This window comes from Acinetobacter sp. AOR41_HL (assembly GCF_027854645.1).
GTDB classification, from domain to species: Bacteria; Pseudomonadota; Gammaproteobacteria; order Pseudomonadales; family Moraxellaceae; genus Acinetobacter; species Acinetobacter nosocomialis.
This window is the reverse complement of sequence record NZ_JAKTHZ010000037.1, coordinates 57,672-173,014: the sequence shown is the minus strand read 5'-3', so window position 1 is coordinate 173,014 and position 115,343 is coordinate 57,672. Positions and strand designations below refer to the sequence as shown.

Genomic DNA, 115,343 nt, shown 5'->3' with positions numbered 1-115,343 from the left:
CTAAAAGACAACTAACCCCAGGTGAAATAGCAATGTCACGGTTAGTCTTTAAAGATGCAATTGATTATTCGAAAGTATGGATTCACATTGGTGGAATGATACATACTAAAACTGGTAATGCGATGACTCCAGCAGGGGAAATGTATTTGCCTAAAGATGATTATATACAAAATCCAGATTTTAGTGCAGCAAAAGGAAATGCACAACATTGGTTCATTCATGAAATGGTGCATGTATGGCAATATCAAATGGGTGTATCGAATGGTTGGTTGGGTCTTAAGCAATTATGTAAAGGCGGTTATACTTCACAAGTTAATTCTGCAGATTCTGGAAGCAATGAGTTAAAAGCTTATGATACAGATATAACTGGAAGAGATTTAAATAAAAAATTTAGCGATTTTAATTTTGAACAACAAGGACGGATTATTGAGTTATGGTTTGATGCTTGTTATTTACAAAATAATTTTCCGACTAGACCTCATCACCAAAAAAGTTTAAAACTTTTAGGGTATGTTGAGAGAATTTTAAGAGATTTCTTGCATAACCCTCATGATAAATCATTACTGCCGAAATCATAATTATGCGTAAAATAAAACTATCTCTAGCTTTAATCTTCACTATTTTAATGAATGTTGGATGTGCCCAACCGATTAGTCATGAGCTAAAAGCCATTGTTAAAAACAATGATTTATGCATCTATACTGATAATAAAAATACATATCTTGATCCAGATAATTATTTCATTGTCTTTGTTGGAGAATATAAGCCGACCCAAAAATTTGAAAGTATTTATGATAAAACTTATCAAGGTAAAGGTGTGAAATTTCCTATTAAATCAGAGGATTGTTTATCTATTCCCGCTTCAGTTTTTGAAGATAAAAAGGTATATGATATTAATTTAGAGTCTAATAAAAATTTCTCTAAGTTAATCTGTATATCTAAAAAGAAAAATATTTTAAGTGCTAAAGCCGTAAGTCCAGAAGATACGACATGTAATTAAACTTTTAAAATAAATCTATCTGATACCAAGCCATTACCTACCCAGTAATGGCTTTTCTATTTCTACAACTGCTCTACTTTAATACGATTGTCATTTCACACGCTTGACGACAACAAAAGCGAATATCATTCTTTGCAAGCTTGTTCTGTTCTTAGTAATTTTAAATATGATCCTTATATATACAATATATTGGAAAGCCCAACTGTTGCTGAGTTTGTTAAATATAAAAATACGTCTAAAAGATTTTTAGACTATAATTTAGAATCACAGGCTGAAATTTTGGCTGACTATTGGTTGTTAAAAAATAATTATGATGTGAGTTATATGCTTGAAAGAAATAGAAAGAATGTTGTAGGTAAGAGTAGAGATAAAGTTCTTGCTATGTATGAACAAAAAATTCGTCAAGTAATAAAATAAATACACTAGGAACTATTAAAGTGAAAGATTCGTCTGTTGGTAATAAAGTAATATTGGTTATTTTGGGTATATTTTTCTTGTATTTATGCTATATCGCATTTGTTTTTTTTTCTAAAAAAGAAGAAAATAAAATTAAGGTAAATATAAGTAACTCAGATATCCATTTTCTATTAAATAAAGATGGAATAATAGTTCATGGGTATGAAGTAAGAAGCTTGGTTGATAAGAAAGAAAATAGTTTAGAATATAAGGAAATTTTGCAAAAAAATGTTGAAAAAAGAGTAGCCGAGATTGTTATTGGTAATTATAAAAGCAACGGAATTGAAGAAAAGAAACCTTACTATATTTCTATTTCAAGAGAGGGACTTTTTAATGAACCTGGGGTGGTAATGCAAACATTAAATTTTTGTATTAAAGATCACAATATATTTTCTTCTGAAGGTGACGAAGAAAGCTTTGTACGTGAATGCATTAATTAGTATGAATTATAGTTTTCATATTTTGTTCACCAAAAAGGTTCTCTGTCTTCTATCAAATTTTTGGAAGCTGGCAAAGACCGGTGTCTATAGAATAACTTTTGGAAAGACATGGAAGATTAGTCGAAAAATGGTTAAGAAAATAGCAATAAAGATGCCTTATCACTATTTGAAGAATAGCCATTTTTCTATGATATGGATTTGCTGTTTTGTGGTTTCAATTAGTTGAGGAGAATTCTCTAAAGTCCATGTTTCATCACACCAATCGCAAGCATCGTAGAAAGATTCGAGCCAAGTAGGGTAATAAATTATATTGTCTGGAAGATTTCTTGAAGCTCCCATAAAACCTGTTTCTAAATTACTGAAAATTGTACATAGCTGAACTGGGCTTAGATTGTTTTCTTGATAATTATTTAAAATATCTAAAAAAAATCGAGCTGCTAATATTTCTGCTTCAATACAATTATATGAAAAATTAGGGTCTGTTAATTTTATGATTCGCAGTAATAAAGAATTATAATCATTAAATGGCTGTAATAATTCGGTAAAAAAATCTACGTGAGTATCTTCGTTTTTTTCAATGTATTTATTAATCTTTTCTATCCTTTTTTGAGCTGAATATTCTCCATAATAAAGCTCAATATATAAAGTCTTTAATGTCATTAGTTGAATCTAATTATTTTGTAATGAAAATATATCATACTAAAAATATTAGAAATTTCATAATGAACTAAACTATAACTTAAACCTATAAATAAATTTTATTCCCCAACCGCTCTACTTTAATACGATTGTCATTTCCTACGCTTGACGATAACAAAAGCGAATACTATCCTTTGCGGGCTGGCCTACATTGCCAGTTGGTTTTAGCAGACCATCAGCCAAAGTACACGAAAAAGTCTAACTTTTTTGTGGAAATCCCTGCGTGCCCCCTCTGCGGCGGAACGGGAGGGGGACACCTTCGGGTGTGCTGGATTCTTTGGCTCCAGTCTGCTAACCCTCTTTCGTTTCGCCACCATTATTTAGCAGTAATGCGGTGAAACTTCTTTTATAGCCAAAGGAGTCCGCTATGCGTACTAATTCATCTTATTTATTGGCCTTTGCCAAAATCTCTTTATTTATACCGTTTAAATACTCTCTAAATCGGTTTAATCGACTCTAGGTTTTCTACACCTAAACATCGTTACGACTCAAAAATCATAGCAACAATAACCCCGAGATAGGCGAGCACACCTTTATTGTGCCGCTTTTGCATGCCCGTTTTTAGCACTCAATTTAAGAGTGACGGCATTTCTATCTCTTTTACATACAACAAAAAATTATTTTAACGGTATAACTATGCCAAATTTAGAAGCTTCATTTAGAGCACTCAGAGTGCTTCATACAGCAAAAGATTTATTTATGGAGTATGGATTTCACAAAGTCGGTGTTGACCGAATTATTGCCGAATCCAAAGTGAATAAGGCCACTTTTTATAAGCATTTCCATTCAAAAGAAAGGTTCATTGAAATGTGCTTAACCTTTCAAAAAGATGGGTTAAAAGAAGAGGTGTTATCTATTATTCATTCATATCGTGAACTTATGGTATTTGATAAGCTAAGAAAAATATTTTATCTCCATGCCAACCTCGAAGGACTGTACCGTTTGCCTTTTAAGGCCATTTTGGAGATTGAAAAGTTTTATCCAACTGCTTACAGAGTGGTAGTGGATTATAGAAACTGGTTAGTGACCCAAATACATGGCCTACTTTTAACCATCAAACCCACAGCTTTAATCGAAGATGCTCACATGTTTTTATTTGTGATTGATGGGGCAATGGTTCAGCTTTTAAGTAAAGAGGAAACAGATGAACGAGATAAATTATTAGAATATTTTTTAATAACCCTATCTTAGTATTCAATCTAAAATAAGAAAGCCCATCATTGGGCTTTCTTATGGTATTGGCTTCTTAAAATTTAAGTTTTTTAAGTCCACGGCTCACGCCATTTTGTAGAGCGGCTTTAATAATCGGGCCAATAAAAGGAACGCGGCCTTTAAAGCTGATAGTGTAATTCAAACGAGTTCGGTTATTTCCCAAGTCAGTAAATTGCATCACACCACGATGTGCCTTAATTGGGCTAATGCCACTTGTGATCGCGTACTCGATCAGTTCATTTTCTTTATAGACTAAATTTGTTTCAACAAATGAAGGTGTAAACGGAATAGACATCTTGCGGGCAGAGCCAACACCGTTACGTGCATCCTTGCCGTTACTAATGCGAGTGACTTTAGCAGGGGCAAAAAGTTTGCTTAAGTTTTCATGTTCACTCAAAGCTGCAAAGACTTTATCTATGGGTGCATCAAATTCTTGTACGATGTTGATTTTTTGAGTTTTTAACATCTTGTTCCCTCTAAAGTAAATTTGACATGATTAATTGTCATAATTTTGATAGTAGCATGCTTTTCTCTATGCTGGAATTCTAGTTCGTCGGAGTAACTCCGGATAAAAAGTAACATTTTAAATAGAATTTATTTAATCATTTGCTTTTTATAGTGACTTGGAGCAACGCCAGTCCAACGTTTATAAGCTTGAGAAAAAGTAGATAAATCTGAGAAACCTAATATTTCTGCCACTTGGCCTAAATTTAGATTTTGCGCTAAAAGGGAATCGGTAAAGGGTTTAACTTTAACCCATACCATGCTGAACCAATATTGGCAGGATATTCATCCGATTATTGAAGATGATGATTTAGACCAACGTATTGGTTTATTACAAGGTTTAATTAATCAGTTGCCTGGTTTGTTGAAGAAAGTATCTTTAACTAACACAGCTCCTTATTACAACTTACTTGATTACGATAATTTTCTATACCACGAAAACATTCGTCGTAAGCAAACTGAAGAGTACGACAGCCAGTCAGGTCCATCTGAATTGGAACAATTTGATCAAGCGATTTTTAATACGTCTAAAACCTTTCAATATTCAAATTATCAAGAGTTTACTTCGGTTCTAACGGAGTGGAATGTTTTAAAACAGACGCTTGATCACTTAATGGGATTAGATGCACCAAGTTTTGCTGCAATTGATTCTGCATTTGAAACCATTCACAGCACCTTACGCAAGATTTATAAAGCAGAGGCTTTTGGTAGTGGGCTTGCCCAAACCCAAGAACAGACCGCTGTTATTACAACTCCATCTATGGAAAATCAAGTGCCTGTACAAATCGTATCAGAACAGCCTATGTTTCAGCCTCAAGCACAAACTCACTTGGCTAATCGTGAGCAAGCAATGAAAGTGCTACAAGAAATAGCCGATTATTTTCAGGCCAATGAGCCACATAGTCCTGTGAGTTATATGCTTCAAAAGACCATTAAATGGAGTCAAATGCCATTACATGAATGGTTGGCACAAGTCATTAAAGATGAAAACCCATTACAAATGGTTCAGGAAATGTTAGGTGTGCAGCCTAAAAATGAATATGAATAAAGATTGGTAAAGACATATGTTTAAAGCTGAAAAAGTCCTGTGGGGCGAAGGTTTATTTTTAAGACCTCAACATTTCCAAATTCAAGATACCTATCATGAACAACGCTTAAATCACACTGTTCGTGCTGTTGTGCCGTTTTCATATGGTGTTCAAAAATTAAGTTTTGATGAAGCACAGCTTAGTACACATATTCTTGCGCTTGAATCGGTAGAAATGATTTGGCAAGACGGTGAAATATATCAGGCACCGGCTTACGATTTATTACCTGAACCAATTCTGCTTGATGAGCTTAATTTACGTGGTGAAATGGTCATCTATTTGGCATTACCATTATTACAAGCCAATAAACAGAATTTAATTGATCAGAATCAATCACAGAAGGGGCGTTATCAATCACATTTGGTTGAGACCCACGATCTGTTCACAAATGCGACAGAAGCTGATATCAGCTTATTGCGTCGTCGAGCTGTGTTTAAATTATTAGATGCAAACAGTAATCCTGATCATAATCTGGATGGTTTTCTTTATTTGCCAATTGGTAAAATCAAACGCCAGAGTTCAGGTGCTTTTGAAATTGATCGTAAATTTATTCCACCTATTTTGCATGTCGATGCATCTGAGACATTAGTTTCGAATTTAAAAAGAACATTGAATGTTATTAAGGCAAAAATTAAAACCATTCAAACCAACAACCGTGAAAATGAACAGAAATTAATTGAATTCCGTTCAGGTGATATCGTTTCGTTTTGGTTAGTCAATGCTTTAAACACTGCACATGCTGGTCTGAATCATTTCTTGCAATATCCACAAATTCATCCGGAACGATTGTTTTTTGAATTATTGCGTTTAGCGGGCTCATTATTAACTTTTTCGACAGCTTATGAAGTTGATCAGTTACCAGCCTATAAACATCACAATTTGCAAGAGAGCTTTACCCAGCTCGACACCATTTTGCGTGATTTATTAGATACCATTATTTCTAGTCGCTACATCAGTATTGCCCTTAAAGAAATTCGACCTTCATATTGGGTGGGAAGCCTCGAGACAGATAAGATTACTCGTGATACTAGACTTTATATAGCCGTATCTAGCAGTGCAATGCAGACTCACGAGTTGATTCAGATTGTACCTCTACGGTTTAAAATCGGTAGTACGCTGGATGTTGAACAGCGTGTTGTTGCAGCATTACCAGCCATTCCATTACACCACTTAATTCAAGTTCCAACGGCTATTCCAGTGCGTTCTGGTGTGAGCTATTTCGAAATCGAACCGCATCATGAACTCTATCAGCGCATGTTGGATTCAGAAACGATTTGTATTTACGTTCCAGCGGGCTTCCAAGATATCAGTATTGAGCTGATTGCGGTCATGAACGCTTAAAGATAAAGGAGAGAAAAATGTCACAATCTACAGGTGCTCCTTCTTTATTTGATGACGGGCAAATCGGGACAGGGGGAAATAATAATAGCCAGTCCCAAGCAAAGCTACAGGCGATTAATCTGATCGATTTATTGCACGATGGTTTTTATTTAATCTTTTTGATTCGAAATCAGTATGTGCCAGCTGACGCGCAGCGGTTTCGTGAAAAGATTTTAGATTTGCTTAATCGATTTGAACAACAAGCTAAAAAGTTGCAGTTTTCAGCAGATGATATTCATGATGCTAAATATGCATTTTGTGCATTGATTGATGAAACAATCGTGACCCAACAAGACCCAAGCTATTTTAATTTGCAAAATGCTTGGTTGATTAGTCCGTTGCAATTGAGCTTATTTGGTTCTCAATTGGCGGGTTATCAGTTCTTCGAAATATTAGAACAGCTGAGAAGCCGTGGAAAAGATCGTTTAGCTGCTCTTGAAGTATTCCATTACTGTCTATTATTAGGTTTTCAGGGTAAATATCGAATTGAGTCTATCGAAAGCTTAAATCATTTGGTTGCGCGAGTAGGTGACGAAATTGATTATTTAAAAGGTAAAAAAGTTGCTTTTTCGCCGTTCTCGGCAATTCCCGATCAGATACGAAATATTATTCATCGCGAATTACCTTTTTTCTGGATTTTGATTTTCTTATTGATTTTTGCATTGCTTACCTTCGCGGGTCTAAGATTTATGTTGAACAATCAAATTGATAAAGCATTATCTACTTATCAAAATGTGATTTCTGCCCCACAAGAGCAGGCACATATTACAATTTATTTACCTTGATGATGGAACGAAATGGCTCAGGAAAAACCAACTTCTATTCGAGTTTTGCAATCGAATAAAAAAAAGTCGAGATCACCAGTAATCTATATCATCATTGGTATTATTGCCGGGGTGTTTGTAAGCATCTCACTGTTCCTGTTCTTGTCTCAACCGTATTCGTCAGATCCTACCACTGTTGAGAGTAAGTCAAATCAAGATCAGGAACGTGATCCAGTATTGATGACGAATTCTTCTACGCATGGACAAGTTACAGTTGATCAGCAAGAGCAAGCTGATCCAATGAGCCATGATGGTTTTGAGCAACCTAAAGAAAATGAACTGAGTGGTATTTTTAAACCTGCTCCTCATAAAAATGCGGCTCCAACTCAGCAACGTGTTTCACCTTTTGATGCACAGTTAACAGGTGAACGGGTAGCACCTAAGCAACAAGTTGTGGCTAAACCCACTCAACCAATACAACCAGCTCAGCAAAAACCTATCGCTCAACCTAAGATAGTTCAAGCTAAACCTGCTGAAGCTAAGAAAGTTCCAGTTGAGCCAGAGGCTGAGGCGGAAACACCGAAAGCATCGGTTGATATCAAAGTGACTCGCAGTCCATTTGCGGTGAATTAGTAAATTCATGATGATTTTTCTAATTTTCTTTTGTTTTGCCTGCCTTGCTATAGGGCTGGCATTTTTAATGTCTTACGAACTCAGAAGTAAAGGTAGAACATTTGTTTTATCGTTATTACCTCAGGGACGTCGGCAACTAAATCAGGTCAGGCAATTTGCCCAGACCATGAATCAGGCAGCTGCACCTGAAAAATTACAATCTCATTGGCATTTGCAACAATGGTGGATTGTAATTGCAGGATTTTTTTTATTTGCCAGCATTTTAGTTTTTGCCTTTACTCGTCCGATTAGTTCAACTCGGATTGAAGCCGAATACTTAAAAAAAACTGATCCGCAAATTTACGCATTATTAAATGGAGAAATCTTATCACCACCACCTGAAGTGGATGAAGGTCTGATTGAAGCGGCAATTGTTGAAGCGACTCAATTAGAACAACAATATGCTTCTCAAGACAGTGGTGCAATTAATTCTTCACCTATTGATAAAGCAAGTTTCGATGGTCGTGCAATTTTAGATACCAATATGGTCAATCGTAAGTGGGACAAAATGAACCCACGCTATAAGCAGCGTTTGCTTATGGTCTTTAAAATTATGAAAGAGCAATATGGTTATGAGTTAGTCTTGCTTGAAGGTTATCGCAGTCCAGGGCGCCAAAATATGTTGGCAGGTAACCCGAATACAACCAAGGCAAAAGGTTATCAGAGCTACCATCAATTTGGTTTAGCAGCAGATGTAGCATTTAAACGAAATGGTAAAGTGGTTATTTCTGAACGTGATCCATGGGCTATGCAGGGGTATCGACTGTATGGGCAAGTTGCAGAGTCCGTTGGACTGACATGGGGTGGACGCTGGAAATCTATACAAGACTATGGTCATACCGAGTATAGAATGCCTGGTTTGAAGAAAACTCAGGAAATGGCGGAAAAATTGATTGCTGAAAGCTTAAATGAAATAAGTTAAAAGCTTAAGAGAGTGATTCGAAACGATCCTGCAATACAGTAGTCATCTTATCAGCAAGCTGGGAAATCAACCCAGCTTTTTCCCATGTGTAAATTGAAACTACCATAGGTGAAGCTTCACCTAACGACCTATATTTACGTACACGACGACCTTTAGTAGTACTTACAGGAAGTAAAGATATTCCCAAACCTGTTTCGACACTGACTAAAACACTTTCTAAACTACTGCCTGTAAAAGCAATATACCAACGTTTCCGTTCTCGCTCTAAGGTTTCAAACATTTCGTCTCGATAAAGTCCTCCTTGGGGGAAAGTCACTAAACGAATGGGATCGGTTATGGGTGTAATCCTATTTTCACTTTCAAACCAAGCCATTTCTTCAGGAAAAGATGCATAGCAATCAGCACTGGCAGTAGGCTCTTTCACAATAACAATATCCAGTTCACCATTTTGATAACGCTCTGTTAGGTTACGGCTTAGGCCAGAAGTAACATCTAAGCGAATAGACCGATGGGCTTGCGCGAACATGCCAAAAACTTCTGCCATAGCAGTACTCATCATATCTTCTGGTAAGCCAATCCGAATAGGAATACTACCTGCTGGATCTTTTAAAACAGCTTCTGCTTCTTGTTGAAGTGTCAAAATTCTTTGAGCATAACCAATTAAATATTCACCTGAGGCAGTCAATTGTAAAGGTCGTGATGTACGATCAATGAGAGTATGACCAACAGATTCTTCAAGACGTGCCAATTGCTGACTAATCGTTGATTGTGTCAGATGTAACTTATCAGCAGCGATGGTAAAACTGCCACTTTCAAAAATAGTCACAAATGCACGAAGAAGACGAGGGTCAAACATAAGAATTATCACCAACAATGCAAAAAGCATAATAAATAAGTATTTATAATCTTAATACAATCGATTAAATAATTTAATTTCCAAATACTTTTAAGCACATTTATTCTAGTTCCAAATTGTTCTGCTCTTAAAGCTTACTTAGAGTTTTTCATACCTAAGTTTCTTATCTAGATAATTGGATTGTTGCTACAGCATGTACATTCAAGTGAATACTGTGAAATTGAAAGTTACTTCTTTTAGTCGGCGCAAAGTTGGTTGAGGATAAATGTTGAAAGAAAATCAAATGTTTTTACGCCAAGCGTTAGAACTTGCTTATCACAATGTTGAAAAAGGCGGCAGACCATTTGGAGCAGTAATTGTAAAAGATGGGAAAGTAATTGCTTCTGGCGTAAATCAGATTTTAACAACCAATGACCCGACGGCTCATGCTGAATTACTTGCAATTCGTGCAGCTAGCCAAGTTCTAGGAACTGCAAATTTAGAAGGTTGTTCTGTGTTTGCAAGTGGGCATCCATGTCCTATGTGTATGGCCGCAATGCGTTTAGCAGGTATAAAAACAGTTCATTATGCTTATTCTAATGAAGACGGAAAACCTTTTGGTTTATCTACAACTGAAATATATGCTGATCTTGCAAAACCCTTTGCTGAGCAGTCTATGAAAATTGAATATGTACCTGTTCGATTTGAAGGCCGTACCGATCTTTACGTACTGTGGAAGAATTATCAAAGCAATCAGTCAGGCCTAAAGTAATGAATCAGTCTGGAGCTTCTTTTGCTCGATCCATGCTTATCGTTACAGTCGCCTTGGTTGGACTCAATTTAAGACCTTTTATGACAAGCATTGGTCCATTAGTCTCCAGTATCCGAGCAGGCACTGGGTTGAGTCTACAAGGAATAGCTTTACTCACTTTATTGCCGATGATGTTAATGGGAGTCATTGCATTTATTGGTCCAATCGTACAAAGCATAGTTGGCGAGCGCAGAGTTGTTTTGGGTGCTTTACTGACTATTTGTATTGGATGTGGCCTTAGATTTTTATTTCCTACAGCTGAGGGTTTAATTATCAGTGCGGTTGTGATCGGTTTAGGCGTCGCGCTGATACAAGCAGCTTTTCCAGGCATTATCAAAAGAGAGTTTAGTCAACATATTGGTCCGATGATGGGACTTTATTCCGCTATGCTTATGGGGGGCGGTGCATTAGGCGCATGGTTAGCGCCTGTGGTCTCAAATATAATGGGTTTATGGCCTGTGGGATTGGCTTTCTTTGCTCTACCAGCTGTATTGGCATTAATCTCAACATTTATTTTTTTACCCTCTATCGTAAGTTTGAATGTATCTGCAGCACCTGTAAAGACGTTGCTTAAGAAACCTAGAACATGGTTATTAATGCTGTGTTTTGGGCTTGTTAATGGTGGTTATTCTTCGGTTGTTGCTTGGTTAGCACCTTCTTTTCAAGATCATGGTTGGAGTAGTGGACAAAGTGGAAAATTGCTCGCTTTACTTGCTTTAAGCCAAGCAGCATCGGCACTGATTTTGCCTATTTTAGCTAGACAATATAAAGATCGCCGTCCATGGCTATGGTTTACTCTATTCATGCAATTTGCTGGTTTTTCTGGACTTGCATTTGTGCCCGAGTTTGCATCTATTTTATGGGCAATTTGTTTAGGGATTGGCTTGGGAGGCTGTTTTGCTCTAACACTTATTGTTGCACTTGACCATTTTGAAGAACCTAGCAATGCAGGAGCTTTATCTGCACTTATGCAAGGTGGTGGTTTTTTACTTGCAGCAATACCACCTTGGCTAGTCGCAGCATTACACGACTTTACAGGGAGTTATAAAGCGGGATGGATTTTTCATATATGTAGTGTGATACTGGTGATAGTTTTAGTAATAAGACTAGCACCTAAAAGTTATCGCAAAATTCGCCTATAAATTTTTATGTGAGTAGAGAATATTACATATCTAAAGAAATACGATTTAGTTGCAAAGAAGATTAAAGAATAGTGATAGGATGATTCTGAAATTTTTAGATTTGAAATGAATACAACAATATTTGATTTTTATGACATCTACTTTGAAAAAAATTGCCTTACTGAAACAAGGCTTAGGAAAAAATAGTCCATTTGCGACAGGAGTAGATGGAACCTTACAGGCGATTGAACATTTAGGATATGTGCAAATTGATACCATCTCTGTGGTTGAGCGTGCTCATCACCATATATTATGGAACCGAGTGCGTGACTATGAGTTAAGCCATTTAAATAGTTTGGTTCGCGAACGTCAGATTTTCGAATATTGGTATCATGCGGCGTCTTATCTGCCTATGAAAGATTATCGCTATGCTTTACCTGCCATGATGTCGGTTAAGAAAGGGGAAAGCCGTTATTTCAATAGAGGTGATCAACACCTGATGAATGAAATATTGGCGCGTGTTCGTGCTGAAGGTAAAATTCGATTACGTGATATTGACAAGAAAAATAAAAAAAGTTTAGGGAATTGGTGGAATACAGGTCCGGGACGCCGTGCTTTTGAGCAGTTATATATGCAAGGCGATCTGATGATTTGTGAGCGTAACGGTATGGAAAAAGTCTATGATTTGACAGAGCGTTGCTTGCCTGAAAATATTGATTTAACAATGTCTACGCTTTACGAATATGCGCAGTATTTATTTACTAATACGCTTCGAGCACATGGGGCATTTACATGGAAACAATTAGTTCATTTAAAGAAAAATGATTTAAAAGATGCTATGCGTGTTGTGCTCAAAGAGCAGGTTGATGCTGGTATTGTATCAGCGGTTAAACTTGCTGACGGTCAAACCCTATATGTAGATGTAGCAGCAATAGAGCAAAAAGTGGATAGTGAATTTGGTTTAAAAATACTTTCACCATTTGATAACTCGCTTATTCATCGTGACCGCTTAACTTCTTTATTCGAATTTGATTATCGGATCGAATGCTATGTACCAGCAGCCAAACGGGTATTTGGATATTTCTGTTTACCTATTCTCTATCAAGATGAGTTGGTCGGCCGAATTGACTGTAAAGCGCATCGGAGTGTGAAAGAGTTAGAGGTAATTAGCTTACATTTAGAAAAAACAGTGAAAGATAAAGAGCATTTCTTTTTCGAGTTAGAGCAAGAACTCAAACTTTTCGCAGCATTTAACCAATGTTTAACTGTTAATGATAAAGTAAGTAAGCTTATTCGCAGCAAGAATTAAATAAACATTATTCTAGATTTAAAAATAAAACACCAAAAGAATTAAGGCTTTTGGTGTTTTTACTTGTTAGGTTAAAGACATACGATATTGAATAATGCCGGGCTTTTGTGCAATCCAGTCGTAGAGTTTTTGTGCTTTTTGATTGCTTTCTTGAGTATGCCAATATAAACGTTCACAGCTATGTTGGGTGGCTTGCTTCTGGACATACTCAATAAGTTGTTTACCAATGTGTCGTCCACGAACTTCAGGTGATACATACAGATCTTCTAAATAACAGTAGTTATTTTCTGCCCAAGTAGACCGATGAAACATATAAGTGACAAAACCTAAGATACCTTGTTTATTTTTGGCAACAGCACAATAAATGGGTTCTTTTTCATCGAAAAAACGATCCCAAGTCATTTTTGTGATATGGAGGGGTAAATTGACCTGATAGAAATTTTGATAGGCAACCCAATATTCTAACCATTGAGTATAGTCTTGTTGTTGAACTGGCGAGACTTTGATTATTTCATTTTGAATCATAATTACACTTCATTCTGACTGATTGATGAAATTATATGTTGGATATAAATAGTTTATAGAAACATTAAAGTATTAAAAACTAACACAATAAATCTAATGAGAAAAGAAATTGCTTATTTTTATGACTTTTTAAAATAAAAAATTTTTATTAATATTATTTTAAGCTAACTTAATTATTATAAAAACATCAAAGCTCGTCTAAGTACACCTTTTAGCCACATTCTCCAGATGTGGCTCTTTTTATTTAAGGTTAAAAATTTAGAAAATGAAATAAATATAATTAACTTATTTATTTTTAAATAGCTAGAGAGATTTTTAATCTTCTTCCATAGCATTACTATAAAACTTAACACCAAGTTTAATACGATCTCGGCCATTACTCATACGCCAGCGATTTGTATCACGTAAAGAATAGACACAACCACAATATTCTTGCTGATAGAATTCTTCACGCTTACTAATTTCAATCATACGGCTAGAGCCACCATTTTTTCGCCAGTTGTAGTCCCAGTACTGGATTTCTGGATAGTGTGAAGCAGCGCGAATCCCGCAATCGTTGATTTGTGCCATATTTTTCCATCTTGAAATGCCTAAAGAACTACTGATTAAGCTAAAACCATGTTCATAAGCATATAAAGCAGTACGTTCAAAGCGCATATCAAAACACATGGTACATCGAATACCACGTTCAGGTTCATTTTCCATTCCTTTAGCACGAGCAAACCAATTGTCTGTGTCATAATCTGCATCAATAAACGGAATATTATGTTTCTCTGCAAATCGAATATTTTCCTCTTTACGAATGAGATATTCTTTCACTGGATGGATATTAGGATTATAAAAGAATATAGAAAAGTCTATATTGGACTCAATTAATGCTTCCATGACTTCTCCAGAACAGGGAGCACAACATGAATGAAGTAATAATTTATTATGTCCTAAAGGAAGTTCAAGTTTTTGTCTCTGAGTAGTCATAAGGAAAAAATCAAGATATATTTCTATATATTCTAAGTTTTTTAAATAAATATAGGAGTGAATTTTTTTCAATTCAAGATGAAAAATATTTAATTATTGATTTTAATATAGTTCTTAAAAAATAATTTAAATTATTTTTTATTTTATATAATAATATAAATATTATGTTTATGTAATTTTATAAGTATTAAGTTTGATTTTAAAATATTTGATCTAATTGAAAATGATAATTATTTTATATTCTGTTAACTATTTGTCTTTTATATATTTATTTTTTATAATTTGACAGCCAATTAGTGTGATAAACGTCACAAATAAGTATTATTTTTTAATTTTAAATATTTTTTTAGATTTATATTTTTATTAAATTTATACTAAAACAGTTATTCTATTTTTTTAATTTGAGTATGTGATATTTTAAGATATGGACGATTGGCAATGTAAGTATTGTAATGGTTACATTATGGTTAATCATTCAAATATAGAGGTAGGGGAAAAAGTTTACTTTTTGGTATATAAATTTGATGCAAAAAATGAAAGAAAAAAGCTATATAAAAAAGGAACAGTGATTGCACGCTGTGATAATATTTTACATATCGAATCGAGAAAAAAGACATATAAAATAGAAGAAGCTAAAGTCTATCCACTCGGCGCACCTATGCCATTTGTTTACAATATGTTTTGGGTTTGTGGCTGTGAAAATAGACCATAGCATTTTGTTTTATATGGCCTGACCTGAAGTATTAATTTAAAAGGTTTGATTGTTTTTTGTTCGTTTTTGGATATATATTCTTACTTCATTCTAGTAGTTTAAAAATTAGATAAATATTCTAAATGCTTGAACTGTTAAAATTAAATTGTCTTATTTGACAAAGTTTAAGCATCCTTTTATAAAACCTCAACTAAAGTTGTGATTAATAGAAATGACTGAAACGAATCAAAGCCGTTTGTTGACTGTAGGTGAAGTTGCAAAACGCAGTGGTGTTGCAGTTTCAACGCTTCATTTTTACGAGTCTAAAGGTTTAATTAAAAGTATAAGAACCAATGGTAATCAACGTCGTTTTACTTTAGTGGTGTTGCGTTACATTGCGATCATTAAAATTGCCCAAAAAGTTGGGATTCCATTAGATGAAATTAAACAAGCTTTAAGTAAGTATCCGATGGGGTCTAAATTAACTGCACAGCAATGGAAAGAGTTATCTCTTGATTGGCGGAAAAGTTTGGATGATCGTATTCAAAAACTTACGCGACTTAGAGATGAAATGGATTGGTGTATAGGTTGTGGGTGCTTGTCATTAGAACAATGTCCACTAAGAAATCCAAATGATGTATTGGGACAAGAAGGCGTTGGGGCACGTATTTTAGAAAGATCATAGTGCACAAATTTGTTAATTGATTCTATTGCTAATAATGTACCGCTTGGAATAATTAATTATTTTATAAGTTACTCTCTATGAAGGTTTTTTATTGTAAACAGTTTATATAAAACATGAATTTTTTTGATATCTTTAGTTTTTTTAGTAAGAAGTAAAATTTATGAAAAAAACTATCTTTCTTGGATTAGCGCTTGTTTCGTTAACGGCTTGTTCAGCAGTACAGCATAAAGAATTAACTCCACCAAAAATTGGTTCACCAAATCCGGCAAGTCAATATTGTGTTGAACAAGGCGGAAAATTAGAAATTAGAAATGAAACAAATGGTCAGGTTGGATATTGTCATCTGCCAAATGGTCAAGTGGTCGAAGAGTGGAAATTATTCCGTGATAACCAAGCTAACTGCGTAGCAGAAGAAGCTCAAAAATTAGTGGGGTTATCTGGCTTAACTGATGACCAAATTAAGCAAAAAACGAAGTCAGAAATTGTACGTAAAGTAGCTCCTGGTCAGCCAATGACGATGGATTACCGTTCAAACCGAGTAACTGTTACCATTGATCCAGCAACTAAAAAAATTACCAACGCGAACTGCGGTTAATTTTTTAACTAAAAATTGATAGAAGACTGAATAAGAAAGCCTGTCAAAAGATGGGCTTTTATTCTTTTAGTTTAAGAAGAATGGAAGAGAGGATATTGCTTTTCGCTATGCTTATGAAGCTGATATAGCAGTTTTTATCTATTACAAAAAAAAGCCCCTAGCGGACTAGAGGCAGAAAAACTTCAGATGCAGGTAACAGGTGAATTATGCATCTGAGTTAAGTAGGTTGTATCAAACCATGTAAAGCACTTTACCAGTAAAAATGAGTAAAAATAGGGAAGTGCGACTAATGGCTAATATGTGCTGTTTGTTATTTATACAAATTGATGTACTAAATTAATTTAAGAATTTTTCAAAACGTCTACGACAAAATTAAAAGCTTCAAAATCTGTGATTGTGTAGCAATTAGTTTAGAGAGAAGATTCAACCGTTGTCTTTTTATGCGACTACCCAATAGTTATTCGTGATTTGTACTTGGCTTAATGATAATTTTAGAGCTATCCGAAAGGACACAATAATGACGAACATACGAATAATAATGAATCGAAGGTAGGACCACGTGTTTATTAGTGTATTTGATCTTTTTAAAATTGGCATCGGCCCATCTAGCTCCCATACAGTTGGACCAATGCGTGCGGCATACAGTTTTGTGGATGATTTATTGAAGCAAAACGATTTACAAGCAACGGTTAGAGTTCAGGTGAAGTTATACGGTTCGCTGTCGGCAACCGGTGTCGGTCATGCGACAGATAAGGCTGTTCTGTTAGGTTTAATGGGTTTTGATCCTGAACATATCGATACTCAATTAAGTACAAGCTTGATTGAAGATGTTCTTGAAAATAAAGCCATCCAGCTTAATCAGCAAAAGACTATTTCTTTTGACTATAAGCATGATGTGCTTTTTTTAGATGAATCTTTGCCTTATCACCCCAATGCAATGGAGTTAATTGCGTATAACGAGGCTCAAGAAATTTTATATGCAGAAACTTACTATTCGGTAGGTGGTGGCTTTATTGTTAGCCAAAGACAATTAGCACACACCCAAACTGAAACTAACGATGTTAAGGTTCCATATCCATTTCACAGTGCGGCTGAACTTTTAAGCTTATGTAAGACTCATCATTTATCAGTGAGCGAGTTAATGCTTGAAAATGAAAAAAGCTGGCGTAGTGAAACTGAGATTCGTAGCAAGATTATGGAAATCTGGAAAGTGATGCAGCAGTGCATTCACAACGGATTAATTAATGAAGGAATATTACCGGGCGGATTAAACGTAAAACGTCGGGCCAAGAAAATTCACGATAAGTTATTAAATAAGAAAAATTCAAACCTAATTGTGACGACTTTTCATGCCATGGAATGGGTCAATTTATTTGCCTTAGCGGTAAATGAAGAAAATGCTGCGGGCGGCCGAGTAGTGACGGCACCTACAAATGGGGCCGCAGGGATTATTCCGGCAGTTTTATATTACTACGTGACTTTCTCTAAAGATTTTTCTGAAGATAAAGTGGTTCGTTTCTTTTTAAGTGCGGCAGCCGTCGGCATTTTATGTAAACTCAATGCTTCTATTTCTGGTGCAGAAGTAGGGTGTCAGGGCGAAGTCGGCTCGGCATGTGCGATGGCTTCGGCAGGTTTAGCCGAGATTTTAGGTGCATCACCTGAGCAAGTGGAACATGCGGCTGAAATTGGGCTTGAACATAACTTGGGTTTAACGTGTGACCCGATTGGTGGTTTGGTTCAGGTGCCTTGCATTGAACGAAATGCAATTGCGGCCGTAAAAGCGATTAATGCAGCCCAAATGGCACTTCATGATGACGATGAACACTTTGTCACCCTAGATAAAGTGATTCAGACTATGAAGGAGACGGGCAGAGATATGTCAGAGAAATATAAAGAGACTTCAAAAGGTGGTCTCGCTGTTAACGCCATTGAGTGTTAAAAAAAATGAGATGGGGACGAGGTGACCCCATCTCATTTTAAACATTAAGCCTCGCGAGCAACTAAAGTTAAAATGTCGTAAGTTGCGACAAGTTCACCGCGTTGGTTTTTGACTTTAATATCCCATACCACAACGCCATGCGCAGGCTGAGAAGGGTCTTTTTGTGGTTTAGGTGTTTTTTGTTTACAGGTGAGTTCAACTTGGATTGAGTCACCAATTTTAACCGGTTCAACAAAGCGTAAGTTGTCCATACCGTAGTTGGCAATCACAGGACCTTGTGCGGCATCTACAAATAGACCTGCTGCGGCAGACACAATAAAGTAGCCGTGTGCAACGCGCTCACCAAAGAAAGACTCGGCTGCTGCGATTTTATCAGTATGTGCATAGAAGTAGTCACCACTTAAACACGCGAAATTGACAATATCTGCTTCGGTGACTGTACGGCGCGCCGTTAATAAACGTTCACCAATCACTAACTCGTCAAAAGACTTTTTAAATGGATGTACACGGTCTTCGTTAACTTTTGAGCCAGCAGTCCATGAGTGGGTAATTTGCGTCAGGCTGTTTGGAGAGCCTTGAATTGCAGTGCGCTGCATATAATGTTTAACGGCACGAATACCACCTAACTCTTCACCGCCACCTGCACGACCAGGTCCGCCGTGTACTAAATGTGGAAGTGGTGAACCATGTCCTGTACTTTCTTTTGCTGACTCTGCATCAAGTACATGCACACGCCCATGCCAAGGCGCAATTTTTTGAATAATCTGCTCAATATTCTCATCATTATTTTTAACGACAGAAGCCACTAAGCTACCTTCACCACGTGAAACAAGGTCAGCGAGTTCTTCAATGTTTTGATATGGCATGAGTGTACATACCGGTCCGAAAGCTTCTGTGGTATGAACATTCGTTGCTTGTAAAGGCTGTTCGCACACCAATAAAGTTGGAGCGAAAAAAGCACCTTTTTCAGGATGATCTGCATTAAATGTAAAGCTATCGTTGCCACCAAAAACAATTTTTGCGTCTTTGCTGAGTTCAGCAACTTTTTCTGCAACGTCATGTTTTTGTTTTATGCTCGCTAAAGCACCCATGGTGGTTTCTTCTTTTTGAGGGTCACCCACTACAACTTTAGCAAGTTTGGCAGTTAGCTTTTCTTGTACAGTCGCTAACAAATTTGCAGGAACGAAAGCGCGGCGAATGGCAGTACATTTTTGGCCTGCTTTTGTGGTCATTTCACGGAAGATTTCACGTACAAATAAATCGACAGTTTCTTCATTTGCCTCAGGGCTTAAAATTGCACTGTTTACCGAGTCGGCTTCCATGCTAAATGGAATCGAATATTTATTGAGGTGAGGGTGGTTACGTAGTTTTTGGCCGGTGTAAGCAGAACCTGTAAATGTCACACAGTCTTGTGGGCCTAAATGCTCTAATAGGTCATAAGTCTGACCGCAAATCAGTTGTAGCGAGCCTTTTGGTAATACACGTGCTTCTTCAATGGCTTTGACAACAGCTTGAGTTAATTGAGAGCCATCGGTTGCAGGTTTAACAATACATGGCACACCTGCAAGTAAAGTTGGTGCAATCTTTTCAAGCATTCCCCAAATTGGGAAGTTAAATGCGTTGATGTGAACGGCAACACCTGCTTTAGGACTTAAAATGTGTTTAGCACCAAAAGTTCCATTTTTAGATAATTGAATCCAGCTATCTTCAGTAATAATTTTTTCGTCATTGAGTTCACGACGAACCAGACTTGAATAAGCAAATAATGTCTGGATCCCACCTTCAATATCAATCCACGCATCTTTACGAGTTGCGCCTGTGGCATAAGCAAGTTTGTAGAAGTCTTCCTTACGTTCAAGTAAATGTTGGGCAATTTGTTTTAACGCATTGGCACGTTGGTGAAACGTCCAGTTAGCCAGTTCTGAACCATTCTGTTTGGCATATTGAACAACACGTTTCATATCTATGCCATGACTACTTACGGCATAAATCGATTCACCTGTAATGGCATGATAAACGGTACGTAATTCTTCGTCAGACGAATGCCATGTTCCGTAGACATAAGAAGCAAGATGAGGCAGTTGCTGTTCAGACTGCTGAAAATCTGTGTCAGTTGAGGTTCCTTCTAGGTGTGCTTGTTCAAGCATGACCAAACTCCTTTTTTATTTGATACATCAATTATAAAAATTGCAAAAATATGATTCATAATTTCAGATTAATTTGTATAAAAGTCAACTTTATTTTGATTTTTAAAAGTAAAAAAGTTTTTTACATTTAACTTAATTTTATTAATTTCAATAGGTTGTATTGTTTTGTTGTTATGGATTTAATTTGATACTAAAAAATTAGTTGACTTTGTTTTTTGTGTATCGAAAAATAGATTTAAGGGTGATACCTACAGGGAATGAAAGAATGGAAAACAATTACCAGAAATTTGAACAAAATATTGCCAATGAAATTACGATCGAGGCTAAGGATCAAATGCCTGATGCCTACCGCAAAACATTGATTCGTCAAATCGGGCAACATGGCCATTCTGAAATTGTAGGTATGTTGCCTGAAGGAAACTGGATTACGCGTGCGCCGACTTTAAAACGTAAAGCGGTTTTGCTCGCGAAAGTACAAGATGAAGCGGGTCATGGTTTATATCTGTATAGCGCGGCAGAAACCTTAGGTGCTGACCGTGACGATATGATGGAAAAGTTGATTAATGGGAAAATGAAATACTCATCAATCTTTAACTATCCAACTTTGACTTGGGCAGATGTCGCTGCAATTGGTTGGCTTGTCGATGGGGCAGCCATTGTGAACCAAGTTGCGCTTTGCCGTACTTCATATGGGCCATATGCACGTGCGATGGTACGTATTTGTAAAGAAGAAAGTTTCCACCAACGCCAAGGTTTTGAAGCCATGATGGCTTTGGCAAACGGTACACCGGAACAAAAACAGATGGCGCAAGATGCAGTGAACCGTTTCTGGTGGCCAGCACTGATGATGTTTGGTCCAAGTGATGAGCATTCTCCAAACAGCGCACAAAGCATGGCGTGGAAAATCAAGCGTTTTAGTAATGATGAATTACGTCAAAAGTTTGTCGATAACACCGTACCACAAGTGTTGCAACTTGGCTTGGAAGTACCAGACCCAGATTTAAAGCTCAATGAAGAAACAGACCACTATGAGTTTGGCGAGATTGACTGGCACGAATTTAATGAAGTGATTGCCGGACGTGGACCATGTAATCACGAGCGTATCGAAGCACGCCGTAAAGCATGGGAAAACGGCAAATGGGTTCGTGATGCAGCAGTAGTCTACGCGAAAAAACAGCAGCTTGAAGCGAACAAAGTGGCTTAACAAGATTTATGGAAAAATTTGAGGAAATCAAAATGGAAGATAAAAACAACTGGTCGCTCTACGAAGTATTTGTACGTAGTAAACAAGGCTTAAGCCACCGTCACGTAGGCAGCCTAAGAGCACCTGATGATGAAATTGCACTACAGCATGCTCGTGATGTTTATACGCGCCGTAATGAAGGAATTAGCATTTGGGTAGTTCGTTCAGAACTGATTAAGTCATCACAACCAGATGAAAAAGCTGAATTTTTCGATCCTTCTTTAGACAAGGTTTATCGTCATCCGACTTTTTACCATATCCCAGACGGCATTGAGCACATGTAAGGGGAATGGCAAATGAATCATTCAGTTTTATCTAAATTCTTATTACATATTGGTGATAGTCAACTGGTTTTATCTCAGCGTTTGGCTGAATGGTGCGGGCATGCACCTGAGCTAGAAATTGATATTGCCTTAGCAAATATCGGCTTGGACTTATTGGGTCAGGCAAGAAACTTTCTGACTTTGGCTGGTCAATACGATGAAGCTAAACGTGATGAAGACCAACTTGCGTATTTCCGTACTGAACGTGAGTTTTTAAACCTATTGTTGTGTGAACAGCCGAATGGCGATTTTGCACAAACGATAGTACGTCAGTGGTTGATGGACCATTACCATTTTCATTTATTTACGGCTTTAGCGCAAAGCTCACTTCCTGAATTAAGTGCGCTTGCTGTGAAATCTTTAAAAGAAGTGAAGTATCACATCCGCTTTTCGACGAGCTGGATGGAGCGTTTAAGTTTAAGCACAGATGAAGCACATCAACGTGTGCAAGACGGATTAAATAATTTATGGCGCTTTACCGCTGAATTATTTGAACTGAATGCAGACGAACAAGCATTAGTTGCAGAAGGCGTGATTCCAGATTTTTCAAATGAAAAAGAACAATGGAACCAAACCATTGCAGATGAGCTTAAGCGTTTTGAATTAAATGTTGCTGTGAACGGTGCTTATCGCCGTGGTGCGAAACAAGGATTGCATACCGAGCATTTAGGTTATTTATTGGCTGAAATGCAATGTATTCAAAGAACTTATCCGGGAATGACCTGGTAAGACAAGGAGGTGAGCCATGCAAATGATTCGTCATTGCATCGACCAATGTTGGGATGTTCTACAAACGGTAAGTGACCCTGAAATTCCGGTTTTATCGGTTGTCGATTTAGGCATGATCCGCGGTGTAGAGATTAACGATCAACAAGAAATTATTGTTCGTCTAACTCCGACATATAGCGGATGCCCAGCAACAGATATGCTCAAAGCACAAATTGTTGAGGCATTTACCGCAGAAGCTTTGACACCGGTCAAAGTCATGGTCGATTTGTCAGAAGCATGGACCACGGACTGGATGTCTGAAGCAGGGAAAAAGAAACTGCAAGTTTATGGCATTGCACCACCTGAAGGGTTGGCGCATCAGTGTGGAACTCACGTTCATTTAAATGATGGTGTCGAGTGCCCACGTTGTAAAAGCCGACATACCCGACTGTTAACAGAGTTTAGTTCTACCGCCTGTAAAGCACTTTATAAATGTCAGGACTGTCTTGAGCCTTTTGATTACTTCAAATGTATTTAAGTCTTTAGATAAGGAAATCAGCCATGAGCCAATTTGTACCATTAAAAGTAAAAAGTATTACGCCGCAAACCGATCAGGCAATTTGTATTGCATTTGACGTTGTACCTGAACAACAAGAACAATTTCAATTTCAACCGGGGCAACATTTAACCATTCGCCATTTAACCGAAGCGGGTGAAATCCGTCGTTGTTATTCAATTTGCAGCTATGCGGGCAAAGAAGACATCAGTATTGCGGTTAAAAAAATTGATCAGGGTCAATTTTCAAACTGGGCAAATGACCATTTAAAAGTGGGCGATGTACTTGAAGTGATGCCACCACAAGGCGTGTTTTTTCAAAAAGCAGCCAAGATGGGCGGACAAAACTATTTAGGCGTTGCGGCAGGCAGTGGTATCACGCCAATTCTATCAATTATTAAACAAGTTTTATTTGAACAACCTGAAGCTAATTTTACCTTGCTCTATGGCAATCGTTCATGGAAACAAACCATGTTTGCCGAGCAAATTATGGATTTGAAAGATCAGTTTAAAGAACGTTTTCAACTCATCAATATTTTTTCTCGTGAGTTCAACGATAGCGAGCTAATGAACGGTCGTATTGATGCAGAAAAGCTTAAGCAACTTTTTGATTATGAAGTGCTTGAAACAAACTTTGACCATGTGTTTGCCTGCGGCCCAGACGAAATGATGAATGCTGTAGAAAACACGTTGCCGAACTTTGGTATTGCCAAAGAGCGAATCCACACCGAACGTTTCCATACAGGACAAGCGCGTAAACGTAGTGTTGAAGCGGATGCAAACCGTAAAGAAGAAAAAGTAAACATCATTTTAGATGGCCGTGAACTGATTGTTTCTGTAGCTCAAGATGATGAAAGTATTCTTGATGCGGCTTTGCGTGCGGGTGCCGACTTACCATATGCATGTAAAGGTGGGGTGTGTGCGACCTGTCGCTGTAAGGTGCTTTCAGGCGAAGTCGACATGTTCCTTAACTATAGTCTTGAAGAGGATGAAGTTGAAAAGGGCTATGTGCTGAGCTGCCAGACCTTACCAAAAGGCTCAAATGTTCGTTTGAGTTTTGATGAATAGAGGCTGTCATGCAAGAGTTGATCAAAGCCAGTACAGCAACTGACGGTGTTTTGTTATTAACCTTAAACCGTCCGGAAAAAAGAAATGCCTTAAACAATGCAACATTGCAGTGTTTGTGCGAGTTGCTCGAAGAAGCTGAACATAATGCTCAAGTCAAAGCGGTGGTTTTAACAGGTAACATTCAGTGTTTTGCGGCTGGAGCAGATCTTAGTGAGCTAGCTGCAATGGACGCGGTGTCTTTGCAACTCGATATTCGCCCGAAGCTTTGGCAAAAAATTGATGCGTTTAGTAAGCCACTCATTAGCGCAGTCAATGGCTATGCCTTAGGCGCTGGGTTTGAGTTGGTTTTGCATTCAGATATGGTGATTTGCGGTGAAAATGCCCGATTCGCTTTACCTGAAATTGGCCTTGGTATGTTGCCGGGTGCAGGCGGAACACAGCGTTTAGCACGCTTGGTTGGACAACAGCTCACCATGCGCTGGGCCATGACAGGTGAGATGATTTCGGCAAAACAGGCAGAGCAACATGGCATTTGCAGTCAAGTAGTGCCGACCGAATTAACCGTTGAATATGCGGTTCAACTGGCAGCCAAAATTGCCAAACAAGCGCCTTTAGCGATTCGCGTGATTAAACAATCAATTAAAAGTATTCATGAAACAACGTTAAGTCAGGGACTCAAGTTTGAACGTCAAAACTTTGTCTGGCTAGCGGCTACAAAAGATCGAAACGAAGGGATTAATGCTTTCTTTGAGAAAAGAAAGCCAGTGTTTAGAGGTGAGTGATGGACTATCAAAATATTATTGCTGAAGAAAAAAATGGTGTTGGCTACCTGACATTTAACCGCCCAAAAGCACTGAATAGCTTTAACGTTGATATGCACCGTGAAGTGGCCGAGGTTTTAAACCAGTGGACCAAAAATCCGGATGTCCGTTGTGTGGTGATTAGTGGCGAAGGCCGTGGCTTTTGTGCAGGGCAAGACTTAGGCGACCGTGTAGTTGACCCAAATGCTGAAGCTCCAGATTTAGGATATTCCATTGAAACTTACTATAACCCGCTCATTAAAACAATTGTAAATATGCCAAAGCCTGTAATTTGCGCCGTAAATGGTGTGGCGGCAGGTGCAGGGGCAAATATTGCACTGGCGTGTGACTTGGTGATTGCAGCTAAATCGGCAAACTTTGTACAAGCATTTTGTCGCTTAGGTTTGGTTCCAGACTCGGCTGGTACATGGTTTTTACCACGTGCCGTAGGCCATGCGCGTGCGATGGGATTGGCTTTGTTAGGTGACAAGCTACCAGCAGAAACCGCAAAAGAATGGGGCATGATTTGGGATGTGGTTGAGGATGCTGAGCTTAAAGAAAAAGTCACTGAACTTGCTGAACGTTTAGCGAAACAACCTACTTTTGGTCTATCTCTTATTAAAAAAGCCATTCATCAATCAAGCAATAACACCTTTGATGAGCAAATGCTGTTAGAGCGTGACTTACAACGCATTGCGGGTCGTTCCGAAGATTATCGTGAAGGGGTACAAGCCTTTATGAATAAACGTGAACCAAATTTTAAAGGGCGCTAAGCATGACAGATTTAGACTTATCTCGTGCCCGAATTGCCGTCATTGGTTCTGGCACTATGGGCATCGGCATTGCCCAGTTAGCAATTGTTAATGGGCACTCGACTGTTTTATATGATCTAGACGCTCAAAAAGCGCAGCAAGCCGCTCATGGCTTAGGGCAGACGTTTAAAAAGCTGGTTGAAAAGAGCAAGCTCACACAGCAGCAAGCTGATGAGGCTTTAGCGCGTTTAACGGTGGTCAATCAGGTTGAAGCGCTGCGTGATGCCGACTTGGTGATTGAAGCGGTGGTTGAGAAAAAAGAAGTTAAACAGTCTTTATTTAAGCAACTCGCTGAAATTTGTAGTGCGCAAACCATTTTTGCAAGCAATACATCTTCAATTTCGGTGACTGCAATTTCGGCGGGCATTGCTCACCCTGAGCGCATAGTGGGTTTACACTTTTTTAATCCTGCACCAGTCATGAAACTGGTTGAAATTGTACAAGGCTTAAAAACCCCAAACAGCTTATGTTTGGCTTTAAAAAACTTGATGTTGAATTGGAAAAAAATTCCGGTACTCACCAAGTCGACCCCCGGGTTTATTGTTAACCGAATTGCACGTCCGTTTTATGCAGAAGGCTTTAGAGCACTGCAAGAACAAGTCACCAGCTATGATCAACTCGACTATGCCTTAAAGCAATGCGGCGGTTTTGCGATGGGGCCTTGTGAACTTACCGACCTTATTGGTCAAGATGTTAACTTTTCAGTGACCCAAAGCGTTTACCAAGAGTTTTTTTACGAGCCACGCTACCGCCCAAGCCTCATTCAAAAAGAATTGGTCGATGCAGGTGCTTGGGGTCGTAAGTCAAAACAGGGCTTTTATAGTTATAACGAAAAAAATCAGTACGAGACATTTCAGCCTCAAGCTGTAGTTGCCACACCAGTCGATGCCCATATTCAGCTAAAAGGGACTTGGTCGCAAATACCTGCTTTTTTAACGCGTTTAGGTTTAAAAAGTGGATCTGCGAGTGACGACAATATCCTTCAAATTGATGATATCGACTTACGTTTAAGCCAAGGTGAGTCTGCCAATATTCATTACTTAAGCCGTAAAGTGGTTTTAATGGATTGGCATCATGATTTTGAGCACGCAGAGGGTTTAGTACTCAGTCATAACGAGCTTTGTGAAGCAAGTGATCTGGCTAAAGTTGAAGCTTATTTTGCACAGTTTGGTATCAGCGTGATGTGGATTAAAGACCATCCAGCACTGTTAACCTTACGCACCATCGCTTTACTCATTAATGAAGCCTGTGAAGCAAGTTTACATGGTGTTGCGAGTCTGGAAGATATTGATAATGCCATGAAATATGGAGTGAATTATCCTAAAGGTCCTTACCAGTGGTTGACACAAATGGGCGGTGCTTATGTGCTCCAAACCTTAAATAACTTATATGCACTGTATGGAGAGGAAAAATATCGCGCGAGTATCTACCTCAAGCAATATGTAGCGAAAACCCAAAACATTGCTACCCAATATTCACGCGATATGACCGAATTTGCATAATCAGGAGTCAACATGGAAGACGTTTTAATTTGCGATTTTATTCGTACCCCAATTGGACGATATGCAGGTGCCCTAAGTGCTGTACGTGCAGATGATTTAGCTGCATTGCCCATCAAATATTTAAAAGATAAACACCCGAACCTACCTTGGAATACGGTAGACGAAGTGTTTTTAGGATGTGCCAACCAAGCAGGTGAAGACAACCGTAACGTTGCACGTATGGCGACACTCTTGGCTGGTTTACCTGATACAGTTCCAGCTATGACGGTCAATCGCTTGTGTGCTTCTGGTTTAGACGCGGTAGGCCTTGCAGCACGCTCAATTAAAGCAGGTGAAGCACAATTTGTGTTGGCAGGTGGTGTTGAGTCAATGAGCCGCGCACCATTTGTACAAGCTAAACCAACCGAAGCGTTTAGCCGTACACCTGAAATTTATGACACCACCATTGGCTGGCGCTTTGTAAATAAGCAACTTAAAGCGCAATACGGCACCGACAGCATGCCTGAAACTGCTGAAAATGTAGCTGAAAAGTATCAAATTAGTCGTGAAGACCAAGATGCTTTTGCATTACGTAGCCAACAAAAAACCGCTGCTGCACAACAAAACGGTTTCTTTAACGATGAGATTTTGCCTGTCGAGATTACAGACCGTAAGAAAAACGTGGTTGTGGTGAACCGCGATGAACATCCGCGTGAAACAACACTTGAAGCACTCGCAAAACTAAAAGCACCTTTTAAGAAAGAAGGTGGTTCGGTGACTGCCGGAAATGCCTCTGGTGTAAATGATGGCGCTGCGTGTGTGTTAATTACCAACCGTGAATTTGCAGATACACATGGTTTAAAACCTTTAGCACGCGTAATTGGCATTGCAAGTGCAGGGGTTGAACCCAAATATATGGGTATAGGTCCTGTTCCGGCTGTGCAGAAAATTTTAAAGCAAACAGGTTTAACGCTAGATCAGATGGATGTGATTGAGCTGAATGAAGCATTCGCAGCCCAATCTTTGGCTTGTATGCGTGAACTTGGTCTAAAAGATGACGATGAACGCGTGAACCCAAATGGCGGTGCGATTGCGTTAGGACATCCGCTCGGTATGAGTGGTACACGTTTAGTGATTACGGCAACACGTGAGCTAAAAAAACGCGGTGGACGCTATGCACTTTGCACAATGTGTGTAGGTGTTGGACAAGGCGTCGCACTGATTTTGGAAAACTTAAATTAATTTAGACGGTTTTTAAAAATACATAATGAGGAGATAGGCGATGGACAGCCTCACAGCGGATAATGTTGAGCAATTAACACTTGCAGAGCTTAGAGAGCTGCAAACTAAACGGTTAAAGCAAACCCTGACTTTTGTATATGAAAATAGTCCGGTGTATAAGAAAAAGTTCGATGACGCAGGTGTACATCCTGATGACTTCGTGACTTTAGACGATCTGGCAAAGTTTCCATTTACCACCAAACAGGATTTAAGAGACAACTATCCGTTTGGAATGTTTGCCGTACCACAAGAGCAAATTGTGCGTTTACATGCATCATCGGGCACAACGGGTAAACCGACCGTGGTGGGTTATACCCAAAAAGATATTAACACTTGGTCTGACATTGTTGCGCGTTGCTTACGCATGGCCGGTTTAACCGCGAAAGACATGGTTCAAGTGGCTTATGGCTATGGACTATTTACAGGTGGTTTAGGCGCACATTATGGTGCCGAGCGCTTAGGTGCGACTGTTATTCCTATGTCTGGCGGTCAAACTGAAAAGCAAGTTCAGCTTATTCAAGACTTTAAACCGACTGCAATTATGGTTACGCCATCATATTGCGTGAGCATTATTGAAAAGCTCGAACAACAATTTGGTACTGCACGCAATACGTCTTTAAAAGTCGGTATTTTTGGTGCCGAGCCTTGGACCAACGAACTGCGCCGTGAAATTGAAGAACGCCTCAATATTAAAGCACTCGATATTTATGGTTTGTCTGAGGTAATGGGGCCGGGTGTTGCGATGCAGTGCTTAGGCGAGGGCGAGGGATTAACCATTTGGGAAGATCATTTCTACCCAGAAATTATTAACCCTGAAACAGGTGAAGTTTGCAAAGATGGCGAACTTGGCGAGCTCGTCTTTACGACCATTACCAAAGAAGGCTTACCGATTATTCGTTACCGTACCCGTGATTTGACCCGCTTACTATCAGGTGAAAATCTGGCAATGCGCAAAATGGATAAAATTGTGGGCCGTAGTGACGATATGCTGATTATTCGCGGCGTGAACGTTTTCCCGACTCAAATTGAAGAGCAAATTTTGCAAGTTCCGCATTTAGTTCCAAATTATGAAATTTTGGTGACTAAAAAAGGCCATATGGATACTTTGCATATTCGTACAGAGATGTGTCATAACTGTACTATACAGGCCAATCAACTTGCTCAGGAGTTGATGAAACGCATTAAAACCATGATTGGGATTAGCGTTACTGTAGAAGTTGTGACAGAAGCGACCTTACCTCGTTCGGAAGGTAAGGCAAAGCGGGTAATCGATATGCGTCAGATTGCTTAACAATAGAATCTATACCCTGAAACTAAACGCCAAGACATGAGTATGAGTGCAAAAATACAGCAAATAATTGATTCTGTTGTAAAGAATGAAACCTTAAGTGGAACTTCGCTTATTTCGACAATTTTTGGAGATTCAGTACTTCATCGGGGTGGAAACATTAGTCTTGCAAGCCTGATTCAGTTATTAGAGCTGTTTGGTTTTAATGACCGCGCTGTAAGAACCTCTGTTTTTCGTTTAGTTAAAAATGATTGGTTATGTTCAGACAAAATCGGCAGAACCAGTTTTTATCGAATTACCGATTCGAGCCGTTCGACTTATTTGCAAGCCGAGCAACGCATTTATAACGACCAGATGAAAGAGTGGGACCATTATTGGGATCTTATTCTGATGTCTAGCCTCGACACTGAAAATAAAGCGTTGTTAAAGAAAGAACTCGAATGGTTAGGATTTGCCAATATTTCGACAAACCTAATGGCTTATCCGGGTTGTAACCGTATTGAACTGCAACGCTTGTTGGTTGACTTAAATATGAGTGAGCAAGTGGTGGTGTTTAAAGCCGAAACCTTGCAGCTCTTTAATAACTCGGTCGATACCATTGGGCGTATGCTCAGAACCAACTGGCCAATCGATGAATTACGCCAAAGATATTTACAGTTTCTCGATATTTTTAGAGAAATTGGTGTGTTGCTCATGCAGGAAAACGAACAACTCGAACCAGTTCAGGCCTTTCAAATTCGAACTTTGCTGATTCATTATTATCGACGGATTTTATTAAAAGACCCTGCATTACCGCTTGAGTTGTTGCCAACTGATTGGCCTGCGATTAGTGCACGAACGTTATCCATGAATATTTATAAAAAAGTATTTGAACCTGCGGATGAATACTTCTTGTCTGTTGCTGCAACAGCAGAAGGACCAATGCCAAATGCCACAGCACATTATTGGCGCCGTTTCGGAGGTTTGGTGGCGACAAATGAGAGGTTAAATCATGCCTTGTTATAGTATTGACGGTGTTATTCCAGTCGTAAGTCCAGAGGCTTTTGTACACCCAACTGCTGTTTTAATTGGTGATGTGATTATTGAAGCGGGCGTATATGTGGGGCCATTTGCTTCATTGCGTGCCGATTTTGGCCGTATTCATATTAAGCAAAATGCCAATATACAAGATAGCTGCACCGTACATGGCTTTCCGCAAAGCGTGACTCTAGTTGAGGAAATGGGGCACATTGGGCATGGGACAACTTTACATGGCTGCCGCATTGGAAAAAATGTTTTGGTTGGCATGAACAGCGTAATTTTGGACTATGCCGAAATTGGTGAAAACACCATTATTGGTGCAAATAGCTTGGTCAAAACCAAAGATATAATTCCGGCAAATGTATTGGCAATGGGCAGTCCTGCCAAGGTTGCACGTGAGTTATCAGAACAAGAAAAAAAGTGGAAAACCAGAGGCACGCAAGAATACATTGAACTTGCACAGCGATGCTTAAATACAATGCAAGAAGTTCAGCCTTTAAGTTCAGAGTCAGATGACCGCCTGACCTATAAGGACTTTAGTTCTTCAAACTATCAGATTAAACAAGATAGCGTTTAACGGCTTATAAAGTCGATTTCAATACATATGAGTTCATAACATTTAAGGAATACTCGCACGAGTAGGGAGGCGTTTGTGCAAAAAATGGAAACTACCGCAGTTGATCAATTCGCAGAGCTATTGGGTGTACAAGTGCTGCATCGCAGTTTTGATGAGGCGCGTTGTCAGCTTAATGTAAAAGACGAACACATGAATGCCTTGGGCGGTGTGCATGGTGGTGTCATATTTTCTTTAGCCGATATCGCTTTTGCGATGGCTTGTAACGCAGGGGATGCGCCATATACAGGGCTACAGGCGGATATTCGTTATATGAGCGGTGCGAAAGATAAGGTGCTATTTGCAACGGCAACCAAGGTTGGTAGTAGTAAAAAATTCGCGCATTATGAAGTGGTGATAACAGACGGTTTGAATAATAGAGTCGCTTTGTTTACATCTACGTGTTACAGGCTTGCGCCGTGAATGGCTTGCATACAGTTAGTAAACAAACTAGAGTGTAGAAAAACTACTTCTTTATTTTTTCATGTTATCTCGTCGAAAACTTCCATCTTTAAATGCTTTACGTGCTTTTGAAACAGCGGGCAGGAAGTTAAGTTTTCGCGCTGCTGCTGAAGAATTAGGTGTTACGCAAGGTGCAATTGCCCAACAAGTTCGTGCATTAGAAGATCATTTAAACGTAACTTTATTTCAACGGCTTCCACGAGGACTGTCTTTGACTCCTGAAGGAGCAAAGTATCTGGTCAATATTACTCGTGCTTTTGACATTCTTACTGATTCGACAGAATTACTATTAGATCAGCCAGATAGCGTTACTATAAGTGTGACACCAACTGTTGCTGCCAAACTCTTAATTCCTCGGTTAGGCGATTTACATACTCTATTACCTGACATTAACTTACATACATTAGCTACTGAAGCCGTATCTGACTTTGATCGGGATCAGGTTGATATTGCTATCAGGCTAACCACAAAATCATTTCCAGAGAATTTAGAAACACAATTATTGTTTCGTCAGGAACTCGTAGCTGTCGCAAGTCCTTATTTTGTCAAAGATTTAACGTTGCCATTAAAACGTGAACAGTTATTATCAATGCCACTTCTGCACGATGCACACGATCAATGGCCAAAATTTCTAAATACATTCGCCAAGTTGTCAGGGCCTATATTTAATCAAACCACTTTGGCGTTGGACGCTGCTGTGTCAGGGCAAGGAATAGCTTTAGCATGTCGAGCATTTGTAGAAGCAGATATTAAGTCAGGAAAACTAGTACAAGTTATTTCCGAAACTAAAATTGTTGAGCCAAGTTATTTTCTTGTCAGAAAAAAAGTTCCACATCCGAATGACAAAGTAGATCAAATTTGGAAATGGTGTATTGAATATTTAGGTACAGAGCAAGATTAAAAAGAGAGTTTTATTGCTGTGATGAGTTTAACTCTAATCTTGAAGGGATAATGGTTTAGCAATTTATCCCTTCAAATTTTTATTAAGATTCATTATACAGAGCGAGTTAAGCCACCATCTACTCGAATATTCTGCCCTGTAATATAAGCAGCACTATAAGATGCAAGGAAAGCAACTGTATCTGCTATCTCTTCTTTTGAACCATATCGCTTCATTGGAACATTGTTAGTGCGTTCATCTATTTCTGGCTGAGTATCAATCCATCCAGGTAAGACATTATTAATACGGATATTATCAATCGCATAGGTATCTGCACAAATTTTGGTAAATGCTGCCAATCCAGAACGAGCAACTGCCGAAGTTGGAAATAGTGAGCTAGGCTCAAATGTCCATGCACTAGAAATGTTGATAATTACACCTTGCTTTTGTTTTTGCATTACAGGAATAACTAAACGTATAGGTCGTACAGCATTAAGAAAGTAAGTGTCTATACCATCATGCCAATCTTGGTCTGTTAATTCTAAAATTTCCTTGCGGGGACCATGTCCTGCACTATTAACCAAAACATCTATTCGTCCCCAACGAGAAAGAGTTTCATCAATAAGGCGTTGAACATCGTCTATTGATTGATTTGATCCAGTAATACCTAGACCATTCAGTTGGTTTGCGAGAGCTTCACCTTTTCCTGATGAAGAAAGAATCGCAACATTAAATCCATCTGCTGCTAATTTTTTTGCAATCGCTGCGCCCATACCACTTCCCGCAGCCGTAATAATAGCGACTTTCTCAGACATAATTTTTACCTCTTAATTTCATTAAAAATATGAAACATTTAACAAATTTAAAGATGATGTTAAAATTTAAGAGGGTGGTGAGCAAACGATATATATTCGTTAAACCCAGTAGAAAATCTATTGTCTTAAGCAATATGCGACTCGTAGTTATTAGAAAAAAGTATCCTAAAAATAATTGAAACCGATGATTTATTAGACATTTCAAATTTTTATTAAGTTTCTAATGGAAAGCTTGAACTCGGTTATATAGGTCTTCATACAAAGCTGCATCTGTGTACTGATAATATTTTTTCCCAATGTGCGGTTACCCAAGCTTTAGTAAGAATTTACGCATTATGAGATGGTGATAACAGACGGTTTAAATAATAGAGTCGCTTTATTTACATCTACGTGTTATAGGCTTGCGCCGTGATGTGTGGTTAGTTTTAAGCAGAGTGGTTGGGCTTATTTACGCACATTTTCACTTATTAGTTCCGTTTTGATAAAATCAATTCCTGACTTTCATTGTAAAAAGTTAAGGTATAGCTTTTTAAAGTTTTCCCATTCGAACTGATAAAAAATTTGCCTGAGACTGGAACTTTCCATTCAGAGTCGACATTGCTTGCCAAGCCAATCCATGCGTATCCATTAAAAGTAAATACTCGTTCCTTTTCTATATGGAAGTCTTCGAAATAAATGGCATCACACCAAAATTTGTCGGTGTTATCAAAGTCTTTTTTAGAGAATTTCCAACAACTTAAAATTGAAAAGTTACTTTCAAACCATTCATCCTTGTAGTTGAGGTGAATATAGTTATGAATGGCCTCGGCCGTAAGTTTTTCTAATTGTAAAACCCTTCGCTGAATGCGTCTTTTACTCGAATAAATAAACTTTGTGTGTTTTTCTCCTTGGTATTCATTTCTTTCCATAGTTTTAGATATGTTCTATTGGCTTGAATAAAGTTAGTATATTAAACCTGATATAAAACATCTGAGTACATTTATATTGAAAAGTTTTTATCAGATAGAATTTTTTATACTTCAGATAACGTCCATTGTGTTAAATAGTAGAATTTATGATTCTAAATGAATGTGTAAAAAATAAAATTTTCCCTTATTTTCCCAAAAAAAATGATAATTTGGGCCACCTTCATCAGGACTATTAGGGACAATTTTAGAACAACCTAAGATTTCATAACTATTTGTAGTATTTTCAAAATTTAAAGTACATAAGTATTCTTTCAGGACTTTGGCACTTAAGCTCGCAGGAGATTCATTTAAAATTATATCTAATTGATTTATTAGACCATTAGCCTGTATTGCTAATTCTTCGATAGATATTTCTTTAAACTCTGTATTAACAATCCATTCTCTAAATGAATAGTCTGCTCTTGTTCCTTTATTAAGAATACATGCAAGTAACTCATTAATATTGTCTTCATAATAAAACAAATCCAAGCAAAAAAATTGAATATAGCTTGCTTGTTCAGTATGAATATACAAATGTAAAAAATCATCTCCATAGTAAATAGGATTTTTTACTTCTGTTATCTTACTTATTTGGAAGTCTAATTTTTTCATATTGAATAATTTAGATTATTTAAAATCAACATAATACACCTTATACGTACTCTTTCTAGCTCAAATAAAACCTCCCATCAGCAGGTTATTTTCATTGCTCAACTTAACAATAACCCACCCATTATTTAGCCTTACTTTTCTAATGATTTAATTTAAAACAAATGGCATTTTGCGTGCTTGACTGTAACAGGGTTGGGCACTATTCTTTGCCTGCTGGCCACATTGCCAGACGGTCGTCGCGGACCGTGATGAAAGATCGCATCAGAGTTATTCCGTCTGAGGGATAGTCTTATGCGTGAACTCCTCGTCTCCTCCCGTTGCGGTAGGACGGGAGAGGGACACCTTCGGGTGTGCTGGTTATATCTTTCACCAGTCCGCGAACCCTTTCTCGTTCTGCCACCATAATTTTAATGTCTGGCAGAACTCCCAATAAAAAGGAGTTGGCTTTGCACATCCATTATTTCTTGGCTCTCACTGCCAAAAGCTATAACGACACAGCTTAAAAATTTACAGCAGCTTGAACGCCATAAGGTTTTCAGGCTTTAAGTCTTTTTTATTAAAACTTAAGCAACAACAAAACTTGAGATGTGCCAAGCACAGTCTTTACGGCTTTGCTATGCCTTTTTTTCTCCCAAAAAAGTATCTCATTTACAAACAACAAGAATTTATAACGGTAAAACTATGCCAAATTTAGTTCTCTCAACACGTGCTTTAGAAGTAGTAAAAAAAGGGATTAATCTGTTTCATCACGGTGGGTTTCATATGGTGGGCGTCGACAAAATTGTGAAAGAAACTGAAGTGAATAAAATGACGTTTTATAACTACTTTCACTCTAAAGAACGCTTTATAGAAATTTGCCTGATCGTACAAAAAGAACGGCTCCAAGACCAAGTGCTTGCAATGGTCGAGTACGACCTAGATACTGCCGCCATAGATAAACTCAAAAAGCTTTATAACTTACATACCGATGTAGAAGGGCCGTATTACTTATTATTTAAAGCCATTTTTGAAACTAAAAATAATTATCCCAACGCCTATCAAACCGCGGTGAGGTACAGAACATGGCTGACCAATGAAATTTATAGCCAGCTTAGAGTGTTAAACGCGGATGCTTCTTTTACCGATGCCAAGCTATTTGTATATATGGTGGAGGGTACAATCATTCAGCTTTTAAGTTCAGATGGAACAATCGAGCGGGAAAAGATGTTGGAGCGTTTTCTTATCGCCACTATCCATCCTCACTAGCTAAAGAGGCTGCTTTAATATCGCTTAAATTAACCTCTAACCAATCGGCAAGTGCAGCAACACGTTTAGCGACTTCCTCACCTAATAAGGTTAAATCATATTCGACATGGGGAGGGACGACTGGATAAGAAGTTCTGCGTATAAAACCATCTCTTTCTAAATGCTGGAGGGTCTGAGTCAGCATTTTTTCGCTGACTCCGTTTGCTTTACGGCGTAACTCACTATAACGATGGGTGCCGTCACGTAAAGCAATCAGGCATATCACTCCCCAGAGGCTTGTGACATGAGCAAATGCTTCTCGGGACTGACAATTATTCTCTCCAGTAAAAAGATCGCCTCTTCGGACTCTTTCGGTCAAGGTGGGAACTTTTACATTTTTCGTACCCATGCTTTATTTATCTCCATTCAAATGTGAATAAGCTTAATACTAACCTTGAGGTACGTACCTTATATGGCTCAGGAATAAATATTATATTAAGGCTCATCTCTATATTGGATCCAGAAATTTTAGGATTTTATTTACTCAACTAATTTTGAACATGGTTCCATCAATGTGAGTAATACTCTTTTTATAGGATCAAACTTTTTTATAGATGCAGCTATACAATTTACACAGGATGAAGAATGAATAATTTGAATTTTAAAACGCTAAAGAAGTATGGGTTGCGATTCGTGGGTATTGCTGTAATCGCAGGCGCTTTAGTATTGGCATTTGCTTGGACCGCTGGTCTATTTGGACACCGAACAACATCCAAAACTTTTTTGGGTGACACATTAAAAAACTTTGATCCCGGATATCGACGTGCACACGGTAAAGGGATTTGCTTTGATGGCACTTACCACAGTAATGGTGCGGCAGCAGCACTCTCGAAAGCCACTGTATTTGCCAAGTCGGATATACCGGCGATTGGCCGATTTTCTATTGGAAGCGGTAACCCGCATGCGCCCGATAATTCTACCGCAACAGTGAGTATGGCTTTATTACTTTCCGCAGCCGATCATTCGCAGTGGCGCATGAAATTAAACAACTTTCCCTATTTCCCGACTCGAAATGCTGAAGGTTTTTTGGCGCAGCAAAAAGCATTTAAACCCGTTCCATCTACTGGCAAACCTGATCCAGCCCTTGTGGAGGTATTTTTAAAAGAATATCCCGAAGCGCGTAAGTCTATTGAGGAAAAGGCAAAAATGCCATTAACTGGTAGTTTTAGCGGTGCAGAATTTTATGTCGTAAATGCCTTTATATTACGAGCGGCCAATGGACAAGAACAGCCAGTCCGTTGGTCTATGCGTCCTCATTCAAAATTTATTAGTTTGACCAAAGAACAACGTGATCAAGCTGGCCCTGATTTTTTATTTAAAGACATCAAAAAACGTTTGGCTGAAGGGCCGCTTTATTGGGACTTAGTTTTGCAACTTGCTGAACCAGGAGACCCGGTGAATGACCCATCTCAGCCTTGGCCAAAAGACCGTAAAGAAGTTATAGCCGGAACATTAGAGGTCAAAAATGTAACTGAACAGGTAAATGGCGTTTGCCGTGATATCAACTTTGACCCAACTTTGGTGCCACCCGGAATTGAGTTATCAGATGATCCAGTACTCGCAGCACGAGCGGCGATCTATTCCCAGTCTTACAATGCTCGATTACGTGAAATTGGATTTGGCAAAGCAACGGATGCCGTGGGCAAATAGGAGAGCTGAACAATGCAAAACAAATCTAACGATACTGCTCCACGTCATTTTAATTTGACTGCTCGAATACTGCATTGGCTTATGGCGGCAGCAATTTTGGCCATGCTATTTATTGGGGTAGGCATGACCACCTCAATTACATGGCGTCCGTGGTTAATTGATATTCACCGTCCTTTAGGAATCGCAATCTTACTATTGGTCATCATAAGATTAATAAATCGACTCTGTTATCCAATTCCACCATTGCCGCCGACTGTACCGCGCTGGCAGGCATTTCTTGCCCATGCATCACATTGGCTACTTTATATTTTGATGTTTAGTTTGCCATTGCTCGGATGGGCAACACTATCGGCAGGTAATTGGCCTGTCACTTTATTTCCGGGTTGGGACCTTCCGCCTATAGCACCAACCAGCTCTACGCTTTACGCTTGGTTCCGTACATTACATGGAATTTTGGCTTGGCTATTATTTGCTGTCGTTATTGGTCATCTATCTGCTGCGTTATTACATGCATGGATTTATCGCGATGGTGTATTTTCGAGTATGGCTTTGGGGCCGTCCTCTAAAAAAGAGGATGCTGACTAGTTTGCTTGAATGTTTTCGATTGAACGATGAGTTAATACTGAGGTTTTTATAGGGTTTATTTAAAATATATAAATAAACTCGCCGATATAACGACTTAAAATAGAATTGATTTCTCAACTTGAGAAATCAATTCAGCTGTTTAGATCCCTTCAACAAAACTCACCATGACATCACAGCAGCCTTGGCGTTTACTTTTGGCAAGCTGACAGATCGTGAGGAGAGGGCTGGGAAGATGATAGAGGGCTTAAGGGTTGATCTTGCCACGCCGTGCATCTACGACATAGTTACCATCTACACAATTGATTGATATCAAATTGCCAGTGTCATCAACATAGTCGGCATTTAAAACCGAACTACATGGATGTTGTTGCAATCTCAGCGCACCAGCCACTGCTGCCAATATTTCGGGTTGAGTGGCAGCACGCTCGGTTGGCATCTTTGGCATTTCAGCTAATCGATTAGCATTAAAATAAACATTTTGCGTAAAACCGAGTAGTTGGCCAAGTAAGGGTAGAGGCAATTCTTGTTGGGTCTGCGCATTAACATTGCTAATCAGCATTGCTGAAACAAACCCAAATAGGCAAATGCGCGATTTCATTTACCTTTAACCTCACCTGTTAGAGGCAATACTTGATAGCTTTCTCCACCAGCACACTTCACTGATATTTTTGAGCCATTGGCATCTAGCGCGCGAGCGTCCACCACGCTATTACACTTTTTACCACGAACACGAACACCCGCAGCCACACCATTATAAAGTTCAGCTTTCGTCAACGGATGCCCTTTAGGAAATTGAGGCATATCCTCTGCTTTTTTTATACCTACAAATGCATTATATACAAAAGCTCTCAAGCCCAAGTGAGTGGCATCCATAGGAGCTTCCTCGGCGTGAGCAGTAGACACCAATAACAAACCTGTAAGTAATGCGATAACGTTATATTTCATATAAGTAATTTTTGTAAAGTTAGTCTAGCTAATACTCACATAAACGCATTTTACAGTCAAGAAAGTTGACCATCACCTTATTATTTTTCTTCTAATAAAATAGTAACTTAAGAGTAATTTTAAGTGCGTACATAGTGAGGGGATAGGATTAAAAAGTTAATTGGACAGTAAGGCTTATTAAGGCTTGGTTCCTTATGTTCAAACCTCTTTTATTTTAAGCTTGTTTGTTCAGTTCAGACGGTAAATGCTGCGCTAAATAATCAATTGCAAGACGCGTTTTCAGTGGCATAAATGGCAGTGCAGGCCATACCAAATGAATCGGAAAAGCAATGCTCGACATGGTTTCTAACACTTGTACTAGCTTACCAGCCTGTAATTCATTTTGAATGAGCCAATCGGGTAGCCATGCGATACCAGCTCCAGCAAGCGCTGCATTTTTTATGGCTTGTAAGTCATTGAAAAGGAGTTTTGCTTTGGGCTTAATAAATAAAGGCGCGTCATTTTCCTTTTGAAGTCGCCATTTTTGCATTTGTCCAAAATGTGGATCGGCAATCGTGGCGTGATGCTCTAAGTCCTCAATATGTTGTAGGGGACCTGCTTTATTTAAATAATCAGGTGAGGCACAAAGTAGCATTCGATGTTCACCAATTAGTTTGGCAACGAGCTGAGTGGTGTCAGGTAACGCTCCGATGCGGATGCATAAATCAAAACCTTCTTCAACCAAGTCTACATTTCGGTCATTAAATGAAATTTCTAACTGTAAGTCCGCATGTTGCTGAGCAAATTTAACCATAAGCGGTGTAGCAAAGAGTTGCCCGAACAGCACTGGCACAGACATTCGTAAACGGCCTGTTGCGTTTATTTTCCCTTGGTCTAATAAAGCCGCCGCATTTTGTATTTCACTTAACGCTCGGCGGCTATGCTCATAAAACAAAGCACCTTCGTCAGTCATGCTGAGCGAACGTGTTGTTCTTTTAAATAAAGCAACGCCAAGCTGATCTTCAAGCCGAGCAATATTTTTACTTATGGCTGAGCGAGTTAAATGCAATTGCTCGGCAGCTTTTACAAAACTTCCAGCTTCAACCACAGTCACAAATATAGATATTGTACTTAGTTCATGTTGCATGATTGTTGCCTAAAAGGAACCAATGATAAGAAATAATATCACCACTGTTGAATTTATTGTGGGGTTACTATGGCTTCATCAAAAATATGGAGACAGTCATGGCTAAAATATTGGTATTAAAATCCAGCATTATGGGTGAGGGTTCACAAACCAATCGCTTAATTGATGTAATGCTTGAACACCGTAAAGACCAAGGTTTGCAAGATGATATTACCATACGCAATTTGGCTGAAATGAACCTGCCTGTATTAGATCTGGAAATTTTTCAGGCGCTGCGTGGGGCTGAAAATGTAAATCAAGACATTCAGCAAATCGTTGCTTTGTCTGATGAATTAATTGCCGAATTAAAAAGTGCTGATTTATTGGTGATAGGCGCACCAATGTACAACTTAAATGTGCCGACTCAACTCAAAAACTGGTTTGATTTAGTGGCACGAGCAAGACTAACATTCCGCTACACCGAAACTTACCCTCAAGGTTTGGTTGAAGGGGTAAAAGCGGTGGTGGTAAGTAGTCGGGGCGGCATTCATGTTGGCCAAGACACTGAGGCAGTCACGCCATATCTCAAAGCAGTGTTAGGGCTAATGGGCATTCATGATGTTGAATTTATTTATGCAGAAGGCTTAGACATGCAGGCCTATCGCAGCAATGCATTGGATCTGGCAAGCCAGCAAGTCAAAGAATTCGCTATTTAAAATTATGGGTTGAAACTCTTGTACCTCTAATTGATAACAAGAGTTTCTAAGTCTATTTAAATCACATTTCTCAGTTCATTTGCCGTGTTGCGCAGCAATGGCAAAATTTGCTGAACCAAATAATCTTCTTGTACACGGTTAGTTTGAGACATGCAGTTAAGCGCTGCTATCGCTTGACCTTGGGCGTTAAATACGGGCACTGCAATCGCAATCACACCAAGCTCATGTTCTTCTTTGGAAAGACAATAATCCGATAACGAAATACCCTTAAGCACTTCAAAAAACTTTGACTCATCTACTATGGTAAAAGGCGTTAAGCGTTTTAAACCGTAAGTTTTTACCCATGTATGTTGGGCTTCTTCGGATAGTGCTGCCAGCAATACTTTACCTGTGGAAGTGGCATGGGCAGGGAGTCGGTTTCCTAAATGCATACCATAAGGGCTGACACGTAAATTATCTTGCTGTGGTAAATAACTACGGGCAATCGGCACCACTTCGTTATCGTCTAACACCACAATTGAAAAAGTAAGAGATGTCTGTGCACACAAAAGATTTAAAAATGATTGAGCAACTTTAGGCAAGTGGGCAGAGCTTAAATAAGAACTCGAAAAACGCAGCACGCGATGGGTTAACCAAAAGTAGTGTTCATCGGTTTCCAAATAGCCTAAGTATTTTAAAGTTTTTAGATAACGCCTTGCCGCTGTACGACTAATACTGGTTCGTTCTGCCACTTGAGTGACATTAAGCCGTTGCCGATCTGTTCCAAAAGCTTCCAATAAAGCCAAGCCTTTTGCTAACCCTGCAATGTAGTCATCTTGACGAATTTTCTCATGCGAGTTCGGGTGCTCTAGAAAAGCATCGAGAGAAGGCATCCTTTCATTCCTGCTATTTTGGTTGTTTCTGTCCGCTATTCGGACAAACTAAATGATAAACGGTTATTTTCGTCTTGGATACATAGTGAACAAAACTTAAAGCCAGTAATTTAAAAGTCAGGATGAAACAAGGATGAAGTTATGGATATTTTAAAGACACAGGTTGCAATTATTGGTTCTGGACCAGCAGGGTTATTGCTTGGGCAACTTCTATATAAAGCTGGCATCGATCATATTATTGTTGAGCAACGTAGTGCTGAATATGTGGCTTCACGGATTCGTGCAGGAATTTTAGAGCAAGTTTCGGTCGACTTACTCAAACAAGCAGGCGTTGACCAAAACTTAAAAGATAAAGGATTACCGCATTCGGGTATTGAAATCTTAACCAATGGTGAAAAGCATCGGGTTGATTTGGCAGCACTTACAGGTGGTAAACAAGTAACTGTATATGGCCAGACCGAAGTCACCAAAGATTTAATGTCTGCGCGTGAAGCAGCACAGCTCACTTCATTTTATGAAGCTCAAAATGTACAAGTAAAAGATTTCTACACGGCACCAAAAGTTGAGTTTGAGTACCAAGGTAAAACCTTTCAAATTCAGTGTGACTTTATAGCAGGGTGTGATGGCTACCACGGTGTCTGCCGTGCCAGTGTGCCAGAAGACAAAATTAAGACCTTTGAAAAAGTTTATCCGTTTGGCTGGTTAGGGGTGTTGGCCGATGTTCCACCTGTAGCCGATGAACTCATTTACGTACAGTCAGAACGTGGATTTGCTTTATGTAGTATGCGTTCAGAAACACGTAGCCGTTATTATTTACAAGTCCCTTTAACAGATCACGTCGAAGACTGGTCGGATGAAAAGTTCTGGGATGAGTTAAAAAACCGCCTAGATCCCGAAAGCCGTGAAAAGTTAGTCACAGGACCTTCTATTGAAAAAAGTATTGCGCCGTTACGTAGCTTTGTGACCAAGCCAATGCGTTTCGGAAAACTATTTTTAGCAGGTGATGCTGCGCATATTGTTCCACCGACTGGAGCAAAAGGCTTAAATCTCGCTGCATCTGATATTGCTTATTTATCAAGTGCACTCATTGAATATTATGCCGAAGGTTCCGAACAAGGGATAAATGAATACTCAGAAAAATGCCTACAACGCGTATGGAAAGCAGAGCGTTTTTCTTGGTGGATGACTCATTTATTGCATCGTTTTGAAACTGAAAGTGAGTTTGATCATAAGATTAAACAAGCCGAGTTGAGCTATGTATTAGGTTCAATTGCGGGTAAAACCACATTGGCTGAAAACTATGTTGGTTTGCCTTATGAGATTAAGCAAATAGATCGTTTTAAGCATGCAAGCTAAAGACTAAGTAAAAATAAAAAGGACATGAAAATGCTCTTTTTTTATATAAAAATTTAAGTGGGCCGTACTAGCTTAAGAGATTGTTTTGCTTAAAAGATCAGCATTAATAAAAGCTTTTGTCACATTTTTTCAGTATATTGCTATTAATTTCTTTATTTATAAATTCTAAGTTTATATGGAACAGGACCAAGCACGCATACCTAAATATATTCCTATTCGCGATGCAATTGCCCATGATATTGAATCTGGCGTATTAGAAGCCCACGCAAAACTCCCATCAGAAAGAGTGCTTTCTGAACAGTTCCAAACCACTCGTGTGGCTGCACGTGAAGCTTTACTGGCTTTGGAAACTGATGGTTTGATTTATCGATTAGACCGCCGTGGTTGGTATGTTCGTTCTCCTCGTATTATTTATCATCCGCAATCGACAAAAAACTTTAACCAGTTTGTGATTGAACAAGGCTATGAACCATCTACTGAAGTGATTTCGAGTGAACTGACTCAGGCTACTTCTTGGGATGCCAAGCATTTAAAAGTTGAAAAAGGGCATCCGATTTACTCAGTTTGGCGACGTCGTTGTATTAATGGTCGCCCTGTTTTGGTTGAGCACTTACGAGTGAATGCCGAACTTTTTCCCGAGTTTTTAACTCACGATCTTAAACAATCCATTACGTTACTGATGGCAAATCAATATAACTGCCATATCACCAGAGCTGACATTAACCTGTATCCAACAGCTTTATCGGAACAGCAGGCTAAAGCACTGCATGTGAATGTTGGGGCACTTGGTTTATATATTTGCCGTAGCAACAGAAATGAAGAAGGCGTGATTACCGATGTTGACCAAGAATATTGGCTACATGATGTTTTAGATTTACATTTCGAAGCGCGAGCATAAAAATACAATCTGGTTTAAACCAGATTAATTAAACTGTCATATAAAGCTGTTGAAATACGATCATCAAATAATTGCATTCGATGGTTTGCAGATGAAACAGTACGTTCAACAGACAATTAAACTCGGTACTGCATCAGTTTTAGGTGTAGTGGTCGCTATTCAGATGGGATGTTCATCAGCAACATCAAAACAATCAGAAGAAATTACAGTCTATACGGCAGTGGAAGCCGACCAGCTGAAGCAATACCAAGAAGAATTACACAAAGCCTATCCTGAACTGAAAGTAAAATGGGTACGTGATTCAACAGGTGTGATTACCGCTAAACTTTTGGCAGAGCAGAAAAATCCTCAAGCGGATGTGGTTTTTGGTGTGGCTTTAACCAGTTTGCTGGTCATGGAAAAAAAGGACATGCTTGAGCCTTTTAAACCAGAAGGCATCCAAAATTTAAAACCGGAATTTGTAAGCCAAAAACCTGTACCGACTTGGACGGGTATGGATGCATGGGAATCTGCAATTTGTGTCAATAAAGTTGAATTAGAAAAGCGTAAGTTACCAATTCCAAAAACTTGGAAAGATTTAACCAACCCCATTTATAAAAACCTGATTGTGATGCCAAATCCAGCCTCAAGTGGAACAGGCTATTTGGATGTCACAGCTTGGATGCAAATTTGGGGTGAAAAGCAGGCATGGGACTATATGCAGGCTTTAGATAAAAACATTTCACAATATCCTCATTCGGGTTCCAAACCTTGCAAAATGGCGGCACAGGGTGAAATCCCAATTGGTGTTTCTTTCGGTTATCCGGCATTTAAATTAAAAGCAGAAGGTGCACCTTTAGAAGTGGTTTATCCAACTGAAGGTTTAGGCTGGGAAATGGAAGCCTCAGCAATTGTGAAAGGAACTAAAAAATTAAGTAGCGCACAAAAATTTATAAATTGGTCGGTAAGCAAAGCAGCAAATGAAGCTTATGCACATAACTTTTCAATGGTGGCTTATAAAGGCATTGAAAATACCACCATGGACTTCCCGAAAAATCTTCCTCAAATGCTCGTAAAAAATGATTTTTATTGGGCGGCCGAGCAGCGTGAACGTATTTTGGCTGAATGGTCAAAGCGTTTTGAAAAGTGATCTTTTGGATAAGGGCCTCATTATGCAAATTCCTTCGTCATTGCAATCATCGCTGCTAGGTCAAAACCAAAAGGGTGAGTTAGCAGGGCATTTATTATCGTCATTAACGACCTATAAATATCCTGAACACGGCCCGTCGGTTTTAGAAGTGGTGGATATCCAAAAAAATTTCCAAAACTTTCAGGCCCTAACGCATATTAATTTAGACCTGAAAGCTGGCGAGTTCGTGAGCTTTTTGGGGCCTTCAGGGTGCGGTAAAACCACATTACTACGCATCATTGCGGGTCTAGAAAAACCTGATTATGGAAAAGTCATAAAAAAGGGCGCAGACATTACGTTGCTCAGTGCTGAAAAGCGTCACTGCGGTATTGTGTTTCAGAACTATGCATTATTTCCAAATTTAAACGTTGAAGAAAATATTGCTTTCGGCTTAGACAAAAAGAAGTGGGATAAAGCACAGCGTAGTCAACGAGTTCAGCAGTTATTAGAGCTGATTGAATTACTAGATATTGCAAAAAAATATCCAAACCAATTGTCGGGCGGGCAGCAGCAACGTGTTGCGCTTGCTCGGGCAATTGCACCGAAGCCTCATATTTTACTGCTAGATGAACCGCTTTCTGCACTTGATGCTCAGGTACGTTTAAACCTAAGACAAAAGATTCGTTCGATTCAATCGCAGCTTAATTTGCCAACTATTATGGTCACACACGACCAAGAAGAAGCCTTAAGCATTTCTGACCGTGTGGTAGTGATGAATCATGGTGTTATTGAACAAATTGATACGCCGCACAATATTTATTACAAGCCACAAACCCAATTCGTTGCAAAGTTTATTGGCACCATGAACTTTTTGGCAGCCACTTGTTCGGTTGTTAATCAGCTCGAGGTTCTAGGTTTTATTCCTCTAAATTTGGAGCAGCAAAAGCTTAAAGCAGGGGAAAATTACAGCATTGGTTTTAGACCCGAAGCTGTCGAGTTGGTTGATGATTTTGGCAGTGATAAAGAGTCGTTGTATTTGCCAGTTAAAGTATTAAGCACAGAATTTTTAGGTGCGAAACGTCGTTTGTTTTGCACTATTCATATCGATGGAATTGAGCAAGCAAAACACCTTTTGCAAATTGAAATTGAAAATACCAAGTTCAAATCTTTGCAAGAACTGATGTTTATAAAAGTGCCTAATCAGCTCATTCATGTCTTTGACGAACAAGGGTACGCACTATATTAAATGAAGCTGCATCAGCGGTTTTAAAAACACAGCCGCGTCGAAAAACTGAATTTTCATTAAGATCAAATATTGCTTTGGCTAGCGTTGCAATTGCTTTGACTTTAGCGATTATTGCTCCATTAATCATGCTGTTTGAAACTGCATTTTTTGATGAAAATCAAAATTTTGTTGGTCTTGAGAATTTTTATAATTATTTTGCAAGTCCAGCTTTACTCAGCTCTGTATTTAACTCGGTGTGGGTTGCTTGTGCTGCTACTGTGATTACGGTGTTGCTTGCCAGTATTTATGCTTTTGCACTCACCCATGTGAATATAAAAGGCAAAGGCTTCTTTAAACTGGTGGCTTTTTTACCCATTTTAGCGCCGTCACTTTTGCCTTCTTTGGCATTGGTTTATTTATTTGGTAAGCAAGGTGTGTTTAAACCTTTGCTGGGCGATATACAAATTTATGGGCCAATCGGTATTTTAATCAGTTACTGCTTTTGGCTATTTCCAGCAATGTTGATGTTGATGATGGTGTCTTTTCGCAGTGTCGATCAGCGTTTAATTGAGGCATCTTTGTCGCTCGGCAAAAATATCTGGAAGACCCATTACCACGTCACGCTACCTGCAATTCGCTATGGACTCATCAGCGCAAGTCTAGTGGCTTTTATTTATGTATTGACCGATTTCGGAATTCCGAAAGTCATTGGCGGTTCATTTAACATGATGGCGCTTGATGTCTATAAACAGATTATTGGTCAGCAAAACATGAGCATGGGTGCGGTAATTTCTATCTTATTGTTGTTACCGGCAGTTTTTGTGTTCATTTTCGACCGAATACAAAGCAAGCGGCATGCACGGTTTCAAGCTTTTCAGGCTAAACCTTATGTTTCAGCACCGAATAAAAAACTTGAAGTCATTCTGAGCCTATTTTGTGGTTTGGTTTCAGGTGCAATTTTACTGATTAACTTTACGGCTGTGCTGGCGTCATTCATTCAGTCTTGGCCTTATGATTTGTCTTTGACCTTGGCACATTACAGTTTTGAATATGTCGATGGTGGTGGTTGGGCGGCGTATTTTAACTCGGTTCGTATGGCACTCTTTAGTACGTTTTTTGGAACAGCACTCATTTTTATGGTGGCGCTATTAACCGAACGTTTTAAGGCACATCCACTCATTAAGAACTATGTGCAAGCTTTGGTTTTATTACCTCTTGCTGTGCCGGGGCTGGTCTTGGGTATTGCCTATATTTTGTTTTTTAATCAGCAAAGTAACCCGTTAAATGTGCTGTATGGGACCATGACCATTTTGGTGATTTCAACCATTGTGCATTATTACACCGTACCACACCTCACTTTAACCAATGCCATTAAACAGATTCCGCTACAGCTCGATCAGGCTGCGGAAACTCTAGGAACATCGAAGTGGAAAACCTTTTGGAAAGTGTATTTGCCTATGTGTTTTCCAGCGCTATGTGATGTATCGGTCTATATTTTTGTGAATGCCATGACCACTGTGTCGGCTGCGATTTTCCTTTATTCACCAGACACTAGTTTAGCGGCGGTGGCGGTTTTAAATATGGATGATGCGGGAGACACGGTTGCTGCTGTTGCGATGAGCATTCTCATTTTAACCACCTCATGTGTTGTAAAACTCATTCATTGGTTATTTACTAGAAAAATTATGGCAAGAAGTCAGCAATGGCGTGAAAGCGCTCACTAAGTTTTAGCTAAACACAATTTTTATTTAACCGACTGAAATGAAAATGCTTTGTTCCACAAGGCAAGGGTTTATTCATCCTAAATTTCGCAAATTGGAAGTCTTATGAATCACGCACAGTTTGATTTAATTGTTGTCGGAGCCGGTATTTTAGGTTTGTCCGCGGCCATACAAGCGCAAGAACAAGGCTTAAAAGTTTGTATCTTCGAGAAAAATGCCAAACCTGTGGGCGCAACTCGTCGTAATTTCGGCATGGTCGGAACTTCGACATTAACCCATCCAGAGCAGCAGTGGCGAAAGTACGCACTTGAAACGCGTTGTTTTTATCAGCGTATTCAGGCTGAAACCGATATTTCATTTGAGCAAAGACAAGGTATCTATCTCGCCAATACGTCACTTGAATGGCAGGTTTTAAAAGAGTTTGCCGAGCGTGCAAATGATTATCAAATTCCAGTTCATTTGCTAAACCATGATGAACTGGTTACCCAATTTTCTTATTTAAATCCTTCGCAGCAGTTTCAAGGCGGCTTGGTTTTTGAGGAAGATTATTCGGTAGAACCACATGTGATTGGGCAGCGACTGTTGGCATATGCCGAAAGAAAAGGTGTAGAGATTTATACCAATGCCTGTGTCGTTCAAACCCAATATCAGCAGGGAAGTTGTCAGGTTCGTTTGGCAAGTGGTGAGACTTATCGGGCAAATAAAGTTTTGATTTGTCACGGTGAAGTCATCGATATTTTATATCCAGATCTATTACAAAGCTTGAACCTGAAACGTTGTGGCTTACAAATGGCGCTGACGCAATCATTTCAACAAAAATTAAATGCTTCTCTTTATTCAGGCTTATCTATTTCACGTTATCCGGCTTTTGAAATTTGCCCAAGTCATGCCGAGCTAGTTAAAGCATCACAGCAGGGTTTCATTAAAGAATTCGGTATTCATATTCTGATTAAACAAAACGAATTTGGCGAACTGATCGTAGGAGATAGTCACGAATATCATTCAATTAATGAAGCGCCACAGTTCGAGCAGCGTGAAGAGATTAATGAGTTTATCCAAGCTTATTGTCATGAAAAACTAGGGCTGACTTTACCTCCAATTCAAAAACGTTGGAATGGTTATTACCTGACCCATGAACATGAGTTGGCCTGTGTCACTGAAGCTGAAAAAAATATCTTTATGGTGAGTGCGATTGCTGGCAAAGGCATGACCACAGGGGCTGGGTTTATGAAAGAAATATTAGAACAAAATATTTACTAGTTTGTCATCTGGTTTAAACCAGATTGGTGTATATTGAAATGAACGCAAAAGAAATGAGTAACATTATGAACATGCAACCTCAACTCGATATGGATTTAGAGAACAAGTATTTACTTCTTACTCCAGGACCATTATCAACATCGGCAACAGTACGCCGCGCTATGCAAAAAGACTGGTGTACTTGGGACCAAGAATACAACTCGCTGGTACAAGATATTCGCTCTCGGCTAGTCAACTTGGCAACTAGCCAAACTGAAAAATATACAGCTGTGTTAATGCAAGGCAGTGGAAGTTTTGCTGTGGAGTCTGTACTTGGGTCAGCTATTTCGCGTGATGGCAAAATCTTGATCATTAATAACGGCGCATATGGTGCACGTATGGTGCAAATGGTGCGTTGCTTAAATATTGAAGTTGTAGAGCTGAACTATTTAGAAACCCAAACACCAGATTTACAAGAGATTGAGCGCGTTTTACAAGATAAAACCATTAGCCATGTTGCGTGTGTACACTGTGAAACTACCACAGGAATTTTAAATCCGATTCAAGACATTGGCCGTTTGGTGAAAGCAGCAGGAAAAATCTGGATTGTGGATGCCATGAGTTCATTCGGTGGTGTGCCTATGGATATTGCCGAGCTTGAAATTGATTTCCTGATTTCAAGTGCAAATAAATGTATTCAAGGTGTTCCGGGCTTTGGTTTTATTTTGGCCAAGCGTGATTGCCTAGAAGCATGTAAAGGTTTAGCTCGTTCGGTCAGCCTCGACTTGTATGACCAGTGGAATACCATGGAGCAGCATAACGGTAAATGGCGTTTTACCTCGCCAACCCATGTGGTACGTGCTTTTTATCAAGCCTTGCTTGAGCTTGAAGCCGAAGGTGGAGTTGCTGCACGTTATCAACGTTATTTACAAAACCAACAAACCTTATCGCAAGGTATGCAACAACTGGGCTTTGAATTGGTGCTCGGTAAAGAGTGCCCACAATCACCCATTATTACTACTTTTCTTTATCCAACAGCCGAGACATTTAGCTTCCAGTCATTTTATGAAGCCTTGAAAAAATCAGGTTATGTGATTTATCCTGGCAAAGTTACCGACCTAGACTGCTTCCGTATTGGCAATATTGGCGAAGTTTATATTCATGACATTGAAGGACTTCTTGCTGCAATTGCGAGTTATTGCAAAAACCACCTCAATCAAGCTGTAACAGCATAACTTTTATTAAAACATTTGAATTAAAGGGAATACACCATGACGACCAACAATACACAAATTCAGGCTGTTGTTTTTGACTGGGCTGGTACAACTGTAGATTTTGGCTCACGCGCACCAATTTTAGCTTTTATGGCTTTATTTAAAGACAATAAAGTTGAAATTACGGTTGAAGAAGCTCGTGCACCAATGGGTTTAGAGAAACGTGATCATATTGCAGCAGTTTTAAAAATGCCGCGCGTAGCAGCAGCATGGCAGGAAGTATATGGGAAGCCTGCAACTGATGCAGATATTGACCGTTTATATAAAGACTTTATTCCTTATCAATTAAATTCTATTCCGAAATGTTCTGCTTTAATTCCGGGTGCATTAGCTACTTTTAAAAATATTAAAAAGCGTGGTGCAAAAATTGGCAGTAACACAGGCTATGCATCCATGATGATCGGTCGTTTGGTTAAAGATGCTGCCGATCAGGGCTACCGTCCAGACTGTATCGTTACTGCCAGCGACGTAAAATTTGGCCGTCCATATCCTGAAATGCTATGGAAGAACTTAATTCAACTCGACGTATCCGATATCAAAACTGTTGTAAAAGTAGATGATACCGTGGTGGGGATTGACGAAGGTTTAAACGCAGGGTGCTGGACAGTCGGACTTGCGATTAGTGGCAATGAAGTCGGTTTAAGCTATGAAGAGTGGAGCGCATTATCGGCCGATGAACAGATTGTGCTAAAAGATAAGGCATACCAAAAAATGAATGCATCGGGTGCACATTATGTGATTGATAGTGTCGCTGATTTGCCAAATGTACTCGATGATATTGAACGCCGTTTGGGGCAGGGTGAACGACCTTAAACAAATGTTTCGGTCTATATCTTTTTAAGCTTAGCTCCCTTGGGAGCTAAGCTTACCTAAAAAATTAAAATGAAGAGTAATAAACTCTACATAGGTGGAAATAAGGAATAACTTTGAAACGTCAATTCCTTATTTCCTGCTAACCATCTAAAACACATGTTTAGATCGTTAGTACCATCAATCCTATAGACATAGGACCTATAGAATTTTTTGTGATGGATCTTTTTACGATTTTTGAGGGTCGTATATTTTTTCTTTAATGAATAGGGCTGGTATCACACCACAAATGAGGTAGGCAGCGCCCATGACGACAAAACCTAACCCAATAGACCCGCCAGAGGCTAAAAAACCAATCGTTGCAGGGGCTAATGCAGCGCCTAAACGTCCGACGTTATAAGCACCACCAATGGCTGTACCGCGAATGGCTGTCGCAAAGCTTTCGGTCATGTAGGTTGCATTTACGCCATACGGGATGCCGTAGAGGAAACCAAAGGTGACCAGTAAATATAGAATGTTGCCTGGCGAGTTATAAAAAACAATCAGAGGTAGGAAAATAGCAGTGCCGATTGCACCAAAAGCATAGGTAAAGCGACGCCCTAATTTATCGGCCATCATACCCGCAAGAACTTTACCCAAAATCATGGCGGTATATGTACCTACCATATAGGCGGTCATTTCCTTGAACTTCATACCGAGTTCACTTTCAAGGTATGACGGCATCCAGTTATTTACACCATAGTAGCCAAACTGTAAAAAGCCCGCGGTTAACGCCCATAAGATAAACATATTACGGTTTCGTTTATCTTGAAAAATAAGCTTAAATGCTGAAGTTTTCGATACGTTTTGAGCCACAACTGGTTGTTGTAGTCGAGACTTTTGCCATGCTTCTGGTTCGGGTACAAGCACATGCATGAGAACAGCAATAATGACGGGAATAATCGCAACATAAAACAGCATGCGCCAGCCATGATCAGGAATAATCCAGCCCGCAAGTAAGGTCGCAACAATATAGCCAACCGTCCAGCCTGCTTGTAAAGTGCCAAGTACTGTTGTGCGGAAACGTGTTGGGACATATTCGGCCATGAGGGTATTACAGGCGATATAAAGTGAACCCAAACCAAGAGATGCAAAAAATCTTAAAATACCAAACTGAAGAAAGCTCTGGGTAAAACCTAAGCCACAGGTAAGGAGCGAGAAAATTAAAATAGAAATAACCACAATACGCACGCGACCAAATTTATCGCATGCCCATCCCCCAAAAATGCCACCAACAGCCATACCTGCCAATGTAAAACTGCCAAGCATACCTGCTTGTACTGAACTTAATCCAAAATCTGCCTTAATACTATTTAAGCTATAAGAAAGCAGCATCAAATCTGCACCATCTACCAGCAGTGCCAGAAATGCAAAAATAAATGCTATTTTCCACGTATGAGGCTGTATACGAGAAAGACCTTCTTTGTAATTTGTAGCCATAATCCATTACCTACATTTGATAAAAAGCACTTCAAGTCGTTTTGAAGTGCTTTAAATTTGATTAAGACGCAGCGCGAATCATATTTCGGGCAATAATCACTTGTTGAATTTGAGTCGTGCCTTCATAAAGGCGGAACAGACGAACATCTCGATAAAAACGTTCAATGGCATATTCACTGATGTAACCCGCACCACCATGAATTTGTACGCAGCGATCAGCAACGCGGCCACACATTTCGGTTGCAAACATTTTTGCGCAAGAAGCTTCCGTGCTGACGTTTTTTCCCGCATCGCGTAGGCGTGCAGCGTCTAAGACCATACATTTAGCTGCATAAATTTCAGCTTTTGAGTCGGCAAGCATGGCTTGAATGAGTTGGAATTCGGCAATTGGTTGTCCAAATTGCTTGCGTTCGATGGCGTAATTTAAAGAATCATCTAGCATTCGTGTTGCTGCACCGACACTCAAGGCAGCAATATGCAAACGGCCTTTATCGAGTACTTTCATGGCAGTTTTAAAACCAACACCTTCAACACCACCAATAAGTGCTGAAGCAGGGATGCGGCAATTTTCAAAAATAACGTCACAGGTATGGGCGCCTTTTTGTCCCATCTTTTTATCGCGTTTGCCAAGAGAAATGCCCGGAGTTTGGCTATCAACAATAAAAGCAGAAATGCCACCAGCGCCTTTAATATCAGTGTTTGTACGTGCCATGACTGTGAATACACCAGCATGAGGAGCATTGGTAATAAAGCGTTTGGTACCATTTAAAATATAAAACTCACCATCTTTTACTGCGGTGGTTTTTAAAGAGGCAGCATCAGAACCTGCGTCAGGTTCGGTTAAGCAAAAAGAACTGATCACTTCACCACGAGCTAGACGCGGTAAGAAAAATGATTTTTGTGCTTCGGTCCCATCAATAATCAGGCCACTTGAGCCAATGCCATTATTGGTCCCAATAAGAGAGCGAAAAGCAGGAGAGGTACGACCTAATTCAAAAGCGACATAGACCTCTTCTTCCATCGTTAGGCCAAGACCTTCGTATTCTTCAGGAATGGTTAAACCAAATAAGCCGAGAGCTTTCATTTGCTCAACAATCTCTTGAGGAATTTCATCCGTTTCAGCGACTTCATTCTCATGAGGAATTAAGACACCTTCAACAAATTGTCGAATCATATCAACAAGTTGATTTAAGGTTTCCTGATCTCGAATCATAGTCTCGTCCTTTTACTATATGCAAAAAACATCAATGTGATGTTCGTAAAATCACCAATATTTGAAGTGATAGTAATCAAAGGATGAGCGCAAAACAATATATTTTGAAAATTAATTTCGCAATGCGATACTTTGTTGTTGTTTTATCTTTAGCTAATTTATTGATTTATTTAAGCTATATTTTCTTATAAAAAATCATCATTTTTAGTGGAAAATTAAAGTTTGATTTTTAAAAAGAGCGGTGTATATTAAAAATATATATCGCTATGCGAAATTTTAAATGGATAAGTTTTCCTATAGGAAATGAATCACAAAATATAGTGGGATGAAGATGGGTGCTTTAAATGGAATTCGGGTGCTTGACTTAAGTCGGGTATTGGCTGGGCCTTGGTGTGGACAGATTCTTGCCGATTTAGGCGCAGAAGTAATCAAGATTGAACGGCCGAAGGTTGGTGACGATACTCGTTCTTGGGGACCACCTTGGATGAAAGATGACTCAGGTCAAGACACTCAAGAAGCCGCTTATTATCAGTCAACCAACCGCAATAAACTATCGGTTGCCATCGACATTGCCAATCCTGAAGGCCAAGAATTGATTAAAGCACTTATTCAAGACACCGATGTCGTGATTGAAAACTACAAAGCGGGTTCTTTGAAAAAGTACGGTTTGGACTACGAGTCTTTATCTGCAATTAACCCTAAACTGGTGTATTGCTCAATTACAGGTTTTGGTCAAACTGGTCCCAGAGCAGAGGAACCCGGTTATGACTTTATTATTCAGGGGATGGGCGGACTCATGTCGGTCACGGGTGAGCGTGATGATTTGCCCGGCGGTGGACCACAAAAAGTAGGCGTTGCATTTTCTGATTTAGCCACAGGGCTTTATTCTACGATTGCCATACAGGCTGCTTTACTCAACCGCCATGTGACAGGTTTAGGCCAATACATTGATATGGCTTTGCTTGATGTTCAAATTGCCACAATGGCAAATCAGGGAATGAACTATCTTTCATCGGGTAATATCCCTAAACGTTATGGCAATGCACACGCCAATATTGTGCCTTATCAAGTATTCAAAGCCTCTGACCGTGACTTCATTATTGCATGTGGAAATGACACTCAGTTTATTCAACTCTGTCGAAGTATTGGTTTACCCGATTTACCAAATGATGCGCGTTTTGCCCGAAATGCAGACCGAATCAAGCATCGCGATGAAATTATCGGAATTTTACAAACTCACTTTTTAACAAAAACAGCAGATGAATGGGTAGACGCAATCTATGCGGCTAAAGTTCCGGTCGGTGTGATTAATAACTTGGAACAAGCTTTCCAAGAACCACAAGTGATTGCCCGAGAAATGTTAGTCGAGATGAACCATCCTCAACGTAAAAAATTGAAGATAATTGGTTCACCAATCAAACTTTCTAGAACTCCTGTTGAATACAAAACAGCACCTCCATTGTTGGGTGAACATACGCAGGCGATTTTAGGGCGAGTAGTATCTACAGAAAAGTTAGCAGAGCTTAAAGAAAAGGGCGTAATTGGATAAGCAACATAAAAGCGAAAGGTTAAAGTGATATTTAAAATCAGAAAATAAAATATTTAATCTTTCGCTTTAATGAGTTAAATGAAGTTATTTTATAAATGCAGACTTGGACGTTTGCTTCTTTGCTATTTATAGAAAAAATAGATTATAATTTTCGCAGTGCGAAACAAAATATGGATTGGTATGACAATGAACGATGCAGTTGATGCAGAACAGACAGAAAAACTACTCGCGCCTTTAAGGCATGAATTATTACATCCGATTGAAGACATGCAGGATGAAAATGATCGCCAATTTATTACTGCATTAGCACGTGGTTTAGAACTATTACGTTGTTTTACGCCTAAGCATCAGCATTTGGGCAACCAAGAGCTTGCTCAGATGACTGGTTTGCCAAAACCGACCATTACTCGCCTGACACATACCTTGTCGCGTTTGGGTTATATCAAACAGGTGCCAAACTCAAGCAAATTCCAGCTTTCAGTTGGTGTTCTTGCTTTTGGTTATTCCATGTTATCTAACGTATCGATTCGCTCTATTGCTCATCCATATATGAAAAATTTGGCAGACTATGCTGGTGCTGCTGTAGCAATGGCAACACGCGATCGACTGAATATGATTTATCTTGATGTGGTACAAGGCAAAGGTAATATGACCATGCGCCGTCAAGTCGGAACCTATTTACCGATTCATTTAAGTTCGATGGGTCGAGCATGTTTAGCTGCCATGCCAGAAGATGAAAGAGAGTTCTTGCTTAATGCCATTCGTAACAAGCATAAAGAAGACTGGATTAAAATTAACCGTGATCTAGACAAAGCCTTTAAAGACTACCAAGATTTTGGATACTGTTTTTCAATTGGCGAATGGCATAAAGACGTTAACTCGGTTGCGGTTCCACTCATTCATGAACAACATGGTTTGCTGGTATTTAACTGTGGTGGTCCAAGCTTTATTATGAACCGTGAAAAACTCGAAGAAGATATTGCACCGCGTCTTTTACACATGGTGAATAATATTCGTACCGAGATTAGCTAAACGTATCTGATTTACTTATAAAGCCAGCCTTGTTTTTCAAGGCTGGCTTTTTAGTGTGTGAGTTTTAGGCTGTTTGCTTATGGAAGTTCGGTTTTCTTTTTTCTTTGAAAGCATTTAATGCTTCTTTAAATTCAGAACCCTGTAAACAACGTGAGAAAATAGTCGACTCATGATCAATACGATTGAGTAGATCATCGATTGGCATATCTCTTAGTAACTTTTTACTGAGCTGCAAGGCTTGGCTTGGTTTGTGAGCGAGTTTAATGGCTACGTCTTCAACCACTTGATCCAGCTCAGTTGCATCAAATATTTCATTAACCAAACCATAAATTTTTGCTTGGTCTGCCGAAAACTTTTCACCCAGTAAAATAAGTTCCGAAGCACGAGCAAAACCCAATAATCTTGGCAAGATGTAACTTGAACCCGCTTCGGGTACAAGTCCTAAATTCACAAAGGGGAACTGAAAAATAGAGTTTTGGCTTGCATACACAAGGTCGCAATGTAGAAGCATAGTGCTGCCAATGCCAATTGCCACACCATTTACTTTAGCAATAATCGGTTTTGGAAACGTTGCTAAGCTTTTTAAAAAAACAATCGAAGCGGGTGGTTCTGAAGTGGTGGTATCACGTTTTTCAAATGCATTGACATCATTTCCACTCGTAAATGCCGAATCTTCACCAGTAAGTATAACCACATGGACATCTTGATTGGTTGCAGCCTTATCTAATGCCTGACTTAAAGCCGTATACATTGCATAATTAATTGCATTCTTTTTAGTGGGGTTACTCATGGTGAGCGTTAGTATATTTTTATCAAAATGCTCCTGAATTGTACCTGTTTTAAGCTCGCTTTGAGTTACATTGTCCTGTTGCATCATTTATTCCTTTAAATTAACTATTTGAAAAATATATTCTTTCAGTTGGTGAAAGCTCATACTTTTCAGATAACTTGCTATCTAAAACTTAAACTTATTAAAATGATGCTATCGAAAAATAATTCCGTTATAAATTATTTTGTTTTATATTGTGGTATAAAATTTTGTATTGTGAAATTTTTATCTTAAGTCACTTTAAATGATGACAGGATTTATGCGTAAATAAGCATCTAGCTATGCTAAGGAAATAAGAGGCTAGTTATAGAACGGTGAGTGGAAAGAATATGAAGACTAAAATTACAGAACTATTTGAAATCGAGCATCCAATTATTCAAGGTGGTATGCATTATGTTGGTTTTGCAGAGCTTGCGGCTGCAGTTTCGAACGCGGGTGGGTTAGGTATTATCACTGGTCTGACTCAGCGTACGCCTGAAAATCTGGCAAAAGAAATTGCACGTTGCCGAGAAATGACCGACAAGCCTTTTGGAGTAAATTTAACCTTTTTGCCTACCGTAAATACTCCTGATTATCCGGGTTTTGTAGAAGTAATCATTAAAGGTGGAGTCAAGATTGTAGAAACAGCAGGGCGTAATCCTGAACAGGTCATGCCGTATTTAAAAGCTGCTGGTATTAAAGTAATTCACAAATGTACTTCGGTTCGACATAGCTTAAAAGCGCAGCAAATTGGATGTGATGCAGTTTCTGTAGATGGTTTCGAGTGTGGTGGGCATCCGGGTGAAGATGACGTGCCAAACATGATTTTATTGCCCTTAGCAGCTGATGCTTTAGACATCCCATTTGTTGCCTCAGGTGGTATGGCAGATGGACGCTCACTCGCGGCTGCTTTAGCAATGGGGGCCGATGGAATTAATATGGGCACCCGTTTTATTGCCACTCAGGAAGCTCCCGTACATGCAAATGTGAAACAAGCGATTTTGAATGCAACTGAAAGAGATACGCGTTTAATTATGCGTGCTTTGCGTAATACAGAACGTGTCATGAATAATGCTGCTGTTGAAAAAATTGTGGCAAAAGAAAAAGCGCTAGGCGATAACATTAAGTTTGAAGATATTATTGAAGAAGTTGCGGGAGTCTATCCAAAAGTCATGATTGACGGCGATGTTAATGCAGGTGCATGGTCATGCGGTTTAGTGGCAAGCTTGATTCATGATATTCCGACATGCGATGAACTGGTTAGCCGAATTGTCAAAGAGGCAGAAGATATTATTCGCGGACGCTTATTAGGGCTTTTATAATGAACCTTTAGCCTACTTTATATATGATCAGCACAAGCTTTAATTGTGCTGATTTTTTGCATCATGCACACAGTAATAAAGACATAAAACGGCAAAAATTAAGCCTAAAACACAGACACCTGTCCATCCAAAATGTTTCCAAGCATAACTTCCCGCTGTTGTGCCTAAAGCGCCGCCAGCAAAATAACCCGTCATATAAATCGCATTAAACCGTGAGCGTAATTCTTCATTAAGTTTAAATACAATACTTTGGTTGGTGACATGTACAGCAGAAAGAGAAGCGTAGAGAATAAGTAAGGCAATAATATAAAAAGCAAAATGGTAGGGTAAAAGTGAAAAAAGAATCCAACTTAAAATCAGCCCAATGCCGCAATAAATTGAAATTTTATGGATATAGCCTTGGTCAATAAATTTGCCTGAGAAATTAGCAACGAAAGTTCCTAACACGCCAACAAAACCGAAAAGGCCAATGGTAAAGTCGCTAAAAAAATAGGGCGCTGGAGCCAGAAGCAATGACATGGTGGTAAAGGTTAAACTCACACAAGCAAATGTAAAACCACCAATATAAGTTCTGGTTCTTAAACGTGGATTTTGAATAAAAATTTGAGGAAGAGAACGAATGGTCTTTGCATAATTTTCTGATTTGGTGGGTGGGAATAACCCAATATTACGATGCAAAACAATGGCAATGATGAGTAATAGAAAGCCACTAACCAGATAAATAATATTCCACGCAAAAAGTGTAGACATCAGCCCAGAAAGGGAACGGGCGAGTAAAACACCCATCATCAGCCCACTCAGTAAAAAGCCAACAACACGGCCACTTTGTTGAATCGGAACCAGACTTGCAGCAAGCGGTAATAAAAGTTGGGCTGCGCTGGAAAATAAACCGGTAATAACAGTGCCAAGCAGTAAAAGATAAATATTGTGTGAAAAGCCACTAATAATTAATCCGCTTGAAGCTAGTAACATAAAGATAAATAGCAGCTTGCGCTTTTCTAATATGTCACCCAACGGCATTAAAAAGAGTAAGCCACAGGCATAGGTGATTTGGGCTAGAGTGGGCACCCATGCTGTAGTGGTTTCAGTTAAATTTAAGCTTAGACTAATTGAATGAATAAGTGGCTGACTAAAATAATTTCCACCTGTACAAATGCCTGCAGCAATCGCCATTAAAATAATGGTTGGGGTATAGAGTGCGTTTTTCATCATGCCTATTGTCATAATGAAAGTGGACCTTTAATCAACACAACCATTACTGCTTGAAGTAAGAGGGTTAGTGCGTTTCATTCAAAGCATCTTGAATGTTATGCACCATGTGGATTAAACGTGGTCCAATTTCACCTTCAAGTTTTTCCGGATTTAAATGAAAACTTGGCGCACCACAGTTAAAAACATAAAGACCATGTTTGGAGCTGACCAAAGGTACAGCTACTGAGTTTACTTCTTTATGCCACTCACCCAAAGACAAACAATATCCATAATCTTGATAATCACGGAAAGCTCGTTCTAATGAGCGTTTGATGGCTGGCCAATTTTCGGGATTTTTTTGTTTCAATGCATCAAGTAGAAAGTTGCGCTCACGTTCAGGAGTCGCAGCCAAGCATGCTCGTCCCATAGAACTGCTATGCAGTGGTAAAGTCGAACCAATTGGACGGCGCATATTTAAGGCTGTTTCAATTTGCACAACGTCGATATACACCATATTTAAGCGATCACGCGTTGCCATCGCTACGGGCGCTTGAACATACTGGCTCATCTCTTCCATATATTGATGAGCAATATTACGAATCGAGATGTTAGATAAAGCTGCATATCCTAAAGATAAGACACCAATATCTAATGTGTATTTGGTCGAGTTAGGTAATTGTTTTAAATAACCTAATGACACAAGGGTATTGGTAATACGTGCAATGGTCGGTTTAGGTAAACCTGTCATTTTTGCTAATTCTTGGTTGCCAAGAACCTGGTTATTTGCAGAAAAGCATCTTAAAAGTTCTAAACCGCGTGCTAAAGAAGCAATAAATTGCGGGTTATTTTCCCGATGTATATGCGAAATAGGATCTAAACGTATCTCATCAAAATTTATTGGTTTTTCAGTTTCCGTGTTTTGAGACATTCGATCCTCAAATATAATTAAAGCAATAGTTTTGCCATTATATTTCGCTCTGCAAAATAAATCCATTCATCACTGCGCTGTTGTGATGAATGGATATCGGGTTCAATGGTTATGAAACGTTTTCAATCACCATCGCAAGACCTTGACCTACACCAATACATAGGCTCACCACGGCATATTTCTTCTTACGGCGAATTAACTCACGCGCTACTGTTAACGCAAGACGAGCGCCTGAAGCACCAAGTGGATGACCAACAGCAATCGCACCACCGTTCGGGTTCACACGGGGGTCATTAAAATCAACATTTAAACCTTTTAAACAAGATAAAACCTGTGAAGCAAAGGCTTCATTAATTTCAATAATGTCCATGTCATCTAAAGTAAGGCCTGCACGCGCAACTGCTTTTTTAATGGCTTCGATCGGGCCTGCACCCATAATGCGTGGCTCAATACCCGCTGCCGCAGCGGACAAGATTTTTGCCATTGGTTTTAGGCCATATTTTTGTCCTGCCGCTTCTGAACCAATCAAAAGTGCTGCTGCACCATCATTAATACCTGAGGCATTACCCGCAGTAACTACGCCACCTTCAAAGAGTGGTTTTAACTTTGTAAGTGCTTCAACAGTTGAGCTTGGGCGAGGGTGTTCATCTTCTGAAACGAGCTTAGGTGGCAATTTTTTGCCTTGGAAAACCTCAATTGGCGTAATTTCATCGGCAAAGAAACCTTCTTCTTTGGCTTTTTGATATTTGGCTTGTGATTGGGCTGCAAATAAGTCAGCTTGTTCACGGCTAATCCCAAACTCGGCTGCAACGTTATCGCCCGTTTCAGGCATTGAATGACCGCCGTACTGCGCAATAATTTTTTTATTTGGAAAGCGAGAGCCAATGGTGGTGTCATAAATTTTTGCATCACGGCTATAAGCACTTTCTGCTTTACCCATCACGAAGGGTGCACGTGACATACTTTCTACACCACCAGCAATATAGAGCTCGCCTTCACCACAAGTAATAGCACGCGCTGAGTCAATCACGGCACCTAAACCACTAGCACATAGGCGGTTTACCGTCTGGCCCGGTACAGTAACAGGCAAACCCGCAAGTAATAATGCATTTCGTGCCACATTACGACTATCTTCACCCGCTTGGTTGGTATCGCCTAAAATCACATCTTCAATATCCGCGCCTGGTACACCAGTTTTTTCAAGTAATTTTTGAATAACGGTTGCTGCTAAATCATCAGGGCGAATTGAGGCAAGTTCACCCGCATGACGGCCAAATGGACTACGTAAACCATCATAGATATATGCATTTAACATTGAGAAATTCCTTTTCAAGACTCGTGAGTAAAAGTAAGAGGTAAATGAAGTGCGACACGACGCTGTAACCACGGGCTAGGGCGGTAACGCGGGTCATGGGTAAGTGCTGTTATACGGTTCAGAATAAGTAAGACTTTTTCGCTACCGACTTGATCGCCCCATTCAATTGGTCCAAATGGATAGCCTAAGCCAAGACGTACTGCAGCATTAATATCATCTACTGTGGCAATATTTTGCTGGGCAATATCGCAGCCTAAATTAATAACCATGGCTAAAACGCGTTGTGCCACAAAGCCAATACTTTCATTAATCATACTGACCATATTTCCATCTAGATTGAAAATAGAGTGAGCTGCTTGACGATATTCAGGTTTGGTAACAAGTGAAGGCATTAAGGTGCGGTGCTTTGCAATGCCATAAAGCATGTCTATAGCAACAGCGTGCTTTGGATTAACCCCTAGGCGAGTGGCTGCTTGGGTTGTATCTTCACCATAACAAGCGAGTAAACATAAGCTATCTGTTTGTGGCTCAGAATTGGTGTCTAGGGCAATATTTTGCTGAGTTAAATAATCTTCGAGTTGTTTTTTATCGTCCAAGAAATCGGCAGCGATCCAAACTTTTGGATATTGTGCTAAACGCTCTACCAATTTGGCTGGTTGTTCACCTGTTTTTGAACCGGTTTCATAGTTATAAAAACCTTGATTAACCTTACGTCCAAGTTGCTTGGCATCAAGCATTTGCTTGGTCAGCGGGCTTGGTTTGTAGCGGGCTTCTTCATAGTATTGGTGATAAATCGACTCCATCACAGGATGCGAAACATCAAGACCAGTTAAATCCATTAATTCAAATGGCCCCATTCTAAAACCAACGCCGTCACGTAAAATTCGGTCAATTTCACTAATATCACAGACATTCTCGTTTAAAATTTTGAGCGCTTCAGTTCCATAAGCACGGCCCGCATGGTTAATAATAAATCCAGGGGTGTCCTTTGCTACAACAGGGCGATGACCAAATGCACGAGACAGATCGTTTAAAGCATCAATAATAAGTGGATCTGTTTTTAAACCATGAATTACTTCAACCACTTTCATGAGTGGAACTGGGTTAAAAAAGTGATAACCCACAACACGCTCAGGCTTCTTGCAATTTGCCGCAATGGCTGTAATAGAGAGAGAAGAAGTGTTTGAGGCTAAAATAGTAGTATCCGAAACAATGTCTTCAAGCTGTTGCATCAAGCTTTGTTTAATATCGAGACGTTCAACAATTGCTTCTACAATGAGGTCACAATTTTTTAAATCTTCAATTTGATGAGCAACAATTAAATGGTTATTTGCCGCTGCTGCTTGTTCAGACGTAATCTTATTTTCGTCGACTAACTTTTGAAAAGTAGCAGCTAGTTTTTCTTTGGCCTGTTCTGCAGCACCTGCTTTGGCATCATATAAATAAGTGGTATGACCTGACTGCGCAGCAATTTGAGCAATACCACTGCCCATGACACCTACACCAATCACAGCCATGCTTTTAATATCATAAGTCATGTCGATCATCCTGATGATTAATCTATATTTGAAATTAAATGGAAAAATAAGGTTGGGTGATTTAGCTTAAGCATTGTTTATCACCATCAATGGGTAAGATTTGCCCTGAAATTGAGCGACCACTATCTGACGCTAAAAATAGGCATAAATCTGCAATATGCTTTGGATTGACAAAATATTTGAGCGACTGATTTTTCAGTGCATTTTGAGTCACTTCTTCAAGTGAGGTATGCGCTACATCGGCACGGGCTTGTAATACGCGCTGAACCCGATCACCATCGACTGCCCCGGAAGAATAGCGTTAACTCGAATATTGTCTGCACCGAGTTCCATAGAAAGCGTTTTGGTAAAACCGATCAGTCCCCATTTTGAGGTGGAGTAAGCTAATCGGTATGGATAGCCTAAACGTCCGGCAATAGATGACATATTTATAATCACGCCTGCCTGTGCTTTTTTTAAATAGGGAATGGCTAACTGGGTAATTAAAAAAGTGCTATTCAGGTTTAAATTAATCACCGTGTTCCAATCTTCAAAACTTAGCTCATCTGCTGCAACGGTCGGGCCTGAGATGCCTGTGTTATTGACTAAAATATCAATACCGCCAAGTTTATGAATGGCTTGACTAAACATCAGTTTAATTTGTTCATGGTCGGCTAAATCACAGGTATATATGTGTAGCTTTGGATAATCTTGTTGAAATTGTTCTAAGCTTTTAGCATTGATATCACAAACAAAAACTTCATCCTGATTGTTTAAAAATGCCTCGGCAATGCATCGTCCTATCCCTGAACCACCTGCACTAATTAATACTTTTCTGGCCATTTTCATTCCTTTGTGATTATGGTTTTAAATTATTTACCTTGATACGACGGCTTACGCTTTTCGATAAAAGCTTGAACGCCTTCATTTTTATCTTCGGTAGAAAATAACAACTGGAATGCTTTTCGTTCTAGAGTTAAGCCTGCATTTAATGGAACATCTTCGCTCATTAGTGCAACTTCTTTAATTTGTTGCAGGGCAATAGGAGGCATTTTGGCGAGGCTTTGTGCCATTTGAATCGCAGTTGGAATAGTTTGGTCATCTTCTGTGACTTGTGAAACAAGACCAATCAAATAAGCTTCTTCGGCGTTGACCATGGCGCCTGTCATAATCATGCGCATGGCATGGAATTTACCCACTGCACGGAATAATCGTTGTGTACCACCAGCACCTGGCATTAGACCGACTTTAATTTCCGGCTGGCCAAAGGTTGCGCCTTTACCTGCAATAATAATGTCAGCATGCATTGCAAGTTCGCAGCCACCACCTAATGCATAACCATTTACAGCAGCAATCACGGGTTTAGGGCATTGGGCAATTGCATTCCAATAACGTTCGGTATGACGCAATAACATTTCTGTGGAAGTTGCGGTTGCCATTTCTTTTAAATCTGCACCTGCGGCAAAGACTTCTTCACCACCTGTGAGCACAACCGCATTGATCTCATCGTTAAAACTTAACTCGGTAAAAGCTTGTGCTAGTTGTTTGCGAACTTCACTGTTTAAAGCATTTTTTGCTTCTTGGCGGTTAATTTTAACAACTGCTATTTTTTGAATAGAAAAGTCGACTTCTACGAAATTATTCCCTGTTGACACACTCATTTTTGAATTCCTTGTTTCGCATATCAAAACTATATTCCTTTTATGATGCTTATTTTGGAATTTATTTCAAGTCTTATTTCTTTTAATAGCGTAGGTATCATCTTTTAAAATAGATAAGTTATTGATATTACGTAATGGTCTAAATTTAAATTTCGTTAAACGAAATTAATTTTCAAAAAAGCTTGAAATTTGTATTTTTGTTCTCGTACTATGAAACACATCCGCAGTAAACAAGATTTAAAACATGGTATCCAGACCAGCTGGAGATGGCTGATGGATACGATGGAAATATATAAAAAGGGAGATCAAAGATGATCCGTGATGAAGGGATGTTGGAGCAGTTACTTTCAACAATTCGAGATTTTGTAAAAAATGAATTGATCCCTCGTGAAAACGAAGTGGTAGAGAAAGACAAAATTCCAGATGACATTGTGCAGCAAATGCGTGAGCTAGGTTTGTTCGGAATCACAATTCCCGAAGAATATGGTGGCCTAGGCATCACCATGGAAGAAGAAGTCAGAGTTGCATTTGAACTTGGGCAAACTTCACCGGCTTTCCGTTCTTTAATTGGTACCAATAACGGCATTGGCTCAAGTGCAATTTTGATTGATGGCACAGAAGAGCAAAAGCAAAAATATTTACCGCGATATGCAAGTGGCGAAATTATTGGTTCATTTTGTTTAACCGAGCCTGAGTCTGGTTCTGATGCTGCCTCTTTAAAAACCAGCGCAGTAAAAGATGGTGACTTTTATGTATTAAACGGTACCAAGCGTTTTATTACCAATGCACCCCATGCTGCGACTTTTACTGTAATGGCGCGAACGAATCCTGAAATTAAAGGGTCGGGAGGTATTTCAGCTTTTTTAGTCGAAGCGAATACGCCAGGTATTACCTTGGGCAAAATTGACCAAAAAATGGGTCAAAAGGGTTCACACACCTGTGATGTAATTTTTGAAAATTGCCGTGTACCTGCTTCTGCATTGATTGGTGGCGTAGAGGGTGTTGGTTTTAAAACGGCCATGAAAGTGCTGGATAAAGGACGGTTGCACATTGGTGCCTATAGCGTGGGTGTCGCCGAACGCATGTTAAACGACGCATTGCACTATGCGATTGAGCGTAAGCAGTTTGGTCAACCTATTGCGAACTTCCAGCTTATTCAAGCCATGCTTGCAGACTCAAAAGCCGAGATTTATGCGGCTAAATGTATGGTCCTAGATGCAGCCCGCCGCCGTGATAATGGAGAAAACATTAGTACGGAAGCCTCTTGCGCAAAAATGTTTGCGACCGAAATGTGTGGCCGCGTTGCTGACCGCTGTGTACAGATTCATGGTGGTGCAGGCTATATCAGTGAATATGCCATTGAACGTTTTTATCGTGATGTACGTTTGTTCCGTTTATATGAAGGAACGACGCAAGTTCAACAACTTATTATTGCCAAAAACATGATTAGGGAAGCTACAGCCTAATAAAAAATCAAATGCCATGAGGCATGGGATGCCTCATGTTCCTTCTGAGGATATGGACATGACAACAAATACTGTGACAGAAAATATGAGTAGCACTGAAGCTATTCAAACACCCAAAAAGATTTGGATTACTGCATTTATATTCGCTTTTTTTACACTTTTATGTGATGGGGCAGATTTAGGTTTTTTGGCATTAAGCCTTACTAGTCTTAAAACAGAATTTCATTTAACTGGTGTGCAAGCTGGAACATTAGGAAGCCTGACTCTATTTGGCTCGGCCGTGGGCGGTCTCATTGGTGGTTGGGCATGTGACCGTTTTGGTCGGGTTCGTATTATTGTTTTCTTTATTGCTTATTCTTCAGTTTTAACCTGTGCGCTAGGCTTTACACACTCTTATATGCAATTTGCAGTTTTAAGAACTTTTGGAGCGATGGGTTTAGGTGCACTTTATATTGCCTGTAATATTTTAATGTCAGAAATGGTTCCGACCAAACATCGTTCTACCGTTTTAGCAACGCTGATGACAGGTTATACCTTAGGTTCTTTACTCGCGACATTACTAGCAGGACACATTATTCCTGAACACGGCTGGCGTTTCCTTTACTGGATTGCAGTTGCGCCTGTGGTGTTATCAATTTTGATGCACATATGTGTACCTGAACCTGAGTCATGGAAAAAAGCGCGTCAATTAAAAGCGTTAGAAATAGCTCAAAGTAGCCAACCTAAAAAACGTCAAAATCCATATCTTGAGATTTTAAGAGATAAAAAACATGGCACCATGTTTGTACTTTGGATTATTAGTACTGGTGCACTACAGTTTGGTTATTACGGCGTAAGTAACTGGTTACCGGCTTATTTAGAGTCTGATCTAGGCATCAAGTTTAAAGAAATGGCCATGTATATGGTGGGTACTTTCCTGATTATGATGTTCGCCAAAGTAATTGCAGGAATTGTTGCCGATAAATTAGGACGCCGCGCTGTATTCGCTTTTGGAACCATTGGTACAGCCTTATTTATTCCAGTCATTGTTTACTTAAATACACCAACCAACATTTTATGGATGATGCTGTTTTTCGGTTTCCTTTACGGTATTCCATATGCAATTAATGCCACCTATATGACAGAAAGCTTCCCGACTTCTATTCGAGGCTCGGCAGTGGGCGGTGCTTATAACATTGGCAAAGTACTTTCAATTTTTTCTCCATTAACAATTGGTTATCTATCGCAAAACGGTTCTATTGGCTTAGGGCTTTTGGTAATGGCTGCGGCTTATTTTATCTGCGGGGTAATTCCATTGTTATTTATTAAAGACCGACTATTTAACCCGCAAAAGGCAGAGTGACAGATTTATCTGTCACCTTAAATTAAGGATGAAAAGGGACAAGTGAGATGATAAATAAAATCACCAGTGACATTGAACCGATTTTAAAAGCTATTCCTGATGGTGCAACCATCATGACAGGCGGGTTTGGTGTGACGGGGCAACCTGCTGAATTAATTGAAGCCTTAATCGATTTAGGAAAAAAAGAACTCACCATTGTAAACAATAATGCAGCTTCGGGTGACCGTGGTCTAACCAAGCTGATTATTGCCGGTTGTGTCAAAAAAATGATTAGCTCATTTCCGAAATCTGCAGGATCAACCGTTTTTCAAGACTTATATAGAGCGGGAAAAATTGAGTTAGAACTGGTACCGCAAGGTAATTTGGCATGTCGTATTCAGGCAGCGGGAGCTGGTCTCGGTGCTATTTTTACTCCGACTGGTTATGGCACTAAAATTGCCGAAGGCAAAGAAACCCGAACCATCAACGGTAAAAACTATGTGCTTGAATATCCACTTGAAGCTGATTTTGCACTGATTTATGCCGATAAAGCCGACCGCTGGGGCAATTTAACTTACCGCAAAGCGGCTCGCAATTTTGGACCAATTATGGCAAAAGCCGCCAAGACCACGATTGTTCAAGTGAATGACACCGTAGAGCTAGGAACGCTTGACCCAGAGTGCATTATTACACCGGGAATTTTTGTTCAGCACGTTGTAAAAGTAGGAGATATCTAATGTCAGTTCAAAAGCGTTCTCGTGAAGATATTGCCAAACTCATTGCCAATGACATTCCTGAAGGTTCTTATGTCAATTTAGGTATTGGCTTACCGACCAACGTTGCTAAATTCTTGCCAAAAGACAAAGAAATCTTTTTACATTCGGAAAATGGTGTTTTGGCTTTTGGACCTCCACCACAACCGGGTGAGGAAGATGAAGATTTAGTGAATGCCGGAAAAGAACTTGTCACTTTGTTAGATGGTGGATGCTTTATGCATCATGGTGACTCATTTGACATTATGCGTGGCGGTCATTTGGACATTTGCGTGATTGGTGCATTCCAAGTTGCGGTCAATGGAGACTTGGCAAACTGGCATACCGGTAAAGCAGATGATGTACCTGCAGTTGGCGGTGCTATGGATTTGGCAGTCGGTGCAAAAACGATTTATGTCTATATGGAGCATGTCACTAAAAAAGGTGAGCCCAAAATTGTAAAAGAACTGAGCTATCCAATAACGGGTGAACAATGTGTCAACCGTATTTATACCGATTTATGCATTATTGAACTCAAAGACCAAAAAGCTTACGTCAAGGAAATGGTAGACGGCTTAACTTTTGATGAATTACAGGCAGTCACTGACTGTGAACTAATCGATGCACGTGTAGCCTAAATACACACGGAAAAAACGCTTCTTTAAGGATTAAAAGATGAAAAAATTAATTTTAGCTGCAGCTTGCGCTGCGGCTTCAGGGACTATTTTTGCAAATTCTTCAGATACCACAGAACAAAGAATTAATTTGCTAGAAACCGAGCTGCAAAAATTAAAAGCAGAACTTGCTGCTCAGAAACAAACTCAAAATAATTTACAGGTCAAACAGGTTAAGATCGAAGAGAACATTGAAAAAACTAAAGCAACGGTAACAGAAAAGCCTGTTGCTCCTTCATGGGTTACTTGGACGGATAACGTTAAGGTTTACGGTATTGCCCGTATTGATGCAGCGGTCGATTTTAAATCATCACCTGACTCGGGCGGTAGAACGACCAGCAGTCTGTACCGAACACCTTTTGAAAATGAAAAACGTTCGAATCATGCACGCTCTGATGCCATGATTAATGCAAGCCGACTCGGTGTTTATTTTAATAGCCCAAATAAAGCTGTGACGGGAAATATTGAAGCCGATTTCTTTGATAGCTCTAACATGGGAACGGGGGATGGTAAATTCCGTATCCGTCATGCTTTTTTCACTTATAAAGACTGGACCTTTGGTCAAACATGGTCACTCATGTCTAACATGGAAACCCGTACAGAAGCTGTTGATTACACCCAATTTGTGGGAACTTCCTATACGCGTACTCCTCAAATTCGCTATGACTGGAAAATTGATGCCAATAATGATTTAAAAGTAGCTTTGGAATATACAGGTTCGAGAGTCTCGGCATTGCCATCTTTAACGGGGCGCTATACTTTTAAACAAGGGCCTTTAACTGCTCTTGCGCAAGGTTTTATCAATGAAAAATCCGTAGATGTCGCAACTGCTACGGTGAAGAAAGTAAGCTGGGGTGCTGGAGGCGGCTTAAAATATCAACTCACGCCACAACAATCGCTACAAGCAAATTATCAATATATTGTCGGTGATCAAAAATTTATGCCGTACACCACTCAGAGTGGACTGGCAAATTCAACAAGTTTAAATGCTGCGGGAGATTTTTCTTTAAACGAAGACAAAACAGATTTGGTGATGAATAAGTTGAATAGTATCAATATTGGCTATTCATATAAATTTAATGAGCAATGGCGTGCGAACTTATCGGCTTCAATGTTTGATTATGACGACGACACGGCTTATGCCAAACTTAACCCAGATGCTAATAAACGCTTAACGGACTATGCTGCTAACGTCTTTTATTCTCCAATTGAGCAAATGGATATTGGGATGGAATATCACCAAGGCAAACGTGAAGTGTTCGATGGCCGAACCGCTGATGTGTCACGCATAAACTTTGTATCAATGTATAAATTCTAAAATAGGGCGTAGTTAAAGATGAAAACAATAGTTGAGCCCAATGCAGAAAATATACTGTCAAAAAGCTTTATTTTTATCATGGCAATGACATGTGGAATTTGTGCGGGTTCAAACTATTATAATCAGCCCTTAATCTATTCCATTGCAGAAGCATTAAAAGTCAATGCCGATCAGGTCGCTTTAACTATTGTGATTAGCCAACTGTCATATGCAGTTGGCCTTTTTATATTAGTTCCCTTAGGAGACTTTTTTGAAAAGCGTAGTTATATTTGCCTGCTCATGTGTTGTACGGGTTTTGCACAAGTAGGGTTATCTTTAAGTCAAACCTTACCAGCTTTATATGGCTTTACCTTTTTAGCTACATTTTTTTCGATTGCGACTCAAGTTTTAGTCCCTTTTGCCGCAGGTTTAGCCAGCCCGAAAAAAAGCCCTCAAGTTGTAGGCACCCTCATGAGTGGTTTGTTCTTAGGAATATTATTGGCGCGCTCTATTGCAGGCTTACTTTCTACAGTTTGGTCTTGGCATGCGGTTTATTTAATTAGCGGAATTGTCATTTTGATGTTTGCTTGGGTAATGTGGGTAAAGTTACCAGTGGCGCGAAAATCCCATCAACTCAATATTCTACAGATTTATGGTTCGTTATTTTCATTAGCTGTTCATCAGCCTCATTTGCTGCGCCGTGGTTCTGCTGGCGGAATTGGCTTTGGTATTTTGGCTCTCATTTTTACCACCATGACTTTTATTTTAGCGAATGAGCCTTATCATTTTAACGATTTCCAGATCGGTTTATTTGGAATTGTTGGATTGGCTGGCGTGTTTGCGACCCCATGGGCAGGCAAGAAAATTGCAGCAGGCCTTGAAAATAGGATTGCATTGGTTTGTATGGCACTATTAATGAGTGCATGGATACCACTATTTTTTGCACAGCAGTCTTTGGTTGCCTACGCTGTTGGCGTGATTATGGCGTATTTTGGTTTGTCAGCATTTCATGTACTCAACCAAAATCTGGTCTACCGCATTTCGGCCGAGGCACGTTCCCGTATTAATTCAATTTATATGACTTTATATTTTGGTGGAGCCGCCTTAGGTTCTTTTATTGCGGTGTATGCTTGGAAACACTGGGGATGGGAAGCATGTGCTGCTTTAGGTTTAGCAATGGCAATAACAAGTTTCGTGATTGATCGCTTAGATTTTTATGAAATGGGTAAGATTACCAAGCAAGAAAAAGCTCCATAAACAGGAGCTTTAAAATTTTATTATTTGCGAATAATCATTAAGGTTGCCGAAGCAAAAGCATACACCTTGCCGTTTTCATCTACGATTTTACCTTGAGTACTAATAATATTACGGCCCGCATTAATCAACTCGGCTGTCGCATAGTAAGACGTATCAACTTGCATAGGACGAATCATTTTTACATTTAAATCAATAGTTCCATAACCAACACCATGTTCAAGTAGGGTATGAGCTGCGCTGCCTGTTGCTGTATCTAAAGCTGTGGCGCAAAAGCCGCCGTGTACACCGCCTTGTATATTTCTATGTTCTTTTCGAGGGGTAACTTTATAAGTTGCTTTACCTTCGGAAACTTCAACGAGCTCCATTGGTATGGTGTGAGCCATAGGTGATGGTGAAACTTCACCATTTTTTAAAGCGGTTAAAAACTCAAGACCTGTGTATTTCGGGCTTTCCATAAATCGTCCTTGCATGATTAAGCAGTCTAATCACCATACTATAAATTGAATTTTTACGGAATAAAATTTTGCAATACAAAATATAAATTTATTCTACTTAAAACGAGACTAATTACTTTTTATCTTATATTTGTATTTAAAACATATATCTATATTTTATTCCTATGGCTAAGTTACGATAATTTTATTAAATTAGTGAAAATATATTTTGCTATAAGAAATTTTTTGATATTTTGATGAGATTGAAACAATAAAAGTCCATTTTAAGGAAAAACGATATCTGCCCATAACACAGGCAGAGAGGTGAAAGGAAAAAAACTATGCCTTTATACAAAGCTCCATTACGCGATATGCAATTTGTACTGCATGAAATGCTTCAAACAGAACAGAACTATCAAGGTTTAAGCAAATATCAGGAAAGCGTAAATCGAGAATTAATTGATCAATACTTAGAGGCAGCAGCAGATTTTTGTGAAAATGAATTGGCGCCCATAAATCAAAATGGCGATCAAGAAGGCTGTCATTTAAATCAAGGTGTGGTGACAACCCCTAAAGGTTTTAAAGAAGCCTACCAAAAATATGCCGAGCTTGGGTTTACTTCATTAACCGCCGATCCGGAATATGGTGGGCAGGGCTTGCCGACATTGCTGCGGATTGCGATTTCTGAAATGTTATGTGGTTCCAATTGGGCGTGGGCAATGTATCCGGGGTTGTCTCATGGTGCAATGAGAACAATTGAGCACCATGGGACCGAGCAACAAAAACAGAAGTTTTTGACTAAACTCATTAGCGGTGTTTGGACCGGAACCATGTGTTTAACCGAGTCACATGCGGGTTCGGACCTTGGATTAATTAGAACAAAAGCAGAACCAAATCCAGATGGTAGTTACTCAATTACAGGCGAAAAGATTTTTATTTCAGCAGGAGAACATGATCTTTCTGAAAATATTATTCATATTGTTTTAGCCCGTTTGCCTCAGGCACCTACAGGGACTAAAGGTATTTCTTTATTTATTGTGCCTAAATTTAATGTGAGTGATGATGGTCAGGTGCTGGACCGTAATAAAGTCGTTTGTAGTGCGATTGAACATAAAATGGGGATTCATGGAAATGCGACCTGTGTACTGAATTTTGATGGTGCCAAAGGTTATTTAATTGGTCCTGAAAATCGTGGGCTCAATTGTATGTTTACCTTTATGAATACCGCACGTATTGGAACAGCCGTACAAGGGCTTGCTGCTTCTGAAATTTCATTTCAAGGCGCATTAAGTTATGCTAAAGAGCGTCTCGCTATGCGTTCGTTATCTGGTCCTAAATATCCTGAGAAAAATGCCGACCCAATTATCGTGCATCCCGCTGTACGTTCAATGTTAATGACACAAAAAGCGTTTTCTGAAGGTGGCCGTGCACTGGCTTACTTTCTAGCTCAGCATGTCGATATTGTCGAAAGCTCAAAAGATCAGGAACAGCAAAAACACTCCGATGAATTGCTGGCTTTTTTAACGCCGATTGCTAAGGCCTTTTTAACAGAGTCGGGTAATGAGTCTGCAAAGCATGGTGTTCAAGTATTTGGTGGACATGGCTTTATTGTTGAGCATGGCATGGAGCAAATTGTACGTGATGCACGTATCTCGACATTGTATGAAGGTACAACCGAGATTCAGTCTTTAGATCTACTGGCACGTAAAGTCCTCAAGTCGGAAGGCAAACTTCTAAAGAACATGACCGATTTAATTGATCAGTTTATTAGTCAGCACCAATCAAATGAAGTCTTAAAACCTTATTTAGAAAAATTAGCTGAGCTTAAGCAGCAATGGCTGTCACTGACCAAATCTATTGCAGAGAAAGCCAAGCACAACCCAGAAGAAATAGGGACAGCTTCAGTGGATTATCTTTATTTTTCTAGTTACGTCGTGTTCGCGTATTTGTGGGCTCGAATGGCACAAGTTGCCCATGAAAAATTAGAATCGGGTACACAAGAAGAAGCTTTTTATAAAGCAAAATTAACGACAGCTAAGTTTTTCTATCAAAAACTTTTACATCGTACACAGAGCCATGCTGCTTCTATTGATTCTGGAGCTGATGCTGTGATGGAGCTCGATCAAGATACTTTTGCATTTTAGTGACTAGTAACTTTTAGAATCACTGGGTGAAATTGAAATGTGGAATTTTACCTAGTGATTAAATTTGTAATTTTAGACTCATCAGTTTTTGGTAGGAAAAACCAGTTGAGTCAAATAAATAGAGGGTTAACATAAGCATTAAAACGTGAATTTTCATCAAATATTGATGTTGGACAAGGACTAAGGAAAGAAAATCATGAATGCTTATTATCAATTACTGAATAGAACAATTGGTCCTCAAGGTGAAGTGATTGCTCATTATTGCTCAACTGTTCATGCGCAAGGGGCATGGAACCCTCATGAACAGCATATGGCGCCTGCAAGTGGCGTGATCGCAGTAGAGTTAGAACAGTTTTCACCACGACAAGATATGCGAATTGGTCGAATTAGTTTTGATATTTTTGGATTGATTGCATTTGGTGAATTTACGATTAAAACACATGTCATTCGTGCCGGTAAAACGATTGAATTGATTGAAGCAGAACTACAAGCACAAGGTAAAACTTGTATTGTGGCTAGAGCATGGCGCATGTGCACTCAAGACAGTTCCGAGATTGCGGGACTTGAAGATCAACCAATTCATCATCCAGATACCTTTACCGAATGGACAGGCATGAAAAGATGGCCGGGTGGTTTTATCCAGACATTAGTCACTAAAACTGATGATCAGCATCGCGCGGGCAAAGGCATTGTTTGGCTAAACAATGATAAAGACATGGTTGAAGGGCAGCCGACCACAGATTTTGCGCATTTAATTGGCATGGTAGATACCGCAAACGGCATTGTCCCAAGACAAGAAGGAGAATTTACTTGGGGCTTCCCAAATCTTGATTTACAAATCCACATGCACCGTTATCCGAAAGGTAAATGGTTAGGTCTGGAAACCGTTCAGCAATATGGTTCGGATGGCATTGGTTTAACCAGTGCAGTTTTACATGATGTGTATGGTCCATTTGGACGAAGCGAGCAGATTTTGACTTTACGTAAAATGACTAAATAAATTTTTGAGCCAATAAAAAAGTCATCTCTAAGGATGACTTTTTTATTTTGAGATTTAATTTTTAGTTACGGACTTTTAGCAGTGTTGGGGTAAGCTCATCCCAACGTTGTTTTGCAGCGTCCATTGCTTTCATTTTGATATGTCCATAACCACGGACTTCTGCCGGTAATTTTGCAATTTGTTCAGCAACTGCCAAGTTATGATTGTCTGGTGCTTCAACAAGTGCTTCAACAAATGCGATGTAACGGTCACGCCAAGCTTGTTCGTGTTGACGTTCTTCTTGACGCGCAAATGGGTCAAGGAAAGTTTCACGAAGCCATTGTAAGCGAGCGAGCATCATCATCGGGAAGCGCATCCAGTAACCAAACGCACGTTTACGGACATTTTTCAGACCACCAAGTAACGCTGGTGGAGCAAGATGATAGGTTAAACGTAAGCCTTTACCAAATTGGGTTTCGATCGATTCTTTGAAGCTTTTACCTGTTAGTAGACGTGCAACTTCATATTCATCTTTATAAGCCATAACTCTGTAAAGCTGAGTTGCAATCGTACCGGTTAACTCTTCTGGTAACTTTTTAGCTGCCAATTCTACAAGTGTGCGGTATTTAGTTGCATAAGCTTCATTCCAGTAGTCGGTTAGACGAGCAGAACGGTCTTCAACAAGTTCAGCCAAAGTTTGCGGAGTTTTAGTTTTTGGCATTGCTGCAAGTAAACGAGCAGCTAAAGTCGGGTCACTTGCAAGATGACATCCCACTCGGAAAGCTTCGATGTTCTTTTCAACAGCCGTACCATTTAGGCGAATTGCTTTTTCAATACTTTCACGTAATAGCGGAATGCGACCAGATTGCCATGCCATACCGAGCAATAACTGGTTGGTATAAATTGAATCACCTAAGAGCTGAGTTGCGATGCGAGCTGCTGGCAGAGAAACCAGTTGACCTTGACGAACACGACCACGAAGACGATCAATTAAATCGGTAATAGGTGCATACCAGTCACGAGATTTAATAAACTCAGAAGTAGGGGTACTGTCTTCATTCACAATAACTAAAGCATCATCTTTTAAACGAGATAGAGCAGCGCTACCACCAGCGACTACGGCATCTGCACCGATGAGTAATTCACATTGACCCGCTGGAATTTTGGTAGAAGAAATTTGCTCATCACTTGCTGCAAGTTGAACGTATGAATAAACCGTACCACCTTTTTGGGCAAGGCCGGCCATGTCCATAACACGTGTTGCTTTACCTTCGAGGTGAGCTGCCATACCAAGCAGTGCACCAATAGTCACAACACCTGTACCCCCAATACCACCGACCATAATACGACTTGGAACGTCATATAACTGAGGAATAACGGGTGATGTTGGCCAGCCTGCACCAATACCTTCAAATTTAGCAGGACGTTTCATATCACGTGTATGAACAGTCACAAAACTAGGGCAAAACCCTTCAGCACAAGTGAAGTCTTTATTACAGCTACTTTGGTTAATTTGGCGTTTAGTGCCTAAAGCTGTTTCTACAGGTTCAATAGATAAACAGTTTGATTTTTTAGAACAGTCACCACAACCTTCGCAAATATCACTGTTAATGTATAAACGCTCAGCTGGGTCAGGGTAGGCATCACGTTTACGGCGACGGCGTTTTTCACTGGCACAGGTTTGTACATAAATTAAAGCGGTTACACCTGAAACTTCACGTAGCTCACGTTGAACTGCATCAAGCTCATTACGGTGGCGAATTTCTACACCCGCTGCAATACCGTCTTCTTCATTTAATAATTTAACTTCATCAGTGACAATTACTTGTTTTTTAATACCTTCGGCAGCGAGCTGGCGAGTTAATTGTGCAACACTCAAATGACCATCTACATGCTGACCACCTGTCATAGCGACTGCATCGTTGTAGAGGATTTTGTAGGTGATATTTGTTTTTGCAGCAATAGATTGACGAATTGCTAAATAACCTGAGTGGAAATAAGTTCCATCACCAAGGTTAGCAAAAATGTGTTTTTCATTGGTAAATGGTGATGCACCCACCCAACTTACACCTTCACCGCCCATTTGAGAGAACGTTTCGGTACCACGGTCAAGTGAAACGGCAATATAGTGACAACCGATACCACCAAGTGCACGGCTACCTTCAGGGACGACTGTTGATGAGTTATGTGGGCAACCACTACAGAAATACGGTTTACGTTCAGCAAGGTCAATCACACGTTTTGATTCTTGCTCTGCTTTTAGCAGTAAGTCGATTCTGCTTTGAATTTGTACTTTTAAGCTTTCTGGAATATCTAGTTTTAAGAAGCGAGCAGCCAGCATTTTTGCAATCGGTTCAGGCTGATACTCATAGTGACCAATGAGTGGTGCTTCTTCAATAGAGGTACTCCATTCACCTTTGCCATCAATCGCTTTACCAATAACGCGAGGACGTTTGTCATCAGGAAGTGAATAAAGCTCATCTTTAATTTGTGTCTCAAGAATTGGACGTTTTTCTTCAACAACAATTAGCTCTTCTAAACCTTCGGCAAATTCACGTAGACCTTGTGGTTCTAGAGGCCAAATCAGCCCAACTTGATAAACACGTAACCCAAGCTGTTGGGCTGTTTCATCCTCAATACCTAAAATACGTAGGGCTTCAATGGTATCTAAATAACCTTTACCACTTGCAGCAATACCAATACGGGCATTTTCACAAGGCCATGTTACGGTATTGATTTTATTCGCACGGGCATAAGCCAAAACAGCAGGTAAGCGATATTTATAAAGACGTTCTTCTTGTTGAATGCCATGATCTGGCCAACGAATATTAACGCCACCCTCTGGGAAATTGACATCTTTTGGTATAACAGGAGTGACACGATCTAAATCGACATGAACAGAAGCTGAAGTTTCTACAATTTCACTGACCAGCTTCATTGAAGTCCACAGACCAGAAAAACGTGAAACAGCAATGGCATGAACACCAAAGTCTAAAATTTGTTGAACGGATGTTGGGTAGAAAATTGGAATACCGCAACCAATCATGACATGTTCAGACTGGTGGGGAATTGTAGAAGATTTACAAGAGTGGTCATCACCAAATAAAGCAACGACACCACCACGTTCAGAGGTACCAGCTAAGTTAGCATGGCGGAGTACATCGCCTGAACGGTCAACACCCGGGCCTTTACCATACCACCATGAAGACACTCCATCATATTTGCCTTGACCTGAAAGGTTAACTTGTTGGGTACCCCAAATTGCGGTAGCAGCCAAGTCTTCATTTACACCAGGTTGAAATACAACATTATGGGATTTAAGTAATCCTTGAACTTGCCAAAGGAAACTATCATAGTTACCAACAGGAGAACCGCGATAACCAGAAATAAAACCAGCAGTATGATAACCATTGATCGCGTCACGGCGAGTTTGGGCAAGAGGCAACCGAACAAGTGCCTGAATGCCAGTCATATATGCTGTACCGTTATCACTTACATATTTATCTTCAAGTGACACATCCTTTGTTGCAATAATATTTGGAGTGACTTTTGTAGCTATATTCATTTATATCTCCTTAGAATTTTTAGTAGCTCGGACTACTTTCTTTTTTCAACATCCAGTTGAATATTTGGAGCAAGTGACATACGAAATAAAAAAAGATCGGTTCCTCTTCTTAAAAAGAATTGGTGCCAATGTATGTACATTTAGTCATTGTGGTTGAACTAAACTGGTGCAACAATCCGTAATTTAGGAAAACATATTTACGTTATGCGCAAAAATCTCGATGGTGGACTATTGCATGCAATGCATGCATTCCTGAAAGTGATTGATAGCGGGAGTTTCACAGCAGCAGCTGAGCAGATGGATCTGACCACAGCACAGGTTTCACGTCTTATCAGCGAGCTAGAAACACGCTTAGGTACAAAATTAATACAACGCTCAACACGCCAGCAGGCCCTCACTGATATTGGTGCGACTTATGCAGAGCGCTGTCGTCAAGTCATTTCAATGGTGGATGAGGCGGAGTCAGAAGTCACCGGAACGGCATCTAAACCCAAAGGTCGTTTACGCGTATTAAGTATGGGCAGCTTTGGGCATCATTATGTTTTTCCAGTGATGGCCGAGTTTTGTAAACATTACCCCGAATTAACCGTGGAATATACGACTTCACAATACGTTCCGGACCTGTTGGCAAAAGGGGTCGATGTTAGCCTTTATCTGACTGAATCATTAACAGACTCACGGTTTGTCGCACGCAGAATTGGCACTATTTTTTCTGTTTTATGTGCATCACCTGCTTACCTAGAAAAACATGGGATACCTGAGTCCCCCGAAGACTTAAAAAATCATGCCTGTTTACGCTTGGTAAATCCGTCTATTACACCAGATTGGCACTTATTAAATACAAGTGGTGAGTCTTACCAAATCGACATTGGCGGGCAACTCATTGCAGATAACCCTGAGTTATTATTAGATGTGGTGCAGCAGGATATGGGCATCGCATTATTGCCGATGTTTTCGGCTTTAGATGCAGTTCAAAATGGAAGATTATGTCATATCTTGCCAGAGTGGCGTTCACCTGATATCGGGGTTTATACCTTATTGCCTTCACGCCATTTTATTGATGCCAAAACACGTGCATGGTTAGATTGGGTAGAAGAATATATTTCTCCAAGAATTGAAATGGATGCATCTTATTTTTATAAATAATGAGATAAATTTTTTAAGGATTACAATTGAAAAAGGATGAAGAATAATACGGATTAGAATAAAAATAGGGTAGAAAATGCTTCTTTTGAAAGAGGCATTTAATACAAAGATAAATAATAGATTTTAAAAAAAATGCATGGGGGATTGAGTCCCAATTCCTGAACAGAATGAGATAAAGATGAGATAGGATGATCTGGTATTTCACCTAATATTCAGCTTTATACCAGATGCTGAGCTACTTTAATTGATGACTAGGCACACTTGGTTTGCCAATACGCATTTGCATAATTTGACAAGCTTTTTCGGTTTAATACGTTGCTAATATTTTGGCTGGCTTGCATCAATTTTTCTAAATTAATGCCAGTTTCAAAACCCATGTGGGATAGTAAATAAAACAAATCTTCGGTCGATACATTACCTGAGGCGCCTTTGGCATAAGGGCAACCCCCAAGTCCTGCAAGAGACGAGTCAAAAACGCGAATACCTTGTTGTAAAGACTGATAAATATTGGCAATTGCCATACCATAGGTGTTGTGGAAATGCCCAGCTAAAACCTTGCTATCGAGTTCAGCAAGGCAGGCTTGCCATACCTTTTGGACGCGATCTGGTGTTGCGGTACCAATGGTTTCACCTAAAGACACTTCATAGCAGCCCATATCATAGAGTCGTTTAACCACTTTTACGACTTGCTCAGGAGCAATTGGACCTTCATAAGGGCAATCGACTATACAAGAGACATAACCTCGCACACGGATGTTATGGGCTTTTGCCGCGCTCATGACATCGCTAAATTTCTCAAAGCTTTCTTCGATTGAACAGTTGATATTTTTGCGGGTAAAGCTTTCCGAAGCTGCGGTAAACACGGCAACCTCTTTGCATCCGACCGCTTGAGCAGTTTCAAAACCTTTGATATTGGGGGTGAGCAGGCTAAATTGCACATCGGTTGTTTGGGGTAATAACTTAAATAGCTCGTCACTTTGAGCCATTTGTGGCACCCATTTTGCCGAAACGCATGAACCCACTTCAATTGATTTCAGGCCTGCATTAATCAGGTCGTTAATGAAGTTTAAGCGTTGTTCAACTGTTAAAGCCTGCTTTTCGTTTTGAAGGCCGTCTCTGGGACCGACCTCCACGATTTTGACAAATTCACTCATGCAACTTCCTCCTGTGCAGGCTGAAATTCCACAAGCTCATCACCAGCTTTGACCTGATCACCGACTTGGAAATAGGAGTCTACAATCACGCCGTCTTTAGGGGCACGAATTGTGTATTCCATTTTCATTGCTTCAAGTGTCATTAAAATATCATCTTTCTTCACGCTATGATTTGCACTTACTAGCACTTGCGTGACCACACCCGGCATTGGGGCTTTTAAGTGACCTTCATCGGCTTGGCTATCTGCCTGATTAAAGTCTTGGCGAATATAAGCAAACTTATAGCTTTGTCCATTTTGGAACAAGGTAATGCCTTGCTGACTTTGGTTAAAAGACAGCTTTTGCTGAGTCCCACCAATTTGAACAGAGGCAGTATGAGCATCAATCAATTGGCCAGAAATCGGGTAGCTTTGACCGTTATATTCTGCAGTGAAGCCATCTTCATTTGAGGCAAATTTAATTTGGATATTTTGGTTTAAATAATTCAGTTTAATGCTGTGCTGATAAGCAATATTTAAACGCCATAGAGGTTGAGCTTGCCAAAGCTGTTTTTGGTTTGAGCTGTTGTTATTAAGTTTGCTTAGAAACTCAATAAATGCCGCTGCCACTACCAGTTCCGGTTTGATTTCTTCAGGATTAAACAAGAAGTTTTGTTCACGTTGAATCAGGTTAGTATCAAGCTTAGCTTGTTTAAACGATTCACTACGAACAATTTTTTCAAGAAAGGCAATATTGTTACCTAAGCCATCGACATGGAATTGACTTAAAGCGTGTTGCATTTGAATGAGCGCAGCTTCACGGTTTTTACCCCATACAATGAGTTTAGCAATCATTGGGTCGTAATACGTCGTGATTTCATCGCCTTCAACAATACCGCTATCTACACGCACATATTGGTTTTGCGTTGGGTAGTGCAGATAGTCAATTTTACCGATTGCAGGTAAAAAGCCTTTTTCAGGTTCTTCAGCGTAGATACGTGCTTCGAGCGCATGTCCGTGAATCTGCAATTCGTTTTGTAGTTTAGGTAAAGGTTCGCCATAAGCCACACGAAGTTGCCATTCGACCAAGTCTTCACCTGTAATCATTTCAGTAACAGGATGTTCGACTTGCAGACGTGTATTCATTTCCATGAAATACGCCGTACCGTCTTGTTCTACAATAAACTCGACCGTACCTGCACCAACATAATTTACGGCGCGTGCAGCATCAATTGCAGCTTGGCGCATTGCATCGAGCTTTTCGCTTGGCATTTGTGGAGCAGGGGCTTCTTCTAGCACTTTTTGGTGACGGCGTTGTACCGAACAATCACGTTCAAACAAATGCACATAGTTGCCATGTGTATCACCAAACACTTGCACTTCAATATGACGCGGTTGAATCACATAACGCTCAATCAAGACATCATCATTACCAAAGCTCGATTTGGCTTCACGTTTACAAGAGGCTAAGGCATGCAGAAAATCTTCACTGCGTTCAACCAGACTCATGCCTTTACCACCGCCGCCAGCACTGGCTTTAATTAAAACAGGATAGCCAATTCGGTCTGCTTGTTGTTTTAAAAAGTCGGCATCTTGGTTGGTTCCGTGATAGCCCGGTGTTAAAGGAACGCCTGCTTTTTCCATTAAAGCTTTAGAAGTCGCTTTTAAGCCCATCGCTAAAATGGCATCTACTGGCGGGCCAATAAAGCAAATATTGTGTTGTTGGCAAGCGAGTGCAAACTGGTCATTTTCAGAAAGGAAGCCGTAGCCTGGGTGAACCGCTTGGCTACCTGTATCAATGGCAGCTTGAATAATACGATCAACCTGTAAATAACTTTGTGTTGCAGGGGACTGACCAATATAAACCGCTTCATCTGCAAGTTTGACGTGTTGTGCATTTGCGTCTGCATCTGAGTAAACGGCAACCGTTCTAATACCTAATTTTTTAGCTGTACGAATTACGCGGCAGGCAATTTCGCCACGGTTCGCAATTAAAATCTTTTCAAACATGATGATCGTCCTTAATTGTTGTTATTCGAGTTAGAAACCCAAGCAGGCTGCTGTTTATTTAAAAAGGCACTCAGACCTTCTTTTGCCTCACTGCCTTGACGAACTTGAGCAATATGATGTGCTGTCTGTTGGAGCAAGTCATTGCTCATGGTCTGGTTGCTCACCATTTGAATGAGTTTTTTGGAGGCCGTTTGAGCGTGCGGGCCACCGAGTAATAGAGCATCAATAATTTCTTGAACTTTTTTATCTAAGTCTTCGGCATCTGCTACTTCGTGGGCCAAGCCAATTTGTTTGGCTTCACGTGCTGAAATCCGTTCGGCAGTTAAGAAGTAACGGGAAGCTTGTCTTGCACCAATCGCACGAATCACATAAGGACTAATGGTAGATGGAGCAAGACCTAAACGAACTTCAGAGGTTGCAAACTTGGCATCAGTGCTGGCAATGCAAATATCACATGCCGACGCTAAGCCCATACCGCCGCCAAAGGCAATGCCATGCACGCGGGCAATAGTCGGTTGTTTAAGTGTTGCAAGTGCATCAAGCATTTGCGCAAGTTTTAATGCATCTGCTTCATTTTCTGCTGAAGATGCCTGACCTGCCTGTTTCATCCAGTTGAGGTCGGCACCTGCTGAAAAGCTTTTGCCGCGACCTGCTAAAACCACAACTCGAATGTCATCACGTGTATTGATTTGCTTAAAGCAGGCATGCAGCTCTTCAATGACTGTCGTATTAAAAGCATTGTGTAATTCAGGGCGGTTCAGCCAAATATAGGCAACCTGACCTTGTTGTTCGAGTTGTAAAAATTGATAGCTCATATACACCTCTTACATGCGGAACACGCCAAATTTGGTTGGCTGGATTGGAGCGTTCATGGCAGCAGCAAGGCTTAAACCAAGTACCTGACGAGTTTGAGCTGGATCAATTACACCGTCGTCCCAAAGGCGGGCAGAAGCATAGTATGGATGGCCTTGGCGCTCGTATTGTTCACGAATGGGTTGTTTAAACTCGTCTTCTTCTTGCGCTGACCACTGGGCACCTTTTTGCTCAATCTGGTCACGTTTTAAAGTCGAAAGTACGCTCGCTGCTTGTTCGCCGCCCATTACTGAAATACGAGAGTTCGGCCATGTCCATAAAAAGCGTGGTGAATAAGCGCGGCCACACATACCGTAGTTACCTGCACCAAATGAACCACCAATAATCAGGGTGAGTTTAGGTACATTTGCAGTGGCAACTGCCATCACCAGTTTAGCGCCGTGTTTGGCAATCCCTTCATTTTCATACTGGCGACCAACCATAAAGCCAGTAATGTTTTGTATAAATAACAATGGAATATTGCGCTGTGTGCACAGTTCAATAAAGTGCGCGCCTTTTTGAGCAGACTCGGAAAATAAAATTCCGTTATTGGCAATAATCCCGACTGGCATGCCGTAGAGAGAAGCGAAACCTGTTACAAGTGTTGAGCCAAAGCGAGCTTTAAACTCATCAAAACGAGAGCCGTCTACAATACGTGCAATGACTTCACGAACATCGAAAGGTTTACGCGCATCACTTGGAACCACGCCATAGAGTTCCGAAGCATCAAACAGCGGCTCATCAATTTGCTTGTTTAACTCATTTGGCTTTTTATTTAAGTTAGCAACAATGTTTCGTGCAATCGCAATGGCATGTTCATCATTTTCAGCTAAGTGGTCAGCTACACCTGAAAGACGTGTGTGTACATCGCCACCGCCTAAATCTTCACTGCTTACCACTTCGCCCGTTGCAGCTTTTACCAAAGGAGGGCCGCCTAAGAAAATCGTACCTTGATTACGGACAATAATGGTTTCATCAGACATGGCAGGCACATAAGCACCACCTGCGGTACAACTACCCATCACCACGGCAATTTGAGCAATACCTAAGCTCGACATACGTGCCTGATTATAGAAAATACGCCCGAAGTGATCGCGGTCTGGGAAAACTTCATCTTGCATTGGTAAATAAGCACCGCCTGAATCTACCAAATAAATACAAGGCAAGTGATTTTGTTCAGCAATTTCTTGTGCGCGTAAATGCTTTTTAACCGTAAGGGGATAATACGTTCCGCCTTTAACCGTTGCATCGTTGGCAACGATCATGCAAGTTACGCCGTTGACCTGACCAATACCAGCAATCACACCGGCAGCTGGAACATCATCTTCATAAACGTTGTACGCTGCCAATTGACCAATTTCTAAAAATGCCGTGCCGACGTCAATCAGTTGATCAATACGTTCACGGGGTAAAAGTTTACCTCGAGCCAAATGTTTTTGTCGGGCATTTTCACCACCGCCTAAAGCAATACGCTGGGCAACTTGTTTGAGATCTGTGACCAATGTTTGCATGGCTTGCTGGTTTGTTTTGAAGTCTTCGCTTCGAACATTAATCTTGCTTTGTAATTGGTTCATAAGATGCGTCCTTATTTATAATTATTATTTGGTTTCATTGAAAAGTTCGCGGCCAATCAGCATGCGGCGAATTTCAGAAGTTCCGGCACCAATTTCATAAAGTTTTGCATCGCGCCATAAACGGCCAGCAGGGAATTCATTGATATAACCGTTGCCACCTAAAGTTTGAATTGCTTCACCCGCCATCCATGTTGCTTTTTCGGCAGCATATAAAATGGCACTTGCGGCATCTTTGCGTAAGCTGCGGTCATGATCCGCTTTGTCACAGGCAGCACCAACAGCATAAACGAGAGCTTTACATGCCAACCATGTTGAATACATATCGGCAAGTTTGCCTTGCATAAGCTGGAATTCACCTAAAGCCTGACCAAACTGTTCACGCTGATGTAAGTAAGGAATCACCACATCTAAGCAGGCATCCATAATGCCTAAAGGTCCAGCACTTAAAACTGCTCGTTCATAGTCCAAGCCACTCATGAGTACTTTAACCCCGTTACCCACACCACCTAGTACGTTTTCAGCAGGAACTTCTACATTGTCAAAGAACAGTGGGTAAGTATTAGAACCACGCATACCGAGCTTATCTAAGTGGTTGCCGTGACTAAAGCCTTTCATACCTTTTTCAATCAAGAATGCGGTCATGCCTTTAGGGCCAGCTTGTGGATCAGTTTTAGCGTAAACGACCAGTACATCTGCATCACCGCCGTTGGTAATCCACATTTTTGAACCGTTTAAAACAAAGTGATCACCTTTTTGCTCGGCGCGTAATTTCATGCTGACCACATCAGAGCCGGCATTTGGCTCAGACATGGCAAGGGCACCCACATATTCACCGGAAATTAATTTTGGTAAATACTTTTGTTTTTGCTGCTCATTACCGTTACGGTTAATTTGGTTTACACATAAATTAGAATGAGCACCATATGACAAGCCAATAGCTGCCGAAGCACGGGAAATTTCTTGCATGGCAATAATATGAGCTAAATAACCCATATTGGCACCGCCATATTCTTCAGAAACCGTCATGCCTAAAAGGCCCATATCTCCGAATTTTTTCCAGAGATGTGCAGGGAATTTGTTGTCTTGATCAACTTGTTGGGCAATTGGTGCAATTTCCTTTGCACAAAATGCGGCTACCGAATCTTGAAGCGCAATTAAAGTTTCATCTAGACCGAAATTCAAGCTGCGTAGGTTCATGATATTTTCATCCTATTGGTTATATTTGTTGTCCATAAAATATTTTGTGGGTATTTGATAATTACCATACAATGATTTTTTGAAAAAGTGAATACAGATTCATAAAATGATTTACAATTCATTTTATTTGTTAGAGAATAAATTATGAGCTATAAGCGATCATCTTTAATGCAAGAGCGGATGGAGCAAAATCGTAAATCGATTTTGAATTCAGCTAGAAAAATAATTTCAGAAGGAGGATTTAAGGACGCACAAATACAAACAATTGCAGAGCAAGCAGGTGTATCTAGTGGACTGGTTTATCGCTACTTCGATAATAAAAGCCAAGTGCTAATAGAAGTTTTGTCTGATGCCATTAATACAGAGCTATTGGTCATCGATTCGATTACCGAAAGTGACTTATCGGCAAAGCAGAAATTACACAAGGCGGTGGCAACTTTTGTAAAACGGGCACTGAATAGTCCTCAGCTTGCGTATTCACTCATGTTTGAACCCGTCGATTCAACGGTTGAACATGAGCGTTTTCGTGTGAAGCAATTGATTAAACAAAGTATTAAAAAAATACTTGCGGATGGAAATGCAAGTGGTGAGTTTGTCTTGGATGATTTAAACACAGCAGCACTTTGTGTAGTCGGTGCTATGACTTATGTGGTGGTTGAACCCCTAGACCCAGCTCAAAATACAAAGTTTGATCATGCGCACAAAGACTATTTTTCAAAACAGATTGCTGACTTTTGTGTAGATGCTGTGCAAAAGAAATAGGGCATATAAAGGATAAAACGACACAAAATAAGTAGTTTGGAAAAGTAGTTGCAGTAACAACAATTAGATCAGGTAAGAAGAGAATTAGAAGAATCAAGGAGAATGATTCAATGCAACAAGAACGGTTAAGCTACGCCTCGGGACCAAGTACACAACCCTTATTGGGTATGACCATTGGTGAACAATTTGATCAGGCCTGTCGGCAATATGCTGAAAAGGAAGCGATTGTCAGTTTTCATCAAAACAGACGATTAACCTATAAAGCTTTACAAGATGAAGTAAACGCTTTTGCGTGTAGCCTATTAAAATTGGGATTAAAAAAAGGAGATCGATTAGCGATTTGGTCACCTAACTGTGTGGAATGGACGGTAACCCAATTTGCGGCTTTTAAAGCAGGGATTATCTTAGTTAACCTGAATACAGCTTATAAAAGTCATGAACTTGAATATGTGTTGAATAAAGTCTCGTGCAAAGGATTGATTATTGCTTCTCAATTCAAAACAACTGATTACCAAGAATTACTCACAAAAATTGCCCCTGAATTAACTAATAGCCCAGATAAAGTGCTCAGTTCAGAGCGTCTGCCGCATTTAAAATTTGTCATTAAAATTGATGACCAACAACATACGGGTATTTATCGTTTTAGTGATTTAGTCACCACACCAACTTCTGAACAGCTAGAACAATTAAAACAATTAGCCAGACAGCTCCAGTTTGATGAAACCATTAATATTCAATTTACCTCAGGTACAACAGGTAACCCGAAAGGGACCATGTTAACCCACCATAATATTTTAAATAACGGTTATTTTGTCGGTGAAGGCATCCGTTTAACTGCTCAAGATAAAGTCTGTATTTCTGTGCCATTGTTCCATTGTTTTGGCATGGTGATGGGGAATTTAGCGTGTGTAACGCATGGGGCAACCATGGTCTATCCATCGGCTGTATTTAATCCTTTGGAAACTTTAAAAGCGATTCATCAAGAACGTTGTACGGCAGCTTATGGCGTACCAACCATGTTTATTGCCACTTTAGAGCATGAACAGTTTAATGAGTTTGATCTGTCGAGCTTAAGAACAGGCATTATGGCAGGCAGTCCTTGTCCACGTGAAATTATGCAACGTGTCATAGACCGAATGCATATGTCGGAAATTACCATTTGTTATGGCATGACCGAAACCTCGCCAGTGAGTGTACAAAGCTCGGTAAACGATTCAATCGATAAACGGGTAAGCACAGTTGGGCATGTTCATCCGCATGTTGAAATTAAAATTGTCGATTTAGAAGGACAAATTGTTCCGCAAGGCACATTGGGTGAGTTATGCGTTCGTGGTTATTCAGTGATGGCCGGTTATTGGGGTGAAGAAGAAAAGACCCGTGAAGTGATAGATGCTGCTGGTTGGATGCATACGGGTGATATTGCCGAGATGGATCAAGACGGTTTTATTAAAATTAAAGGCCGCATTAAAGATGTCGTGATTCGCGGAGGAGAAAACCTTTTTCCAAAAGAGATTGAAGACTTTTTATATACCCATCCAGATGTAAGCGATGTACAGGTGATTGGCTTGCCAGATGCGAAGTATGGTGAAGAACTTTGTGCATGTATTATTTTGCATGAGCATCACCAAGTCGATGAAGACAGCATTCGCCAATTTTGCAAAGAGCATATTTCTCATAACAAAGTGCCGCGCTATGTCCGATTCTTTAATGAGTTTCCAATGACTGCTTCTGGCAAAGCGCAAAAGTTTAAATTGCAGGAAATTATGCGAGCTGAACTTAATTTAACGGGCAATGTCTTTGACTAAATAAGTTAAAAGCTCGTTCAAAGTGCAGAAAATGATAAACCGAGAAGCAGTTTTAAAAGGGATAAAACAAAATGGCAAAAGACTTTAATAGCCCTAAAGTAGTTGAAGGATATGATGCGCATATTCGTAAATTAATTCCGGGTTATGAAGTCATCCATCTACAGGTGGATGCCATTTTACAGTCGGTGTTGCCACCAGATGCTCATGTCTTAATTGTGGGCTGTGGTACGGGTTATGAACTCGAATATTTACTTAAAAGACATCCAAACTGGAAATTTACAGCAGTCGATCCATCTTTAACCATGCTGCAAAAAGCTCAGGAGCAGGTGGAGATTTTAGGTAAATCTACCCAAGTCACTTTTGTACATGGTGATACTTCAGCACTGCCTTTGGAACCATGTTTCGATGCTGGATTGTCTATTCTTGTGGCGCATTTTATTGCAGATGACATAAAACCAACCTTCTTTAAGGATATTTATGATCGCTTAAAAGAAAAGGCGCCTTTACTTACTTATGACCTCATGACTTGTGTAAATCCACAGCAGCTTCAAGCATTGCGTTATTTGTGTTTGGCTCAAGGGTTAACAGAAGAGCAATGTCAAAAAATGTTGGAGCGTATGGCGGAGGACTTTTTTAGTTTAACGACTGAAGGATATATAAAACTTTTGGAAAAGACGGGCTTTGGAAGTGTACAGCCTTATACGCAAATTTTGACTTATCAGGGGTTTATTGCAAAAAAATAATACTATTGGGGAATATAAATAAGGGGTTAAAACTGAATATTCTCAATGTGGAAGAGAATATAAAAAAATGAAAAATTAAAAAGTTGCTTTTGCTGCGTTAGGGAGGATACGGCTAAAAAATATGAGGGAAGGTCTTTCTTGTGAAAGAAAGGCAAATTTTTAAGGATCTATTTTAGATAGGTACATAACAAAAAGGATGTCGAGACTTTTAAAACTACTTAAAGGTCTAAAGGAAAATTTCATGATGAAAGTTTTAAATACAACGGTTCAAAAAAACTTGTTGGCAGTTTCTGTGACTCTACTTATGTCTTCTGCTTTTGCTGGTCAAGTAAACCCTGAAATAGAACAACTTCGCCAAGAAGTAAACGAATTACGGGCAATGCTACAGGCAGATATACAAACTCAAAAATCTTTAAGCCCAGAAAAAGTAGAACAAGTTGCTCCTGTGGCTACTCAAGCTCCACAATCTATACAACAAGTATTAACTAAATCGGGTACAGAATTTAACTTATATGGTTATATACGAGCAGATGCTTCTTATCAAATTAAGGGGGCATCTACGATGTATAACAATATTAGTGGGGTTCCACTTGAACATACGCCAGAAGAATCTGCCCAGAAGGACCAATTGCACAGTACGGTTTATGTGACCCGTTTTGGATTGAATTTTAAAACACCAACAACTGCTGGCGATGTGGGTGGAAAGTTAGAAATGGACTTTTTTGGGGCGGCTACTCGTGATCAGTTCCGTATACGTCATGCTTATTTAACTTTTGATAAATGGTTGATTGGTCAAACATGGTCGACATTCATTGCCCCTGAATATTACCCAGAAACAATCGATGCAGGAACATTTGTAGGCAGTGCTTTACTTAGATCGCCAATGGTTCGCTATAGCGATAATTTAACGGCAAATACAAGTTTTGCAGTTTCAGTTGAAGACCCGAAATATACTTCTGCAACAGATCCAGATAATAAAATGCGTTTACCCGCTTTAGTCGGGCGTTTAAATCATAAATTTGCTAATGGTTCGATGCTTTCGGGGCGTAGTTTTGTCGCTGAAAAAAGAACTAATAATGATAGTGAGTGGGCTTGGGGCGTAGGCCTAGGCGGTAAATATCAGATTACCCCCGATACTTTACTTAAAGCCGATTATTACCATGTCAAAGGCGATGGACGTTTCTTGTTATGGAGCAACAGTGGCTATGCAATAGATGAGCAGAACAACATGCATAGCAATGAATTTGATACGGTGTCTTTGGGGGTAACTCATCAATTCACGCCAAAAATTCGCTCGACTTTAGCTTATGGCTATATGAAAGCTAAAGACGATAACCGTTTTGCCGAATTACAGCATAATAGTACGACTCAAAACAAACAGCTTTGGCAGGGCTGGGCAAATACGATGTATAACCCATACAAGCCAATTACCTTAGGTGTTGAATATGTATATGGCGAACGAGAAACTTTCGATGGTCGAAACGGGGTGGATAACCGCTTCAACATGATAGCAAGTTATGATTTCTAAATAGCTATTCCCATCAGATGAAAGGCTCACCTGATGGGGCAATCATTAATTTTTAGTAATTTGATCTAAATCTACCAATTCCGCCATGTGTTGATTACCACGATCATTAGGATGTAAATGATCTCCAGAATCATAAATTGGATTTAATCGATTGGGATGTTTTGGATCTTTTAAGCCTTCATCAAGATCAAGTACACCATCAAATGTATGGCTGGTTCTTATCCAGTGGTTAATGCGCTGACGTAATTGATCTTTGTTGGGTTGATAGTAATTATCTAAAGGGGTATTGGGTAAAGCACCAGAAAACGGAAGTAAGGTTGCACCAATTACCTGAATACCTTGCTTGTGAGCTTCATTTACAACACGTTGATAACCTTTAGTTAAGGCTTCAAAAGAAGGTATTTGCTGTTTAGGAGCAAACGCTGTGCCGGGCCATGAAATATCATTTATACCAATTAAAACGATTAAAGTTTTAACATCTGTATATTGAAATATTTCATTGTTTAAACGTTTTAAAACACTATCGCCCATACCATCGGTAAGCAATCGATTTCCTGAAATTCCGCTATTAATTACCGCTACTTGATGTGGCGATAAACGCTTAGCCAAAAAATCGGTCCATCTCGTATTCGCATCTAAGGTTGCAGTCGCTCCATCGGTAATTGAGTCTCCAATAACAGCAACCACCTGAGCTTTCTGTTTGGGTTTTACCTCGATTGCAGACAGTAATAATCGTGCTGTTGTAGTTTTTGCATTCGTAGGCGCATTTAAATTTGTTGTCTGATTTCCACTAATGAGCCAACTGGTTTGTTTGGCATCCCAATGAAATGTTTTAAACGTTGTAGGCTTTTGAATAAAGCTATTCACCACCAATTGAGCATGATCGGGAACAGCTAACTTGATTGGATCACTCACCAGTTGTTTGCCAGGTAAAATTTTTGCTTTAAGTTGACCAGAAAAATAAACGGAATAGGTACTCTTAGATTTTGGAGTTACTGCGTTCGCTAAACCAATCGTTGTTTGATCAATATAAAGCGGTTGCTCGCCATATTGATTGGTAAAAACAAGCCGAACAGCTTCACCACCTAAACTAATTTGGCTTACCTGCCTAATTGTTTGGTTGGATATTTGCTCTGGAATGAGTGTCGGAAAAACGAAATCTTTATTCCAGACTTTTTGGGGGCTGGCAGCCCAAGTGGTAATCCAATGGTTCTTTGGTACTTCTGCTTGTGCAACGCTCGTAAATAAAACCAGAGAAAATAGGGTAGCTTGAGAAAGTTTCATCTCGTGAACTCTTTAAAACGAATTAAAGTTATCTTGAAATAAATTGATGCCTTGTTATAGCGAGCTAAGCGGAATAAGATTTGTGAATACAATTCATAAATAAATTTTGTTATGTCTTATTTTGATATTAATCGATCTGGTGAGTTGGCAATTTTTATACGTGTAGTCGAGCTTGGAAGTTTTTCAGCCGTAGCACGAGCATGTGATATGACGCCGTCTGCGGTCAGTAAGTTAATTTCCCGTTTAGAAAAAAGACTTGGTGTCAGGTTATTGAACCGTTCAACACGTCAGTTTCAGCTTACCAGTGAAGGGTGTCAGTTTTATGAGCAAGGCCTTCAAATACTCAATAATTTAGATGAACTTGAACAATCTGTTACTGCTCACCATAAACCGCAAGGGCGAATTAGAATCCATACCAGCTTTTCATATTGGACTCACTTTTTATTGCCTTGCATTAGTTTGTTTAATCAACGCTATCCTGAAATTGAATTAGAAGCTCATTTGAGTGATGAAGTAATTAACTTAGTTGAACAAAGAATTGATGTTGCGATTCGAACAGGACCTTTGAAAAGCTCCAATTTGGTAGCTCGCTCACTCGGGAGTACACATAAATATTATGTATGTTCACCTACATATATTGAAAAGTATGGTTGTCCCCAACATCCGGATGAGCTACATGCACATCGGCTTTTAGATGTAAGTTATCAACGCCAGAACAAAACCTGGTTATTCAAAAAAGCAACTCAGGAAATTAACTTAACGCCATCTAAAGTTTTAAAAGTAAATCAGGGTGAAGCAATTTTACAGTTAGCACTGGCAGGCGTTGGTATTGCTCAGCTGAATGAATTTCAAATTCAAAAAGCAATACAGCAAAAGCAACTCATCAAGATTCTTGAAGACTGGAATATTCATGCTTGTGAAGAATTCCATGCTGTCTGGATTGGTCATGATAAATATATTCCAAATCGTGTTCGCGCATTTTTAGATTTTTTGGTAGAGCATGCTCCTATACAGTAACTCATTGTTTCCTTGCACTAAATTGGCACTGTTGCATAGTTTTATTCATTGTTTCTACAAAATTCATTTTAGTATCAATATTCTGCAAGCTCACTTTTGGTAAGCTTTCTACAAATTGTGGTGAATAGTGCTGCTCTAACGAGCTATAGATACAATTACACTGTGAAAGGTCATGTCCCGCCCCAACACAACGTGTATTAAATTCATTTTTACTCATGGGTCTGCAGCCCATCAGATTTAAAACACTGAGTGTAACAAGGCTCACCAAAACAAAACGATAGAGAAAAAACATTGTTGTTACTCTGCATGGGTTGTTGTTATCGTTAAGTGATGTTGATAGAAGTTCTAATCTTTATGTGGTATTTGAATACTTAAAACTTTTAACCCTAACTTATATAAAAAGGGTAGAAAAAAGATTTAAGTAAACGATTTTTGAACTCTATAGAAAGTTTTTATTTTTGAGAAATGGGTACGATCTCTAAAAATGCTTGAACAAATAAAAAATGCCGAATGTAAGTAAAATCAATAAAAGTACGTAAAAAATATAGAATAATAGTCATGAGTGACTCCTTGATTAAAAGAAGTTATGCCCACTCATTGCTAATCATTATGGTGGCGAAACGAAAGAGGGTTAGCAGACTGATACCTAAGAAACCAGCACACCCGAAGGTGTCCCACTCTCGTTCCTCCATCAAAGGCACGAGGGGCATCACACCAAAAAACGTGTTTTTTAGTGCACTTAGGTAGACGGTCTGCTAAAACCGACTGACAAAATTGGTCAGCGCGAGCATCATAAGCTGAGCATTGGGGTGGGTCAATTGCAAAAATAAAAGATTGATTTATATAATTTGATATAAATATTTGCCTGTTTTTATTTAGAAAATAGAAAAATTAAAAAATATAATGTGTATATAACTGTTTTTTATTTCACCTTTGGAGTTGTTTTTTAATCTTATATATCAAATATTTATTAATTGTTTATTTGTATAGTATGTCAATGTCGTTAATTAGATGTATCGTTTGGCTAAACTATTTAATAATTCGATTTTTATAACCTAGACGATGTAGTATAAACACTGCATGCCAAAAAATAACCAAAATTTCAATTGCAAGAAATGTAATTTTATTAATCATATTTTTGGGTTTTTACAAAAGCTTGCATAATCTACAAAAGTTAAGAGAACCACTGCGGTAGGCCAACATAAGATAATGTTATTCATAAACCTACATTTTAATATTTATAAAGGTGATTTAAATGGTAAGAATATTTTGTGCAGTAAGTATGGTGCTGGCAATTGCTATGGGCATGAGTGCTTGCCAAGACCGTAATTCAAAAAATGATGGCATGCATGGAGCAAGTGATCCAGCGACCTCTCATGATATGAATAAAAACTCGTAATAAATTAGTTTTTACTAAAAAAGCCTACTTTATAAGTGGGCTTTTTTTATCGTTATTTTATCTAAAGAATATAACTTAACAAGTAATCAAATATTTTAAAATAAAATATAAATCAATAATTTATGTTGTTTAAATGACTGGGATTTTTAGTGTTACTGAATTGTTGTAAAATGAATATATCTTTTCAAAAAGTTAATAAAACAAACACAATAGCTTACTTATATTCATCCAAAATTCATTTTAGTAATAATGAACTATAAAGGTAAGGATATGCCCCAATATTTAAAAATAGCTGAGAAAACATATCAAAATGTTAAAGAAAAAAAAGGTTTTACAGATGATCCAATGGAAGATCTTAACAACTTGATGATCGAACTCAGACAGGAAATAAAGGGGACAAAGTTAAAGCTTTTATATAATTATATTGATTTTGCCGAAATACTTATTAAGCCCTTGCAAGAGTCAAAAATTAAATTGGATTTAAGTCTTATTCCTAAAAGTAAGAATACTCAAGAATTTGTACTCTGGCTTGCTGGTTTTATTGAGCGGATTACTACGGGTGGACAAGAGAAATTACCCCCAATTCGAGCTAAAATTACTTTACCCGCCTATGCCTACGAAGAAACTTACCCCTCGCAGAAAAAGCCTGTAAATAATGGGGAAGAAATAATTGAATATTTTAAAAAAAATCAAAGTTGATTTTGAGGAAAAGCCTGACCAGATTAACTGAGTCAGGCTTTATGTTTGATAGGACCTTTATGTTTAGTGATATTTAAGGTAGTACGTATGTTTGTATATTTTACAGATGGAACTTGCATTAATGATTCTGAAATTTATGGCGTAAAAGCTAAGCACGAGCAAAATAAATATGTAGTGGAGGTGACTATTAAGCCGACCCATGTACTCACTACAACCGTGAGCGTACAATTTAAGAAAGAGGTTTTTGATGATCCAAATTTAGCAAATCAGTACCTTAATCATAATTTTGATATGCCACCATATTTTTAAAACAATAAAAAAGCCTATTTCCCAGGGCCAATAGGAAATAAGCTTATAGCTTTGGACCAGTTGAGAATGTTACATATCATCCCATGCATCTTTAATCGCTTGTTTAGCGTGTTCCCATTTAAGGCGGGACTCGGCTTTTAGCTCTTCCCATTTTTGCTTTAAGCTACCTTCCATATCTTCAAACTGAGTTCCTTCTTTAGATTCAGAACGAGCCCGATGACCAAGTTCATAAGCTGCAGAAAAATCACGATCATAATCTAGATCTGGTGTAGTTAATTGCGCTTCTTGATAATAAGGACGAGTAAGATAGCTTTCACGCCAGCGAGAGTCAGAATAGTTATGATCGCCAGCTACCAGTTGAGCATGATCTGTATTTTGATCTGTCATCAGAATTCCCTCATATTTTATTGAATTTTATGTTTATATTTTGATTTAGGAAGGTGCTTTCACCTTCCTAAATGATTGACCGCATCAAAGAACAACTAAAAACGATTAGCGTTGTTGGTTGTTATTTGAGTTTTGTTGGCCAGAATCTTTTTGGTTAGATCCTTGTTGTTGGCCGCGGTTATCATTTTGCTGTTGCTGCTGATTATTTTGTTGCTGTTGATCGTTTTGCTGTTGGTTACCGTGTTGCTGTTGATTACGGTTGTCATTTTGCTGTTGTTGTTGCTGCTGATTATTACGTTGATTTGCTTGATTATTAGTAGTGCTCATTTTTTAATACCTCATATCAATTATGACGATGTGTTTTATCTGAGAGCTTCAGATAGGTTTATTAAAACATGTAGATTTTAAATGTGTAGGGTAGGGGTGTTACCCTATATTTAACTGTAAATTTAAAATTTGAATAAATTGCTGATTTTTAATATAAGTAATTTTTTAGAATAAACATTATTAATATGAATGTTTAATAAATTACATTTCAGTACACAACATTTAAAAAAGATAATAAATATGTCTAAATGTATATTTGTTATCTTTTATATAGGTTAAGGTGTTTTTTTATCTAATATAATAAATTTTATATCTTGAGTAATGTAGTAAGTCAACTTTCTAAGCTTTAAAAAAGCTGGTCCTTTTAATACACGCCTAAAATTATAAAAATTATTTTGATAATATATTGAATAAAAGAACGTTCCTACTGGTTTTTCTTGTGTTTCGGAACCCCCTTTTTTGAGTAGACCCGTACATGCAACATATAGGTCGGCGTGTAAAAGTTCTTTACCTTTATTAATCATTTCAACAGTTACTTGCATTGATTCTGCTGTATATTTTTCAATAAGTTCTTCTGAAATATGTAGGGTATTTTCTTTGACACGAAGATCATAACTCACAAGGCTTCCAATCAATATATCCCCCGAATAAGGGCTCAAAGAAAAGCGGTAAGCCAGATAGCCGGCAGAAGCACTTTCAAAAAAAGCAATTTTAATTTTTTCCTTAGCTAATAATTTACAACATGAATTAAACATTTTAATTCTCCCTTAAATTGTTTTTAAAATGTTATAAAAATATATAACTATTTGCTTTGTTATTTTTTTAATGTTTATAATTTTGATGGTGAAACTAATGTAAGTTTAGATTAAGTTTTGCAAATTTTATATAAAAACAGCAGCTTAAATAATTCTAAAAGTTTAAATGTAATTTTGCGTTAGTAACTATGTTATTGAAATATTTTAATTTTTATGTTTGATCTTAGTTTTTAATAACGCAAAATAACAAAGTTAAAACTTGATTATAGTTAGGGTGACGTATGGTAATTGATATCTCACAAACGGAGAATGAAAATGCCTGTTGTAGTGAAAAAAAGATTATTAGACTTATTACAAGATAATCAACAAAATTATTATGAATTGTTTGTTTTTTTTCTTGACCCTGATGTTTCAAGTTTTGAAAAAGAGAAAAAGGCAAGAGATTTTCTTATTAAAGAAATAGATAAACTAGAGATGACGGAAATAGATTTTCCTTCAAGTATCGATTCGATTAAAGAATGGTGTGAAAACGATAATAAAAAAAATTGTCAGGAATTTCAGGCATATTTAAATCGTAGACAAGATGGTCATGGTAGAGAGTATTTTCAGAATGTTGCTCAGGCGTTTGAGTTTTTAATAAAGGTATCTCCGACCAAAAAAGTAGATGGTGCTTGGCTATATAGCTCTGTACATTACTGGAATGATCCTGTCTTTCATGAACTTATTATTACTTATCTGGAAGAGCTTGGATTAGGTGAACCGAAAGCGAATCATGTGTGTATCTATGATGATCTTTTACGTAGTCTTGGACTCGACAGTTTCGACCTGCTTTTAGAAGATGATTATTACCATCAAGCCGTAGTACAGCTTGCACTAGGGTATGCACCGCCTGAGTTTATTCCAGAAATTGTTGGTTTTAATTTAGGTTATGAGCAGCTTCCTCTGCATCTTTTAATTTCAAATTATGAGCTTGCTGAATTAGGTATCGATTCTAAATACTTTAATTTACACATTACTATCGACAATATTGACAATGGCCATGCTTATAAAGCAATTAAGGTTATTGAAGATATTTACAATAAATATAGGGATAAAGAGCTCTTCTTTATCAAGTTAAAACAAGGTTTTGCCTTGAATAACCGTGGTGAATCTTCTTCAAATATTATAAAGAATTTAAGTCTTGAAGACTTTGTTCATAAAATTTTGAAAAGAAAAGCACTTGTCGGTCAGTTAATTCATAACGAAACCAGACAGTTTGGCTGCAAAACTATTAATCAATGGTTATCAAACCCCGATGATATTGCAGGATTGATCAATCATTTAACTGAACAGAAATGGATTAAGTTTAATACCGACCCTGAACAGAGCGTGTTCTGGCGGATGATTAATGAAGAAAATGGAAAAATGTTTGGGGTATTTAACCCTGTAGAGCGTCAAATTATTCATGACTGGATCGCTGGTAGTGATCATTCTTCTAACTTCTTGGCGTACAGCAGAGAACTAAAGAATAGCCAGCGTATTCAAGATTATTTGTTTAGCTATATCTCTGATGGTGAGCTTGATGCACTGCAAGAGCGCGTGCTGCAATCAAGCGATCTTGCAATAAAAATATGCAAACTTACTCCGTTTCTAGCCCCTGATTCTCATCATAAAAGTATTGGTCTTTGGAGTACTCGTAAATACGTAGAACTTCTTTTTCCTTATTTAGGGACGTTTAAAAACTAGTTTGATAAACGTTTTCAACTTCAACCCAAGTTTAACTTTCAAAACATAGGTAATGGACATGAACGACAAAACTAAATTAACTAATAAAACAAGTGAAATGGCTGGCGCCGATGCAGCAAATAAAGCCAATACTACCCAGAAAACTGAACAGTTAGACACAGTAAGAGATGATGCAACTAACGAGGCATTAACCACAAATCAAGGTGTTAAAATAGCTGATAACCAAAATAGCTTAAGAGCGGGTATTCGTGGTTCGACCTTGTTGGAAGATTTTATCTTAAGAGAAAAAATCACCCACTTTGACCATGAGCGTATACCTGAGCGTATTGTGCATGCTCGTGGTGTAGGGGCGCATGGTTATTTTCAGGCTTATGAAGGAAATGAACGTTTGACCAAAGCTGGGTTCTTAACAGACCCAACCATTCAAACTCCAATTTTTGTACGCTTTTCAACAGTGCAAGGGCCGCGTGGTTCAGCCGACACTGTCCGTGATATTCGCGGTTTTGCAATTAAGTTTTATACCCAAGAAGGTAATTTCGACTTAGTTGGTAATAACGCCCCAGTGTTTTTTGTCCAAGACGGTATTAAGTTTCCGGACTTTGTCCATGCAGTAAAACCAGAACCAGATACCGAAATCCCGACTGGTGCAACTGCACACGATACTTTCTGGGATTTTGTGTCTTTAGTACCTGAATCTGCACATGCGGTAATTTGGGCAATGTCAGACCGTGCGATTCCACGTAATTTACGTTCGATCCAAGGGTTTGGTGTGCATACCTTCCGTCTAATTAATGCCGAAGGTAAATCACACTTTGTGAAATTTCACTGGACACCAAAACAAGGTTTAAGTGCGCTGGTATGGGACGAAGCTCAAAAACTTGCTGGTAAAGACCCAGATTTCCACCGTCGTGATCTTTATGAAGCGATTGAGCAAGGTTTTTATCCAGAATGGGAACTGGGCGTGCAGATTGTCGAAGAAGAAGATGAAATGAACTTTGACTTCGATTTGCTTGATCCAACAAAAATTATTCCTGAAGAATTAGTCCCTGTTACGCCAATTGGTCGATTTGTTTTAAACAGAAATGTAGATAACTTCTTTGCTGAAACAGAGCAGGTGGCTTTCTGTCCGGGTCATGTAGTGCCTGGTATTGATTTTACAGATGACCCACTTTTACAAGCGCGTCTATTTTCATATACAGATACCCAGTTAAGCCGTTTAGGTGGACCAAACTTCCACCAAATTCCGATTAACAAACCTGTGTGTCCATTCCATAACAATCAACGTGATGGCATTCATCAACATACCATTCACAAAGGTCAAGCTTCATATCAACCAAACTCGATCGATGGAAATTGGCCAGTTGAGACACCGCCCGCAGCATCAAATGGTGGTTTTGAAAGTTATCCTGAAAAAATTAGTGGACATAAACTTCGTCAAAGAAGTGAGACATTCTCTGATTATTTCTCACAGCCTCGACTTTATTACAAAAGCCTTGCGCCGCATGAGCAAAAACATGTGGTCGATGCCTATACTTTTGAGTTAAGTAAAGTTCAAAGAAAACATATTCGTGAGCGCCAAGTTCAACAAATTTTGGCAAATATCGACCTCGATCTGGCACGTCAAGTCGGTGCGAATTTAGGTATTGAAGTGCCGGATTTAACCTTAGATTATAAGAAAACAGCAATTGAAAAATCTGCCAAGTTGTCTTTTTTAGCTTTCCCTCCTGAAGACATTCAAGGTAGAAAAGTCGCTGTGCTTATTCATAATCTTGTGAAGTTAGATACACTTGAAGCAATTAAAAATTGGGCAATTAAAGAAGGTGTAGTTGTTCATTTATTAGCGCCGAGCTTGGCTCCAGTAAAAGACCATAAAGACAATATTATTGTAGCTGATGGTATGCAAATGGCTGAACCTTCAATTGCTTATGATGCTGTAATTGTTCCAGATGGCGATAATTTAAATGCAGTGATGCAAGATGGTGTAGCGCGCCATTATGTACTAGAAGCTTATAAGCATTTAAAACCAATTGCATTTTTAGGCAATAAATCTGATTTGCTTGAACCACTCGGTTTAGTTGCAGATGAAGGAACTTTGGTTGAGGATGAGTTCCAGCATATTGCAGAAAAATTTAAAAATCTGATTAAAGCTCATCGTGTTTGGTCACGAGAACAAATAGCCGCACACGTACCGGCTTAAATAAAAAAGCCCTGAAAGTTGAAGCTTTCAGGGCTTTTTCTAAATGACGTTAGCGCTTAGCCATTAACAATTTGACCGCCATTTACATGAATTACCTGACCCGTAATATAACTTGCATCATCTGAGGCAAGAAAAAGGTAAGCAGGGGCGACTTCACTTGGCTGACCCATGCGACCCATTGGGGTATCTTTACCAAATTTCTCAACCGTTTCTGCATCGAAACTGCTTGGAATGAGAGGAGTCCAAATTGGCCCTGGTGCCACACCATTTACGCGAATACCTTTTTTCTGTTTCATTAAGTTGTTCGACAAGCTACGAGTAAAAGAGGTAATCGCACCTTTAGTACTCGCATAATCGATGAGCTCATCATGACCTTGATAACTGGTAATGCTGGTGGTGTTTATAATACTATCACCTTCTTCCATATAAGGAATCGCTTCTTTGGTTAAATAAAACATGGCAAAAATATTTGTTTTAAATGTTTTTTCTAATTGTTCATTACTGATACTTTCAATTTCTTTTTGCTGATATTGAACTCCAGCATTATTTACTAAAATATTAATTTTTCCAAAATGCTGTAAAACCTTATCAATATTTTGTTTTGCAAGGTCTGCATCGGAAATGTCACCTTTTAATAGAAGACAGTGCTGTCCTTCCTTTTCAACAAGTTGTTTTGTGATTTCAGCATCTTGATCCTCTTCAAGATACAGTACCGCAATATCGGCGCCTTCACGGGCAAACAATACGGCAACCGAACGGCCAATACCGCTATCGCCACCGCTAATGACGGCAACTTTGCCTTTTAGTTTCTCACTACCTTTATGAGATGCTTTAATGATTTCTGGTTCAGGATGCATCTTCTCCTGATCGCCTGGCTGATGAGGTTGAACTTGTGCTGGAACTGCTGATGGATACTCATTTGTTGTATTTTCCATGTCTAGACTACCTCTATTTAAATTTCAGTCCCTTTATAGTGATTAATCTGCACGTGAATATAAGTAAATAGTCTTTTTTAAAAAGTTGTCTTTGTTATTTTATATATAAGGATGTAAAAAAATATAACACCTAAATTTTTATTAAATAATATCCAATAATTTAACCTTGTTTTTATCAATCATACTTTCAATAATTGATCGATTACCTGTATCCTCTAACCAATTTTCTATAGGTATATAATCCGATAAATCTAAAATTTCTTTTATTACGGTTTCTGCTTCTACTATAGATTTTAATTCTGGTTTATTTTTAGCTACTAAATTATCAAATGGTTCTTTTATATCTTCTTTCTCAATGTTTTTTGATTTAATAATATGTAAATCTCTTTGGAAAGGATGGCTTGCATGAGGTGGATCTAATCTATAGCTCCATTCTTGGTTATAATCTTGCCAAATATTTTTAATTTGTATATTGCTAAGTAAAATTTCAGGTACAGAAATATGAATGTATTGTAGCGATGACTGAGTTTGAGGTAATTGCATGATTCATCTCTCATAAATATTATATTTTAATTTTAAATCTTGATTTTGCTCACTCAAGTAAATTTTTTCTGAAAAAGTAATTGATTATGTTATTGTTTTTAAATAATTTTAATTGTATTTTTTATTTGTTTCTTCAATTGTTAAGATGTTTTTGTTTATTATTGATTTGTACATTGTGAAAGTTTATGTTATTCACATTGATCTTTTAAAGGCATTTGTAAAAATATATTATTATGTAGGATTGAGTAATAATAAGTATGGCCAGTATTTAAAAAGTAAAACTATAGAATATTTTATAAATATTTTAATTGATAAAATCTTTATTTAAATAATCATCTTAGAGTTTTTTGCGTATTTTAATTTATATACATTTAAAAAGGTTGAAACATAGCATAGGTATAAAAATATTTTAAATCTCTTATCTTAAATTTATCCGTTCAACAAAAGCGGTAGCTACTATAATTTAAATATAGGAAGATATAACTATGGCTAATACTAGATATGAAGATCACGATAACAATAGTTCAGGTACTTCAAATCGTGGATTTGCAAGTATGGATCCTGAAAGAGTAAGAGAAATAGCCAGTAAAGGTGGGCGTGCTGCGCATGCAAGTGGTAATGCACATGAATTTACTTCAGAAGAAGCTCGTGAAGCTGGTCGAGCTGCACACGCTAGTGGTAATGCACATGAATTTACCTCGGAAGAGGCTCGTGAAGCTGGTGCTTTAAGTCATAAGAATGACGATCGCAATGGTCGCGGTCGCAGCCGTTATGACGATGACGAAGATGATGATCGCGGTCGTTCAGGTGGCCGAGGCCGTAGCCGCAGTCGTTATGATGACGACGAAGATGATGTTCGCGGTGGTCGTTCGAGTGGCCGAGGCCGTGGTCGCAGTCGTGATGACGATGACGAAGATGATGATCGCGGTCGCTCAAGTGGCCGAGGCCGTGGTCGTAGCCGTTATGATGACGACGATGAAGATGATGATCGCGGTCGTTCAAGTGGCCGAGGTCGTGGTCGCAGCCGTTATGATGACGACGATGAAGACGATGATCGTGGCCGTTCAGGTGGCCGAGGCCGTGGTCGCAGTCGTCGTGACGATGATGACGAAGATGATGATCGCGGTCGTTCAAGTGGCCGAGGTCGTGGTCGCAGCCGTTATGATGACGACGATGAAGATGATGAACGTGGCCGTTCAGGTGGCCGAGGCCGTGGTCGCAGCCGTCGTGACGATGATGATGAAGATGATGATCGTGGCCGTTCAAGTGGCCGAGGTCGTGGTCGCAGCCGTGATGACGACGATGAAGATGATGATCGTGGCCGTTCAAGTGGCCGAGGTCGTGGTCGCAGCCGTGATGACGACGATGAAGATGATGATCGTGGCCGTTCAGGTGGCCGAGGTCGTGGCCGTAGCCGTTATGATGACGATGACGACGATGATCGCCGTGGTCGTTCAGATGGCCGTGGACAAAACTCTCGTAATCAAAAACGCGATGCTTATGGGCGCTTTACGTCTTAAGCAACCAGTTTTTGAGAATAAAGGAGGCATTATGCCTCCTTTATTTTTTATTATTTTTAAACTTATGAATGAGTAAGAGGGTGTAGGCCTTTTACAATATCTGTAAATTCTGAGCCGTTTATCCAAAAAGATTTCTTTAAAAATAATGTCGTCATAATACTTTCGGCTGCTTCACTTTCCGGATTTTCACAGAAAATTCCATAGCTTTCGCCTAATACCGCATCATTTTCAATAAGACGGATATAGTAGGCATGTTGTTCATTCGCATAACCTAAAACTGCATCACGTTGATTTTTCATTTCGCATGTCTCCATACCAAAAACTGAATCTAACTCATATTTAAGTGTTCAGAATTTCATTGATAAAAATCAAAACAGTCAGTAATAAGGACTATTTAACAATAGGTTTTGATTCTCTTCAAATTACCATTTCCGTTTTAACATCCCTGTTAAAAGCAAAATGGATTAAAATCTGATCATGAAATTTATTGTTATGCAAAAAAAATATTTCGTCAACTTGAAAATGTAACTTTTTCAAGTTACATTGTTTGTGTAGGATTTGAACGGTGAAATGGAGGCGATATGCCAAAGAAGAAAGAATTCGAGCATGGCGGTGCACGAGAAAACGCTGGCCGTAAAGCACAGTTCAATGAACCCACCAAAGTGATTCGTGTTCCAGAATCTCAAGTCAACTTTATCAAAAATTGGTTACTGAATAATGTCAAAACCGATAACCAGACAGATTTCACCTCAAAACTAAAAATACAGCAGGTGCATCCGAACAACGATAAAATTTACCATATCCCTTTGGCGACAGAACGCGTGGCTGCGGGTTTTCCATCGCCAGCACAAGATGATATTGAACAAGCACTCGACTTAAATGAGTACTTAATTAGAAATGAAAATGCCACCTTTATTGTCAAAGCCAATTCGTTGTCCATGTTAGATGCCGGAATTGATATTGATGATCCGCTTATTGTGGACCGTAGTATTCCAGCTAAATCGGGCGATATAGTGATTGCACTTATCGACAATGATTTTACTGTTAAGCGCTTAATGATTGATACTCAATTTCATCCACCTAAAGTCTGGCTAAAAGCAGAAAATCCTGATTATCAAAATATTTATATTGAAGATGGGCAGGAATTGGTCATCTGGGGCGTTGTGACGTATAACCTCAAACGTATGAGATAAATTTTTCTTATATTTTATTATTCATGTTACTGACCTGAAAGGGAGGCCAGTAACTTTTCGTTGAATGACTTTTAAATTTGCCCAATCAATAAACATGTAGCGATAACGACCATCAAACCACCTGAAAAACGGCCGACTAACTGAGCTGCTTGTGGTCTGGTTTTCAAAATGGCCTCTGAACCATAACCCACCATTAAGTAAATTATCGCGCAGCTAATCATGTGGACAACACCAAAGGCAAGAATTTGAGTTGTTACTGACCATGAAGCAGTGGTGTCAATAAATTGAGGAAGCAGCGCTAAAAAAAGTAAAAAAACTTTCGGATTTAAGCCGCTCACATAAACACCTTTAGTTGCCCAGCTCAACCATGACTGAGCCTTTTCAGAACCAGACTGATTTGGAGTAGGAGGGGTAAGTAATAAGTTTATTCCCATCCATAACAAATAAGCAGAACCCGCCACAGTAAGAATCATCAAAGCAGTTGGGTTATTTGCTACAAGCAGACCAACACCAGCCGCTACCAATAAAATCGTAATAAAGTGCCCAAATAGCATACCTGCAACAGCGGGTACGACGACTTTACCCTTAATACCTGCCGAAATGGCATAGGCCCAGTCTGCCCCTGGCGTAATAATAAAAAGAATAGAGACACTCCAAAATGCAATAAAAATGTTAAAAGCCATATGCTTATCTCGGCAAACTATTTTCCAAAGGTTTCGCTCGTGGTTTAGAAAAAATCCCTATTTATGCGAGCTTGTTGAAAATAATATGCTCATGTATTTAGAATGTGCTTTTAAATGTTTGCTCATATCATATGCATTTGGGGTAAATTTTTCTAAATGGATCGCACAGATAAAAAGATTCTTGCTGAATTGCAATTAAATGGCCGATTATCTATCACTGAGTTGGCAGAAAAAGTTGGTTTGAGCATTTCACCTTGTCACAGACGAGTGAAGGCTTTAGAAGAGTCGGGAGCTATCAAAGGCTATCGGGCAGAACTCGACCCGAATTTAGTCGGTTTTGAATTTTCAGCGATTGTTTTTATTACGCTTAAAGAGGGTGATAAACAGGCAGTTGAGAAGTTTGAAAATGCCGTGATTGAGATTCCACAAATTATTCAAGCTCAGCGTTTGTTTGGTGAGCCAGATTATTTGCTACATGTGGTAGCTAAAGATTTACCGGCTTTTCAGCGTTTATACGATGAAAAACTATCTGCTATTCCAAGTGTGCAACGGATCATCTCAACCATTGTGATGAAAGATGTGGTGCCTGAACGTTTATTTCCAATTGGCTAAATCATCAGATGTAAAAAAAGAAGCTTTAAAGCTTCTTTTTTTAATTGGTAAGGGAGTTAAGCATCGAGTGTTTTACACAAAGAACAGATCGTACCGTTATGTTTGTGAGAGAACATAATATCTGGACGCTCATAGCCTTGCTCACATACGCGGCAGTGATAAACAGTTGCTACTGGTGTACCTTCAGCATCGTAACGTGGTTCTTTAACGCCGTCATCGTGTGACTTGATGTAGTATTTTCCTTTGGTTAGTAGGCCCATGATTGGTGTTAATACAAAGGCAAGCACAAGCGCAATAATTGGAGAGTAAGGTGCTAGGAAACTACCCAGTAAGCCGAAGAATGCTGCAATTGATAAGCCTGCTGATACAAGGAACGCAACCATACCAACAGGATTTACGTTGTAGAGCATGTCACGGCGGTATTCCGGTTCTTTTGGTGAAAGTTTTAAAACATATTTGTTGATCGAAATATCTGTTGCAACCACCACAACCCAAGCAATCGCAAAGTTTGAATAGAATCCTAAGATTTTACCTAGTACCGCAAACATGTTGCCTTCCATCAAAGCAAGCGCAATTGCCAAGTTTACGATCACAAAGACAATACGCCCCGGATAATGTTTGCTAATACGAGTGTAGGCACTTGTCCATGCAAGGGAACCAGAGTAAGCATTGGTCACATTAATTTTAATTTGAGAAATAACCACTAAAATCACTGCAAGTGTTAAAGCTGCCCAACCCGGAAGCATGTCATGAAACGCTGCATTAAACTGTTGAACAGGTTCAGTGCTGTTTACGCCCGGTATTTTAGTAAGTAAATAAAAACCTAAAAATGCTCCAATAATTTGTTTGATTGCCCCTAAAATCACCCAACCCGGACCTGCTGAAATAACCGCTGCCCACCATGCTTTGCTATTTTCTTTTGTTTTTGCAGGCATGAAGCGTAGGTAGTCAATTTGTTCACCAATTTGCATGATTAAAGATAAACATATACCCGCACCAAGCATAATCGCTGCCATATCTACAGGAGCAAAACCTTCATGACCTGTAAACGTTGCAAACTGGCTAACCAAGGTAGGTTCTTGGTAAATCAGATAGGCCACAGGACCAATCATTAGAACGAGCCAAAGTGGGGTAGTCCAGACTTGTAATTTACTTAAAGCTTTCATACCGTAAATGACGAGTGGAATGACCATAATGGTTGAGATGAGATAACCAGCCCATAGCGGAATGCCTAAACCGAGTAATAACCCTTGCGCCATGATTGAACCTTCAAGGGCAAAGAAAATAAAGGTGAAACTGGCGAAAATGATACTGGTCAGGACTGAGCCGATATAACCAAAACCTGCGCCGCGGGTAATCAAGTCAAGGTCGATGTTATAGCGAGCTGCGTAGTAGGCTAAAGGAATGCCGGTTAAGAAGATAATAATTGCTGCAAATAAAATGGAGAAAACAGCATTGGTTGTTCCATAAGACATACCAATACTGGCGCCAATAGAAAAGTCAGCAAGATAGGCAATACCACCAAGTGCAGTAATAGCGACAACTTTGGGACTCCAGCGCCGAAAGCTGTGTGGAGCGTAACGTAAAGTATAATCTTCTAAGGTTTCATTCACTGCTTTTTGTGAATCTGTACCTTGCACAGTGTCCAGATTTGGATGTTCAGATACACTCATAACATCAGTCTCCCAATCATTTTCGGTCAATCAACACAAATATTGATCATTGTTTTTTGATGGTTTTGAGTGTGTGATTTTTGGGAAAAATTGAAAATACGTTATTTTGCGTATATGTGCGTATTAGAAAAAATCGCCATGATAAATGACTTTTGGCATAAGGATTGCTGGGTTTAATGCAGCCACATGCCAAACATGAGTGTTATGCCAGATTCTTCACGCCCCCAACAAGCGCCACAACGTGTGATTAAAACACGCCGTGAATATAATATTTGGGTGGCAGATGAAAGTATCGAAGATTATGCGCTCCGCTACGCACCCACCTCAGTACGAAAATGGTCGCCTTGGACGGTAACCAATACCGCAATCTCGACAGTCAGCTTTTTGGCGATGGAAGCCATTGGGGCGACCATGCTTTGGCAATATGGCTTTAGCAATGCGTTATGGGCAGCAGTTGTCGTATGTACCATCATATTTTTGACCAGTTGGCCGATTAGTTATTACGCCGCAAAATATAATGTAGACGTCGATTTGCTTACTCGTGGTGCGGGTTTTGGCTATATTGGCTCGACCATTACGTCTCTGATTTATGCCAGCTTTACCTTTATTCTGCTTGCGTTTGAAGCCGCCATTATGGCGATGGCACTTGAGCTTGCCTTAGGCATTCCGCAAGTTATTGGTTACTTAATTTCTGCATTAGTCATTTTGCCTTTAGTGGTCAAAGGCATTGGTTTTATTAATAAAGTTCAGGCGATCACACAACCAATCTGGCTCTTATTGCTGTTATTACCGTGGTTTTTTGTACTTTGGAAACAACCACAAATTTTAAGTAGTAGTCTGCATTTTGTTGGGGCAGTTTCAAACTCGACCGATTTTAATCTGTATTACTTTGGTGCGGCGTGCACTCTTATTTTTTCATTTGTGATCCAAATTGGTGAGCAAGCCGACTATTTACGTTTCTTACCGCAAAAAGAAAAGAACAGAACCGCATGGCGTTTTGCCGTTTTTTTAGGTGGCCCATCTTGGATTATTTTTGGATTTCTAAAAGTCTTGATGGGCATGCTGCTGATGGTGTTGGCTTTTCAGCTATTTATTCCTGTATCTGAACTAGACAATCCGACTTATCTGTATTGGGTTGCCTATCAACAATTTATTCCAAATCCTCAGCTAGCGTTAATATTGACTCTAGCACTGGTTTGCTTGGCGCAAATTAAAATTAATATGACCAATGCCTACGCTGGTTCATTGGCATGGTCTAACTTTTTTGCCCGTTTAACTCATAGCCATCCGGGACGAATTGTCTGGCTTCTTTTTAACGTGTTTATTGCCATTGTTTTGATGGAAATGGGCATTAGCCATGCGGTTGAACGCATTTTGGGACTATATAGCAATATCGCTTTGGCATGGATTGGTGCCGTTGTCGCCGATTTAATTATCTGTAAGCCTTTAGGCTTAAGCCCGAAAGGAATTGAATTTCGCCGTGCTTATTTATACGACATTAACCCCGTAGGTGTAGGCGCGTTACTCATCGCTTCAGTGTTATCGATGCTGAGTTATTTGGGCTTTTTCGGATTGATGGCGAAAGGCTTGGCGAGTTTTATTGCTTTGGGGAGTGCGGTGTTATGCGTGCCTGTCATTGCTTACTTAACCAAAGGCAAATATTACATTGCACGCCAACCTGAAAAAATTCAGGCAACTTCGGTTGCTAACTGCGTGGTATGTGAACGGGACTATGAACTTGCCGATATGGCGGGCTGCCCAGCTTATAACGGTACGATTTGCTCTCTATGCTGTTCACTTGAAGCACGCTGTCACGATTTATGTAAACCCGATGCACGTTGGTCAGTACAACTCAAAAAAGCCATTTGGCACTATTTACCAGAACGTTGGGCTAGCCGTTTAAATAGCAGGGTCAGTTTGTATTTATTACTGACTCTGGGGTTGTCTATTGTTCTGGCAGTGAGTTTAAGTCTGGTTTATATCCAAGAAAAAACCTATTTGGAAACCATTAATGCTGCAGCCGTTCCGCAGTTATTTACGCTGTTTGTAAAAATCTACACAATTTTATTTCTATTGATGAGTGTTGCTGCGTGGTGGTTAGTTTTAAACGATGAAAGCCGTCGTAATGCTGAAATTGAGACACACCAACAAACAGCATTATTGATTGATGAAATTGCTGCCCATGAAGTCACTTCAAAAGACTTACAAGATGCCAGAATAGCTGCAGAACGGGCAAATGATGCAAAAAGCCGTTATGTCATTGGCATTAGCCACGAACTACGGACACCTCTAAATAGTATTTTGGGCTATAGCCAATTACTTCAAAAACAAGAGCAGCTTTCAGAACAAGGCAAAATGGCGCTCGGGGTGATTAGCCGTAGTGGACAGCATTTAACTTCACTGATTGATGGTTTACTAGATTTAGCACGGATTGAAACGGGTAAAATTTCTTTAAATGTAGTGGATGTCCATTTCCCCAATTTTATTGAACAGATTATTCAAATGTTTCAGCCGCAGTTTGAACAGAAGAATTTACAGTTTGTTTATGAAATTGGAGAGAACCTACCGCACTATGTTCGTACCGACAAAAAACGCTTAGAGCAAGTGCTCATCAATTTGCTGGGCAATGCTTTAAAGTTTACAACGAGCGGCACAATTACTTTGAAAGTCGAGTACCGTTTCCAAACGGCTTATTTTGAAATTAGAGATACGGGCTGTGGTATTGCCGAGGCAGATTTAGAGCGAATATTTAACCCGTTTGAACGGGGCAGCAATGTAGTACAAGGCGGATTTACCGGAACAGGGCTCGGACTACCAATTGTAAAATTATTGGTCGATTTACTCGGCGGGCAGTTATCGGTGACTAGTCAGCTCAATCAGGGTTCACAATTTAAGATTAAGTTTTACTTACCTTCAAAAGAAGTAGTTCATCCAATTTCTAATGTTTACTCCAACCAAATTACGGGTTATCAAGGCGAGCGTAAACGAATTTTGGTTGTCGATAATGAAGCTGTGGACCGAGGTTTAGTTGCTAATTTTCTCAAACCATTAGGGTTTATAATTGAAGAAGCCGAGTCCGGCATTGATTGTTTAAGACGTGTACCTATTTTTCAACCTAATCTTATTTTGATGGATTTAAATATGCCTTTGATGGGCGGGTGGGAAACAGCACGATTATTGCGTCAGAATAATATTACCAATGTGCCGATCTTAATTATTTCCGCCAATGCAGGCGAGCGTGAAGTCAATCCACAAGATGCAGTCTTAAGCGAAGACTTTATGTTAAAACCAATCGACCTGAATTTGTTGCTGAGTAAAATTGGAGACAAATTAGGCTTAGTTTGGATTGATTCCAAATCAGAGACATTCCTTGAAAATGATGAAGTTCAAGCACTTGATGTAAAGGTGTTTAAGCAGGAGCAAGCTGCTGTTCATACATCAATTACACAACCTGAAAATAATGATCTGCTCGATTTACCGCAAAGCTTGCAGCAATTAAATGATTTAATTGGGCAGGGTTATATTCGCGGAATTCAACAGACTTTAATGCAATGTCGTCAAAATTTTCCGGAGCATAACGAGTTATGGGAACAGCTTGAACAGGCTATTCAAAAGTTTGATTTAAAACACGCGCAACGATTGATTCAGGATAAGCAATGAGTACGCAACATGTTTCTTTTCAGCAAGCTTCGCCAAACGAGCAGGCTGTTATTCTGATTGTGGATGATGTGCCGGAAAATTTGGGTTTGTTACATGAAAGTCTGGATCAGGCAGGTTATCGCGTGCTTGTCACAACGGACGGATTAAGTGCAATTGAAATAGCACACCGATGCTTACCGGATATGATTTTACTCGATGGCAATATGCCACATATGGATGGTTTTGAAAGTTGCATACAGCTTAAAGCGAGTCCAATTACGCAGTTTATTCCAGTTATTTTTATGACAGGTTTGTCTGAGACAGAGCATATTGTGCGTGGTTTTCAGGTCGGTGGGGTGGACTATGTAACCAAGCCTCTAAATATTGAAGAAGTATTAGCAAGGGTAAAAACACATTTGGCACATGCCAAACTATTGAAACAACAAAAACAGGTGATTGATGCAACGGAAACAGCCATTCTCGCGCTAGATGTTCACGGTAAAATTGTTTGGAAAACTCAAAAAGCCAGCGATTTACTGAATCAATATTTACCTGAATTAGAGGGTTTTGAGGCAGGCTTAAAAGCTTGGTTTTCAGACTTAGAGCAAGAAAAAGATCCCAAAAAATTAACCAGCTGTTCTTATTCGACACCATCTCAGCAATTACAGCTTTTATTGCTCACGCCGTGGGAGAGTGAGCCAAGTGTGGCTAAAAATTATCTTATCCAGATAAAAACTTCTACACCAGCTTTGGAAATGGCTGATATTTTGAAATATTGCCCACAGTTGACTCAACGGGAGGCAGAAGTCATGCACTGGTTGTTGTTGGGGAAAACCAATAAGGATATTGCAGAAATTTTGGAGCTTAGCCCACGGACGGTGAACAAACATTTAGAGCATGTTTTTGAAAAACTTTGCGTTGAAAACCGAACTGCTGCTGTTGCACACATTAATAGCTTGGTACAAGAGTTTCATTAAGTAAATTGAAGATTGTATTTAAAAAGCATACAGACTCACTGCTAAAAACAGGCTATTTTTTTACAGTTAAATTTGTTCTTATAGATAAAGATTATACAACGTCATTTCTAAATAAATATAAGTGGTAATACGAGGAATTCATTGTGAATATTCAACAAAAAGATGATACAAAACACGGCAGCTTTAGCTTACTTGATGGTGAAACCGTTGCAGGTGAAATGACTTATACATGGGCAGGCGAAAGCATGCTGATTATTGATTCTACAGATGTGAATGAAAATTATCGCGGACAAGGGGTAGGACGCCAATTACTGGACGCTTTGGTAGCTTTTGTTCGTGAAAAAGACGTA

The 115,343-nt window shown here is 39.3% G+C and carries 110 protein-coding genes and 4 pseudogenes (2 of these 114 cut by a window edge); 72 read left to right on the top strand and 42 right to left on the bottom strand.

Features of this window, described 5'->3' with window-relative positions; translation table 11 throughout:
• The 4 genes from MKL35_RS14940 to MKL35_RS14925 all read left to right on the top strand — a co-directional run.
• Positions 1 to 578, top strand: partial view of a hypothetical protein gene (locus tag MKL35_RS14940; RefSeq protein WP_032009789.1) — the 3' portion only. 88 nt of this gene lie to the left of the window's left edge; only the last 578 of its 666 coding nucleotides appear in the window; its start codon lies off the left edge, out of view; it ends in the stop codon at positions 576 to 578.
• A gap of 2 nt (positions 579 to 580) precedes the next feature.
• Positions 581 to 1,000 (top strand): NF045616 family extracytoplasmic (lipo)protein, encoded by a 420-nt coding sequence (locus MKL35_RS14935; protein WP_032009791.1) that lies wholly within the window; start codon positions 581 to 583, stop codon positions 998 to 1,000.
• Positions 1,001 to 1,132: 132 nt separating this feature from the next.
• A complete protein-coding gene (locus MKL35_RS14930) occupies positions 1,133 to 1,417 on the top strand; it encodes a hypothetical protein (protein ID WP_199983371.1) in 285 nt (94 codons plus the stop codon).
• A gap of 20 nt (positions 1,418 to 1,437) precedes the next feature.
• The gene (locus tag MKL35_RS14925) at positions 1,438 to 1,896 is read left to right on the top strand and encodes a hypothetical protein (RefSeq protein ID WP_032009796.1); all 459 of its coding nucleotides are present in this window, start codon (positions 1,438 to 1,440) and stop codon (positions 1,894 to 1,896) included.
• 162 nt (positions 1,897 to 2,058) lie between these two features.
• On the opposite strand, the gene MKL35_RS14920 is transcribed toward MKL35_RS14925, so the two are convergent.
• Positions 2,059 to 2,556 (bottom strand): hypothetical protein, encoded by a 498-nt coding sequence (locus tag MKL35_RS14920; protein WP_032009798.1) that lies wholly within the window; start codon positions 2,554 to 2,556, stop codon positions 2,059 to 2,061.
• A 675-nt stretch (positions 2,557 to 3,231) separates the two neighbouring features.
• Between MKL35_RS14920 and MKL35_RS14915 the strand changes: the two genes are divergently transcribed.
• Positions 3,232 to 3,786 carry a TetR/AcrR family transcriptional regulator gene (locus MKL35_RS14915; protein WP_032009801.1) on the top strand — a complete coding sequence of 185 codons (555 nt, stop codon included), beginning with the start codon at positions 3,232 to 3,234 and terminating at the stop codon, positions 3,784 to 3,786.
• A 55-nt stretch (positions 3,787 to 3,841) separates the two neighbouring features.
• On the opposite strand, the gene MKL35_RS14910 is transcribed toward MKL35_RS14915, so the two are convergent.
• Together MKL35_RS14910 and MKL35_RS14905 are read right to left on the bottom strand one after the other, a co-directional pair.
• Positions 3,842 to 4,273: an SRPBCC family protein gene (locus tag MKL35_RS14910; RefSeq protein WP_022574813.1), complete on the bottom strand. Its 432-nt coding sequence runs from the start codon at positions 4,271 to 4,273 to the stop codon at positions 3,842 to 3,844.
• 128 nt (positions 4,274 to 4,401) lie between these two features.
• Complete coding sequence (locus MKL35_RS14905; protein WP_270913998.1) at positions 4,402 to 4,572, bottom strand: helix-turn-helix domain-containing protein; 171 nt, start codon at positions 4,570 to 4,572, stop codon at positions 4,402 to 4,404.
• Between MKL35_RS14905 and tssA the strand changes: the two are divergent.
• The 5 genes and pseudogenes from tssA to MKL35_RS14880 all read left to right on the top strand — a co-directional run.
• Positions 4,547 to 5,359: pseudogene (gene tssA / locus MKL35_RS14900) on the top strand (type VI secretion system protein TssA); the annotation flags it as partial. The gene MKL35_RS14905 and the pseudogene tssA sit on opposite strands and share 26 nt — an antisense overlap.
• A 16-nt stretch (positions 5,360 to 5,375) precedes the next feature.
• Positions 5,376 to 6,740 (top strand): type VI secretion system baseplate subunit TssK, encoded by a 1,365-nt coding sequence (gene tssK, locus MKL35_RS14895; RefSeq protein WP_004702450.1) that lies wholly within the window; start codon positions 5,376 to 5,378, stop codon positions 6,738 to 6,740.
• 17 nt (positions 6,741 to 6,757) lie between these two features.
• Positions 6,758 to 7,564 carry a type IVB secretion system protein IcmH/DotU gene (gene icmH, locus MKL35_RS14890; RefSeq protein WP_270913996.1) on the top strand — a complete coding sequence of 269 codons (807 nt, stop codon included), beginning with the start codon at positions 6,758 to 6,760 and terminating at the stop codon, positions 7,562 to 7,564.
• Positions 7,565 to 7,576: 12 nt separating this feature from the next.
• Entirely contained in the window at positions 7,577 to 8,176 is a 600-nt protein-coding gene (locus MKL35_RS14885; protein WP_032012151.1) for a hypothetical protein, read from the top strand.
• 7 nt (positions 8,177 to 8,183) lie between these two features.
• A complete protein-coding gene (locus MKL35_RS14880) occupies positions 8,184 to 9,137 on the top strand; it encodes a M15 family metallopeptidase (RefSeq protein ID WP_002048347.1) in 954 nt (317 codons plus the stop codon).
• Between the two features lie 4 nt (positions 9,138 to 9,141).
• Here the strand turns inward: MKL35_RS14880 and MKL35_RS14875 are convergent, their stop codons facing one another.
• Positions 9,142 to 9,993 carry a LysR family transcriptional regulator gene (locus tag MKL35_RS14875; RefSeq protein ID WP_032012153.1) on the bottom strand — a complete coding sequence of 284 codons (852 nt, stop codon included), beginning with the start codon at positions 9,991 to 9,993 and terminating at the stop codon, positions 9,142 to 9,144.
• A 265-nt stretch (positions 9,994 to 10,258) separates the two neighbouring features.
• Here MKL35_RS14875 and MKL35_RS14870 point away from each other — a divergent pair, with 265 nt between their 5' ends.
• The 3 genes from MKL35_RS14870 (at position 10,259) to MKL35_RS14860 (ending at position 13,213) form a co-directional block, all read left to right on the top strand.
• A complete protein-coding gene (locus MKL35_RS14870) occupies positions 10,259 to 10,744 on the top strand; it encodes a nucleoside deaminase (RefSeq protein WP_371508313.1) in 486 nt (161 codons plus the stop codon).
• Positions 10,744 to 11,925 carry a cyanate transporter gene (locus MKL35_RS14865; protein ID WP_032012154.1) on the top strand — a complete coding sequence of 394 codons (1,182 nt, stop codon included), beginning with the start codon at positions 10,744 to 10,746 and terminating at the stop codon, positions 11,923 to 11,925. The genes MKL35_RS14870 and MKL35_RS14865 overlap by 1 nt, the downstream gene beginning before the upstream one ends.
• A gap of 130 nt (positions 11,926 to 12,055) precedes the next feature.
• Positions 12,056 to 13,213, top strand: coding sequence for a winged helix-turn-helix domain-containing protein (locus tag MKL35_RS14860; RefSeq protein WP_151676661.1), 1,158 nt, complete (start codon positions 12,056 to 12,058; stop codon positions 13,211 to 13,213).
• A gap of 66 nt (positions 13,214 to 13,279) precedes the next feature.
• Here MKL35_RS14860 and MKL35_RS14855 read toward each other — a convergent pair whose 3' ends face one another.
• Both MKL35_RS14855 and MKL35_RS14850 read right to left on the bottom strand, forming a co-directional pair.
• Positions 13,280 to 13,738: a GNAT family N-acetyltransferase gene (locus MKL35_RS14855; protein WP_004887804.1), complete on the bottom strand. Its 459-nt coding sequence runs from the start codon at positions 13,736 to 13,738 to the stop codon at positions 13,280 to 13,282.
• A 315-nt stretch (positions 13,739 to 14,053) separates the two neighbouring features.
• Positions 14,054 to 14,713: an epoxyqueuosine reductase QueH gene (locus MKL35_RS14850; RefSeq protein WP_080593625.1), complete on the bottom strand. Its 660-nt coding sequence runs from the start codon at positions 14,711 to 14,713 to the stop codon at positions 14,054 to 14,056.
• Positions 14,714 to 15,137: 424 nt separating this feature from the next.
• On the opposite strand from MKL35_RS14850, the gene MKL35_RS14845 reads away from it, so the two are divergent.
• The 4 genes from MKL35_RS14845 (at position 15,138) to MKL35_RS14830 (ending at position 18,623) form a co-directional block, all read left to right on the top strand.
• Entirely contained in the window at positions 15,138 to 15,425 is a 288-nt protein-coding gene (locus tag MKL35_RS14845) for a hypothetical protein (protein WP_016804812.1), read from the top strand.
• Between the two features lie 211 nt (positions 15,426 to 15,636).
• A complete protein-coding gene (gene soxR / locus MKL35_RS14840) occupies positions 15,637 to 16,089 on the top strand; it encodes a redox-sensitive transcriptional activator SoxR (RefSeq protein ID WP_002048264.1) in 453 nt (150 codons plus the stop codon).
• Positions 16,090 to 16,249: 160 nt separating this feature from the next.
• Positions 16,250 to 16,684: an I78 family peptidase inhibitor gene (locus MKL35_RS14835; protein WP_004709519.1), complete on the top strand. Its 435-nt coding sequence runs from the start codon at positions 16,250 to 16,252 to the stop codon at positions 16,682 to 16,684.
• A 559-nt stretch (positions 16,685 to 17,243) separates the two neighbouring features.
• Complete coding sequence (locus tag MKL35_RS14830; RefSeq protein WP_151676729.1) at positions 17,244 to 18,623, top strand: L-serine ammonia-lyase; 1,380 nt, start codon at positions 17,244 to 17,246, stop codon at positions 18,621 to 18,623.
• A gap of 44 nt (positions 18,624 to 18,667) precedes the next feature.
• On the opposite strand, the gene paaZ is transcribed toward MKL35_RS14830, so the two are convergent.
• On the bottom strand, positions 18,668 to 20,770 hold the full coding sequence (gene paaZ, locus MKL35_RS14825; protein ID WP_151676728.1) for a phenylacetic acid degradation bifunctional protein PaaZ: 2,103 nt from the start codon (positions 20,768 to 20,770) through the stop codon (positions 18,668 to 18,670).
• A gap of 265 nt (positions 20,771 to 21,035) precedes the next feature.
• Between paaZ and paaA the strand changes: the two genes are divergently transcribed.
• From paaA to MKL35_RS14755, 14 genes are all read left to right on the top strand, one after another.
• Positions 21,036 to 21,974 (top strand): 1,2-phenylacetyl-CoA epoxidase subunit PaaA, encoded by a 939-nt coding sequence (gene paaA, locus MKL35_RS14820; protein WP_151823576.1) that lies wholly within the window; start codon positions 21,036 to 21,038, stop codon positions 21,972 to 21,974.
• Positions 21,975 to 22,006: 32 nt separating this feature from the next.
• Complete coding sequence (gene paaB, locus MKL35_RS14815; protein ID WP_000389648.1) at positions 22,007 to 22,297, top strand: 1,2-phenylacetyl-CoA epoxidase subunit PaaB; 291 nt, start codon at positions 22,007 to 22,009, stop codon at positions 22,295 to 22,297.
• A gap of 12 nt (positions 22,298 to 22,309) precedes the next feature.
• Complete coding sequence (gene paaC, locus MKL35_RS14810) at positions 22,310 to 23,065, top strand: 1,2-phenylacetyl-CoA epoxidase subunit PaaC (RefSeq protein ID WP_106465961.1); 756 nt, start codon at positions 22,310 to 22,312, stop codon at positions 23,063 to 23,065.
• A gap of 16 nt (positions 23,066 to 23,081) precedes the next feature.
• A complete protein-coding gene (gene paaD, locus MKL35_RS14805) occupies positions 23,082 to 23,582 on the top strand; it encodes a 1,2-phenylacetyl-CoA epoxidase subunit PaaD (protein ID WP_001177938.1) in 501 nt (166 codons plus the stop codon).
• Between the two features lie 23 nt (positions 23,583 to 23,605).
• Positions 23,606 to 24,667: a 1,2-phenylacetyl-CoA epoxidase subunit PaaE gene (gene paaE / locus MKL35_RS14800; protein ID WP_000077464.1), complete on the top strand. Its 1,062-nt coding sequence runs from the start codon at positions 23,606 to 23,608 to the stop codon at positions 24,665 to 24,667.
• A gap of 8 nt (positions 24,668 to 24,675) precedes the next feature.
• Positions 24,676 to 25,449: an enoyl-CoA hydratase-related protein gene (locus MKL35_RS14795; RefSeq protein WP_151676726.1), complete on the top strand. Its 774-nt coding sequence runs from the start codon at positions 24,676 to 24,678 to the stop codon at positions 25,447 to 25,449.
• A complete protein-coding gene (gene paaG, locus MKL35_RS14790) occupies positions 25,449 to 26,240 on the top strand; it encodes a 2-(1,2-epoxy-1,2-dihydrophenyl)acetyl-CoA isomerase PaaG (RefSeq protein WP_005124313.1) in 792 nt (263 codons plus the stop codon). Before MKL35_RS14795 ends, paaG begins: the two co-directional genes overlap by 1 nt.
• A 2-nt stretch (positions 26,241 to 26,242) precedes the next feature.
• Complete coding sequence (locus MKL35_RS14785; protein WP_151676725.1) at positions 26,243 to 27,781, top strand: 3-hydroxyacyl-CoA dehydrogenase; 1,539 nt, start codon at positions 26,243 to 26,245, stop codon at positions 27,779 to 27,781.
• Between the two features lie 12 nt (positions 27,782 to 27,793).
• Positions 27,794 to 29,002: a 3-oxoadipyl-CoA thiolase gene (pcaF, locus tag MKL35_RS14780; protein ID WP_000390392.1), complete on the top strand. Its 1,209-nt coding sequence runs from the start codon at positions 27,794 to 27,796 to the stop codon at positions 29,000 to 29,002.
• A gap of 40 nt (positions 29,003 to 29,042) precedes the next feature.
• The gene (gene paaK / locus MKL35_RS14775) at positions 29,043 to 30,332 is read left to right on the top strand and encodes a phenylacetate--CoA ligase PaaK (protein ID WP_151676724.1); all 1,290 of its coding nucleotides are present in this window, start codon (positions 29,043 to 29,045) and stop codon (positions 30,330 to 30,332) included.
• A 36-nt stretch (positions 30,333 to 30,368) separates the two neighbouring features.
• Positions 30,369 to 31,334, top strand: coding sequence for a phenylacetic acid degradation operon negative regulatory protein PaaX (gene paaX, locus MKL35_RS14770; protein ID WP_000062822.1), 966 nt, complete (start codon positions 30,369 to 30,371; stop codon positions 31,332 to 31,334).
• A complete protein-coding gene (locus tag MKL35_RS14765) occupies positions 31,321 to 31,926 on the top strand; it encodes a DapH/DapD/GlmU-related protein (protein WP_151676723.1) in 606 nt (201 codons plus the stop codon). The genes paaX and MKL35_RS14765 overlap by 14 nt, the downstream gene beginning before the upstream one ends.
• A 75-nt stretch (positions 31,927 to 32,001) precedes the next feature.
• Positions 32,002 to 32,385, top strand: coding sequence for a PaaI family thioesterase (locus tag MKL35_RS14760; RefSeq protein ID WP_004709473.1), 384 nt, complete (start codon positions 32,002 to 32,004; stop codon positions 32,383 to 32,385).
• Positions 32,386 to 32,446: 61 nt separating this feature from the next.
• Complete coding sequence (locus MKL35_RS14755) at positions 32,447 to 33,325, top strand: LysR substrate-binding domain-containing protein (protein ID WP_017392989.1); 879 nt, start codon at positions 32,447 to 32,449, stop codon at positions 33,323 to 33,325.
• Between the two features lie 92 nt (positions 33,326 to 33,417).
• Here MKL35_RS14755 and MKL35_RS14750 read toward each other — a convergent pair whose 3' ends face one another.
• Positions 33,418 to 34,119, bottom strand: coding sequence for an SDR family oxidoreductase (locus MKL35_RS14750; RefSeq protein WP_004709470.1), 702 nt, complete (start codon positions 34,117 to 34,119; stop codon positions 33,418 to 33,420).
• 322 nt (positions 34,120 to 34,441) lie between these two features.
• Between MKL35_RS14750 and MKL35_RS14745 the strand changes: the two are divergent.
• Positions 34,442 to 34,531: pseudogene (locus MKL35_RS14745) on the top strand (PaaI family thioesterase); the annotation flags it as partial.
• Positions 34,532 to 34,586: 55 nt separating this feature from the next.
• Here MKL35_RS14745 and MKL35_RS14740 read toward each other — a convergent pair.
• Complete coding sequence (locus tag MKL35_RS14740) at positions 34,587 to 35,027, bottom strand: hypothetical protein (protein ID WP_004709468.1); 441 nt, start codon at positions 35,025 to 35,027, stop codon at positions 34,587 to 34,589.
• Positions 35,028 to 35,171: 144 nt separating this feature from the next.
• The gene (locus tag MKL35_RS14735) at positions 35,172 to 35,678 is read right to left on the bottom strand and encodes a hypothetical protein (RefSeq protein WP_000732136.1); all 507 of its coding nucleotides are present in this window, start codon (positions 35,676 to 35,678) and stop codon (positions 35,172 to 35,174) included.
• A 681-nt stretch (positions 35,679 to 36,359) separates the two neighbouring features.
• Here MKL35_RS14735 and MKL35_RS14730 point away from each other — a divergent pair.
• Positions 36,360 to 36,923 (top strand): TetR/AcrR family transcriptional regulator, encoded by a 564-nt coding sequence (locus MKL35_RS14730; RefSeq protein ID WP_209796382.1) that lies wholly within the window; start codon positions 36,360 to 36,362, stop codon positions 36,921 to 36,923.
• Here the strand turns inward: MKL35_RS14730 and MKL35_RS14725 are convergent.
• Positions 36,907 to 37,311 (bottom strand): winged helix-turn-helix transcriptional regulator, encoded by a 405-nt coding sequence (locus MKL35_RS14725; RefSeq protein ID WP_032046163.1) that lies wholly within the window; start codon positions 37,309 to 37,311, stop codon positions 36,907 to 36,909. The genes MKL35_RS14730 and MKL35_RS14725 overlap by 17 nt on opposite strands.
• A 236-nt stretch (positions 37,312 to 37,547) precedes the next feature.
• On the opposite strand from MKL35_RS14725, the gene MKL35_RS14720 reads away from it, so the two are divergent.
• Together MKL35_RS14720 and MKL35_RS14715 are read left to right on the top strand one after the other, a co-directional pair.
• Entirely contained in the window at positions 37,548 to 38,612 is a 1,065-nt protein-coding gene (locus tag MKL35_RS14720; protein ID WP_209796380.1) for a catalase family peroxidase, read from the top strand.
• 12 nt (positions 38,613 to 38,624) lie between these two features.
• The gene (locus MKL35_RS14715; protein WP_151676666.1) at positions 38,625 to 39,197 is read left to right on the top strand and encodes a cytochrome b; all 573 of its coding nucleotides are present in this window, start codon (positions 38,625 to 38,627) and stop codon (positions 39,195 to 39,197) included.
• Positions 39,198 to 39,336: 139 nt separating this feature from the next.
• Here MKL35_RS14715 and MKL35_RS14710 read toward each other — a convergent pair.
• The 4 genes and pseudogenes from MKL35_RS14710 to MKL35_RS14695 form a co-directional block, all read right to left on the bottom strand.
• Positions 39,337 to 39,402 (bottom strand): annotated as a pseudogene (locus MKL35_RS14710) (DUF1330 domain-containing protein); the annotation flags it as partial.
• A gap of 39 nt (positions 39,403 to 39,441) precedes the next feature.
• Entirely contained in the window at positions 39,442 to 39,795 is a 354-nt protein-coding gene (locus MKL35_RS14705; RefSeq protein WP_106479453.1) for a hypothetical protein, read from the bottom strand.
• Positions 39,792 to 40,142: a hypothetical protein gene (locus MKL35_RS14700; RefSeq protein WP_106479452.1), complete on the bottom strand. Its 351-nt coding sequence runs from the start codon at positions 40,140 to 40,142 to the stop codon at positions 39,792 to 39,794. The genes MKL35_RS14705 and MKL35_RS14700 overlap by 4 nt, the downstream gene beginning before the upstream one ends.
• Before the next feature lie 214 nt (positions 40,143 to 40,356).
• Positions 40,357 to 41,268, bottom strand: coding sequence for a LysR family transcriptional regulator (locus tag MKL35_RS14695; RefSeq protein ID WP_106479451.1), 912 nt, complete (start codon positions 41,266 to 41,268; stop codon positions 40,357 to 40,359).
• A gap of 98 nt (positions 41,269 to 41,366) precedes the next feature.
• On the opposite strand from MKL35_RS14695, the gene MKL35_RS14690 reads away from it, so the two are divergent.
• On the top strand, positions 41,367 to 41,963 hold the full coding sequence (locus MKL35_RS14690; RefSeq protein WP_270913973.1) for an NAD(P)H-dependent oxidoreductase: 597 nt from the start codon (positions 41,367 to 41,369) through the stop codon (positions 41,961 to 41,963).
• Positions 41,964 to 42,019: 56 nt separating this feature from the next.
• On the opposite strand, the gene pobR is transcribed toward MKL35_RS14690, so the two are convergent.
• The gene (pobR, locus tag MKL35_RS14685; RefSeq protein ID WP_106479449.1) at positions 42,020 to 42,835 is read right to left on the bottom strand and encodes an IclR family transcriptional regulator PobR; all 816 of its coding nucleotides are present in this window, start codon (positions 42,833 to 42,835) and stop codon (positions 42,020 to 42,022) included.
• Positions 42,836 to 42,976: 141 nt separating this feature from the next.
• Between pobR and pobA the strand changes: the two genes are divergently transcribed.
• The 8 genes from pobA to phnX all read left to right on the top strand — a co-directional run bounded on the left by pobA (position 42,977) and on the right by phnX (position 52,469).
• A complete protein-coding gene (pobA, locus tag MKL35_RS14680; protein ID WP_270913970.1) occupies positions 42,977 to 44,191 on the top strand; it encodes a 4-hydroxybenzoate 3-monooxygenase in 1,215 nt (404 codons plus the stop codon).
• A gap of 175 nt (positions 44,192 to 44,366) precedes the next feature.
• Positions 44,367 to 45,089: a UTRA domain-containing protein gene (locus MKL35_RS14675; RefSeq protein ID WP_000434318.1), complete on the top strand. Its 723-nt coding sequence runs from the start codon at positions 44,367 to 44,369 to the stop codon at positions 45,087 to 45,089.
• Positions 45,090 to 45,180: 91 nt separating this feature from the next.
• Positions 45,181 to 46,218 carry a putative 2-aminoethylphosphonate ABC transporter substrate-binding protein gene (locus MKL35_RS14670; RefSeq protein WP_004709446.1) on the top strand — a complete coding sequence of 346 codons (1,038 nt, stop codon included), beginning with the start codon at positions 45,181 to 45,183 and terminating at the stop codon, positions 46,216 to 46,218.
• Between the two features lie 22 nt (positions 46,219 to 46,240).
• Entirely contained in the window at positions 46,241 to 47,443 is a 1,203-nt protein-coding gene (locus MKL35_RS14665; protein WP_209796378.1) for an ABC transporter ATP-binding protein, read from the top strand.
• Entirely contained in the window at positions 47,437 to 49,146 is a 1,710-nt protein-coding gene (locus tag MKL35_RS14660) for a putative 2-aminoethylphosphonate ABC transporter permease subunit (RefSeq protein WP_270914058.1), read from the top strand. Before MKL35_RS14665 ends, MKL35_RS14660 begins: the two co-directional genes overlap by 7 nt.
• 102 nt (positions 49,147 to 49,248) lie before the next feature.
• Entirely contained in the window at positions 49,249 to 50,403 is a 1,155-nt protein-coding gene (locus MKL35_RS14655; protein WP_106479445.1) for a TIGR03364 family FAD-dependent oxidoreductase, read from the top strand.
• Positions 50,404 to 50,429: 26 nt separating this feature from the next.
• Positions 50,430 to 51,617: a 2-aminoethylphosphonate--pyruvate transaminase gene (gene phnW, locus MKL35_RS14650; RefSeq protein ID WP_106479444.1), complete on the top strand. Its 1,188-nt coding sequence runs from the start codon at positions 50,430 to 50,432 to the stop codon at positions 51,615 to 51,617.
• 36 nt (positions 51,618 to 51,653) lie between these two features.
• Positions 51,654 to 52,469 (top strand): phosphonoacetaldehyde hydrolase, encoded by an 816-nt coding sequence (phnX, locus tag MKL35_RS14645; RefSeq protein WP_106479443.1) that lies wholly within the window; start codon positions 51,654 to 51,656, stop codon positions 52,467 to 52,469.
• A gap of 225 nt (positions 52,470 to 52,694) precedes the next feature.
• Here the strand turns inward: phnX and MKL35_RS14640 are convergent, their stop codons facing one another.
• Both MKL35_RS14640 and MKL35_RS14635 read right to left on the bottom strand, forming a co-directional pair.
• Positions 52,695 to 53,945, bottom strand: a complete 1,251-nt coding sequence (locus MKL35_RS14640; protein WP_106479442.1) for an MFS transporter — start codon at positions 53,943 to 53,945, stop codon at positions 52,695 to 52,697.
• Positions 53,946 to 54,006: 61 nt separating this feature from the next.
• Positions 54,007 to 55,158: an acyl-CoA dehydrogenase family protein gene (locus MKL35_RS14635; protein WP_033846820.1), complete on the bottom strand. Its 1,152-nt coding sequence runs from the start codon at positions 55,156 to 55,158 to the stop codon at positions 54,007 to 54,009.
• A 331-nt stretch (positions 55,159 to 55,489) separates the two neighbouring features.
• Here MKL35_RS14635 and MKL35_RS14630 point away from each other — a divergent pair, with 331 nt between their 5' ends.
• Together MKL35_RS14630 and MKL35_RS14625 are read left to right on the top strand one after the other, a co-directional pair.
• Complete coding sequence (locus tag MKL35_RS14630; protein ID WP_002048342.1) at positions 55,490 to 56,707, top strand: CaiB/BaiF CoA transferase family protein; 1,218 nt, start codon at positions 55,490 to 55,492, stop codon at positions 56,705 to 56,707.
• Between the two features lie 186 nt (positions 56,708 to 56,893).
• Positions 56,894 to 57,739: an IclR family transcriptional regulator gene (locus tag MKL35_RS14625; protein WP_000996083.1), complete on the top strand. Its 846-nt coding sequence runs from the start codon at positions 56,894 to 56,896 to the stop codon at positions 57,737 to 57,739.
• A 64-nt stretch (positions 57,740 to 57,803) separates the two neighbouring features.
• Here MKL35_RS14625 and MKL35_RS14620 read toward each other — a convergent pair whose 3' ends face one another.
• Positions 57,804 to 58,613 carry an enoyl-CoA hydratase gene (locus tag MKL35_RS14620; protein WP_106479441.1) on the bottom strand — a complete coding sequence of 270 codons (810 nt, stop codon included), beginning with the start codon at positions 58,611 to 58,613 and terminating at the stop codon, positions 57,804 to 57,806.
• A gap of 284 nt (positions 58,614 to 58,897) precedes the next feature.
• On the opposite strand from MKL35_RS14620, the gene MKL35_RS14615 reads away from it, so the two are divergent.
• Positions 58,898 to 59,869: an NAD(P)H-dependent flavin oxidoreductase gene (locus MKL35_RS14615; protein ID WP_106479440.1), complete on the top strand. Its 972-nt coding sequence runs from the start codon at positions 58,898 to 58,900 to the stop codon at positions 59,867 to 59,869.
• Between the two features lie 39 nt (positions 59,870 to 59,908).
• Here the strand turns inward: MKL35_RS14615 and MKL35_RS14610 are convergent, their stop codons facing one another.
• The 6 genes and pseudogenes from MKL35_RS14610 to MKL35_RS14585 form a co-directional block, all read right to left on the bottom strand.
• Positions 59,909 to 61,081 carry an MFS transporter gene (locus tag MKL35_RS14610; RefSeq protein ID WP_106479439.1) on the bottom strand — a complete coding sequence of 391 codons (1,173 nt, stop codon included), beginning with the start codon at positions 61,079 to 61,081 and terminating at the stop codon, positions 59,909 to 59,911.
• 64 nt (positions 61,082 to 61,145) lie between these two features.
• Entirely contained in the window at positions 61,146 to 61,988 is an 843-nt protein-coding gene (locus tag MKL35_RS14605; RefSeq protein ID WP_000081482.1) for an IclR family transcriptional regulator, read from the bottom strand.
• Positions 61,989 to 62,097: 109 nt separating this feature from the next.
• Complete coding sequence (locus MKL35_RS14600) at positions 62,098 to 63,303, bottom strand: 3-oxoadipyl-CoA thiolase (protein ID WP_000930801.1); 1,206 nt, start codon at positions 63,301 to 63,303, stop codon at positions 62,098 to 62,100.
• A gap of 14 nt (positions 63,304 to 63,317) precedes the next feature.
• Complete coding sequence (locus tag MKL35_RS14595; protein ID WP_270913962.1) at positions 63,318 to 64,841, bottom strand: 3-hydroxyacyl-CoA dehydrogenase; 1,524 nt, start codon at positions 64,839 to 64,841, stop codon at positions 63,318 to 63,320.
• A gap of 61 nt (positions 64,842 to 64,902) precedes the next feature.
• A pseudogene (locus MKL35_RS14590) lies at positions 64,903 to 65,663 on the bottom strand (SDR family oxidoreductase).
• Between the two features lie 29 nt (positions 65,664 to 65,692).
• Positions 65,693 to 66,481, bottom strand: coding sequence for an enoyl-CoA hydratase (locus MKL35_RS14585; RefSeq protein WP_106479436.1), 789 nt, complete (start codon positions 66,479 to 66,481; stop codon positions 65,693 to 65,695).
• A 311-nt stretch (positions 66,482 to 66,792) separates the two neighbouring features.
• On the opposite strand from MKL35_RS14585, the gene MKL35_RS14580 reads away from it, so the two are divergent.
• Genes MKL35_RS14580 through MKL35_RS14555 form a run of 6 tightly spaced genes read left to right on the top strand, consistent with a single transcriptional unit; the run spans position 66,793 to position 73,248 of the window.
• Positions 66,793 to 67,947, top strand: a complete 1,155-nt coding sequence (locus MKL35_RS14580; protein ID WP_209796376.1) for an acyl-CoA dehydrogenase family protein — start codon at positions 66,793 to 66,795, stop codon at positions 67,945 to 67,947.
• Between the two features lie 58 nt (positions 67,948 to 68,005).
• On the top strand, positions 68,006 to 69,289 hold the full coding sequence (locus MKL35_RS14575) for an MFS transporter (RefSeq protein ID WP_209796374.1): 1,284 nt from the start codon (positions 68,006 to 68,008) through the stop codon (positions 69,287 to 69,289).
• Positions 69,290 to 69,336: 47 nt separating this feature from the next.
• Positions 69,337 to 70,005, top strand: a complete 669-nt coding sequence (locus tag MKL35_RS14570; RefSeq protein WP_002048307.1) for a 3-oxoacid CoA-transferase subunit A — start codon at positions 69,337 to 69,339, stop codon at positions 70,003 to 70,005.
• Positions 70,005 to 70,658 (top strand): 3-oxoacid CoA-transferase subunit B, encoded by a 654-nt coding sequence (locus MKL35_RS14565; protein ID WP_000116037.1) that lies wholly within the window; start codon positions 70,005 to 70,007, stop codon positions 70,656 to 70,658. Before MKL35_RS14570 ends, MKL35_RS14565 begins: the two co-directional genes overlap by 1 nt.
• A gap of 37 nt (positions 70,659 to 70,695) precedes the next feature.
• Entirely contained in the window at positions 70,696 to 72,012 is a 1,317-nt protein-coding gene (gene dcaP / locus MKL35_RS14560; protein WP_016805015.1) for an outer membrane trimeric porin-like protein DcaP, read from the top strand.
• Positions 72,013 to 72,030: 18 nt separating this feature from the next.
• The gene (locus MKL35_RS14555; protein WP_106479435.1) at positions 72,031 to 73,248 is read left to right on the top strand and encodes an MFS transporter; all 1,218 of its coding nucleotides are present in this window, start codon (positions 72,031 to 72,033) and stop codon (positions 73,246 to 73,248) included.
• Between the two features lie 20 nt (positions 73,249 to 73,268).
• Here MKL35_RS14555 and MKL35_RS14550 read toward each other — a convergent pair whose 3' ends face one another.
• On the bottom strand, positions 73,269 to 73,718 hold the full coding sequence (locus MKL35_RS14550) for a PaaI family thioesterase (protein WP_001984007.1): 450 nt from the start codon (positions 73,716 to 73,718) through the stop codon (positions 73,269 to 73,271).
• Positions 73,719 to 74,023: 305 nt separating this feature from the next.
• On the opposite strand from MKL35_RS14550, the gene MKL35_RS14545 reads away from it, so the two are divergent.
• A complete protein-coding gene (locus tag MKL35_RS14545; RefSeq protein ID WP_106479434.1) occupies positions 74,024 to 75,826 on the top strand; it encodes an acyl-CoA dehydrogenase C-terminal domain-containing protein in 1,803 nt (600 codons plus the stop codon).
• A 196-nt stretch (positions 75,827 to 76,022) separates the two neighbouring features.
• Positions 76,023 to 76,826, top strand: coding sequence for a thioesterase family protein (locus MKL35_RS14540; RefSeq protein WP_032011829.1), 804 nt, complete (start codon positions 76,023 to 76,025; stop codon positions 76,824 to 76,826).
• Between the two features lie 61 nt (positions 76,827 to 76,887).
• Here the strand turns inward: MKL35_RS14540 and MKL35_RS14535 are convergent, their stop codons facing one another.
• Positions 76,888 to 80,370, bottom strand: a complete 3,483-nt coding sequence (locus tag MKL35_RS14535) for an indolepyruvate ferredoxin oxidoreductase family protein (protein WP_032011830.1) — start codon at positions 80,368 to 80,370, stop codon at positions 76,888 to 76,890.
• Between the two features lie 204 nt (positions 80,371 to 80,574).
• Here MKL35_RS14535 and MKL35_RS14530 point away from each other — a divergent pair, with 204 nt between their 5' ends.
• Positions 80,575 to 81,516: a LysR family transcriptional regulator gene (locus MKL35_RS14530; RefSeq protein WP_032011831.1), complete on the top strand. Its 942-nt coding sequence runs from the start codon at positions 80,575 to 80,577 to the stop codon at positions 81,514 to 81,516.
• A gap of 251 nt (positions 81,517 to 81,767) precedes the next feature.
• Here MKL35_RS14530 and MKL35_RS14525 read toward each other — a convergent pair whose 3' ends face one another.
• From MKL35_RS14525 to MKL35_RS14505, 5 genes are read right to left on the bottom strand one after another with little or no spacing between them, the layout of a single operon-like run.
• A complete protein-coding gene (locus MKL35_RS14525; protein WP_032011832.1) occupies positions 81,768 to 82,670 on the bottom strand; it encodes a hydroxymethylglutaryl-CoA lyase in 903 nt (300 codons plus the stop codon).
• On the bottom strand, positions 82,667 to 84,658 hold the full coding sequence (locus MKL35_RS14520) for an acetyl/propionyl/methylcrotonyl-CoA carboxylase subunit alpha (protein WP_032011833.1): 1,992 nt from the start codon (positions 84,656 to 84,658) through the stop codon (positions 82,667 to 82,669). The genes MKL35_RS14525 and MKL35_RS14520 overlap by 4 nt, the downstream gene beginning before the upstream one ends.
• A gap of 11 nt (positions 84,659 to 84,669) precedes the next feature.
• Positions 84,670 to 85,473 carry an enoyl-CoA hydratase/isomerase family protein gene (locus MKL35_RS14515; protein ID WP_032011834.1) on the bottom strand — a complete coding sequence of 268 codons (804 nt, stop codon included), beginning with the start codon at positions 85,471 to 85,473 and terminating at the stop codon, positions 84,670 to 84,672.
• A gap of 9 nt (positions 85,474 to 85,482) precedes the next feature.
• Entirely contained in the window at positions 85,483 to 87,084 is a 1,602-nt protein-coding gene (locus MKL35_RS14510) for a carboxyl transferase domain-containing protein (RefSeq protein ID WP_002048398.1), read from the bottom strand.
• Positions 87,085 to 87,108: 24 nt separating this feature from the next.
• Positions 87,109 to 88,281: an isovaleryl-CoA dehydrogenase gene (locus MKL35_RS14505; RefSeq protein WP_001053639.1), complete on the bottom strand. Its 1,173-nt coding sequence runs from the start codon at positions 88,279 to 88,281 to the stop codon at positions 87,109 to 87,111.
• A gap of 144 nt (positions 88,282 to 88,425) precedes the next feature.
• On the opposite strand from MKL35_RS14505, the gene MKL35_RS14500 reads away from it, so the two are divergent.
• The 4 genes from MKL35_RS14500 to MKL35_RS14485 all read left to right on the top strand — a co-directional run bounded on the left by MKL35_RS14500 (position 88,426) and on the right by MKL35_RS14485 (position 93,119).
• Positions 88,426 to 89,043, top strand: coding sequence for a TetR/AcrR family transcriptional regulator (locus MKL35_RS14500; protein ID WP_000120687.1), 618 nt, complete (start codon positions 88,426 to 88,428; stop codon positions 89,041 to 89,043).
• A 110-nt stretch (positions 89,044 to 89,153) separates the two neighbouring features.
• Positions 89,154 to 90,848: an AMP-binding protein gene (locus MKL35_RS14495; RefSeq protein WP_046880021.1), complete on the top strand. Its 1,695-nt coding sequence runs from the start codon at positions 89,154 to 89,156 to the stop codon at positions 90,846 to 90,848.
• 71 nt (positions 90,849 to 90,919) lie between these two features.
• Complete coding sequence (locus MKL35_RS14490; protein ID WP_032011836.1) at positions 90,920 to 91,591, top strand: class I SAM-dependent methyltransferase; 672 nt, start codon at positions 90,920 to 90,922, stop codon at positions 91,589 to 91,591.
• 244 nt (positions 91,592 to 91,835) lie between these two features.
• The gene (locus tag MKL35_RS14485) at positions 91,836 to 93,119 is read left to right on the top strand and encodes a DcaP family trimeric outer membrane transporter (RefSeq protein ID WP_081404487.1); all 1,284 of its coding nucleotides are present in this window, start codon (positions 91,836 to 91,838) and stop codon (positions 93,117 to 93,119) included.
• A gap of 45 nt (positions 93,120 to 93,164) precedes the next feature.
• On the opposite strand, the gene MKL35_RS14480 is transcribed toward MKL35_RS14485, so the two are convergent.
• The gene (locus MKL35_RS14480) at positions 93,165 to 94,403 is read right to left on the bottom strand and encodes an SGNH/GDSL hydrolase family protein (protein WP_032011839.1); all 1,239 of its coding nucleotides are present in this window, start codon (positions 94,401 to 94,403) and stop codon (positions 93,165 to 93,167) included.
• Positions 94,404 to 94,514: 111 nt separating this feature from the next.
• Between MKL35_RS14480 and MKL35_RS14475 the strand changes: the two genes are divergently transcribed.
• Entirely contained in the window at positions 94,515 to 95,420 is a 906-nt protein-coding gene (locus MKL35_RS14475; protein ID WP_032011841.1) for a LysR family transcriptional regulator, read from the top strand.
• Between the two features lies 1 nt (position 95,421).
• Here MKL35_RS14475 and MKL35_RS14470 read toward each other — a convergent pair whose 3' ends face one another.
• Entirely contained in the window at positions 95,422 to 95,712 is a 291-nt protein-coding gene (locus tag MKL35_RS14470) for a hypothetical protein (protein WP_004709395.1), read from the bottom strand.
• A 963-nt stretch (positions 95,713 to 96,675) separates the two neighbouring features.
• Here MKL35_RS14470 and MKL35_RS14465 point away from each other — a divergent pair.
• From MKL35_RS14465 to MKL35_RS14455, 3 genes are all read left to right on the top strand, one after another.
• Positions 96,676 to 96,819, top strand: a complete 144-nt coding sequence (locus MKL35_RS14465) for a hypothetical protein (RefSeq protein ID WP_002048336.1) — start codon at positions 96,676 to 96,678, stop codon at positions 96,817 to 96,819.
• A 270-nt stretch (positions 96,820 to 97,089) separates the two neighbouring features.
• The gene (locus tag MKL35_RS14460; RefSeq protein WP_119689473.1) at positions 97,090 to 97,518 is read left to right on the top strand and encodes a hypothetical protein; all 429 of its coding nucleotides are present in this window, start codon (positions 97,090 to 97,092) and stop codon (positions 97,516 to 97,518) included.
• Between the two features lie 87 nt (positions 97,519 to 97,605).
• Complete coding sequence (locus tag MKL35_RS14455) at positions 97,606 to 97,827, top strand: hypothetical protein (RefSeq protein WP_032011842.1); 222 nt, start codon at positions 97,606 to 97,608, stop codon at positions 97,825 to 97,827.
• A 69-nt stretch (positions 97,828 to 97,896) separates the two neighbouring features.
• Here the strand turns inward: MKL35_RS14455 and surA1 are convergent, their stop codons facing one another.
• The 3 genes from surA1 to MKL35_RS14440 form a co-directional block, all read right to left on the bottom strand.
• Positions 97,897 to 98,214 carry a surface antigen protein 1 gene (gene surA1 / locus MKL35_RS14450; RefSeq protein ID WP_002048358.1) on the bottom strand — a complete coding sequence of 106 codons (318 nt, stop codon included), beginning with the start codon at positions 98,212 to 98,214 and terminating at the stop codon, positions 97,897 to 97,899.
• A gap of 105 nt (positions 98,215 to 98,319) precedes the next feature.
• Positions 98,320 to 98,541: a hypothetical protein gene (locus MKL35_RS14445; protein ID WP_000108365.1), complete on the bottom strand. Its 222-nt coding sequence runs from the start codon at positions 98,539 to 98,541 to the stop codon at positions 98,320 to 98,322.
• A 275-nt stretch (positions 98,542 to 98,816) separates the two neighbouring features.
• On the bottom strand, positions 98,817 to 99,296 hold the full coding sequence (locus MKL35_RS14440) for a CinA family protein (RefSeq protein WP_032011843.1): 480 nt from the start codon (positions 99,294 to 99,296) through the stop codon (positions 98,817 to 98,819).
• A gap of 315 nt (positions 99,297 to 99,611) precedes the next feature.
• Here MKL35_RS14440 and MKL35_RS14435 point away from each other — a divergent pair, with 315 nt between their 5' ends.
• Together MKL35_RS14435 and katE are read left to right on the top strand one after the other, a co-directional pair.
• The gene (locus tag MKL35_RS14435) at positions 99,612 to 101,021 is read left to right on the top strand and encodes an iron-containing redox enzyme family protein (protein WP_032011844.1); all 1,410 of its coding nucleotides are present in this window, start codon (positions 99,612 to 99,614) and stop codon (positions 101,019 to 101,021) included.
• 52 nt (positions 101,022 to 101,073) lie between these two features.
• Positions 101,074 to 103,218 (top strand): catalase HPII, encoded by a 2,145-nt coding sequence (katE, locus tag MKL35_RS14430; RefSeq protein ID WP_081404483.1) that lies wholly within the window; start codon positions 101,074 to 101,076, stop codon positions 103,216 to 103,218.
• Positions 103,219 to 103,274: 56 nt separating this feature from the next.
• On the opposite strand, the gene MKL35_RS14425 is transcribed toward katE, so the two are convergent.
• Together MKL35_RS14425 and MKL35_RS14420 are read right to left on the bottom strand one after the other, a co-directional pair.
• Positions 103,275 to 104,153 (bottom strand): SDR family oxidoreductase, encoded by an 879-nt coding sequence (locus MKL35_RS14425; RefSeq protein WP_004709384.1) that lies wholly within the window; start codon positions 104,151 to 104,153, stop codon positions 103,275 to 103,277.
• Between the two features lie 141 nt (positions 104,154 to 104,294).
• The gene (locus MKL35_RS14420; RefSeq protein WP_004887676.1) at positions 104,295 to 104,696 is read right to left on the bottom strand and encodes a DUF6367 family protein; all 402 of its coding nucleotides are present in this window, start codon (positions 104,694 to 104,696) and stop codon (positions 104,295 to 104,297) included.
• A 485-nt stretch (positions 104,697 to 105,181) separates the two neighbouring features.
• Between MKL35_RS14420 and MKL35_RS14415 the strand changes: the two genes are divergently transcribed.
• Positions 105,182 to 106,216: a KGG domain-containing protein gene (locus MKL35_RS14415; RefSeq protein ID WP_270913946.1), complete on the top strand. Its 1,035-nt coding sequence runs from the start codon at positions 105,182 to 105,184 to the stop codon at positions 106,214 to 106,216.
• A gap of 62 nt (positions 106,217 to 106,278) precedes the next feature.
• On the opposite strand, the gene MKL35_RS14410 is transcribed toward MKL35_RS14415, so the two are convergent.
• Positions 106,279 to 106,515: a hypothetical protein gene (locus MKL35_RS14410; protein WP_004709372.1), complete on the bottom strand. Its 237-nt coding sequence runs from the start codon at positions 106,513 to 106,515 to the stop codon at positions 106,279 to 106,281.
• A gap of 282 nt (positions 106,516 to 106,797) precedes the next feature.
• Here MKL35_RS14410 and MKL35_RS14405 point away from each other — a divergent pair, with 282 nt between their 5' ends.
• Positions 106,798 to 107,409: a LexA family protein gene (locus MKL35_RS14405; RefSeq protein WP_002048408.1), complete on the top strand. Its 612-nt coding sequence runs from the start codon at positions 106,798 to 106,800 to the stop codon at positions 107,407 to 107,409.
• 71 nt (positions 107,410 to 107,480) lie between these two features.
• Here the strand turns inward: MKL35_RS14405 and MKL35_RS14400 are convergent, their stop codons facing one another.
• Positions 107,481 to 108,092, bottom strand: a complete 612-nt coding sequence (locus tag MKL35_RS14400) for a LysE family translocator (protein WP_002048382.1) — start codon at positions 108,090 to 108,092, stop codon at positions 107,481 to 107,483.
• 156 nt (positions 108,093 to 108,248) lie between these two features.
• On the opposite strand from MKL35_RS14400, the gene MKL35_RS14395 reads away from it, so the two are divergent.
• Positions 108,249 to 108,704: an Lrp/AsnC family transcriptional regulator gene (locus tag MKL35_RS14395; protein WP_004709367.1), complete on the top strand. Its 456-nt coding sequence runs from the start codon at positions 108,249 to 108,251 to the stop codon at positions 108,702 to 108,704.
• A 56-nt stretch (positions 108,705 to 108,760) separates the two neighbouring features.
• On the opposite strand, the gene MKL35_RS14390 is transcribed toward MKL35_RS14395, so the two are convergent.
• Positions 108,761 to 110,377 carry a purine-cytosine permease family protein gene (locus MKL35_RS14390; protein WP_004709366.1) on the bottom strand — a complete coding sequence of 539 codons (1,617 nt, stop codon included), beginning with the start codon at positions 110,375 to 110,377 and terminating at the stop codon, positions 108,761 to 108,763.
• A 195-nt stretch (positions 110,378 to 110,572) separates the two neighbouring features.
• Between MKL35_RS14390 and MKL35_RS14385 the strand changes: the two genes are divergently transcribed.
• From MKL35_RS14385 to MKL35_RS14375, 3 genes are all read left to right on the top strand, one after another.
• Positions 110,573 to 114,037 carry a hybrid sensor histidine kinase/response regulator gene (locus MKL35_RS14385; protein ID WP_032011848.1) on the top strand — a complete coding sequence of 1,155 codons (3,465 nt, stop codon included), beginning with the start codon at positions 110,573 to 110,575 and terminating at the stop codon, positions 114,035 to 114,037.
• Positions 114,034 to 114,993, top strand: a complete 960-nt coding sequence (locus MKL35_RS14380; RefSeq protein ID WP_032011849.1) for a response regulator transcription factor — start codon at positions 114,034 to 114,036, stop codon at positions 114,991 to 114,993. Before MKL35_RS14385 ends, MKL35_RS14380 begins: the two co-directional genes overlap by 4 nt.
• A gap of 143 nt (positions 114,994 to 115,136) precedes the next feature.
• Positions 115,137 to 115,343: the 5' portion of a GNAT family N-acetyltransferase gene (locus MKL35_RS14375; protein WP_017392947.1), read on the top strand. It continues 78 nt past the right edge of the window; the window shows 207 of its 285 coding nt (coding positions 1-207); its start codon is at positions 115,137 to 115,139; its stop codon lies beyond the right edge, outside the window.

Excerpts from the sequence above, each read along its gene's own strand:
- MKL35_RS14695 (WP_106479451.1), bottom strand. The coding sequence starts at position 41,268 with ATGCAACATGAACTAAGTACAATATCTATATTTGTGACTGTGGTTGAA.
- MKL35_RS14615 (WP_106479440.1), top strand. The coding sequence starts at position 58,898 with ATGAAGACTAAAATTACAGAACTATTTGAAATCGAGCATCCAATTATT.
- MKL35_RS14670 (WP_004709446.1), top strand. The coding sequence starts at position 45,181 with ATGAAACAGTACGTTCAACAGACAATTAAACTCGGTACTGCATCAGTT.
- MKL35_RS14505 (WP_001053639.1), bottom strand. The coding sequence starts at position 88,281 with ATGAACCTACGCAGCTTGAATTTCGGTCTAGATGAAACTTTAATTGCG.
- soxR (WP_002048264.1), top strand. The coding sequence starts at position 15,637 with ATGACTGAAACGAATCAAAGCCGTTTGTTGACTGTAGGTGAAGTTGCA.
- MKL35_RS14425 (WP_004709384.1), bottom strand. The coding sequence starts at position 104,153 with ATGGAAAATACAACAAATGAGTATCCATCAGCAGTTCCAGCACAAGTT.
- MKL35_RS14705 (WP_106479453.1), bottom strand. The coding sequence starts at position 39,795 with ATGAAATCGCGCATTTGCCTATTTGGGTTTGTTTCAGCAATGCTGATT.
- MKL35_RS14665 (WP_209796378.1), top strand. The coding sequence starts at position 46,241 with ATGCAAATTCCTTCGTCATTGCAATCATCGCTGCTAGGTCAAAACCAA.
- paaD (WP_001177938.1), top strand. The coding sequence starts at position 23,082 with ATGCAAATGATTCGTCATTGCATCGACCAATGTTGGGATGTTCTACAA.
- MKL35_RS14675 (WP_000434318.1), top strand. The coding sequence starts at position 44,367 with ATGGAACAGGACCAAGCACGCATACCTAAATATATTCCTATTCGCGAT.
- paaZ (WP_151676728.1), bottom strand. The coding sequence starts at position 20,770 with ATGCTTGAACAAGCACACCTAGAAGGAACCTCAACTGACACAGATTTT.
- MKL35_RS14520 (WP_032011833.1), bottom strand. The coding sequence starts at position 84,658 with ATGTTTGAAAAGATTTTAATTGCGAACCGTGGCGAAATTGCCTGCCGC.
- MKL35_RS14530 (WP_032011831.1), top strand. The coding sequence starts at position 80,575 with ATGCGCAAAAATCTCGATGGTGGACTATTGCATGCAATGCATGCATTC.
- paaC (WP_106465961.1), top strand. The coding sequence starts at position 22,310 with ATGAATCATTCAGTTTTATCTAAATTCTTATTACATATTGGTGATAGT.
- paaB (WP_000389648.1), top strand. The coding sequence starts at position 22,007 with ATGGAAGATAAAAACAACTGGTCGCTCTACGAAGTATTTGTACGTAGT.
- katE (WP_081404483.1), top strand. The coding sequence starts at position 101,074 with ATGGACATGAACGACAAAACTAAATTAACTAATAAAACAAGTGAAATG.
- MKL35_RS14625 (WP_000996083.1), top strand. The coding sequence starts at position 56,894 with ATGAACGATGCAGTTGATGCAGAACAGACAGAAAAACTACTCGCGCCT.
- MKL35_RS14545 (WP_106479434.1), top strand. The coding sequence starts at position 74,024 with ATGCCTTTATACAAAGCTCCATTACGCGATATGCAATTTGTACTGCAT.
- phnX (WP_106479443.1), top strand. The coding sequence starts at position 51,654 with ATGACGACCAACAATACACAAATTCAGGCTGTTGTTTTTGACTGGGCT.
- MKL35_RS14845 (WP_016804812.1), top strand. The coding sequence starts at position 15,138 with ATGGACGATTGGCAATGTAAGTATTGTAATGGTTACATTATGGTTAAT.
- MKL35_RS14870 (WP_371508313.1), top strand. The coding sequence starts at position 10,259 with ATGTTGAAAGAAAATCAAATGTTTTTACGCCAAGCGTTAGAACTTGCT.
- pobR (WP_106479449.1), bottom strand. The coding sequence starts at position 42,835 with ATGCCTTCTCTCGATGCTTTTCTAGAGCACCCGAACTCGCATGAGAAA.
- MKL35_RS14540 (WP_032011829.1), top strand. The coding sequence starts at position 76,023 with ATGAATGCTTATTATCAATTACTGAATAGAACAATTGGTCCTCAAGGT.
- paaG (WP_005124313.1), top strand. The coding sequence starts at position 25,449 with ATGGACTATCAAAATATTATTGCTGAAGAAAAAAATGGTGTTGGCTAC.
- MKL35_RS14605 (WP_000081482.1), bottom strand. The coding sequence starts at position 61,988 with ATGTCTCAAAACACGGAAACTGAAAAACCAATAAATTTTGATGAGATA.
- MKL35_RS14390 (WP_004709366.1), bottom strand. The coding sequence starts at position 110,377 with ATGAGTGTATCTGAACATCCAAATCTGGACACTGTGCAAGGTACAGAT.
- MKL35_RS14480 (WP_032011839.1), bottom strand. The coding sequence starts at position 94,403 with ATGAAACTTTCTCAAGCTACCCTATTTTCTCTGGTTTTATTTACGAGC.
- MKL35_RS14635 (WP_033846820.1), bottom strand. The coding sequence starts at position 55,158 with ATGATTCGAGATCAGGAAACCTTAAATCAACTTGTTGATATGATTCGA.
- MKL35_RS14600 (WP_000930801.1), bottom strand. The coding sequence starts at position 63,303 with ATGTTAAATGCATATATCTATGATGGTTTACGTAGTCCATTTGGCCGT.
- MKL35_RS14420 (WP_004887676.1), bottom strand. The coding sequence starts at position 104,696 with ATGCAATTACCTCAAACTCAGTCATCGCTACAATACATTCATATTTCT.
- MKL35_RS14585 (WP_106479436.1), bottom strand. The coding sequence starts at position 66,481 with ATGAGTGTGTCAACAGGGAATAATTTCGTAGAAGTCGACTTTTCTATT.
- MKL35_RS14535 (WP_032011830.1), bottom strand. The coding sequence starts at position 80,370 with ATGAATATAGCTACAAAAGTCACTCCAAATATTATTGCAACAAAGGAT.
- MKL35_RS14485 (WP_081404487.1), top strand. The coding sequence starts at position 91,836 with ATGAAAGTTTTAAATACAACGGTTCAAAAAAACTTGTTGGCAGTTTCT.
- MKL35_RS14400 (WP_002048382.1), bottom strand. The coding sequence starts at position 108,092 with ATGGCTTTTAACATTTTTATTGCATTTTGGAGTGTCTCTATTCTTTTT.
- MKL35_RS14415 (WP_270913946.1), top strand. The coding sequence starts at position 105,182 with ATGGCTAATACTAGATATGAAGATCACGATAACAATAGTTCAGGTACT.
- MKL35_RS14910 (WP_022574813.1), bottom strand. The coding sequence starts at position 4,273 with ATGTTAAAAACTCAAAAAATCAACATCGTACAAGAATTTGATGCACCC.
- MKL35_RS14850 (WP_080593625.1), bottom strand. The coding sequence starts at position 14,713 with ATGACTACTCAGAGACAAAAACTTGAACTTCCTTTAGGACATAATAAA.
- icmH (WP_270913996.1), top strand. The coding sequence starts at position 6,758 with ATGTCACAATCTACAGGTGCTCCTTCTTTATTTGATGACGGGCAAATC.
- MKL35_RS14475 (WP_032011841.1), top strand. The coding sequence starts at position 94,515 with ATGTCTTATTTTGATATTAATCGATCTGGTGAGTTGGCAATTTTTATA.
- MKL35_RS14915 (WP_032009801.1), top strand. The coding sequence starts at position 3,232 with ATGCCAAATTTAGAAGCTTCATTTAGAGCACTCAGAGTGCTTCATACA.
- MKL35_RS14880 (WP_002048347.1), top strand. The coding sequence starts at position 8,184 with ATGATGATTTTTCTAATTTTCTTTTGTTTTGCCTGCCTTGCTATAGGG.
- MKL35_RS14630 (WP_002048342.1), top strand. The coding sequence starts at position 55,490 with ATGGGTGCTTTAAATGGAATTCGGGTGCTTGACTTAAGTCGGGTATTG.
- MKL35_RS14490 (WP_032011836.1), top strand. The coding sequence starts at position 90,920 with ATGGCAAAAGACTTTAATAGCCCTAAAGTAGTTGAAGGATATGATGCG.
- MKL35_RS14465 (WP_002048336.1), top strand. The coding sequence starts at position 96,676 with ATGGTAAGAATATTTTGTGCAGTAAGTATGGTGCTGGCAATTGCTATG.
- MKL35_RS14935 (WP_032009791.1), top strand. The coding sequence starts at position 581 with ATGCGTAAAATAAAACTATCTCTAGCTTTAATCTTCACTATTTTAATG.
- MKL35_RS14580 (WP_209796376.1), top strand. The coding sequence starts at position 66,793 with ATGATCCGTGATGAAGGGATGTTGGAGCAGTTACTTTCAACAATTCGA.
- paaX (WP_000062822.1), top strand. The coding sequence starts at position 30,369 with ATGAGTATGAGTGCAAAAATACAGCAAATAATTGATTCTGTTGTAAAG.
- MKL35_RS14860 (WP_151676661.1), top strand. The coding sequence starts at position 12,056 with ATGACATCTACTTTGAAAAAAATTGCCTTACTGAAACAAGGCTTAGGA.
- MKL35_RS14905 (WP_270913998.1), bottom strand. The coding sequence starts at position 4,572 with ATGGTATGGGTTAAAGTTAAACCCTTTACCGATTCCCTTTTAGCGCAA.
- MKL35_RS14380 (WP_032011849.1), top strand. The coding sequence starts at position 114,034 with ATGAGTACGCAACATGTTTCTTTTCAGCAAGCTTCGCCAAACGAGCAG.
- tssK (WP_004702450.1), top strand. The coding sequence starts at position 5,376 with ATGTTTAAAGCTGAAAAAGTCCTGTGGGGCGAAGGTTTATTTTTAAGA.
- MKL35_RS14620 (WP_106479441.1), bottom strand. The coding sequence starts at position 58,613 with ATGCAACAGGACAATGTAACTCAAAGCGAGCTTAAAACAGGTACAATT.
- MKL35_RS14690 (WP_270913973.1), top strand. The coding sequence starts at position 41,367 with ATGGCTAAAATATTGGTATTAAAATCCAGCATTATGGGTGAGGGTTCA.
- MKL35_RS14555 (WP_106479435.1), top strand. The coding sequence starts at position 72,031 with ATGAAAACAATAGTTGAGCCCAATGCAGAAAATATACTGTCAAAAAGC.
- MKL35_RS14515 (WP_032011834.1), bottom strand. The coding sequence starts at position 85,473 with ATGAGCTATCAATTTTTACAACTCGAACAACAAGGTCAGGTTGCCTAT.
- MKL35_RS14595 (WP_270913962.1), bottom strand. The coding sequence starts at position 64,841 with ATGACTTATGATATTAAAAGCATGGCTGTGATTGGTGTAGGTGTCATG.
- paaE (WP_000077464.1), top strand. The coding sequence starts at position 23,606 with ATGAGCCAATTTGTACCATTAAAAGTAAAAAGTATTACGCCGCAAACC.
- MKL35_RS14455 (WP_032011842.1), top strand. The coding sequence starts at position 97,606 with ATGTTTGTATATTTTACAGATGGAACTTGCATTAATGATTCTGAAATT.
- MKL35_RS14440 (WP_032011843.1), bottom strand. The coding sequence starts at position 99,296 with ATGTTTAATTCATGTTGTAAATTATTAGCTAAGGAAAAAATTAAAATT.
- MKL35_RS14750 (WP_004709470.1), bottom strand. The coding sequence starts at position 34,119 with ATGTCTGAGAAAGTCGCTATTATTACGGCTGCGGGAAGTGGTATGGGC.
- MKL35_RS14755 (WP_017392989.1), top strand. The coding sequence starts at position 32,447 with ATGTTATCTCGTCGAAAACTTCCATCTTTAAATGCTTTACGTGCTTTT.
- MKL35_RS14700 (WP_106479452.1), bottom strand. The coding sequence starts at position 40,142 with ATGAAATATAACGTTATCGCATTACTTACAGGTTTGTTATTGGTGTCT.
- dcaP (WP_016805015.1), top strand. The coding sequence starts at position 70,696 with ATGAAAAAATTAATTTTAGCTGCAGCTTGCGCTGCGGCTTCAGGGACT.
- MKL35_RS14720 (WP_209796380.1), top strand. The coding sequence starts at position 37,548 with ATGAATAATTTGAATTTTAAAACGCTAAAGAAGTATGGGTTGCGATTC.
- surA1 (WP_002048358.1), bottom strand. The coding sequence starts at position 98,214 with ATGACAGATCAAAATACAGATCATGCTCAACTGGTAGCTGGCGATCAT.
- pobA (WP_270913970.1), top strand. The coding sequence starts at position 42,977 with ATGGATATTTTAAAGACACAGGTTGCAATTATTGGTTCTGGACCAGCA.
- MKL35_RS14575 (WP_209796374.1), top strand. The coding sequence starts at position 68,006 with ATGACAACAAATACTGTGACAGAAAATATGAGTAGCACTGAAGCTATT.
- MKL35_RS14885 (WP_032012151.1), top strand. The coding sequence starts at position 7,577 with ATGGCTCAGGAAAAACCAACTTCTATTCGAGTTTTGCAATCGAATAAA.
- MKL35_RS14460 (WP_119689473.1), top strand. The coding sequence starts at position 97,090 with ATGCCCCAATATTTAAAAATAGCTGAGAAAACATATCAAAATGTTAAA.
- pcaF (WP_000390392.1), top strand. The coding sequence starts at position 27,794 with ATGGAAGACGTTTTAATTTGCGATTTTATTCGTACCCCAATTGGACGA.
- MKL35_RS14445 (WP_000108365.1), bottom strand. The coding sequence starts at position 98,541 with ATGAGCACTACTAATAATCAAGCAAATCAACGTAATAATCAGCAGCAA.
- paaK (WP_151676724.1), top strand. The coding sequence starts at position 29,043 with ATGGACAGCCTCACAGCGGATAATGTTGAGCAATTAACACTTGCAGAG.
- MKL35_RS14570 (WP_002048307.1), top strand. The coding sequence starts at position 69,337 with ATGATAAATAAAATCACCAGTGACATTGAACCGATTTTAAAAGCTATT.
- paaA (WP_151823576.1), top strand. The coding sequence starts at position 21,036 with ATGGAAAACAATTACCAGAAATTTGAACAAAATATTGCCAATGAAATT.
- MKL35_RS14835 (WP_004709519.1), top strand. The coding sequence starts at position 16,250 with ATGAAAAAAACTATCTTTCTTGGATTAGCGCTTGTTTCGTTAACGGCT.
- MKL35_RS14730 (WP_209796382.1), top strand. The coding sequence starts at position 36,360 with ATGCCAAATTTAGTTCTCTCAACACGTGCTTTAGAAGTAGTAAAAAAA.
- MKL35_RS14405 (WP_002048408.1), top strand. The coding sequence starts at position 106,798 with ATGCCAAAGAAGAAAGAATTCGAGCATGGCGGTGCACGAGAAAACGCT.
- MKL35_RS14510 (WP_002048398.1), bottom strand. The coding sequence starts at position 87,084 with ATGAACCAATTACAAAGCAAGATTAATGTTCGAAGCGAAGACTTCAAA.
- MKL35_RS14735 (WP_000732136.1), bottom strand. The coding sequence starts at position 35,678 with ATGAAAAAATTAGACTTCCAAATAAGTAAGATAACAGAAGTAAAAAAT.
- MKL35_RS14385 (WP_032011848.1), top strand. The coding sequence starts at position 110,573 with ATGAGTGTTATGCCAGATTCTTCACGCCCCCAACAAGCGCCACAACGT.
- MKL35_RS14765 (WP_151676723.1), top strand. The coding sequence starts at position 31,321 with ATGCCTTGTTATAGTATTGACGGTGTTATTCCAGTCGTAAGTCCAGAG.
- MKL35_RS14715 (WP_151676666.1), top strand. The coding sequence starts at position 38,625 with ATGCAAAACAAATCTAACGATACTGCTCCACGTCATTTTAATTTGACT.
- MKL35_RS14470 (WP_004709395.1), bottom strand. The coding sequence starts at position 95,712 with ATGTTTTTTCTCTATCGTTTTGTTTTGGTGAGCCTTGTTACACTCAGT.
- MKL35_RS14640 (WP_106479442.1), bottom strand. The coding sequence starts at position 53,945 with ATGGCTACAAATTACAAAGAAGGTCTTTCTCGTATACAGCCTCATACG.
- MKL35_RS14740 (WP_004709468.1), bottom strand. The coding sequence starts at position 35,027 with ATGGAAAGAAATGAATACCAAGGAGAAAAACACACAAAGTTTATTTAT.
- MKL35_RS14410 (WP_004709372.1), bottom strand. The coding sequence starts at position 106,515 with ATGAAAAATCAACGTGATGCAGTTTTAGGTTATGCGAATGAACAACAT.
- MKL35_RS14435 (WP_032011844.1), top strand. The coding sequence starts at position 99,612 with ATGCCTGTTGTAGTGAAAAAAAGATTATTAGACTTATTACAAGATAAT.
- MKL35_RS14725 (WP_032046163.1), bottom strand. The coding sequence starts at position 37,311 with ATGGGTACGAAAAATGTAAAAGTTCCCACCTTGACCGAAAGAGTCCGA.
- MKL35_RS14550 (WP_001984007.1), bottom strand. The coding sequence starts at position 73,718 with ATGCAAGGACGATTTATGGAAAGCCCGAAATACACAGGTCTTGAGTTT.
- MKL35_RS14525 (WP_032011832.1), bottom strand. The coding sequence starts at position 82,670 with ATGAGTGAATTTGTCAAAATCGTGGAGGTCGGTCCCAGAGACGGCCTT.
- MKL35_RS14395 (WP_004709367.1), top strand. The coding sequence starts at position 108,249 with ATGGATCGCACAGATAAAAAGATTCTTGCTGAATTGCAATTAAATGGC.
- MKL35_RS14875 (WP_032012153.1), bottom strand. The coding sequence starts at position 9,993 with ATGTTTGACCCTCGTCTTCTTCGTGCATTTGTGACTATTTTTGAAAGT.
- MKL35_RS14495 (WP_046880021.1), top strand. The coding sequence starts at position 89,154 with ATGCAACAAGAACGGTTAAGCTACGCCTCGGGACCAAGTACACAACCC.
- MKL35_RS14500 (WP_000120687.1), top strand. The coding sequence starts at position 88,426 with ATGAGCTATAAGCGATCATCTTTAATGCAAGAGCGGATGGAGCAAAAT.
- MKL35_RS14610 (WP_106479439.1), bottom strand. The coding sequence starts at position 61,081 with ATGATGAAAAACGCACTCTATACCCCAACCATTATTTTAATGGCGATT.
- MKL35_RS14655 (WP_106479445.1), top strand. The coding sequence starts at position 49,249 with ATGAATCACGCACAGTTTGATTTAATTGTTGTCGGAGCCGGTATTTTA.
- MKL35_RS14565 (WP_000116037.1), top strand. The coding sequence starts at position 70,005 with ATGTCAGTTCAAAAGCGTTCTCGTGAAGATATTGCCAAACTCATTGCC.
- MKL35_RS14865 (WP_032012154.1), top strand. The coding sequence starts at position 10,744 with ATGAATCAGTCTGGAGCTTCTTTTGCTCGATCCATGCTTATCGTTACA.
- MKL35_RS14785 (WP_151676725.1), top strand. The coding sequence starts at position 26,243 with ATGACAGATTTAGACTTATCTCGTGCCCGAATTGCCGTCATTGGTTCT.
- MKL35_RS14795 (WP_151676726.1), top strand. The coding sequence starts at position 24,676 with ATGCAAGAGTTGATCAAAGCCAGTACAGCAACTGACGGTGTTTTGTTA.
- MKL35_RS14920 (WP_032009798.1), bottom strand. The coding sequence starts at position 2,556 with ATGACATTAAAGACTTTATATATTGAGCTTTATTATGGAGAATATTCA.
- MKL35_RS14855 (WP_004887804.1), bottom strand. The coding sequence starts at position 13,738 with ATGATTCAAAATGAAATAATCAAAGTCTCGCCAGTTCAACAACAAGAC.